This window comes from Parapedobacter defluvii (genome assembly GCF_014642075.1).
GTDB classification, from domain to species: Bacteria; Bacteroidota; Bacteroidia; order Sphingobacteriales; family Sphingobacteriaceae; genus Parapedobacter; species Parapedobacter defluvii.
In genome coordinates this window covers 56821-147951 of the sequence record NZ_BMIK01000013.1, presented here as the reverse complement: position 1 = coordinate 147951, position 91131 = coordinate 56821, and the positions used below count along the sequence as shown (strand labels likewise).

Annotated in this window: 78 protein-coding genes, 1 tRNA gene and 2 pseudogenes (1 of these 81 only partly in view); 53 read left to right on the top strand and 28 right to left on the bottom strand. The window is 46.4% G+C overall.

The window, feature by feature from the left end; all coding sequences use genetic code 11:
* Window positions 1-50: 50 nt before the first annotated feature.
* Window positions 51-128, bottom strand: a tRNA-Val gene (locus tag IEX60_RS17315).
* A 199-nt stretch (window positions 129-327) separates the two neighbouring features.
* On the opposite strand from IEX60_RS17315, the gene IEX60_RS17310 reads away from it, so the two are divergent.
* The 5 genes from IEX60_RS17310 (at window position 328) to IEX60_RS17290 (ending at window position 4984) form a co-directional block, all read left to right on the top strand.
* Window positions 328-1680 (top strand): sigma-54-dependent transcriptional regulator, encoded by a 1353-nt coding sequence (locus IEX60_RS17310; protein ID WP_188752659.1) that lies wholly within the window; start codon window positions 328-330, stop codon window positions 1678-1680.
* Window positions 1681-1682: 2 nt separating this feature from the next.
* Window positions 1683-3002 carry a sensor histidine kinase gene (locus IEX60_RS17305; protein ID WP_188752658.1) on the top strand — a complete coding sequence of 440 codons (1320 nt, stop codon included), beginning with the start codon at window positions 1683-1685 and terminating at the stop codon, window positions 3000-3002.
* A gap of 10 nt (window positions 3003-3012) precedes the next feature.
* Window positions 3013-3447 carry a low molecular weight protein-tyrosine-phosphatase gene (locus tag IEX60_RS17300; RefSeq protein ID WP_188752657.1) on the top strand — a complete coding sequence of 145 codons (435 nt, stop codon included), beginning with the start codon at window positions 3013-3015 and terminating at the stop codon, window positions 3445-3447.
* Window positions 3448-3884: 437 nt separating this feature from the next.
* Window positions 3885-4235, top strand: coding sequence for a hypothetical protein (locus IEX60_RS17295; protein ID WP_188752656.1), 351 nt, complete (start codon window positions 3885-3887; stop codon window positions 4233-4235).
* Window positions 4232-4984, top strand: coding sequence for a peptidylprolyl isomerase (locus IEX60_RS17290; protein WP_188752655.1), 753 nt, complete (start codon window positions 4232-4234; stop codon window positions 4982-4984). The genes IEX60_RS17295 and IEX60_RS17290 overlap by 4 nt, the downstream gene beginning before the upstream one ends.
* Window positions 4985-5011: 27 nt before the next feature.
* Here IEX60_RS17290 and IEX60_RS17285 read toward each other — a convergent pair whose 3' ends face one another.
* Window positions 5012-6784, bottom strand: a complete 1773-nt coding sequence (locus IEX60_RS17285) for a hypothetical protein (protein WP_188752654.1) — start codon at window positions 6782-6784, stop codon at window positions 5012-5014.
* Window positions 6785-6971: 187 nt separating this feature from the next.
* Here IEX60_RS17285 and IEX60_RS17280 point away from each other — a divergent pair, with 187 nt between their 5' ends.
* Both IEX60_RS17280 and IEX60_RS17275 read left to right on the top strand, forming a co-directional pair.
* Window positions 6972-8069: a vWA domain-containing protein gene (locus IEX60_RS17280; RefSeq protein ID WP_188752653.1), complete on the top strand. Its 1098-nt coding sequence runs from the start codon at window positions 6972-6974 to the stop codon at window positions 8067-8069.
* Window positions 8070-8320: 251 nt separating this feature from the next.
* A complete protein-coding gene (locus IEX60_RS17275; protein WP_188752667.1) occupies window positions 8321-9793 on the top strand; it encodes a sigma 54-interacting transcriptional regulator in 1473 nt (490 codons plus the stop codon).
* Between the two features lie 21 nt (window positions 9794-9814).
* Here the strand turns inward: IEX60_RS17275 and IEX60_RS17270 are convergent, their stop codons facing one another.
* Window positions 9815-10315 carry a DUF6702 family protein gene (locus IEX60_RS17270; protein ID WP_188752652.1) on the bottom strand — a complete coding sequence of 167 codons (501 nt, stop codon included), beginning with the start codon at window positions 10313-10315 and terminating at the stop codon, window positions 9815-9817.
* 72 nt (window positions 10316-10387) lie between these two features.
* Between IEX60_RS17270 and IEX60_RS17265 the strand changes: the two are divergent.
* The 4 genes and pseudogenes from IEX60_RS17265 to IEX60_RS17250 all read left to right on the top strand — a co-directional run.
* Window positions 10388-10975 (top strand): annotated as a pseudogene (locus IEX60_RS17265) (HupE/UreJ family protein); the annotation flags it as partial.
* Between the two features lie 74 nt (window positions 10976-11049).
* Entirely contained in the window at window positions 11050-11412 is a 363-nt protein-coding gene (locus IEX60_RS17260; RefSeq protein WP_229717619.1) for a four helix bundle protein, read from the top strand.
* Window positions 11412-13799 (top strand): M1 family metallopeptidase, encoded by a 2388-nt coding sequence (locus tag IEX60_RS17255; protein ID WP_188752650.1) that lies wholly within the window; start codon window positions 11412-11414, stop codon window positions 13797-13799. The genes IEX60_RS17260 and IEX60_RS17255 overlap by 1 nt, the downstream gene beginning before the upstream one ends.
* A 73-nt stretch (window positions 13800-13872) precedes the next feature.
* The gene (locus IEX60_RS17250) at window positions 13873-14946 is read left to right on the top strand and encodes an Ldh family oxidoreductase (protein WP_188752649.1); all 1074 of its coding nucleotides are present in this window, start codon (window positions 13873-13875) and stop codon (window positions 14944-14946) included.
* 105 nt (window positions 14947-15051) lie between these two features.
* Here IEX60_RS17250 and IEX60_RS17245 read toward each other — a convergent pair whose 3' ends face one another.
* Window positions 15052-16617, bottom strand: coding sequence for an AsmA family protein (locus tag IEX60_RS17245; protein WP_188752648.1), 1566 nt, complete (start codon window positions 16615-16617; stop codon window positions 15052-15054).
* Between the two features lie 93 nt (window positions 16618-16710).
* Here IEX60_RS17245 and IEX60_RS17240 point away from each other — a divergent pair, with 93 nt between their 5' ends.
* Window positions 16711-16914 (top strand): hypothetical protein, encoded by a 204-nt coding sequence (locus IEX60_RS17240; RefSeq protein WP_188752647.1) that lies wholly within the window; start codon window positions 16711-16713, stop codon window positions 16912-16914.
* Entirely contained in the window at window positions 16907-17164 is a 258-nt protein-coding gene (locus IEX60_RS17235) for a type II toxin-antitoxin system RelE family toxin (protein ID WP_188752646.1), read from the top strand. Before IEX60_RS17240 ends, IEX60_RS17235 begins: the two co-directional genes overlap by 8 nt.
* A gap of 13 nt (window positions 17165-17177) precedes the next feature.
* Here IEX60_RS17235 and IEX60_RS17230 read toward each other — a convergent pair whose 3' ends face one another.
* A complete protein-coding gene (locus IEX60_RS17230) occupies window positions 17178-17615 on the bottom strand; it encodes an RrF2 family transcriptional regulator (RefSeq protein ID WP_188752645.1) in 438 nt (145 codons plus the stop codon).
* A 251-nt stretch (window positions 17616-17866) separates the two neighbouring features.
* Here IEX60_RS17230 and IEX60_RS17225 point away from each other — a divergent pair, with 251 nt between their 5' ends.
* The 20 genes from IEX60_RS17225 to IEX60_RS17130 all read left to right on the top strand — a co-directional run bounded on the left by IEX60_RS17225 (window position 17867) and on the right by IEX60_RS17130 (window position 42074).
* Window positions 17867-18997, top strand: coding sequence for an ATP-binding protein (locus IEX60_RS17225; RefSeq protein WP_188752644.1), 1131 nt, complete (start codon window positions 17867-17869; stop codon window positions 18995-18997).
* Window positions 18998-19060: 63 nt separating this feature from the next.
* Window positions 19061-19564, top strand: coding sequence for a helix-turn-helix domain-containing protein (locus IEX60_RS17220; protein ID WP_188752643.1), 504 nt, complete (start codon window positions 19061-19063; stop codon window positions 19562-19564).
* A gap of 23 nt (window positions 19565-19587) precedes the next feature.
* Window positions 19588-21021, top strand: a complete 1434-nt coding sequence (locus IEX60_RS17215; RefSeq protein ID WP_229717618.1) for an RNA-binding domain-containing protein — start codon at window positions 19588-19590, stop codon at window positions 21019-21021.
* A 125-nt stretch (window positions 21022-21146) separates the two neighbouring features.
* Window positions 21147-23618 (top strand): SLBB domain-containing protein, encoded by a 2472-nt coding sequence (locus IEX60_RS17210; protein WP_188752641.1) that lies wholly within the window; start codon window positions 21147-21149, stop codon window positions 23616-23618.
* 5 nt (window positions 23619-23623) lie between these two features.
* Entirely contained in the window at window positions 23624-24724 is a 1101-nt protein-coding gene (locus IEX60_RS17205; protein WP_188752640.1) for a Wzz/FepE/Etk N-terminal domain-containing protein, read from the top strand.
* 170 nt (window positions 24725-24894) lie between these two features.
* On the top strand, window positions 24895-26208 hold the full coding sequence (locus IEX60_RS17200; RefSeq protein WP_188752639.1) for a nucleotide sugar dehydrogenase: 1314 nt from the start codon (window positions 24895-24897) through the stop codon (window positions 26206-26208).
* A gap of 17 nt (window positions 26209-26225) precedes the next feature.
* Window positions 26226-27422: an L-2-hydroxyglutarate dehydrogenase gene (lhgD, locus tag IEX60_RS17195; RefSeq protein WP_188752638.1), complete on the top strand. Its 1197-nt coding sequence runs from the start codon at window positions 26226-26228 to the stop codon at window positions 27420-27422.
* A gap of 9 nt (window positions 27423-27431) precedes the next feature.
* A complete protein-coding gene (locus tag IEX60_RS17190; protein ID WP_229717617.1) occupies window positions 27432-28571 on the top strand; it encodes a DegT/DnrJ/EryC1/StrS family aminotransferase in 1140 nt (379 codons plus the stop codon).
* Window positions 28561-29142 carry an acyltransferase gene (locus IEX60_RS17185; protein ID WP_188752637.1) on the top strand — a complete coding sequence of 194 codons (582 nt, stop codon included), beginning with the start codon at window positions 28561-28563 and terminating at the stop codon, window positions 29140-29142. The genes IEX60_RS17190 and IEX60_RS17185 overlap by 11 nt, the downstream gene beginning before the upstream one ends.
* Window positions 29142-30158, top strand: a complete 1017-nt coding sequence (locus IEX60_RS17180; protein ID WP_188752636.1) for a Gfo/Idh/MocA family protein — start codon at window positions 29142-29144, stop codon at window positions 30156-30158. The genes IEX60_RS17185 and IEX60_RS17180 overlap by 1 nt, the downstream gene beginning before the upstream one ends.
* A gap of 81 nt (window positions 30159-30239) precedes the next feature.
* Window positions 30240-31676, top strand: a complete 1437-nt coding sequence (locus IEX60_RS17175) for a lipopolysaccharide biosynthesis protein (protein WP_188752635.1) — start codon at window positions 30240-30242, stop codon at window positions 31674-31676.
* A complete protein-coding gene (locus IEX60_RS17170; protein WP_188752634.1) occupies window positions 31673-32755 on the top strand; it encodes a DegT/DnrJ/EryC1/StrS family aminotransferase in 1083 nt (360 codons plus the stop codon). The genes IEX60_RS17175 and IEX60_RS17170 overlap by 4 nt, the downstream gene beginning before the upstream one ends.
* Window positions 32752-33369, top strand: coding sequence for a NeuD/PglB/VioB family sugar acetyltransferase (locus IEX60_RS17165; protein ID WP_188752633.1), 618 nt, complete (start codon window positions 32752-32754; stop codon window positions 33367-33369). The genes IEX60_RS17170 and IEX60_RS17165 overlap by 4 nt, the downstream gene beginning before the upstream one ends.
* A gap of 106 nt (window positions 33370-33475) precedes the next feature.
* Window positions 33476-34744, top strand: coding sequence for an IS4 family transposase (locus tag IEX60_RS17160; RefSeq protein WP_188752632.1), 1269 nt, complete (start codon window positions 33476-33478; stop codon window positions 34742-34744).
* Window positions 34745-34830: 86 nt separating this feature from the next.
* Complete coding sequence (locus IEX60_RS17155; protein ID WP_188752631.1) at window positions 34831-36018, top strand: TDP-N-acetylfucosamine:lipid II N-acetylfucosaminyltransferase family protein; 1188 nt, start codon at window positions 34831-34833, stop codon at window positions 36016-36018.
* Window positions 36015-37436, top strand: a complete 1422-nt coding sequence (locus tag IEX60_RS17150; protein ID WP_188752630.1) for an O-antigen polymerase — start codon at window positions 36015-36017, stop codon at window positions 37434-37436. Before IEX60_RS17155 ends, IEX60_RS17150 begins: the two co-directional genes overlap by 4 nt.
* Window positions 37436-38575, top strand: a complete 1140-nt coding sequence (locus IEX60_RS17145) for a glycosyltransferase family 4 protein (RefSeq protein WP_188752629.1) — start codon at window positions 37436-37438, stop codon at window positions 38573-38575. Before IEX60_RS17150 ends, IEX60_RS17145 begins: the two co-directional genes overlap by 1 nt.
* 160 nt (window positions 38576-38735) lie before the next feature.
* Entirely contained in the window at window positions 38736-39869 is a 1134-nt protein-coding gene (locus IEX60_RS17140; protein WP_188752628.1) for a hypothetical protein, read from the top strand.
* A gap of 24 nt (window positions 39870-39893) precedes the next feature.
* Window positions 39894-41159, top strand: coding sequence for a glycosyltransferase family 4 protein (locus tag IEX60_RS17135; protein WP_188752627.1), 1266 nt, complete (start codon window positions 39894-39896; stop codon window positions 41157-41159).
* Between the two features lie 12 nt (window positions 41160-41171).
* A complete protein-coding gene (locus IEX60_RS17130; protein ID WP_188752626.1) occupies window positions 41172-42074 on the top strand; it encodes an NAD-dependent epimerase/dehydratase family protein in 903 nt (300 codons plus the stop codon).
* A gap of 6 nt (window positions 42075-42080) precedes the next feature.
* Here IEX60_RS17130 and IEX60_RS17125 read toward each other — a convergent pair whose 3' ends face one another.
* Window positions 42081-43043, bottom strand: a complete 963-nt coding sequence (locus IEX60_RS17125; protein ID WP_188752625.1) for an MraY family glycosyltransferase — start codon at window positions 43041-43043, stop codon at window positions 42081-42083.
* Window positions 43044-43124: 81 nt separating this feature from the next.
* Here IEX60_RS17125 and IEX60_RS17120 point away from each other — a divergent pair, with 81 nt between their 5' ends.
* Window positions 43125-43556: a WxcM-like domain-containing protein gene (locus IEX60_RS17120; protein WP_188752624.1), complete on the top strand. Its 432-nt coding sequence runs from the start codon at window positions 43125-43127 to the stop codon at window positions 43554-43556.
* Between the two features lie 39 nt (window positions 43557-43595).
* Here the strand turns inward: IEX60_RS17120 and IEX60_RS17115 are convergent, their stop codons facing one another.
* The 4 genes from IEX60_RS17115 to IEX60_RS17100 form a co-directional block, all read right to left on the bottom strand.
* On the bottom strand, window positions 43596-44384 hold the full coding sequence (locus IEX60_RS17115; protein ID WP_188752623.1) for a nucleotidyl transferase AbiEii/AbiGii toxin family protein: 789 nt from the start codon (window positions 44382-44384) through the stop codon (window positions 43596-43598).
* On the bottom strand, window positions 44381-44998 hold the full coding sequence (locus tag IEX60_RS17110) for a type IV toxin-antitoxin system AbiEi family antitoxin domain-containing protein (protein ID WP_188752622.1): 618 nt from the start codon (window positions 44996-44998) through the stop codon (window positions 44381-44383). The genes IEX60_RS17115 and IEX60_RS17110 overlap by 4 nt, the downstream gene beginning before the upstream one ends.
* 82 nt (window positions 44999-45080) lie before the next feature.
* Window positions 45081-46262: an ATP-binding protein gene (locus IEX60_RS17105; protein WP_229717616.1), complete on the bottom strand. Its 1182-nt coding sequence runs from the start codon at window positions 46260-46262 to the stop codon at window positions 45081-45083.
* A 301-nt stretch (window positions 46263-46563) separates the two neighbouring features.
* Window positions 46564-47724: an ATP-binding protein gene (locus IEX60_RS17100; RefSeq protein ID WP_188752621.1), complete on the bottom strand. Its 1161-nt coding sequence runs from the start codon at window positions 47722-47724 to the stop codon at window positions 46564-46566.
* 566 nt (window positions 47725-48290) lie between these two features.
* On the opposite strand from IEX60_RS17100, the gene IEX60_RS17095 reads away from it, so the two are divergent.
* From IEX60_RS17095 to IEX60_RS17070, 6 genes are all read left to right on the top strand, one after another.
* Window positions 48291-50612 (top strand): TonB-dependent receptor, encoded by a 2322-nt coding sequence (locus IEX60_RS17095; protein ID WP_188752620.1) that lies wholly within the window; start codon window positions 48291-48293, stop codon window positions 50610-50612.
* A gap of 12 nt (window positions 50613-50624) precedes the next feature.
* Window positions 50625-51845, top strand: a complete 1221-nt coding sequence (locus IEX60_RS17090) for a DUF4374 domain-containing protein (RefSeq protein WP_188752619.1) — start codon at window positions 50625-50627, stop codon at window positions 51843-51845.
* A gap of 71 nt (window positions 51846-51916) precedes the next feature.
* Window positions 51917-52249, top strand: a complete 333-nt coding sequence (locus tag IEX60_RS17085; protein ID WP_188752618.1) for a hypothetical protein — start codon at window positions 51917-51919, stop codon at window positions 52247-52249.
* A gap of 2 nt (window positions 52250-52251) precedes the next feature.
* Complete coding sequence (locus IEX60_RS17080) at window positions 52252-52533, top strand: hypothetical protein (protein ID WP_188752617.1); 282 nt, start codon at window positions 52252-52254, stop codon at window positions 52531-52533.
* 4 nt (window positions 52534-52537) lie between these two features.
* Window positions 52538-54211, top strand: a complete 1674-nt coding sequence (locus IEX60_RS17075) for a PepSY-associated TM helix domain-containing protein (RefSeq protein WP_188752616.1) — start codon at window positions 52538-52540, stop codon at window positions 54209-54211.
* 314 nt (window positions 54212-54525) lie between these two features.
* A complete protein-coding gene (locus tag IEX60_RS17070; protein WP_188752615.1) occupies window positions 54526-57288 on the top strand; it encodes a PAS domain-containing hybrid sensor histidine kinase/response regulator in 2763 nt (920 codons plus the stop codon).
* Here IEX60_RS17070 and IEX60_RS17065 read toward each other — a convergent pair.
* The 3 genes from IEX60_RS17065 to IEX60_RS25175 all read right to left on the bottom strand — a co-directional run bounded on the left by IEX60_RS17065 (window position 57285) and on the right by IEX60_RS25175 (window position 60465).
* Window positions 57285-59222 (bottom strand): hypothetical protein, encoded by a 1938-nt coding sequence (locus IEX60_RS17065; RefSeq protein WP_188752614.1) that lies wholly within the window; start codon window positions 59220-59222, stop codon window positions 57285-57287. The genes IEX60_RS17070 and IEX60_RS17065 overlap by 4 nt on opposite strands.
* 307 nt (window positions 59223-59529) lie before the next feature.
* Complete coding sequence (locus IEX60_RS17060; protein ID WP_188752613.1) at window positions 59530-60198, bottom strand: LuxR C-terminal-related transcriptional regulator; 669 nt, start codon at window positions 60196-60198, stop codon at window positions 59530-59532.
* 90 nt (window positions 60199-60288) lie between these two features.
* A complete protein-coding gene (locus IEX60_RS25175; protein WP_373285061.1) occupies window positions 60289-60465 on the bottom strand; it encodes a hypothetical protein in 177 nt (58 codons plus the stop codon).
* Window positions 60466-60710: 245 nt separating this feature from the next.
* Here IEX60_RS25175 and IEX60_RS17050 point away from each other — a divergent pair, with 245 nt between their 5' ends.
* Window positions 60711-62024 (top strand): hypothetical protein, encoded by a 1314-nt coding sequence (locus IEX60_RS17050; protein WP_188752611.1) that lies wholly within the window; start codon window positions 60711-60713, stop codon window positions 62022-62024.
* Window positions 62025-62160: 136 nt separating this feature from the next.
* Window positions 62161-63216, top strand: coding sequence for a Gfo/Idh/MocA family protein (locus IEX60_RS17045; RefSeq protein ID WP_188752610.1), 1056 nt, complete (start codon window positions 62161-62163; stop codon window positions 63214-63216).
* A gap of 27 nt (window positions 63217-63243) precedes the next feature.
* Here IEX60_RS17045 and IEX60_RS17040 read toward each other — a convergent pair whose 3' ends face one another.
* From IEX60_RS17040 to IEX60_RS17010, 7 genes are all read right to left on the bottom strand, one after another.
* Entirely contained in the window at window positions 63244-64101 is an 858-nt protein-coding gene (locus IEX60_RS17040; protein ID WP_188752609.1) for a sugar phosphate isomerase/epimerase family protein, read from the bottom strand.
* 11 nt (window positions 64102-64112) lie between these two features.
* Window positions 64113-65330, bottom strand: coding sequence for an MFS transporter (locus IEX60_RS17035; protein ID WP_188752608.1), 1218 nt, complete (start codon window positions 65328-65330; stop codon window positions 64113-64115).
* An 11-nt stretch (window positions 65331-65341) separates the two neighbouring features.
* The gene (locus tag IEX60_RS17030) at window positions 65342-67549 is read right to left on the bottom strand and encodes an outer membrane protein assembly factor BamB family protein (protein WP_188752607.1); all 2208 of its coding nucleotides are present in this window, start codon (window positions 67547-67549) and stop codon (window positions 65342-65344) included.
* Between the two features lies 1 nt (window position 67550).
* Window positions 67551-69335, bottom strand: a complete 1785-nt coding sequence (locus IEX60_RS17025) for a RagB/SusD family nutrient uptake outer membrane protein (RefSeq protein WP_188752606.1) — start codon at window positions 69333-69335, stop codon at window positions 67551-67553.
* Between the two features lie 24 nt (window positions 69336-69359).
* Window positions 69360-72938, bottom strand: coding sequence for a SusC/RagA family TonB-linked outer membrane protein (locus IEX60_RS17020; RefSeq protein ID WP_188752605.1), 3579 nt, complete (start codon window positions 72936-72938; stop codon window positions 69360-69362).
* Window positions 72939-73093: 155 nt separating this feature from the next.
* Window positions 73094-74101, bottom strand: coding sequence for a FecR family protein (locus tag IEX60_RS17015; protein ID WP_188752604.1), 1008 nt, complete (start codon window positions 74099-74101; stop codon window positions 73094-73096).
* 9 nt (window positions 74102-74110) lie between these two features.
* On the bottom strand, window positions 74111-74710 hold the full coding sequence (locus IEX60_RS17010; RefSeq protein WP_188752603.1) for a DJ-1/PfpI family protein: 600 nt from the start codon (window positions 74708-74710) through the stop codon (window positions 74111-74113).
* Window positions 74711-74887: 177 nt separating this feature from the next.
* On the opposite strand from IEX60_RS17010, the gene IEX60_RS17005 reads away from it, so the two are divergent.
* From IEX60_RS17005 to IEX60_RS16995, 3 genes and pseudogenes are all read left to right on the top strand, one after another.
* Window positions 74888-75472, top strand: coding sequence for an RNA polymerase sigma factor (locus tag IEX60_RS17005; RefSeq protein WP_188752602.1), 585 nt, complete (start codon window positions 74888-74890; stop codon window positions 75470-75472).
* A gap of 114 nt (window positions 75473-75586) precedes the next feature.
* A pseudogene (locus IEX60_RS17000) lies at window positions 75587-75970 on the top strand (PD-(D/E)XK nuclease family transposase); the annotation flags it as partial.
* Window positions 75971-76558: 588 nt separating this feature from the next.
* Window positions 76559-77785 (top strand): IS256 family transposase, encoded by a 1227-nt coding sequence (locus tag IEX60_RS16995; protein WP_188752601.1) that lies wholly within the window; start codon window positions 76559-76561, stop codon window positions 77783-77785.
* A gap of 85 nt (window positions 77786-77870) precedes the next feature.
* Here IEX60_RS16995 and IEX60_RS16990 read toward each other — a convergent pair whose 3' ends face one another.
* The gene (locus tag IEX60_RS16990) at window positions 77871-78161 is read right to left on the bottom strand and encodes a hypothetical protein (RefSeq protein WP_188752600.1); all 291 of its coding nucleotides are present in this window, start codon (window positions 78159-78161) and stop codon (window positions 77871-77873) included.
* A gap of 146 nt (window positions 78162-78307) precedes the next feature.
* The gene (locus IEX60_RS25170) at window positions 78308-78421 is read right to left on the bottom strand and encodes a hypothetical protein (RefSeq protein WP_373285059.1); all 114 of its coding nucleotides are present in this window, start codon (window positions 78419-78421) and stop codon (window positions 78308-78310) included.
* A gap of 94 nt (window positions 78422-78515) precedes the next feature.
* Between IEX60_RS25170 and IEX60_RS16985 the strand changes: the two genes are divergently transcribed.
* A complete protein-coding gene (locus IEX60_RS16985; RefSeq protein ID WP_188752599.1) occupies window positions 78516-79427 on the top strand; it encodes an Rpn family recombination-promoting nuclease/putative transposase in 912 nt (303 codons plus the stop codon).
* 22 nt (window positions 79428-79449) lie between these two features.
* Here the strand turns inward: IEX60_RS16985 and IEX60_RS16980 are convergent, their stop codons facing one another.
* On the bottom strand, window positions 79450-79890 hold the full coding sequence (locus IEX60_RS16980; RefSeq protein ID WP_188752598.1) for a hypothetical protein: 441 nt from the start codon (window positions 79888-79890) through the stop codon (window positions 79450-79452).
* Window positions 79891-79923: 33 nt separating this feature from the next.
* Here IEX60_RS16980 and IEX60_RS16975 point away from each other — a divergent pair, with 33 nt between their 5' ends.
* The 3 genes from IEX60_RS16975 (at window position 79924) to IEX60_RS16965 (ending at window position 82353) form a co-directional block, all read left to right on the top strand.
* The gene (locus IEX60_RS16975; RefSeq protein WP_229717613.1) at window positions 79924-80772 is read left to right on the top strand and encodes a Gfo/Idh/MocA family protein; all 849 of its coding nucleotides are present in this window, start codon (window positions 79924-79926) and stop codon (window positions 80770-80772) included.
* Window positions 80773-80889: 117 nt separating this feature from the next.
* A complete protein-coding gene (locus IEX60_RS16970) occupies window positions 80890-81126 on the top strand; it encodes a hypothetical protein (protein ID WP_188752597.1) in 237 nt (78 codons plus the stop codon).
* A gap of 276 nt (window positions 81127-81402) precedes the next feature.
* Window positions 81403-82353, top strand: coding sequence for an RpnC/YadD family protein (locus IEX60_RS16965; protein WP_188752596.1), 951 nt, complete (start codon window positions 81403-81405; stop codon window positions 82351-82353).
* A 57-nt stretch (window positions 82354-82410) separates the two neighbouring features.
* On the opposite strand, the gene IEX60_RS16960 is transcribed toward IEX60_RS16965, so the two are convergent.
* Window positions 82411-82683 carry a hypothetical protein gene (locus tag IEX60_RS16960; protein WP_188752595.1) on the bottom strand — a complete coding sequence of 91 codons (273 nt, stop codon included), beginning with the start codon at window positions 82681-82683 and terminating at the stop codon, window positions 82411-82413.
* A gap of 210 nt (window positions 82684-82893) precedes the next feature.
* Here IEX60_RS16960 and IEX60_RS16955 point away from each other — a divergent pair, with 210 nt between their 5' ends.
* Window positions 82894-83115 carry a DNA adenine methylase gene (locus IEX60_RS16955; protein WP_188752594.1) on the top strand — a complete coding sequence of 74 codons (222 nt, stop codon included), beginning with the start codon at window positions 82894-82896 and terminating at the stop codon, window positions 83113-83115.
* Between the two features lie 44 nt (window positions 83116-83159).
* Here IEX60_RS16955 and IEX60_RS16950 read toward each other — a convergent pair whose 3' ends face one another.
* The 4 genes from IEX60_RS16950 to IEX60_RS25165 form a co-directional block, all read right to left on the bottom strand.
* Window positions 83160-83558: a hypothetical protein gene (locus IEX60_RS16950; protein WP_188752593.1), complete on the bottom strand. Its 399-nt coding sequence runs from the start codon at window positions 83556-83558 to the stop codon at window positions 83160-83162.
* A gap of 10 nt (window positions 83559-83568) precedes the next feature.
* A complete protein-coding gene (locus tag IEX60_RS16945; protein WP_188752592.1) occupies window positions 83569-83880 on the bottom strand; it encodes a hypothetical protein in 312 nt (103 codons plus the stop codon).
* A gap of 659 nt (window positions 83881-84539) precedes the next feature.
* A complete protein-coding gene (locus IEX60_RS24855; RefSeq protein ID WP_229717620.1) occupies window positions 84540-84626 on the bottom strand; it encodes a hypothetical protein in 87 nt (28 codons plus the stop codon).
* Between the two features lie 172 nt (window positions 84627-84798).
* On the bottom strand, window positions 84799-85029 hold the full coding sequence (locus tag IEX60_RS25165) for a helix-turn-helix domain-containing protein (RefSeq protein WP_188752591.1): 231 nt from the start codon (window positions 85027-85029) through the stop codon (window positions 84799-84801).
* A 765-nt stretch (window positions 85030-85794) separates the two neighbouring features.
* Between IEX60_RS25165 and IEX60_RS16930 the strand changes: the two genes are divergently transcribed.
* The 3 genes in view from IEX60_RS16930 to IEX60_RS16920 are tightly spaced (at most 18 nt apart) and all read left to right on the top strand, a layout consistent with a single transcriptional unit that may run on beyond the window.
* A complete protein-coding gene (locus tag IEX60_RS16930) occupies window positions 85795-89028 on the top strand; it encodes a SusC/RagA family TonB-linked outer membrane protein (RefSeq protein WP_188752590.1) in 3234 nt (1077 codons plus the stop codon).
* Between the two features lie 18 nt (window positions 89029-89046).
* Window positions 89047-90429, top strand: coding sequence for a RagB/SusD family nutrient uptake outer membrane protein (locus IEX60_RS16925; RefSeq protein WP_188752589.1), 1383 nt, complete (start codon window positions 89047-89049; stop codon window positions 90427-90429).
* 2 nt (window positions 90430-90431) lie between these two features.
* Window positions 90432-91131 carry the beginning of a TlpA family protein disulfide reductase gene (locus IEX60_RS16920; protein WP_188752588.1) on the top strand. 851 nt of this gene lie beyond the right edge of the window, so the window shows 700 of its 1551 coding nt (coding positions 1-700); it begins with the start codon at window positions 90432-90434; its stop codon lies off the right edge, out of view.

Sequence of the window (91131 nt, the reverse complement as noted above, 5' to 3'; positions counted from 1 at the left end):
AGGTAATGCATAGGTTTCAGGAAAAAAGAACACCCGCCATTGGCGGGTGTTGGTGGGAGCTACTGGGTTCGAACCAGTGACCCCCTGCTTGTAAGGCAGATGCTCTGAACCAGCTGAGCTAAGCTCCCATTTTATTTTTTGCTCCTTCGTTTCAGTGACCCTCCCGACTTGTTGGTCGGGATGCTCTGAACCAGCTGAGCTAAGCTCCCTTCGTTTTGGGAATGCAAATATAGCGCTGTTAGCCGATATTCAAAATTATTTTTTCATTTTTTTGTGAGCCAAACTTATAGTTGTAGTTTTACGTTTTGATTGGATAGTAGGTAACTGATGAAAAATTCACGCATATTAGTCGTAGACGACGACCCGGATGTGCTAACTGCGGTACGGCTATTACTTAAACAACAAGTAAGCAAAGTTATTACAGAACACAATCCTGAGCAGATTCCATCTATACTTGCAAGAGAAACACCCGATTTGGTGTTGCTGGATATGAATTTCAAAAGTACCATCAACACGGGAAACGAAGGGTTATATTGGCTCGGCCGCATAAAAAGCCTGAAACCCGACTTGCCTGTCGTCATGATCACTGCTTACGGTGCGATTGACCTAGCGGTGACATCGCTCAAACAGGGAGCTGCTGATTTTGTGGTGAAGCCCTGGCAAAATGAACAATTGATCACCGTAATCAGGGGATTACTGTCTAAAAAGGACCGTAAGAAAGCCCCCGAACCCGCAGTGGGTAACGATTCGGAATTTATTGGTGAATCGGAGGTTATGCAAGACCTGCTTTATAAGATCAATAAAATAGCCCCTACTGATGCCAACATTCTTATACTGGGAGAAAATGGAACCGGCAAAGACCTCATCGCAACCGCTATCCACAGGCAATCGACACGAGCGGCTAAACCTTTTATCAAAGTCGATGTAGGCGCGTTGACAGAAAGTTTATTTGAAAGCGAACTGTTCGGCCATAAAAAAGGAGCATTCACCGATGCCCGGGAAGATCGCGTGGGTCGCTTCGAAGCTGCTAACGGCGGGACATTGTTCCTCGACGAAATAGGCAACATTTCCCTTCAGCAGCAAGCTAAGCTGCTCAGTGTGCTTCAAAACCGGCAGGTTATTCCGCTAGGAAGTAATACGCCTATTCCCATCGATATCCGATTGGTCTGTGCAACCAACGTTCCTTTGGCGGATTTAGCGAATGAAAGCCGTTTTCGCAAAGATCTTATTTACCGCATTAATACGGTCGATTTGCAAGTGCCGCCGCTTCGCGAACGGGGGGATGACATTCTTCGAATTGCCCATTATTTCCTTCAAAAATATGCGGAGAAATACCGGAAATCCATAACGGATTTTGACAAAAGCGCCGCGCAGAAACTCCTTAAATATCATTATCCAGGCAATGTCCGGGAGCTTCAATACAGTATTGAGCGTGCCGTCATCATGGCTGACGGAGAAATTCTTGGTGCTGATGATGTCATTTTCTCGGCCATCGAGCAAACACCTCAGAACGGCTCCGCACAGCGGCAAACGCCTGAAGAACATAACCTCGGAGAACTTGAACGCATCACCATCGCCAATGTGGTGGAAAAGCATGGAGGAAACATCAGCAAGGCAGCCAAGGAACTCGGAATTACGCGGACGGCTCTTTACCGGCGGCTGAGTAAATACGATCTTTAATAATGCGGCGATTCCGGCGGTTGATTTTTTTCCGGGCGGTGCTGCTTTTGACGGCGTTGACGGGGCTCGCTTACTTGCTATTCAAAGAGCAATATCTATATGCACTGTTGCTGGGCCCTTTTTGTATCTGGATGCTCACACTTAATTTCCGGTCACAATTGCGGGCCTACAGGGAACTGGAAGAGTTTGCCGAAGCAGCACGGTACCGCGATTTTACACGACATTTCCCACTTAGCCATGCCAGATCAGAATTGCTTCCGCTGCGAAGCGCCTTTAATGAAATAAACGGAGTCTTTAAAAAAATCAGCAGCGAACGAGAAACTCAATACCAATACCTACAGCAAATCCTGGAAATTGTCGATACCGCCATATTATCCTATAATATCGATACACAAGAGGTCGTCTGGATGAATGAGGCGTTCAAAAAACTGTTTGGCATCCCTTATCTGCATAAATTTGAGGCCCTTCAACGGCGGAACGAAGACCTTTATCACAAAACCCTGCAATTGGTCCCGGGCGAACAGACCCTACTCAGTGTGCAGGCTGCACGTGGAAATATCAAGTTGCTGCTCACGGCGAGCCAATTTCAAACACCCGAGGGAAAGTTCCAACTGCTTGTTTATCAGAATGTGAACGAAGCCATAGACGAAACCGAATCCAAAGCCTGGCAGAAATTGTTGAGTGTGCTCACACATGAAATCATGAATTCCATTGCACCCATATCGTCGCTGGCGGATACCTTAAAAAGCCGGTTGGACAACTTACCCAATAACGAAGACCTAGATGACATCCGGCTGGGTACCGAAACCATTAAACGGCGAAGCGAAGGACTGCTGAAGTTTGCAGGTACCTACCGTTCGTTGAATAAGATCGAACGGCCTAACCTCAGCAGGGTGTACGCATCCGAGTTGTTTGAAAACCTATACCAGCTCATGGAGCCTTCGCTCCTCCAGAAAAACATCGAGTTGGATATCATTCTGAAAGATACACAGCTGCAATTGGAACTGGATATAAATCTGATTGAGCAGGTGCTCATCAATCTGTTACTCAATGCAATGGAAGCGGTTAAGGAGGTATCAAACCCCTATATATCGCTTTCTGCCTCTGCGAATGACGGTAAGCCGCAAATCAAAGTAAGCGATAACGGGAAAGGCATACCGCCTGATTTGCTCGAAAGCATTTTTATCCCGTTCTTTACTACACGTAAAACAGGCAGCGGCGTAGGTCTTACCCTAAGTAAGCAAATTATGTTGCTGCATGGCGGTAACATCTTGGTTCAAAGTGAGGAAGGGAAAGGCAGCGTGTTTACATTACAGTTTTAATCATTGATACATGAAGATATTAATGGTATGTCTCGGCAATATATGCCGTTCACCGCTGGCGCATGGTGTGTTACAACACTTGGTTCAACGCAACGGACTTAACTGGACCGTAGACTCTGCGGGCATCGGCGGATGGCATGTAGGCAATCCGCCGGATCACCGTGCGATTGCGGTCGCCAAGCGATACGGGATCGATATCAGCGGGCAACGGGCACAGCAGTTTCATCCTAGTCATCTCGATGCATTTGACCATATCCTAGCCATGGATCGCGAGAATCTCCGCAGTTTGATGGCGCGGACCAAAACAACTGAGCAACGCGCGCGCATACAACTGTTCCTTGAAGACAGTGAAGTTCCCGATCCCTATTACGATAACCAGCTATTTGAGCCCGTTTATCAACTTGTGCAGCAGCGGTGCAATGAGTTGATCGAGCGCTTGAAATAAAGTTCCTTGTCAAAATAAAAAAAGCGCCACCGAAGCGACGCCTTTCCAGATACTAAAACAAACAGTTCATACTATACTAAGTAATTTACCGTTTTCTTCAACATACCCCGGGGAGGGGAATGTTATTTTGTTAAAATCTTGGAGTTCCAAATAACGCTAGTGACATAAACAATACTGTGCCAACAATCTGCACATGTCTGACGGACGGCGATTATTTCCATAAGTCATGGCGACAGGTTTGGAAATCAATAAGATTAATAATGCAGACGTTCTTTCAATCCGCAAGGGTGTGAGGAGCGAATTTTAGTAGCTGTCCGTTTTTTCACACAATGTGTGGAACAAATTCCACAAACTGTTGCCTTGCTGACCACCCACCACGGACCACCATTCACCAAAAACCTGTAGGTTTTTACCTGCAATTTGCCTAAGTTTGTTCGGTGAACGCATCGTTAATCAATCGGAAGTGGGCCGAGTTGCAGTCAGATACTGCAAAGCGGTTTGAGATGGAAAAGCCAGATATCAAAATCATGCTATTCCTGATCGGAGTACAGGAGTTAGGCAAGGGCCCGATGAAGTTTACCAAAAGGCAAAAGGAAGAGCTGATGCATATTGCCACCTGTCGGCTGTTCAGTGCCATGGGTTTTTATGAACTGGAGGGGTTGGACCAGGATGGCTGGCCTCATTGGCGGCTTGTCAAACCGATACCCAACTATACACTTCTGGAACAGGAGATGGTCATCAAATCACTCATCGTCGATTATTTCGAAGAAATCGGAAACTTAGCATGAAACGAATCCTTTCAGTATTAATACTCCTTCTCTTCCATATTTTTTCATCCCAAGCTGCCGTCCCACCCCATAAGTATGTCCGGCTGGTCACCACACAGGGCGAATGCCTGCTGAAACTATATAACGAAACACCGCTCCATCGTAACAACTTTATGAAGCTGGTACGCCAGGGGTATTACAAGGACCTGCTATTCCACCGTGTTATCCACAATTTTATGATCCAGGGTGGCGATCCCGATTCCCGTTATGCTGCGGAGCGCCAACACCTCGGCGAAGGAGGTCCGGGTTATACCATTCCTGCGGAATTTAAAGACAGCCTCTTTCATAAAAAGGGAGTAATCGCTGCAGCGCGTGATGAGAATCCTGAAAAAGCCTCCAGCGGCTCCCAATTCTATATTGTGCAGGGAAGGACATTTACCGATGCGGGCCTTGATAGTTTGGAGCAATTGCGGTTAGGTGGCCGTAAAATCCCGGCTTATCAGCGCCAAGTATATAAAACGTTGGGTGGTACGCCTCATCTCGATCAAAACTACACCGTATTTGGAGAAGTTATTTCCGGCATCGATGTGGTTGATCGCATCGCAAGCGTGGAAACTGACCGTTACGACCGCCCCTTGCAGGACCAACGCATGGATATGATTCCGCTCACCCGTCGGGAAGCCATAAACTTTGAACGTGAACAAGCCGGATTACCTCCCAAAAGTGGTATATTCATTAAATTTTTAGATCTTTTTAAACCCAAATACTGATCCGATCACCCCATCACCGACCCCAGATCACCCACCACCTTTATCTTTTTTTCCGAAAACACGTTTAAAGAAGCCACCTGTTTTTTCGCTTGCTTTTTTCGCCTCCTCGGCCGCATTCATAATTTTTCGCTCCCTTTCAGGGCTGATACCTGCACATTCTTTGATCCCCTGAAGCAAGCTCTGCCAAAGCGTTTTAAAAAATGAATAGGTATGGGGCCGCGTATAGTTGATCCTTCCGGTGTGATACTTGCCGTTTGCATCCGGGTTGCTGTCGTTGATGATAAAACTATTTGCCAAAAAAGAAGCTACTTTCATGGATCCCTTTTTACCCTGATCGTCTATTGTCAGCAAGTTGAGCCGCATATTGTCATAATCAAAACGGAGCGATCCCCTTGATCGGTGGTCATCCGCAGACACGTCAAAGCTCACCCGCTTTATATTGGCGTTGGCTACCTCTGCATTCAAAAGTGGCGTCAAAATCCGATTGAGTGGTTTCCCATTCATGGGGCCAAGCAACCCTTTATAGGTATACGCTCCTTTTTTGTCCAACATGTCAAAAGCAAATGCAACGTTCAATTTGCCGATATCCATTAGGTAGGTTGTCAGGTCGGCCCCCATCGTTTTATTTTGGAGCAGTGCGAGTGAATCATTGGTCACGTTATGAAACACGCCACTCGTTCGGTTAAATGTGATTTTTCCCTCCTTTTGATATTTGCGTCCCACTTCAGCATAACTGATGTCTATGTTATTCAGCACAACCGAGTCGATTTTAAGGGGCTGCTTCATTTTCAGCAGTAGCTGATGAGGTGATTTACCAATCTTGTTGGTGGGGTGTTTTGGGTAACGCAGGTCGTTGGAGATAGCTACCGTGCCACTGTCGATGTGAAGACTGCTTGCGTATAGCTGCTGGTTATTCACAAAACGCTGTAGGTCTATACCCCCCAAGCGTATGGAGGGAAACGAAATCACGGCCATGTCTTTAGCCATCTTTTTCCGCTTGTAAAACTCGTCTTTGCTCATCCGTGGGGCATATTTTAATCCCGTGAGTGTTACCTGTTTGTATAACGTTGCGATCTGTAGTCGATCAAAACTTACGTAATAAAAGCTATCAGGCGTTTCATATCGGAATCCGGGCACATCTACGTCGATAGCGCGCGTGTGAAAGAACCGGGTGGTATCAAACTGAGAGACCGAATCAATCAAAATATCACTCACTTTTACATTCAGGTTGTTTAGTACGGTTTCGTTGGTTGCACTGTCTGTTTTCTTCGAAAATTTGAAGTGAATATCGTTGAAATGTAGATTCCCGACACTTACTTCCTGGAGGATACCCGATATGCGCTGATAAAGTGTTTGCGTATCCCGCTTCGTCACAATTGTGTCGTTATATGCATGGTATCTATTCACGATATGGATACTGGGTGTATCGATGATGATGTCATCAATCTGTAATCTACGGTCAGTCAGAATCCGCCGTGGGTGAAAACTCCGGATCCGCAGGTTTTCAATACGGATGTTGTACGCATTATCCGGTGCCTGTTGCTGTCGCTCCAATTCAGCATACCGCGTGCTGTCTACCATTAGCCGCAGACTTGAGATGGAAGCATTACCAGTGATCAGGTTGAAGTTCAGATCGTCGTATGCAATCAGGTAGAGGCTGTCTGTAGACCGGATAACGGCTTCCTTGATCTGGGCATCCAATATCGGCTTCCAATGGCGGCTCAGATACCAGGCACCTACTACTACGATCACCAGCAAACCTACAATGATGCCGATAACCCATTTCCAAATCGGTTTCATAAACTAAAAGTAATGCTTGTTACAATAATCTTTTTTTATACACCTGACCAAATATCCACGGAGAAACAATAATTGGTTATCAATGTTTTCGTAAAAATACAGATTTGTGGACAAATCGCTACAATGTAAAAAAACAATCGGTGGTTGGCACGGTCGCAAAAAAACAGCTAACTTAGACAGAAATAATATGCACGGTTATCATTTTTCACGCTATACGCCCAGCACATTGCCCAAAGGAGGCTTTGACGAGCTGCTGAAACTTTTCATGCAACTGCTGCAATACACCGCAGGGGATGCCGGAGAGGCTTTGGCCTGGCTCAATGAGTTGGATAAACAATACAACCTGACGAACGACGATTACGGGATCGGTGATTTCATACAGGAACTTAAAGACAAAGGATACCTCAGCGATGATCCCGGTTCGGGCGAATTCCGTATTACGGCAAAAAGCGAACAGACGATCCGTCAATCCGCCCTGGAGGAAATTTTCGGAAAACTCCGAAAAAGCGGACGGGGCAACCACAATAGCAATCTATCGGGTTTGGGCGAAGAAAAAAATGCAGATCGCCGGGAATACCAGTATGGTGACAGCCTGGATCAGATTGACATGACCACATCCATCCACAATGCGCAGATAAACCACGGAATTGGCAACTTTATGCTCACCGAACGGGATCTGGAAGTGGAAGAGCGTGACTACAAGACATTGACATCCACCGTGCTGATGATCGACATTTCCCACAGCATGATTCTCTACGGCGAAGACCGAATCACTCCCGCGAAAAAAGTTGCCATGGCATTAGCAGAGCTGATCCGTACGCGCTACCCGAAGGATACATTGGATATCGTGGTATTTGGCAACGATGCGTGGCCTATTACTCTAAAAGACCTACCCTATCTGCAGGTAGGGCCCTACCATACGAACACACTGGCAGGTTTGGAACTGGCTACCGATCTCTTGCGCCGGCGCAAGACGCACAACAAACAGATCTTCATGATTACAGATGGCAAGCCAACTTGCCTAAAGGAAAATGGGCGCTACTATAAAAATAGCGTCGGACTGGATCGGAAAGTGGTCAACAAAACGCTCAACATGGCCGCACAATGCAAACGTCTCAATATCCCGATCACCACGTTCATGATTGCCCGTGATCCTTATCTGCAGCAATTTGTTCGTCAGTTTACGGAAACTAACGGAGGCAAAGCATTTTACAGCTCCCTTCAAGGACTCGGCGAATACATCTTTGAAGACTACATCCGCAACCGGCGGAAAACGGTGCGTTGATTGGTGACCGGAGGTTAGTAGTGAGTGATCAGTGATCAGTGATGGGGGATGGGTGGTGAGTGGTCAGTGATGGGTGGAGCGTGCAAAAAATAATATAGATAAAAAATGTTGAAATGCATTTTTCAAGTTGTTAACATTAAATTGAAATAATTTTGGAATCAAATTCAAAAAAGAACACCGATCTCCGATCCCCGTCCCCCAATCCCCGGTCACCGATCCCCGACCACCGGTCACCGATCCCCGACCACCCATTGCCGTCTACCTTAGGCGAACTCAAGAAATCAGGATATCAACACCGAACCGTAAAAGAGGAACTCAGGGCCAACCTCATCAAGCAGTTGCAGGAAAACAAAGCCGGTTTTCAGGGCATTGTAGGGTACGATGAAACCGTTATTCCCGAATTGCAGACCGCCATTCTCTCCCGGCATAACATCTTGCTGCTGGGGCTGCGTGGTCAGGCAAAAACCCGTATCGCCCGGCTTATGGTTTACTTGTTGGATGAATACGTACCCTACATAGCGGGCAGTGAACTGTTTGACGACCCGCTGGATCCCATTTCGTGGTATGCCCGCCATGAAATTCAAATTCACGGAGACGACACACCCATTGCATGGCTACACCGTTCGGAGCGTTATACCGAGAAACTGGCTACCCCCGATGTTACAGTGGCCGACTTGGTGGGCGACGTGGATCCCATCAAGGCAGCTACGCTGAAGCTGACCTACAACGATGAACGTGTCATCCACTTTGGACTGATCCCCCGAGCGCACCGTGGTATCTTCGTGATCAACGAGCTTCCCGATCTGCAGGCCCGCATACAGGTTGCGCTGTTCAACATGCTGCAGGAAAAAGACATCCAGATCCGCGGATTCAAACTTCGCCTGCCCCTCGATATCCAGTTTGTATTTACGGCCAACCCCGAAGACTATACCAACCGCGGCTCCATCGTGACCCCGCTCAAAGACCGCATTGAAAGTCAGATCCTCACTCACTATCCCAAGCGCATCGATATCTCCCGGAAGATTACTTTCCAGGAAGCTCGCATCACTCCGGAACAACATGCGGCCATTGAGGTCGATGGCTTGCTGAAGGATTTAGTGGAGCAGGTTGCCTTTGAAGCCCGGCAAAGTGAATTTATCGATCAAAAATCAGGAGTATCAGCGCGCCTCACCATCTCTGCTTATGAAAATCTAGTCAGTGCGGCCGAGCGTAGGCTGCTGATTTCCGGGCAGAAGAAAACGGTAGCTAGGTTGGCTGATTTTTCGGGTATTATCCCTGCCATCACCGGCAAAATTGAGCTGGTGTATGAGGGTGAACTAGAAGGCCCTGTTCATGTGGCACACCGGCTGATCGGCGGTGCTATCAAAACCCTGTTTACCCAATATTTCCCGCATCCAGAGAAAGCCAAAAAGGCGAAGAATGAAAATCCTTACGCTTCCATTGTGGACTGGTTTACGCTTGGAAACGAAGTGTCACTTACCGATGCCCTGTCAGACAGCCAATACAAAAAGACACTTATGGAGGTCCCTGGCTTACATGCATTGGTTAAAAAGTTACATCCCAAGCTGGTCGAAAGTCAACAACTGCTGCTGATGGAATTTGTGCTGCATGGACTGGCGGAATATTCGCAGCTTAGCAAAAATTACCTCCAGGGCGGCATTGGATTTACAGACATGCTGGGCAGCCTTTTCGACGGAGATTTTTCTGAAGAAGATTTTGAGTAGAGGCCGACCCCCGGCCCCCGATCACTGACCCCCGATCCCCGACCCCCACTCAAAAACGGCACGGTGCTCCGGATTGTCCAGTTTCGTACTCTTCCGCCTGCCATAGGCCGTCACGTGCAAAATATTACTTTGCCTGGCAAATTGGTCAAGCAGTAAGCAGTTGTCTATGACAATGCGTTGCACAGCGGTAATCTCCCCCGATTCGAGGTAACACCAGGCCACGTCGTCCTCGATTTCGTATCCGAGGTACCGCAATGCTTGTGGTTTGCCATCTACCGAAAGACTGAGGTGATTTCGCAGATAGCGTGCGATCAAACTATCCGTTTGACCCCGGTTTACCGGATTTATGAGATCAATCGTTGAGCCACCTCCCCCTGCTTTGAGCGCCGTTTCCAGGTCATCGTAAAAAATCCGGCAACTGATTTCCATACGCTGGGCCTCCTTATTGTAGTCAACTGCAGTGATACTTACGTAAAAGGGATGCAACATCAACCACAAAACCTGAAGAAAGAGGTTACTCATATTTTTGACCTTTGATTGTGTTTTCGTTGCAAATTAACGTAATATTGTGATGAATCGTACAACCAAACAGGTGATATGCAGGATTTCGGATTGTATTTCGAGTTGGGCTTACAGCATATTCTGGACTTAGCAGGTTATGACCACATTCTTTTTGTCATTGCCCTTTGCTGTACTTATTTCGTTGCCGATTGGCGGAAAGTCATCGTGCTGGTTACCGCATTCACCATCGGCCATTCCCTGACATTGGCATTAAGTGTATTCAACCTGATCCGGGTGGATACCGCGTTGATTGAATTTCTGATTCCGATCACCATTGTCGTGACGGCTTTCAGCAACATTGCCGCCAGGCGTAGCAGAAGAAGACGGAAGACGAATACCGACTGGCTTACGTACGGTTATGCATTGTTTTTCGGACTCATCCACGGACTGGGATTTTCCAATTACCTGCGTTCGCTGCTCGGCAAAGAAAGCAGCATCACCGGGCCGCTGTTTGCCTTTAACATTGGCTTGGAACTGGGGCAACTGGTCGTCGTTTTTATCGTGTTGATCTTATCCTTCATCGCTACCACCATTTTTTCCGTTTCCAAGCGCGACTGGACATTTTTTCTGTCGGCCGCAGTTTTTGGTATTGCACTGGTAATGGCGTTGGAGCGGGTTTAGTGATGGGTGAACGGTGATGGGTGAACGGTGATGGGTGAACGGTGGTGAGTGGACGGTGATTGTTAAATTAACAGATGATGATATTAACCTATAGGGATCTTGACGTTTGGAAGAATTCGATGAGTTTAGTCGAATATACCTATGAAACTACGCTTTTGTTTCCGAAAGAAGAGATATACGGCCTAACATCTCAGATCAGAAGGGCTTCTGTCTCTGTACCTTCAAATATCGCGGAAGGATTTATGCGCAAAAACACACGTGAATATCTTCAATTTTTATATATTGCACTGGGCTCTCTCGGTGAATTGGATACGCAGTTAGAAATCGCAAAACGATTGAGTTATGTGGTTGATACAGAAAAATTTAACATAGATATAACACTTGTAAGGAAACAGCTATATAGTTTGATTAATACCTTAAAGCAAAGACTTAAGTGATGGATACGCAGCAAATTATCGATCCCCGGTCACTGACCCCCGACCACCGACCACTAATAATCACATTCATCTGCATTACCATACTCTCAATACCGTTCGTCCATGCCCAACACCAAAATAACCCCGGTTCCAACCACGGCAACAAATTCGAGCAGTTAGGCACGTTGCTGAGCGATCCGAATGTATACCGTACAGCTTCGGGAGCACCCGGGCACCAGTATTGGCAGCAGAAGGCCGACTACGTCATTGACGTAGAGGTAGACGACCAAAACCAGCGGGTTATCGGATCGGAAACCATCACCTACACCAATAATTCGCCCGACCCGCTTTCCTACCTTTGGATCCAGTTGGACGAAAATGAACACAAAGCCGACGCGGAAAACAAGAAATTCGACGAAAGCTCGCTCAGTGAGCAGATGACCACCAACCAGTTGCAAAGCCTTATCGGCGGCGACAACGATTTGGGTGTCAAGATACAGAAAGTCGCGGATGGAGCCGGAAAGCCCCTTACCTATACAATCAACCACACCATGATGCGGGTGGAGCTTCCTGCCGTATTGAAACCCGGAGCCAAATTTGTGCTTCAGATTGAGTGGCAATACAACATCAGCGACCGCATGGTGGAAGGTGGCCGTGGCGGCTATGAATACTTTGCCGAAGATGGCAACTACCTATACACCATTACGCAATGGTACCCGCGTATGGCGGTCTACTCGGATTTTCAGGGGTGGCAAAACAAACAGTTCACAGGCCGGGGCGAATTCGCCTTGGTGTTTGGGGATTTCAAGGTAAACATCACCGTTCCGGCAGACCACATAGTAGGTGCCACGGGCGAGTGCCGTAACTATGCCAATGTACTCACGGCCGCTCAATTGGATCGGTGGAAACAAGCACAGCAGGCTGACGAGCCTGTTGAGGTGGTGACGCTCGATGAAGCCCGCCAGGCGATGAAAGGCAAGGCTACCGGCAAAAAGACCTGGATATATGAAGCCAAGAATGTGCGCGATTTCGCTTTTGTTACTTCCCGCCGCCTGGTTTGGGATGCGATGCGTGTCAAAGAAGGCATCGAAGGCCATACGCCCATGGCCATGTCGTACTATGGCCCCGAAGCGTATCCGCTATACCGCCCCTATTCCACTAAAGTGGTGGCGCATACCCTCAAGGTATACTCCAAGCATACCCTGCCCTACCCTTATCCGGTCGCGATTTCGGTAGAAGCTTCCAACGGCATGGAATACCCCATGATCTGCTTCAACTACGGGCGGGCCGATAAAGACGGGACTTATTCCGAAGCAACCAAATACGGCATGATCAGCGTGATTATCCACGAAGTAGGGCACAATTTTTTTCCCATGATCGTCAACTCTGATGAGCGGCAGTGGACTTGGATGGATGAAGGGCTCAATACCTTCTGCCAGTTTCTGGCTGAGCAGGAATGGGATAAAGATTACCCCTCGCGGCGGGGGCCGGCACATAAGATTGTGGATTACATGAAGCTGCCCAAAGACCAGCTGGAGCCCATCATGACCAACTCCGAAAACATTGTGCAGTTTGGTCCCAATGCCTACGCAAAACCCGCAACGGCACTCAATATCCTGCGGGAAACGGTGATGGGCCGGGAGCTGTTTGACTACGCCTTTAAAGAATATGCACGGCGGTGGGCCTTTAAGCACCCCACTCCGGCCGATTTCTTCCGGACCATGGAAGATGCCTCTGCAGTAGATCTTGACTGGTTCTGGCGGGGTTGGTTTTTCGGTATCGACCCAGTGGATATTTCCCTTGACGATGTACAGCACTTCCAACCCCTGGGAAACCTACAGGACGCACAGACTACTGAGAGACAAGCCTACGAGAAAGATCTGAATACGGTAACACGCCAGCGCAATATAGAGGAAGGGGTAAATTTTGCTGTGGAGGCCGATACCAACTTACAGGATTTTTACAACAAGTGGGATCGTTTTGAAATCGACGGAGAGAACCAAAAAGCCTTTGGACAATACTACCAATCGCTATCGCCCGAAGAGAAAGCCCTGTATGACGGTACCTATCACTTTTATCAATTGAAATTTTCCAACAAAGGCGGGTTGGTGATGCCGATTATTTTACAGTGGACCTTTGCCGATGGGACTACCGAAATTGAACGCATTCCCGCCTACATCTGGCGCAAAAACGAAAACGAGGTAACCAAAGTATTTGCAAAAACCAAAGAGGTGACCGCCGTGCTGGTAGACCCCTTGCGGGAAACCGGTGACATTGACGAAGACAACAACGCTTGGCCACGCCAGCATGCGCCCACGCGGTTCGAGCTGTTCAAGCAGCAACAGGGACCAGCACGCGGCGAGTCCACAGGACCTAATCCCATGCAGCGGGCGAGAGGTGGTGGGTGATTGGTTGTGAGTGATCGGTGGTCAGTGATCGGTGAAGGGTGGTCGGTTGGGTCGATATAAGCAGAAAGAAGAATTGAAAATTTCGGAACAAAAACTGAGGGATTTTACAGTTAACGTATTCAAGGCCATGGGCTGCCCCGAGGCAGATGCCGAGCTGGCGGCAGATGTATTACTGGCGGCTGACCTGCGTGGTATTGACTCACACGGTGTTGCCCGGCTCAGCGGTTACGTACGGCTATGGGAAGGTGGCCGGCTCAATCCCGCTCCTCATATCCGCATAGTGCACGAAACTCCGACAACCGCCACGGTTGATGGCGATCGTGGCCTGGGGCTTGTCACTGCACCTTTTGCGATGAATCTTGCCATCGAGAAAGCACGGCAATACGGGTCCGGTTGGGTATCCATCCGCAACTCCAATCACTTCGGTATTGCCGGCTACCATGCGCTCAGAGCCGTTGAGCAGGAAATGATCGGCTATGCGCTCACGAATGCCAGTCCGTTGGTTGCCCCCACCTTTTCATCCGAACGGCTGTTGGGTACCAATCCGATTTGTTATGCATTTCCCGCGGGCAGCTACCCACCGGTAGTGGTCGATATGGCTACTTCTGCCGCTGCCAATGGCAAGCTGGAGGTCGCTGAACGTGCCGGTAAACCGATTCCTGAAGGGTGGGTGCTTGATGCAGAAGGCCAGCCTACCACCGATGCAACCGCCGTTAAACAGGGCGGGACCCTGCTCCCTTTGGGAAGCGACCGCGACCACGGCAGCCACAAAGGCTTTGGCCTTTCCGCCATTGTCGACATCCTTTCCGGCGTATTGTCCGGTGCCAATTATGGGCCATGGGTACCCCCTTTTGTGGCTTATCTCCAACCGGTAGCCGACCAACCCGGCCAGGGGATTGGTCATTTCGTCGGTGCCATGCGCGTGGATGGATTCCGTCCTGTAGCTGAGTTCAAGGCCAACATGGATCAGTGGATTACACGCTTCAAACAAGCCAAACGCGTGGACAATGAACAGCCCGTCATCATCCCTGGAGAGCCGGAATACGAGGCTGCACTGGATCGCCGGAAAAATGGGATTCCCTTGGTTGAGGCAGTATGGCAGGATTTAAATGCATTAGCTGCTAAATTTGGAATCACACCCCCCTGAATCCTGACCACCGGCCACCCATCACTGACCACCCATCACCGACCACCCATCACTGACCACCCATCACTGACCACTGACCACCCACCACCCATCACTGACCACCCATCACCGACCACTCACTACCCCCATCGTTCCTTCACGTATACTACGCCAAATCATCTTAAAAAACGAAAAGTCCAGGGGTCGGTCTATGTACACGTTCCCTGTATGGCGTACACCATTGGCATCCGGATTACTATCGTGGAGTAAAAACCGGTTGGCGAAAAATGAAAGAACAGGGAACTTTACCTTCAGCTTGTCGTAGTCCAGTTGCAAGGTACCTTTTGTTCGAAGGTCATTGGCCTCCATTTCAAAACGTAATCCCTTTATCGCGGCACTTTCGACTTCCACATTAAGATGTGGTGTAATCATGCGGTTAAAAGCAGTTCCATCCATAGCAGCCAGTTTTGCGGTATAGGTATGTGCTCCCAAACTATCCAACAAATCGAAACGAAAATCCACCGATAAATTGCCAGTGCCCATTACGCGTGAGCGCGCATGCAGCCGCATGTACCGGTCCTGGGTCAAAACAGAAGAATCGTTGGTTACGTTCCGGAAGATGCCGCTGGTTTGTTCAAAGGTTACGGTTCCCGCTTTTCCGGTTTGATCGCTTACCTCGGTAAAGCGGACATCCATTGCGCTGAATAGGATTGAGTCGATGGACAGGGGCTGTTTCAGGCGTAGCAATTGCTGATGCGGAGATTTACCGATTTTATTTTCCGGCGGATTGGGTTGTGTTTTGTCCTTATAGATCGTTATACTCCCGCTGTCGATGTGTAGGGCTTCTGCTGCCAGTAGCTTCCTTTTTACCCAACTTGATCCATTGATCCCCGTTAAACGGATGCGCGCCACCGTCATATCCGCTATATCTTTCGCTTGGCGTACCCGGCGATAAAATTCAGCCTTACTCACGGTAATACCATAGTGCAGGCTGTCGACCAACAGTTCCCGCCCCTCCGTTTGGAAATGTAGCGGTCCGGCATGAAGAACATAAAGACTGTCCGGCCGGAGGTAATCCAACTTCTGTACCCGTATATCGATAGACCCTGCACCATATAAACGGGAAGTATCCCGGAAGGACGTCGAATCAATACGGATATCCCGTGCGGTTACGTTAATATGTTGAACCTGCAAGTGGGCCGCATTGCCTTCTTCCTTCGTTTCCAATTGGCCTCCCCGCAGGACGAAGCGTTTCACCCGTATGTGGGATACTGCCTCATTTAGTTTTTTCATCAGTGGCTTCGAACCAGTATCTACGGTAGTAGTATCGTTTTTCGGATGGAGAAGCAGGGTTACCGACGGTGTATCAAGCACAATCGTATTTATATGTAACTGGTTAGCGATAAGTAGCCTAAGCAACCCCGCGCCGCTGATCTGCAGCCGGCTTATGTGCGCCTGGTGAGTTTTACTTTCCACCCTCACATCCGTTGCCGTTATATTCCCGCGAAGCAGGGATAAACTCAGCCGATCATATGCCAATCGGTATTGGCCGTCTGTCTCGGAAAGGATACGCTCTTTCAGTTTTGCCGCTAACTTGGGCTTTACACGGTGGTTTACGTACCAGTTGACTGAAAATAGGATAACGATTAGGCCCGCGGTTATACCGATCGCCCACTTCCAAAAGGGTCTCATTACGGAAGAAAACGCAGGAGGAGTTTAAAATGTTTGATTTATAACGTTGAATGCGTAACTTTGTGTTCCATTGGAATTAACATACGAGAAACCATGATCGCATTAAACCCTCAATATATTACAGATACTGCCGGTAATAGGCTTGTGGTTTTGCGCGATGCTGAATTTGAAAAATTACTCCAAGAATTGGAAGAATTAGAAGACATAAGGCTTTATGACGAAGTCAAGAAGTCTGATAATGGTACTCGGACTTCGCTTGAAGAATATATAGTGAAACGCAAACTAAACCATGCCTAAATACGCTGTTGTATTAACCAAGAAAGCTGAAAAACAACTTGATAAACTTCCTGACCAAATCGCATCGTCAATTCTTCAATCTATTTCTTCCTTAGCAGATAATCCCCGACCATTTGGTTATAAAAAATTAAAAGGACGGGATGCTTACCGGATCCGGAGCGGTGATTATCGAATTATTTATGAAATTGTAGATAGTCAATTGATTATTGATGTTATTGCAATTGGTCACCGAAAAAATATTTACGAATAACTAACTGCCTTCATCAAACATCCAACGCCAAGCGCGCCTCTTTGTTGATAATATCGGCTATGCTGGTATCATTCAGGATTTGAAGCATTGCATTGCGCACGTCAATAAACGTGTCCCTTATCCCGCAAACCTCTTCCGATTTGCATTCATCGCAGCTCCGGTAAAAGTTCAGGCTTACACAAGGCAACAGCGCAATGGGACCATCAATCAGGCGCATCACCTGGGAAAGGCGGATGTCTTCCGGTGCTTTGTTGAGGCTATAGCCTCCCCCCGCGCCCTTCTTGCTATACAGGATTCCCGCGTTACGCATTTCCAGCAGAATTTGTTCCAGGAATTTCTTTGGAATGCGCTCCTCCTCTGCAATGCGTAAGATCTGCATCGGCTCCTTGCCGTAATTCCGGCCTAGGACGATCAGTGCTTTGATGGCATATTTGGTTTTTTTGGATAACATTCCGAATTGTTAATAAATAACAAAGGTACGAATTAACTATCCATTTGCAAAACCGCAATTCAGCCTCTTTGCGATTCCGCGTCTTCGCTAATACGCTTGTATCAACACATCTTTTCTTTTGAGCTGCTCCTGCCGTAGATGAACCTGATAGCCCCCCACAAAAAACGGGAGGAAACGGATGCTAAAATAACAAATTTTGCGATTTCATTCGCAAAATTTATAGTATATTTGCGAATGAAATCGCAAAATTCATGATTAATAGAGATATTACCCAGTCTGTGCACGGCCGACTTGCTGACGAAAAAGCGATCATTCTTTTGGGGCCCCGGCAGGTTGGTAAAAGTACCTTATTAAAGCAGCTTGCCCCGGCATTCCAGCAAAAGGTTGTTGAATGGAGCGGAGATGACGCAGATGTGCGTACACTGTTGGCCAATCCCACTGCAACGATGCTCAGGCAGTATATCGGTGCGGCCAAGACGCTGGTCATCGACGAAGCCCAGCGCATCGAGAACATCGGTTTGTGCATTAAACTTATCGTGGATCAGATTCCGGGCGTTAAGGTTATTGCAACCGGGTCTTCTGCATTTGATTTGGCAAATCGGATCAACGAACCGCTCACCGGCCGCAAGTGGGAATACCGCCTATATCCCTTTTCGTTCGGCGAAATGGTGAACCATCATGGTTTTATGGAAGAAAACCGGCTTTTAAACCATCGGCTGATTTACGGCTATTATCCGGAGATCGTGAATAATCCGGGCGAGGAAGAAGTACGACTGAAGCAATTGTCCGGTAGTTACCTGTATAAAGACATCCTCACGTGGGAACGCATACAGAAACCAGACAAAATGGAACGGCTCGTTCAGGCGCTGGCTTTTCAGCTGGGCAATGAGGTGTCCTTTAATGAGTTGGGGCAACTGACCGGACTGGACAATGAGACGACCGAGAAATACGTCGATCTGCTTGAAAAGTCGTTCATCGTCTTCCGGCTGGGATCGCTTAGCCGAAACCTACGCAACGAGTTGAAAAAAAGCCGGAAATTCTATTTCTACGACAACGGGCTCCGCAATGCGGTTATCAATCAATTCAGTCCGGTTGCCTTGCGGCAGGACATCGGAGCGCTTTGGGAAAATTTTGTTGTAAGCGAACGGGTCAAATACCTGGCTTATCGGGAGATCAATTGCAACCGCTACTTTTGGCGGACACACGCACAGCAGGAAGTCGATTACATCGAGGAACGAAACGGCCAAATGAACGCGTACGAATTCAAATGGAATGTCAACACCAAAGCCCGCTTTCCCAAAACATTCCTGGATGCATACCCGGGTACGGAGGCCCATATCCTAACTCCCGAAAACTTCCAGGCGTTTTTGCTTGAGAGCTAAATTTCTCCGTTGCACTTTTCCAAAAAAAGAGTACTTTTGTTGCTCAATTGGTTTGTCGTTTACATGCTTGATTCACTCATTACCTCCAAAACCCGTTTACGTTTGCTGGTGAAATTTTTCATCAATGCGGCCAACCGCGGCCACATGCGGGGGCTGGCCGAGGAATTTAATGAATCCACCAATGCCATCCGCAAGGAATTGAATAACCTTTCCGAAGCGGGGTATTTGGAGAAAGAAGCCCAGCAGAACCGTGTCTCGTACCGGGCGAATGTGAAGCATCCGTTGTTTGGCTCGTTGCAGGATATCGTGCACAAATATTTGGGATTGGACCGAATTGTCGAAACCGTGCTGAGCCGAATGGGTGAGGTGGAGCAGGTTGTGTTGATGGGAGACTATGCCGAAGGAAGGGACACCGGAACCATTGAAGTGGCCATCGTGGGGCCTGCGCTGAATACCGAGTATCTGGAGCGGCTTACCCCCAAGGTGGAGGAATTAATTGGGCGGAAGGTGGAGTTTACAATTAACGGCACAAAATTGGATAAAGGATTGGTTTTGTATGAGCAATAAAAATGCTTAACGAAAAACAAATAGTGCAATACTTAACTGACCTGGAAAGTGAACAGGTAGAGCGGACGGTGTCTACAAATAACCTAGACAAGTTCTGCGAAGCCATTTGTGCGTTCTCCAACGATGTGGCCAATACCAAGGCTCCGGGCTATCTTTTTATCGGAGTGGCAGACAATGGCCGGCTATCCGGATTACGGGCCACGGACAAGTTATTGAAGGATTTGGCCAATATTCGTTCAGACGGCAATATCCTGCCTCAGCCCGCCATGTCCGTTTATAAGCAATTTTTCCCCGAGGGAGACGTTATTGTCATCGAAGTTAAGCCCGCGTTATTTCCTCCGGTTCGGTACAAAGGCAAGATCTGGATCCGCGTGGGCGCTCGAAAAGCAGTGGCCAATGAATCTGAAGAGCGGATATTGATGGAAAAGAGAAGTATTCAGGGTGCCACGTTTGACCTACGGCCTTGTGCCGAAGCATCGCTGTCAGATTTAAAGACCGATTTATTCAACGGCTATTATTTACCCAGGGCTGTAGACAGGAAAATTCTGGAGCAAGATAAGCGGCCGGTTGAATACAAACTTGCATCTCTCCGATTTTACGATATTAAGAGTCATTGCCCCACGCATGCAGGTATCCTGCTTTTTGGTATCAATCCGGAGTATTACTATTTTGGAGCCTATATCCAATATGTGCGATTTGAGGGAAAAGACGTAGCGTCAAAAGTTGTCAACGAACATAAATTTACCGGCGATCTGGTTACTGTCCTGGGCAAGCTTGATACGTTCATCGAAACCACTATCGAGCAGAAACATCCCGTTTTTGTCAGCGCATTACGTGAAGAAACAAGAAGAAGTTATCCACATTTAGCCATTCGGGAATTATTGATGAATGCCGTGATGCATCGAGATTATGAGTCCAATGCACCAGTCAAATTCTATGAATTTGCCGACCGACTCGAGGTGGTCAATCCGGGCGGGTTATACGGAAATGCGCGCCCTGAAAATTTTCCAACGGTAAATGATTATCGAAACCCCATCTTGGCGGAAGCCATGAAGGTGCTTGGTTATGTAAACCGCTTCAATAGAGGTATACTGAGTGTACAGCAAGAACTGACCGAAAACGGCAATGGAAAGGCTATTTTCGACTTTGATAAAATGACCGTATTCGGTGTAACGGTTTATAACGCCGTAGAGTTGCTTCGCGATGGTCTAGGAGAAAAGGTCGGAGAAAAGGTCGGAGAAAAGGTCGGAGAAAAGGTCGGAGAAAAGGTGACACAAAACCAAGAAGTGATTTTGACAGCTATTAAAGGCAATTCTAGAATAACAGCCAAAGAATTGGCGATTATCGTGGGTATATCGGATCGGAAAATAGAAGAGAATATAAGGAAGTTAAAAGAATTAGGAAAAATAAAGCGAATCGGGCCGGCCAAAGGTGGGCACTGGGAAATAGTTGATTGAGTAACGCCGCAAATAGGCGGATTCGCAGAATCGCGATTTTGCAAATCCGCGAATCACCAACTTCGCAACAAATACGTACCTTTGACCCGTTTGAACGCTATATAAAATAAGAAGTTAAGAAATCAATGAAACGATACCTTTTTTTGCTGGCAGGTCTTTTTTGGCTATTCACGGCCGAGGTGCAAGCCCAAACGCAAACCCAGGATATTTCCAAGGTCCGTGTAGAGCAATTGTCTGACGACCAGGTTATCAAACTCATCGCCGAAGCCGACAGGCGAGGCATGACCGACGATCAACTCTTGCAAAGCTTAGGTCAGCGTGGCATGTCCGCAGCCGAACAGCAAAAGCTACGCAGCCGAATAATGGCCTTACGGCAAAAAGGCGGCTTGGCAAGCAAGCCTACCACCGATTCGGCGACATCGACTGACGAGCAGGGACGACGGGTAAACGACAGCACCGCACTTCTTGACACTGCGTCTTTTAACAAGGATGCGGCCGATACCAGCCGAGTGTTTGGCGCTAAACTATTTCGTAACACCAATATCCGGTTCCAACCCAACCTCAACATCCCAACACCGAAAAACTACATCATCGGTACAGGTGATGAACTGTTGCTGGACCTCACCGGCGACAACGAAGTCAGCTATCGCCTTCCCGTATCGCCTGAAGGCACCGTCAATGTCAATTACATTGGTTTGATTTCCGTTGCAGGCCTTACCATTGAAGAAGCAGCCAGCAAGATCAAGCAGCAGATGCAGTCTACCTATCCCCAATTGCGTTCCGGTAGCACGCGGCTATCGCTCACGTTGGGTAATATCCGTAGCATTAAGGTCACACTGACGGGCTACGTTACCCGTCCCGGTACTTATACATTGCCGTCGCTGGCTAATGTGTTCCATGCCCTCTATGCTTCGGGCGGACCGGCTGAGAAAGGGACGTATCGTAACATTCAGCTCATCCGCAATAATCAAGTGATCCAAACCATCGATGCCTACGATTTTCTTACCAAAGGTGTTCAGCCTGGTAACGTCCGGCTGGAGGATGGCGACGTCATCCACATTCCGGTATTTGAACGGCAGGTTGAGGTGGAAGGATTGGTGAACAATCCCGGTATTTTTGAGCCGTTGGCCAGTGAAACGTTAGCAGATGTGTTGCGATTTGCCGGCAATTTTGCACCGGAAGCCTATACCGCGAAGGTCAAGGTATTACAGATTACGGACCGCGAACGCAGCGTTGCCGATATCTATGCAGAAGATTACAGCACTTATATTCCGAAGAATGGCGACCAATATATCATAGAGGAGGTGCTTGACCGGTATGCCAATCGTGTAGAAATAGAAGGTGCGGTATTTCGCCCTGGTAAATATGCCCTCACAGAGGGGCTTACCCTTCGGCAGCTCATCCAGCGGGCCGATGGACTTAAGGAAGATGCCTTTATGGCCCGTGCTTACATCAATCGGTTAAAACCGGATAACACACAGGAATTAATTACCGTCAATTTAAACGAATTAATGGCAGGTAATGAGCAATCCAATCACGTACTTCAGCGCGAAGATCGTGTAATTATCTCCTCGATCTTCGATCTGCGTGAAGAATACATTGTGTCTATCAGTGGACAGGTACGTCATCCCGGCCAGTTTCCCTATGTCGAGCAAATGACATTGGGTAACCTCATTCAGATGAGTGGCGGACTCGCCGAGGCAGCAAATATAGAAGTTGTGGATGTTGCGCGGCGTATCCGTAAAAATGTAAACGTGCCAGATTCCGTGCTTTCCGAATTGGTGCAGCTAAAATTTGACAGCCGGGAAGAGGCCCTTCAATCAGACTTTGTGTTGGAACCTTTTGACGTGGTGAGTGTGCAAACCAGCACAGGCTACCAAGTGCAGAGAATGGTTCGTATCGAGGGCGAAGTGAAGTTTCCTGGCCAATATGTTTTATTAAAAAAAGACGAAACCATCTCCGACCTTATTAGCCGAGCAGGTGGGGTTACGGAGTTTGCTTACCTGCAGGGCGCGTCGCTGCAACGGAACATCTCAGATGCGTTAGTAGCGCAGGGACATACAGCATTAACTGGGCAGAGCAGACGCCAGCTTCAGGAGATTGAACGGGAGCAAGCTGAATTACAGAATTTGGCCCTGGAAAACACGCTTCAAAGTAAAGATAGCGTAGATACAAAATTATTTTTCAGCAACTATGTCGGTATAAAGTTGGATAAAATCTTGGAAGGAGAAAAAAAATATGATATTCCATTGGAAGACGAAGATGTGATTATTGTACCCCGGCAATTGCGCACGGTAATGGTACGCGGTCAGGTACTTAACCCCAATCGAATTGTTTATCAAAAAGGGAAACCACTAAGGTATTACATTCGTCAGGCGGGAGGATTTACAGCCAAAGCCCACAAACGAAAAACGTTTGTACAACATGCGAATGGCTCTGTAGAGGGCAGTAGCGGAGGGTATCCTGAAGTATTGCCCGGCAGTGAAATCATTGTGCCTACCAAGCCGGAGCGGGAGAAAATCCCTGTTCAGGCTTGGGTGAGTATGGGTAGCGTGGTCACTTCCATGGCTGCTGTGATTGTGAGTTTATTGAAATAAGTAAGATGGCTACAGAACCGATGCGTATTTCTGAGGAAGAAGAATTAACGCCAAAAGAGGTTATTATAAGCCTCCAAAATTGGATTCGCTATTTATGGTCCAAGCGACTCCTTTTGTTAATTTCCGGTATCCTTGGTGGAGCGTTAGGTATATTGTATGCTTTTTTGAAAACACCACAGTATACTGCGACCACTACCTTTGTGCTGGAAGGGGGTGAAAGCAAAGGCGGATTGGCCCAATACGCTGGCATGGCGGCGATGGTTGGCATTGACCTGGGCAGTAATGCGAGTGGTCTGTTTCAGGGCGACAATATTTTGGAATTGTATAAATCCCGCACCATGCTTTCGCAGGCGTTGCTTTCCAAAACTCATCCCGACTCCAACGAACTGCTCATCGAACGGTATGTTACATATAACGATTTTAAAAATGTATGGCAAGACGATCCAGTGTTGGCCGAACTGGATTTTCGTCGGAAGCCCGAGGAACTGGATAGTCAGAGTCTTCGCGTTCGCGACAGCGTCTTAACAGAGTTTATAGAGGCGATAAAGAAAGATGTGTTAACGATCGAGAAGCCCGATAAGAAATTATCCATTATTAAGGTAGAAGTAACTTCACCTGACGAAGTCTTTTCGAAAGCATTCAACGAAAACTTGGTTAGGCGGGTAAATGATTTTTATATTCAGACGAAGACGAAGAGATCGACAGACAATATTGCTACACTACAGCATAAGGTCGATTCGGTTCAGGCGGTGATGACGGACGCCATCTACTCGGCGGCTAAAGTTTCCGATGCGACCCCAAACCTCAATCCTACCCGGCAAGTACAACGCTTGGGCCCTGCCCAGAAAGCACAGTTTTCGGCGGAAGCTAATAAGGCCATCCTGTCGCAATTGTTGCAAAATCTGGAGTTGGCGAAGATGAATTTGGTACAAGAACAACCCCTTATTCAAGTGGTGGATTCGCCGGTTTATCCCCTATTCGTAGAGAAGTTGGGGAAAGTGAGAGGTCTTATTTTTGGCGGTTTCCTTTTTGGTTTTTTGACATTGCTTTTCCTTGTATTACAGAGAGTATATAGAGACATCATGTTTGGAAAACAGCCGACTTAAAATCGTGTTAATGGAAGTCGACAACAACAAACAGCAATTTGCGCAATCGGAATTATCGAATAATTTTGTTACTCGCAAGGGCTGATTATTAAATTCTGTCAGTGTACAACGTTTTAACCAAGGAAAACAAATCATCAATTGACAACATCTAAGAATTAATGAATATATAAATGAATAATCAATCATCTCCCAAAACGGTCGAAAATGCACATATTGCAGTTATTGGATTAGGCTATGTGGGTCTGCCCTTGGCGATCGAATTTGGAAAAAAATACAATGTCCTCGGATTTGATATCAATGCCGATCGGGTCGCGGAACTACAAGTAGGGAAAGACCGCACGCAAGAGGCCAACCTTAAAGGGCTGAAAACAGCAATGGAGTTAAAGAAAAAAGGCCGAGTTGGCTTGTCTTTTTCCTCAACGGCTGAAGATCTGCGTCCGTATAATACCTACATTGTTACGGTGCCGACACCGATCGACCAATTCAAGGCACCTGATCTTACGCCATTGATCAAGGCATCTGAAATGTTGGGCAAGGTACTGGAAAAAGGCGATATCGTCGTTTACGAGTCGACAGTATACCCTGGCTGTACCGAGGAGGACTGCGTGCCGGTATTGGAACGGGTGTCGGGCTTGAAGTTCAATCGAGACTTCTTTGCCGGTTACTCGCCTGAGCGTATCAACCCGGGCGATAAGATCAATACGTTAACCAAAATAAAGAAAGTGACCAGCGGTTCTACGCCGGAAATTGCCGATCGAGTGGACGCCTTGTACCGTTCCATCATTGAAGCCGGAACTCATAAGGCGCCAAGTATCAAGGTTGCCGAGGCATCCAAAGCGATTGAAAATGCCCAGCGAGATGTCAATATTTCCTTTGTTAACGAGCTTTCGTTGATTTTCGACCGCATCGGTATCGATACCCACGATGTCATCGAAGCGGCAGGAACTAAATGGAATTTTTTGAAGTACCAACCCGGGTTGGTGGGTGGACACTGCATCGGGGTTGATCCGTATTATCTTGCCCACAAAGCACAAGCGTTGGGCTATCACCCGCAGGTAATCCTTTCAGGCCGCCGGGTCAACGATCACATGGGGGCTTTCGTGGCCGACAAGGTGGTGAAGTTAATGATCCAGAAAGATCATAAAATCAAGGATTCCCGTGCGCTGATCATGGGCATCACATTCAAGGAGAACTGTCCCGATATTCGCAATACGCGGGTAGTGGACATTTACCACGAATTGGTACAATTCGGTCTTTCGGTCGATATCTACGACCCATGGGCCGATGCCGTAGAAGTAAAACACGAGTACGGACTGGACATCATCAATGAAATCAGTGGTAATGTGGTGTATGATGCCATCGTTGTGGCGGTAGCCCATAACGAATTTCTGAAGTTCGACTACAAAAAGGTAAAGCGTAATAATGGGGTGGTCTTCGACACCAAAGCTTGCTTGGATCGGGATTTGGTGGATGGACGATTGTAAGTAAATTGATTAGTCGGATGATCACTAAACAATACGATATCGTTGTGGTCGGTGCGGGCTTGGTCGGTTTGGCGACGGCCTACCAGCTATTAAAAAAGCGGCCTGCTAGCCGGCTGCTCATTATCGAAAAGGAATCCGGTGTCGCACAGCATCAATCTGGACATAACAGCGGCGTCATCCACAGCGGTATCTACTACAAGCCCGGTAGCCTCAAGGCCAAGAACTGCGTGGAGGGCTACGCAGACTTACTGTCCTTTGCCAAGGAATATGGCATTCCCTACGACTTGTGCGGAAAGGTCATTGTCGCCACTTCCCAAGACGAGATCCCGGCACTACATAACATTTTCAATCGGGGTGTGGAGAACGGCCTTCAGGGTATGAGGTTAATCGATCGGGCCGAGATAAAAGAGTACGAGCCCCATTCCGCTGGTATTGCGGCTATTCACGTTCCCCAGACGGGTATCATCGATTATCCGGCGATGGCGAAGAAATTGCAAGAACTGATCGTCGAATCGGGAGGAGAGATCGTATTTTTGGAGAAGGTGCTGGGCATTCAATCGGATGGTAGCGCTACCTATGTCGAAACGGACAAGCATTCGTATATCACTACCTACTTGATCACCTGTGCTGGGCTCCAATCCGATCGGGTAGCTTCCTATACCGAGTCGGCAAACGATCTACGGATTATTCCTTTCCGAGGAGAATACTACAAATTGAGGTCTGAGAAAGAGTACTTGGTCAAAAACCTGATCTATCCCGTACCCGATCCTAACTTTCCGTTCCTCGGAGTGCATTTTACGCGGATGATTGGTGGAGGGGTAGAGGCTGGCCCAAATGCAGTGTTGGCATTCAAACGCGAAGGATATCGTTTTTCCAATATTCATTTGGGAGATACATTGGATACGTTGACATGGCCTGGTTTCTGGAAAGTCGTTGGTAAATACGGGCGTACCGGTATCGGTGAGATCTATCGATCGCTGTCCAAGTTGGCATTCACCAAGGCTTTGCAGAAATTGCTTCCTGAGATTCAGGAGTCCGACTTGATTCCCGGAGGAGCCGGCGTTCGGGCACAGGCATGTGATTGGCATGGTAAATTGATAGACGATTTCAATATCTTGCGTCAAGGCAACATCGTACATGTGCGCAATGCACCCTCTCCAGCGGCGACATCATGCCTTTCCATCGGTCGATATATTACCAATCAACTCAGCTAATCAAACAGCATGAATCAACAAATACAGATGGTCGATTTGAAGACCCAGTATCTTCGCATCAAGGATGAAATTGACCAAGCCTTATTAGCTGCGGTCGAAGAGACCGCTTACATCAATGGCCCCCAGGTCAAAGCTTTTATCGAGTCGTTGAAATCATTCAATCAGGTAAAATACGCTGTGACCTGTGGCAACGGTACCGATGCGCTGCAAATTGCAATGATGGGGTTGAGCTTCAAACCTGGCGATGAGGTGATTGTACCCGCATTCACCTACATTGCAACCGTAGAAGTTATTGCCCTGTTGGGCTTGATTCCCAAATTCATCGATGTTCGACCGGATACCTTTGAGCTTGATTACGAGCAATTGGAGTCGAAGATCACCGACAGGACCGTAGCGGTCGTTCCCGTCCACCTTTTTGGACAATGCTCCAACATGGAGGCGATCAATGCCATCGCCGAAAAGCACGGTTTGGCGGTCATTGAAGACACCGCGCAGGCGATGGGTGCCGAGTACATTTATAGCGATGGAACGAGGCAATTTGCAGGAACGGTTGGTACCATCGGTACCACTTCCTTTTTCCCGTCGAAAAACCTCGGCTGTTTCGGGGATGGCGGTGCCTTGTTCACCAACGACGAGGCCCTTGCGCAGCGCGTTCACATGATTGCCAATCACGGTCAGCGCCAAAAGTATCACCACGAATCTATTGGTGTCAATTCACGGTTGGATACTATCCAAGCTGCTGTGCTGAATGTGAAGATTAAGTATCTGAAGGAGTATGTGGAGGCGCGTCAAGCGATAGCACGTCGATACGATAGTCATTTCCTGAACCTCAATGGTCTTTCGATACCGGCTAGGGTGACTTATTCGACCCATGTGTTCAACCAGTATACCTGTAAAGTCGCGGATGGTCGACGGGATGCGCTTAAAGCGTTCTTGCAGGAGCGTGGCGTACCTTCGATGGTATACTATCCTATTCCGGTACATTTACAGCAGGCTTACCTTCTATATGGATACAAGGCGGGAGACTTTCCGGTATCGGAGTTATTGTGCAAAGACGTCATTTCCTTGCCGATCCACACGGAGATGGAAATTGAGACTCAGGATTATATCATTGAACAGGTTAACGCATTTTTCAGTCATGGAAGCTAACGAATATTTCGTGCATCCCACCGCTGTGGTGGATGCCGGAGCCAACATAGGTTCTGGTACGAAGATTTGGCATTTTTCACATATCATGTCTGGTTGTTGGATTGGTGAACGCTGCAACATCGGACAGAATGTGGTCGTATCGCCAGGCGTTGTGCTGGGAATGAACGTAAAGGTGCAAAATAACGTCTCTATTTACGAGGGAGTCACTTGTGACGATGACGTATTTCTTGGTCCGTCGATGGTATTTACCAATGTAACAAATCCCCGTAGTGCCATAAACCGCAGGGGGCAGTACGCCAAGACACATGTGGGAAAGGGAGCTTCGATCGGTGCCAATGCGACCATCGTCTGTGGACACGACATCGGTGCATATGCATTCATTGGTGCCGGTGCGGTCGTCACCAAAGCGGTCGCCCCTTATTCCTTGGTGGTTGGCAATCCGGCGCGTCAATTGGGGTGGGTCAGTGAATACGGGCATCGGTTGCAATTTGATGAGCAAGGTCGTGCGCTATGCCCAGAATCCCAACAAGAATATGAACTAACAGACACTCAGGTAAAACGAATAAAATAATGACAGCACTAAATAGAAAAGTAAAATTTGCGGTCATCGGCTGCGGCCATATCGGTAAGCGTCACGCCGAAATGGTTACTCGTAATGAGGAGAGTGAGCTTGTCGCACTTATCGACGTGAAAGATAAACCCCAATTGGGTATCGATGCCTATCCTGTTCCCTTTTTTAATTCAATCGATGAATTTTTGGCTACTGATATAGAGGTCGATGTTGTCAATATCGCCTCCCCTAATGGATTCCATGCGGAACAAGCGATGAAATGCTTGGAAGCCCGTAAACACATTGTCGTCGAGAAACCGATGGCTTTGAATAAGAAGGATGCGGAAAAGGTTATTTTCAAAGCCCTACAGGTGCATCGACAAGTATTTGCCGTTATGCAGAACCGCTACTCGCCGCCGTCGGTGTGGATCAAGGAATTGATCGAAAGCGGCAAGTTGGGCAAGATTTATATGGTTCAGCTCAATTGCTACTGGAATCGCGATGCTCGCTATTACAAGCCCGAAAGCTGGCACGGCAAGAAGGACTTGGATGGAGGGACACTCTTCACCCAGTTTTCGCACTTTATTGACATCATGTATTGGTTGTTTGGTGACATTACCAATATTCAGGGCAAATTCAATGATTTCAATCACCAGCAGCTAACCGATTTTGAAGATAGTGGCTTTGTAAGCTTTGATTTCGTTAATGGCGGTATGGGTGCCTTGAATTACTCGACCGCAGTATGGAACCAGAATTTGGAAAGTTCGATGACCATCATCGCTGAAAATGGTTCTGTTAAAATTGGTGGGCAATATATGGACAAAGTCGAAGTATGCAATGTAAAGGATTATGAAATGCCCGAATTGGCTCCGACGAACCCGGGAAATGATTATGGGGCGTATAAAGGATCGGCAGCTAATCACCATTATGTTATTGAGAATGTGGTGGGCGTTTTAAACGGCCGGGAAACAATCACGACGAATGCGCTGGAAGGATTGAAGATTGTAGAGATTATAGAACGGATTTATTCCATTTAGAATAATTGGGGATTATACTTAAAAGAAATTGAGAAGGTTACTTAATGTTAAACATTAGGGAATCGTAATATTGGCTACGTAATGAGTTTGAATGGAAAAGCGAGAAAGGGGGTGCTTTGGTCCTTAGCACAACAAGCGTCAATTCAAGGGATAAATCTCTTGGTCCAGCTTTTCTTAATGCGATTACTAACCCCAAGTGATTTTGGTATTATCGCTTTAATAACTGTTTTTATTTCTCTTGGTAATGTTATCGTGGAAGGCGGACTAACTTCCTCCTTAATAAGGAGCAAAGAATTAGATATTGAGGATTATTCCTCTGTTTTTTTGTTAAATCTTTTTCTTAGTTTATTTTTGTATTTCTTAATATTTGTTTCTGCTCCTTTCATATCGATATTCTACGGTGAACCGAGTCTTAAAGCCATTATCAGGACATTTGGAGTCGTTTTAATAATAAAAGCTTTAGCAGCTATACAGGTAACAAAATTTACTAGGGATCTAAACTTTAAGATCCAATTTATTATTAATTTACCGTCGGTAATTGTTGGTGGAGTGGTTGGGTTGTTAAGCGCATTAAACGGCTTTGGGGTTTGGAGTTTGGTTTTTATGGCTTTATGCCAATCACTAGTTTCAATGATCTTAAGTTGGCAAGTGTCGGATTTAGCGATAAAATGGTCATTTAATTTTGAAAAAATCAAAGGTCATTTTTCTTTTGGTTATAAGCTGGCTCTTTCCTCTTCTCTTAATATCATTTTCCAAAATATATATAATATTATAATAGGAAAGGCTTTCAACACTCAAATACTCGGTTTTTATAATCGTGCTGAGTTATTAAGTGGGTTGCCGTCGCAAAATCTTTCCTTGGCAATTAATAAAGTAACTTTTCCCTTATTTTCCAAATTACAAGATAGCAATACAGAATTAGCTTCAGTTTATAAGAAAGTGATGCAAGCTTCTATTATGGCTACAGCCCCAACAATGATTGTATTGCTGTTGTTTGCTGATGATATTTTCTGGATTTTGTTTGGAGATAAATGGAATTCCTCTATCCCATATTTTAAGTTATTATGTATTTCTTCCATTATTTATCCGTTACAGGGCTTTAATCTCAATATCTTGTCAGTGAAAGGTCGAACAGACTTATATTTAAGGTTAGAAGTGCTAAAAAAAATTATAATTCTTTTGGGTGTTTTTATATCGCTTTCCTACGGAATTTATGGGTTAATTTATTTTCAATTGATTTTTTCTTTAGTAGCTTTTTTTATCAATTCATATTATGCTGGTTCTTTAATTGGATATTCGGTGATGAATCAGATTACCGACATAGTGCCAATTATCTTGATTTCTGTGCTTGCTGGTTTCGCGTGTTATATTTTTAAGCATTTTGTACCATTGCACGGTCTCTTGTTATCATTCATCTCGTTATTAGTATTCGTTATTTTATATTTAGTTTTAGGCTTAGTTTTTCAATTAAAATTATTTAAGAGGGTTTTTACACTCGCAAAACATTTAATCGTATGATTCCCGTTACTAAACCATATCTTCCTCCTGTTGAAAGTTATCAAAATTTAGTTTCTGATATTTGGAATCGGCGGTGGTTAACAAATCACGGTCCGTTGGTTAACGAATTAGAAGAAAAATTAAGAAGATATATAGATAATCCTTATCTATTATTTGTTTCTAACGGTACTGTAGCTTTACAAATAGCTATTAAGGCGTTGAATTTAAAAGGAGAAATTATAACTACACCTTTTTCGTATGTGGCCACAACGTCTTCTATTTTATGGGAACAGTGTAAGCCGGTTTTTGTAGATATTGAAGAAAGCTCGTTCAATATAGATCCGACGAAGATTGAGGAACAAATAACGAGCAAAACAACCGCGATTTTGGCAACTCATGTGTTTGGGAATGCTTGCGAAATAGAAAAAATTGAAGAGATTGCGAATAAGTACAATTTAAAAGTATTGTATGATGCAGCTCATTGTTTTGGAACGGGATATAAGGGACAATCTATTTTTAATTACGGAAATATCAGTGTATGTAGTTTTCACGCGACTAAATTATTTCATACCATTGAAGGAGGGGGGATAATTTGCAATAGCGGTGTGCTTCATGAAAAATCGACATTATTAAGAAACTTTGGGCATACATCTCCAATAACTTTTGGGGACATTGGAATAAATGGCAAAAATTCAGAATTCCATGCTGCAATGGGATTATGTTGTTTTGACGATCTAGAGAGTATTATGCTGAGAAGAAAGGAACAGTGGTTGTATTATAGGGACGTATTAACGGAAATAAGTGGAATAAAATTACTGAAAATTCATCCTGATATCAAGTATAATTATTCGTATTTTCCAGTTGTTTTTGATTCCGAAGGAACCATGTTTAGGGTTATAGAAGCTCTAAATGCTAATTATATCATACCAAGGAGATACTTTTTTCCTTCGTTAAATAAGCTTAAGTTTTTAGAAAAGCCTGAAGCTTGTCCAATATCTGAGTCGATTTCTTCTAAAATCATTTGTTTACCTTTGTATCACGATTTGAAAATTCATGAACAAGATTTAATAGTTTCTATATTAAAAAAGCACCTATCATGATAATAGTGGGCGCGGGAGGGCATGCAAAAGAAATACTGACAATATTTAGTGAACACAGGGAACAGATCGACATTTGTTTTTTTGATAACATTAGTCATCGCGAAAGTCTGTATAGCTATAAAGTCATAAATAGCATAGACGCTGTTTTAAAGTATTTTGAAAATACGAATGATTTCAGATTTGTTATTGGTGTAGGCGGAGTTAAGAACCGAATGAAAATCGTCTTTGAATTTGAGAAAATAGGAGGAACGCCTACGTCGATTATAAGTAAGAGAGCGATAATTGGGAAGTATGACATGAAATTGGGCGTTGGACTTAACATTATGCATAATACCTTCATAAGTAACAGCGTTACAATAGGTAATTATTCGTTAGTTAACCATGGGGCCAGTTTACATCATGATGTAAAAGTAGGGAATTTTTGTGAAATCTGTCCGATGGCGCAATTATTGGGAAGTGCTAAGGTCGGAAATCATTGTTTTATTGGTGCTGGGGCAATAATTTTACCTGGTATACAAGTGGGTGACAACGTAACAATAGGGGCAGGAGCACTGGTCAATAAAGATGTAGAGTCAGATACGACGGTGTTTGGAGTTCCTGCAACAAGCCGCTAAATAGATATTAATAACACTACTGACCGACTAAAATAAAAAGGGAGCAGGTCTTTTTGAAGCCCACCCCCTGATGTTGTAAGTTTGTTTTTGCGAAATCAACTACAACATGGGTAAAAATAGGGAAATAAATTTTGTCGGACAGCCGATTTTGAAACAGATCATGGAAATAGCTACTGCTCTCGACATCAAAAGCATCATTCGGGAAAAGCAGAGCGACCGTTATTACAAGTCATTCGGCAGCATGACACAGCTGGTTACGATGCTGTTCGGGATATTGAGTCGTTGCGACTCGATGACGGAAGTATGTGAGGGTCTGCGTGGTATGGGCGGCAAGCTGAATCACTTGGGATTGAGGAAATCCCCGGCCAAGAGTACGGCCAGCGACGGTCTGCGCAACCGAGACAGCGGTTTTTTCGAGTCGGTGTATTTTTCGCTGGTGAAGCATTACCAAAGTTTTTTGTCGGACAGCCGGACTTTCGGGCTGACCTTCAAGGAGGTGCTGTTAGTAGACTCGACAACCATCCGGCTGTTCAGCGACATAATGAAAGGCGTGGGCCGTAATCCAAAAGGGGATGGGAAGAAGAAAGGCGGGCTGAAGGTTCATATGCTCATCGATGCGGTACAGTCTGTCGGCCGGTTCGTAAAGATCACCGAGGCCAAGGTGCATGACAAGAACTTCCTGCGGGGCCTGGAGCTGGTCCCGCACAGCGTGGTGGTGTTCGACCGGGCATACAATTACTACCTGATGTTCGCCCGCTGGACGGAGAAGCAGGTTTATTTCGTGACCCGGATGAAGAAGAATGCGGTATACACGGTCAATCAGACCCTTCGTACACATTACCGTAAAAAGGGGCAGGCCAAGGTGCTGCGCGATGAGATTGTCGGCCTTAGCTACCATCCCGAGGATGAAAACGGCAGGAAAATCACCAAGGACACCCTGGAAGTCACCCTGCGCAGGGTCTGTTACCAGGATGAAAAGAACCGGTATTATGAGTTCCTGACCAACAATATGGACATCACGGCCGAGGAAGTGACTTTCCTGTACAAAAAACGCTGGACCATCGAGCTGCTGTTCAAGAAAATGAAGCAGAACTTCCAGCTGAACTATTTCTACGGGGAGAACACCAATGCGATCTATACGCAAGTGTGGTGCACGCTCATCGCACAGCTGCTGCTGACCGTATTGCAGAAGAAGGCACAGGTGAAGAAAGCGTTTTCGGTAGTAGCCACCCTGGTGCGTATCCACCTAATCAGCATGTTGGACGTATACCAATTGTTGAAAAGTGAAAACCGGCAATACAACGCCCACGATGGACCACCTGAAACAGGCCAACTGGCGCTGTTTTTATCCTCAACGGGGGGAGGTATTTTTTGAAAAATGAATTGAAACGGCCTTTTAGGCCAAATAGATAGTTAAATGTAAACAACGACGACTTTAGTCGGATAATAGTGATTAAATAAATGAAAATTCTGCATTTGATAAGCGATTCTTTATTTACTGATTATGTTATTGAATTTTTTGAAGGGGTTAAGAAAGGGTCTAATATTTTTTTAATTAGTGTCCCATCAAATAATTATGACTTCGTTTTTGCAAAGAAATATCAATCAAAGAATGTTATTGTTGCAAAAAAGAATTCAAATCACTACAATTCAGTTATTGAGGAATCAAATGCAGATATTATTTTAATTCATTGTTTACATAATTATAAGGCATCCTTGATTGCGAAAAGGACAAAAAAGCCGCATCAAATTTATGCTTGGTTTGCGTGGGGTACAGATTTAAATTGGATTCCAGGTTTCCATAGACAGTTGTTTTATGAGAGAACGCGACATGCTCTTTTTAAAAGTTCTTTTTTCAGTTTTTTTAACTTAAAAAGTGTTGCAAAGAATATTTACTATAGTATGGTAAGTAGGTCGATCATGGCCAGATATAAAGTAGCGGTGGAAAAGATTGATTTTTGTGCGACAGTTATTCCTATAGAATTTGATCTAATCAAACATAGACTTGGGACAGTATTTAGAGCCGAGAGAGTGAGTTTCTCGTATGCAACATTGGAGAATAGCTTTGGCTCCCATTTAGAGCACGCTAATAGAGATTTAGGTACTTCTATTTTAGTAGGCAATTCTGCCTCTCCAACATCTAACCATATTGACGTTTTTTATAGGTTGAGGGACTTTAGCATAGAAAAGAGGAAAATAATTGTTCCCCTGAACTATGGAGAATACGATCTCTACAAAAAAGAAGTCTTAAAATTTGGTAGGCAATTATTTCCCCAAAATTTTTTTCCACTGACCGAAAAAATTTTATCTAAGGAAGATTATATACAATTATTAAAAAGTTGCAACGTTGCAATTATGGCGCATGAAAGACAGCAAGCTGTTGGAAATATCATTATTTTAATGTGGTTGGGTGTCAAACTCTTTCTTTCGGAGAGAAGCCCTGTATACATTTTCTTTAAGCGGAAAGGCCTGAGAGTGTTTTCCTATCAATCAGACCTTGCTGCCGAACTTTTAATTCCCTTAAATGAAGAGGATATCGCTACAAATAGAAAAGTATTATACGAGTTATATGGTACTGAGAATGTGAAAAATAAGCTTGTTCAGACATTAAATATCTTTGAAAAAGCCGTTAGGGAGAGAGAAGTATGAATCTACTCGAAAAGAAAAGGGCTATTTTATTTTGTGTTTTGTGTTTTGTGTTTCTTTGTTTGTCTATTATTTTCTCTGGAAAATTTTTTTTTGCTGGTATATGGACATTTCTGACGTTAGTTGTTATAGCCATATTTTTAGGTTCTCAGAAGAATTTCTACGTTTTTAATCCGATTAATCTCTTCTGCATATTTTATATTACTATTCCTCTGACAAGTATTTACTATATTTTTACTGATTTCAACAATTCAATTTTTATAGATAAATACTTGCTGAAAGGGGACTATGTCTCGTTATTTAACCTCGCTACTTTTTATTATCTTTTAGGATTAGTATGCCTAATAGCAGGATACAGGATGTTTAAAAACCCTATAATAGGCAGTATGAAATTTCATAGCGGCAATAATAGTGAGATGTCTGATATACTCATTCGATGTACAGCCTATATCCTCTCATTAATCGGTCTGTTTAACTTTCTTTTTAACGTAGTAAGATTCTCAGGAGGGAACATATTAAATTATCTTTCAAACGTAGCACTTAGACACCATGAATTTTCAGAGGTTGGCGGAACGACAGCAGGGTATCATTTCCTATATATAGGGGCGTACCTTATTCTCTACCTTCATATCAAAAATAAAAGCAGTTTCTTTGAACTGCTTATAATCGTTATAATAAGTACGATTGTTAAAGCGAGCGTCGGCAGAATCTATGGAACTGTTGTACATTTGATGTCTTTTATTGCTATGTTTTATTTCTCTCAGATAGGTAAAGCGCCGGTCCTTTCTATCTACAATAGAAAGTTTATCATAGGGGCTTTGTTTTTAGTGCTAATGGGAGGTGTATTTTATTTTTATAGAGTCTACAGTGCTCTAAGTATTGGTACAGATATTGTTTTTGAAGATTTAATATCAGAGTTTTCTGGTGCATTAGGAATGTTCGTTTTTGATAAGGGAAATACTCCTAATGTGGCTTTGTTTATGAAAATAATTGACTCTTGGAGTCACGATTACGGTTATTTGTATGGCAAGTCGTTGTTTTCTGGTATACTTCCTTTAGAATTAATTAACAATCATGGCTATAATACTAGTATAATAACTCAGGAGTTATGGTATAGTCACCTTCCAAGTGGAGCCTTACCCACTACAGCTGTTGGTGAGCTGTATATGAATTTTGGGCCGATAGGAGTCCCTATTTTTATGTTTTTTTTTGGAGTTGTTCTTAAATTGTTCTTCATATATGCTATTAGGCGATCGACATTTACAAGTTTTCTTACATTAACGCTGCTGTCCCTCTCTTTTGTATTTATTTATCCGAAAGTAGATTTTAGTAATTTGAAATTATATTGGATAATACTGGGATGCGCCCCCTTCCTTTTTATTAAGATTTGTAAATTTGTCTCATATAGAAAAAAAAATTGATGCGAGTTCTACAAATATCAAGCGATTTTGCAAATCAAAGATTATATGATCTATTAGTTTCTACAATGGCTGGGTTAGGTATTTCACAAGTAGTGTATGTGCCAGTAAGGCGGCAAGAGGAGATGAATAGGAATATAAATCCGAATTTAGTTAATGTTGAATATCAATATTCGTTTATTTTAAATAAATTAGATAGAATTAATTATTTCGGTAAAATTAAAAAGACCTCAAATGATTTGATAGATAAAGTTGATTTGTCTTCTATTAGAATTTCTCATGCACATTTTCTTTTTAGCGATGGGGGGATAGCTTTAGCGTTAAAAAAGAATTTTGGAATTCCTTATATTGTTGCCGTTCGTAATACAGACTTGAATGTGTTTTTCAAATATTTAGTTCATTTGCGGGGTGTTGGGGTGAAAATTCTTCAGAATGCGGAAAAAGTGATATTCTTGTCGGGGGATTATAGAAACAGATTATTAAGTACATATGTTCCGAAAGGCTTAAGAACGCAAATTTTTGCGAAATCAGTAGTGATACCTAATGGTGTAGATGACTTTTGGTTGACTAATAGGTGTTTTAGAAATGATTGTGGACTTAAAAGAAATTTTCTTTATGTAGGCAATTTTTCAAAAAACAAAAATGTCGATATACTAATCCGTTCTATCGTCAATATGTCCAAAATAGGTAAGGACGTACATTTGACATTAGTTGGTGGTGGGGGGAATGACGAGAATAGAATCATAAAACTTTGTGAATCTCACGCGGATTTAATTTCTTACAAGGGGAAAGTACTGGATAAGGAAAAATTGATGTCGATTTATCGTTCCTGTAATATATTTGTTATGGCATCTTCCCATGAAACATTTGGCTTAGTTTATATTGAGGCAATGTCTCAAGGATTACCTATAATCTATACCTTAAATGAGGGGATCAGTGGGTATTTCGAAGAGGGGGATGTCGGATACGGTGTCATAGCACGTAACAGCAGGGAAATTATTGAAAAAAGCGACGAGATATTTAAAGATTGGGTACGGTTCTCGCAAAATGCGGTTCGTTATTCTGCAGATTTTTCTTGGGAGCGAATTGGGCAACAGTACTTGAATATTTATCAAAGCTCTTCAGTAGTAAGAGACGAATAGACGGCTTGATGTTTCGTAATCTTGAATTATATGGCTAATTTCGTATTATATTCTGTTTTTTAGTAAAATCAGCTATTCGTTAGGTGAGAACGGAACCGAAGATAGTACATTTGACGAGTTAGCATAATCATGGAGAGTTATCAATATGAAGTGTCAGTTAATGAAGAGTTTCACTCAAACTTGTAGTATCGGTTTATTTTTTTTGCTCTTTGCGGTTGGCGGAAACGGTCAGGAATTATCTATAAGGAAATTGTCGGATGTAAAATACGCAATCGATGGAGAATTAGCTGGCGGATTGGCAAATGGCAAGCCAATGTTTAATTTCAAGGTAGGAACACCCGATTTTGTTGTTAGGACCAAAGACCAATTACTTAAAGCTTTAGCAGACGCGAAGTCAGGCTCTATAGTCTATGTTGATGACGATGTTGAAATTGATCTTTCGGGACAAAAAAACATTACAATCCGTTCTGGTATCACTTTGGCAAGTGGTCGAGGTAAGGTTGAAGGAGCGCTTGGAGCCTTAATTAAGACGTCGACTGCAGGAACTTCTCCCTTGTTTGTTTGTGGATCCAATGTAAATATATTTGGTTTAAGATTTTATGGAGGTGATAAAGACATTTATCATGGGAATAAAAAGTACGAAGGAAAAAACGCTGTTTATGAAAACACTTATAAAGTGCCTGTTTCTATAGCCATTAAGACGAACTATCCTAATCTTGAGGTCAAAAATTGTGAGTTTTATGGGTGGACTCACGCGGCCATTAGTCTACAAAAGGGCGCGGATAACGCGAAAATCTTGTATAATTATATTCATCATAATAGACGAGTCGGACTGGGTTATGGAGTTAATCTGGACGGTGTTTTCGCCCTTATTAAGGGGAACGTTTTCGACTATAATAGACACGATATAGCTGGAACGGGAATTCCTGGCACAGGTTATGAGGCATGTTACAACGTATTTTTACAGAACGGGACTTCTCATTCAGTCGATATGCATGGAGGAAAAGACCGGAACGACAATACAGACATCGCCGGTACTAAAATAAACGTTTATAATAACACTTTCGTTCTTTTCCCGGATCGAAAGGCTGTCGTGATAAGGGGGAAACCGTCTAAATTAGCCAATATTAAAAACAATACTGTACAATATGTTTCTACCGATGATAAAGCCAAGGGTTTATTTGCTAGAATTTTTGGTGTTTCTTCCAATGCTCCGGCGAATTATGCTACGCCGTTTGATCAATTGTATTCTAAGGGAAATGTTACCATTACAGACAATACAATAAAAAAATGATTAACCTGACATTATATCGTACAAGTGAATAATCGTAAGCAACGGAAGAGTGTGTGGTTAATTTCTAAATATGCTACATCTTCTTTATTTGGCCCGCCAAATAGACAATTTTTTATTGCAAAGTTTCTAAATTTCAATTATCCTGAAACTAGGCTAATCTCATCTAGGTCTTGTGCTTATGGAGAGGTGGATTCTTTCTCAGGGCTTTATAAGACCTTTTATCACGAGGGATTTAGGAATGATGTTTTAAATGGAAGTACTATCGGTTTAGGTCTTTCTTTTAAAAGACTTTTATCATGGATTACTTTTGAGGTCTTTTTGTTCATATATTCTATTATACACTTTAAAAACAGGCCGGCCTTTTTATACGTTTCTTCTTTAAGTATCTTGACGTTTGCTACATGTTCAGTTTTGAAGAAAATTTTCAAATGCAAATTAATAGTTGAAGTTAGAGATATATGGCCAGAGACTTTGACAGAATTTAGTTCTTACGGTAGAAAGAGTATTCCTTTTAAGATACTCAGCCAATTCGAAAAAATAGGCTACAAGAATGCAGACCTTATAATTGGAACAATGCCGAGGCTTGATTTGCATGTTTCTACTATAATTGCCAAGAAATTTAACTATATAAATATACCTATGGGTTATGACGATAGTTTCTATAATTTGGACCCCACTCAATCAATAAAAAAAGTTGATCAACCAATACTTGAAAGAGTAAAGCATAAAATAGGTCAATATAAATTCACAGTTGCCTATGCGGGTACTATAGGAAAAGCTAACCGTGTAGAAGACCTTTTACTTGCTGTTCAATATCTACCGCCCGATACCGGTATATTTATTATTGGGAAAGGACCTTTGAAAGATGAGCTTGTTGAATCATACGCCGAAAATGTTAATATTCATTTCTTCGAACCTGTTTCCAAGGAATCTTTGCCTAGAGTTCTTTCGAATTTTGACATATTAGTAAATATGTGGGATGATAAAAACATCTATAGGTTTGGGGTGTCTCCTAATAAATGGATTGATTACATGTTAAGTTCCCGCCCTATTCTGGTTTCATTTAACGGTTATCAGTCCATAATAAATGATTCCGGTTGTGGTTGGTTTATAAAGGCTAAAGACCCAAAACTATTGGCGAGTAAAATCGAAGAAATACGGTTGGAATACACCCCAGAGGAGTTGTCAGATATTGGTAAATTAGGTTTCGATTACGTAATTAAGGAATTAAATTATAAATCATTAACAAAAAAGATATCTGAGAATCTTGATTCTTTGCAAAAACGATAATGTATTTTTTTCATGGTATTAGATTTTTTTTTGACAGGGAGTACTGGCTTTCTAGGTAGAGTAATCTGTAAATATTTGTCTAATTCGCAGTATACCTATTCTGAATTGAGGAAAAATAGTCAGGGAGCAGTTTTGAACTCATTATATAGATTAGATCCGTCGTTGATTTCTAGAACTGTCGTTCATTTAGCTGGTAAGGCTCATAGTATTCCCAGAACTAAAGAAGAAGAGAATGAATTCTTTCAAACAAATTTTGGGGGCACTCGAAATCTATGCAAAGCCTTAGAGTCTTTGAGCGCGCTGCCAGATAATTTTATTTTCGTTAGTACTGTCGCTGTTTATGGATTGGTTGAGGGGGAAGATATTATCGAGAATATGCCTCTCAACGGTATAACATCATATGCTAAGAGTAAAATTATGGCAGAGTTTTGGTTGAAAGAATGGGCCGTAAAGAATAGAGTTAGATTAAGCATCTTACGTTTGCCGCTTATTGCAGGACCAAACCCACCAGGTAATTTAGACGCCATGATCAACGGCATTAAATCTGGAAAGTATTTAAGTATCGGCCGCGCTGATGCTAGGAAAAGCATGGTATGGGTTGAGGATATTGCACGGATTATTCCCAAACTAGTGGAGAAAGGCGGGATTTATAACCTTACTGATGGCTATCACCCTACTTTCGGAGAGCTAGAAGAAAGTATCTCCAAGGCTTTAGGTAAACGTAAACCTATAAAAGTACCGTACTGGCTCGCTAACGGATTAGCCAAAACGGGTGATATTGTGGGGCGTTTTCCCATAAATTCAGACAAACTGCAGAAGATTACATCTACATTGACCTTTGACGATAGCAAGGCACGAAAAGAACTGGGTTGGAACCCGACTCCGGTATTAAGTAAAATAGAGGAGATTGTCTAATGGTTATTAGGAAGTTTTTAAAACACCCCCCAGCACATACCGTCTAATTCCAATATACGCCAACGAAAGCAACAGTAGAACACAAAAAGCCACGCTATACTGCGTAGTCGAGGGAAAATCACTGGCATATAACACCAGCACACCTGTCCCCACCTGCAATATCCCATAACACGCCGCAATCACCAACCGGTTTCCTTTTGCTTCATTTGCCAAGTACTGATACAAATGCGTCCGGTGCGCCTTAAAGATGTTCTCCCGCTTAACTAACCGATAAACAATAGTCAGTACACTATCCACGCCATACACTGCAAAAAACAGGATATAAATCAAATTACCGGTAGCCAAAATCAAACTCAGCATGGCGAAAATCAAGATAAAACTCATTCCCACACTACCCACATCTCCTGCGAAACATTTGGCGCGTTGCCGGAAGTTGAAAAAGGCAAATACCCCGTTGGCGATGCCAGTGCAATACAAAAGCCGATTATCAATAAAGCCAATATCTCGGTTGGCTATCCATAACAGCAACAGTACGGCAAAGCTATACATCGCTGTGATGCCATTAATGCCGTCCATAAAATTGTATGCATTGATGGTGCCAATAACTAAGATTAATGCAATCGGCACAATGTACCAAGAGTATTCAAACAGCCGCACCTCTACAAAGAGCAACAAAACGGAAAGCAAGTGAATACTGATACGGATGCGGTTGGATAGCGTAAGGATATCGTCGAGAAAACTGATGAGCACGATGAGTGTAAGGCCAGCAAAGAAATAAGGATAAGTAGCTCCGCTCCAAATAAACCAAGCTAGCGCACCTAAATAGAATACAATCCCTCCTCCACGGATCGTAACCTGTGTGTGGCTGCTTCGCTCATTGGGGCGATCGATGATATTATACCGATCTGCTATACGGAAATATGCCAAAAGAGAGGCAAAAAGCAGTATAGCGATGAACAGGTAACTCATGGGCGCAAAGATAGATTTTTCTGAAGGGGAATTTCAATAGAATTAATAAATTGCAACCGACTATTTAGAAAAAGCGAATTTATGAAAGAGATTGTCATATCACAAGGAGGCATTGCCAGTGATCATCGTGGAAGTATTCGGTTTGTCAATGATTTTGACATGACCGCTGTGAAGCGATTTTATATAATTGAAAATAAAGATACCGAGACAATCCGCGGATGGCGGGCACACCGGATTGAACAACGTTGGTTTTACGTCATAGAAGGAGCCTTTTCCATGAAAACGGTTAGGATTGATGACTGGAGTGAGCCTTCTAAGGAGTTGCCGGTAGAAGAAACGATTCTGCGAAGTGAGGAACAACGAATTATACATGTACCCGTAGGTTTCGGAACGGCCTTCCAAGCGTTAGTACCAGGGAGCAAACTATTGGTATTTGCTGACTATGGTATCGAGCACGCGAAACTTGATGATTATACCTACCCGGCAGATTATTTTATAAAGAGTGGGTTTTAATGTATAGTGCCCAATATTCCTGACCCTATGTACGTTATTTTAAGAACTCAATGATGCCATAAACTCACCGAAACGCAACACACGTACACTGTTATCTCGATTGAAGAGCAAGTGCTCAAAATCCCGCTGCTTGGACTTCAGGTCTACCGTTTTCAGTCTTTCAACTGTGGCCGATTTCAATTGCTCCAGCGTTGCAATTCCACATCCTTTCTCAAGAAAATCGTAGTCAGGTGTAGCCTGTGCCAGCAGAAACATCAGGTCATAAAAGTCCCGTCCCTTAGCGCGGGATAGCATCGCCGCTATCTTCATGCTGCACAATACCCCATCGGAAGGGACAGGAAACGGAAAGAAGAATCCGCACCCACTGATGTTGGTGACAATGGGTTTGTATTCGACTCCTTGATCCTGACTTTCAATCTTAATGAGAAACCGTTCCTCACGATGACCGCTCAGCCCCAAGTCAAACAGCAGCTCGGGGAAGTGGATACTGCAACGGAAAGCGGTCAGCTTGGGATTATCCCTGTCCCGTGTTTCCACCTGCCATCCCGAGCGCCTCAAAAAGCGGACAACGGCATCGGTCATCTCCGAAAATTCATCTTTTGAAAAGTCTTTGCAATCAAAATCAAGATCCTCGCTAAATCGATCAATCCCCTTGACCAGCCGGAGATTCGTTCCACCGATAAACGTGGTTTTACGTACGTAAGGCGTGGTTGACAGGAAATCCAGAATAGCCAATTGCAGGTACTCCTTGATCATGTGTTTACCAAACGCCGCGTTATCCCTTATCGTGGCGGGAAAATAATTCCGTATTTGGTCCAGCTGAATCATAATCTATATGTTTTACGCATTAAATCCAGGCGCCGTTGTAACGCGTTGCTTTTGAAACGCCTGCCGTATTCCATCAATAACCCCGTGTCGAGGTCATCCTGCAGATAATCCTCGTCCAAGCGAAGTTCCTCCATTTCCGCCTCGTTATCATAGAACGCATAGAGGTAAAGCAGATCAAGCAATGCTTTTTCCGGTTTGGCAAACTGGAGATTCCGATTACCTTCTATTGGTTTCAAATCGTAACCGAACATCAGATCCTCTCTGACGTTATGATAGGCATATTCGCCAAAATCATTACTGAACGATTGCGTCTTCAATGTCGTGATACTGGTGATCTGAACCACCGCCTCAGGAATGATTCCGTAAAATGCCAGCGCTGTATGCAAACTGATGTAAGATGGTTTGTAAATCCTGTTAGCGAAATACAGGGAATAGTCTGCCTTGCCCTTGTATTCAGAGAAGGTGTAATAACCCTGCCTCAGCCGGACTAAATGCCCTTTTTTCGTCCAGCGAATCAGGTTATTCCGGTCAAAATCCGGCTGCCATGCATACACCTGATCGGTACTGAAGCATGCGAGTTGAAAAAATCTTTCCTTGAATGTCAGAAAATCCATCTTAATTTGTTTCCATTATGCAGCAAATATAATGCATTTTGGAAACAAAATGGAGTGTGCGTTATTTTAAGAAAAAGCTTCTTCAAAGATACCCGCCCCATATAAACGCTGGAAATTGTTTGACCGGATCTCGGCCCACTACATAGCAGGCATTAATCCCTAGATTGGCAGCGAGGTCCCGCACCTGCTTAAGATCGGCTTCAACGGCGGTTTCTTTGACTTCCAGGGCATATTCTTTGTTAACGATAAAGTCGATCTCTTTCCCATTCTTTAGCTGGTAGTAGGCAACGTCACCACGGTGCAACAGTTGGTTGAAGACGGCATTTTCAAATTTCGCACCGCTGCTAAGCTCGCCGACGGCCGACGCGATGCCATTGTCCAGAAAATAGATTTTTCGTGCTTTGGTAATTTCACGATCGGGGCTGGCGGTCAGAACAGGTATCGTACGGATGAGGTAGCTATTTTCAAGTAAGTAAAGGTAGTTTTCTACCGTGGGTCTTGAAATGCCGGCGATGCTGGTTAATTTGGAAACATCAAGGCGCGAGCCTGTCCGTACGGAAAGGAGCTTGATGAGTTTGTACAGGTTTGCAGGATTTCGAATATCTGAAAGCGCACTGATGTCAAAATTGATATAAGCACTTAATATGTCTTGGAGGAGGTCTTTCTTACCTTCCACAGAGGGTTCGAGCACCACTTCTGGGAAACCGCCGTATTGGATATATTCCTCGTAATATGGGCGCAATTGTTGATAGGTTGAGGCTACAAATTGGGTAGCTTCTGATAGCGCCAGGTTGGGTGCGTTCAATCCATTGAATGCCAGTAATTCATGGAAATTAAGCGGATATACCTCGAAGATCTTCTTTCGCCCTGCCAATGATTCCGAAAAGAGATTCTTGATATAAAACGAACTCGAACCGGTAACAATGAATTTGATGGGGTAATTGTCGTAAAGATACTTCAATACACTGGGCAGGTTGGGTACCAGTTGGATCTCATCAATGGCTACAAGGAGTGGCTTTGATAAATCGGCTCCCTGTTGCTGAAATGCACGGACGATGTGTTCGTAATTCTGTTCAGCAAACAACACACGGTTGTCAATGCGTTCAAGGTCGAAATAAAATTGCTGTTTGATTCCCGATTCAGAAAGCAATTGCCGCACTAAGGTGGTCTTACCGGTACGGCGCATACCGGTCAATACGGTAATTTGCCGCTTCGGCAAGTGGGCTTTCAGATCATCAAAAATACGCCGATTATAGAATTTCATTACTTTTCTTAAAGTGAGTGTTTAAAAATAGTAATACTTTTTTAAATACTCAATTCCGTGGTAACCAGCCGGTGGATGATTTCCGTCTTATCGGCGTAAAGGAAGCCGCCCGGATTTTCCGGAAACTCTGCAGGCCGATGGGGTATTTGCGCACCATGGTGCTAAGGTACGTTATTTTGAGCACTCAACGATGCCATAAAGTCAGCGAAACGCAGACCTGGCCTGTGCCAGCAGAAACATCAGGTCATAAAATTATGCGCCAAATAATGCATTTTGGAAACAAAAGGGAGCATTAAACGCGTTAATCCGCTACCTCTCTCCAGCTTTTCACCTCGTAATTCGTACGGTGTTGCGAATCCGCACCGCCATACACTAACGTTTTCTGTATAGGAGTAGAAGGCGCTAAATGGGTTTCAAACTTGTCCAATTGTTTGAAAAGCTCGTTGGTAATTGTCTTGGTGGCTTTAATCTCCACGGCATGGAACGTTTGCCCCACTTGCCAAAGTAGGTCAATTTCATTTCCGTGAGTATCCTGCCAAAAGAAAAACTCAAGATGTTCATATAGGTGGTAATTCCTCTTTTGGTACTCGGCAATCACCATATTTTCAAACACGCTGCCTTTTAAACGATCCGTCTCGAGTTGACCTGCATCGTTAATTCCCAATAAATGGCATAGTAATCCAGTATCATAAAAGTATAACTTGGGCGTCTTGACGAGCCTTTTGTTACGGTTCTGGTGATACGGTTGGAGTAAAAAAACGAGATAACTGCTCTCAAGTATCGATAACCAAGATTTTGCAGTATTAAAGGTGATATCACACTCGTTGGCCAGCGCGCTGATGTTCAATAACTGCCCCGCCCTCGCTCCACATAGGCCAAGGAATTGGCGGAATTTTCTGGTGTCGCGTACATTGAGCAACTCCGTGACATCTTTCTCTACATACGTCTGAAGATAGTTGGCATAGAAAACGGCAGGGGAGATGTCTCGATCGAAAATTGCGGGATAAGCACCGCTGATCGCAACGGACGGATAGCCATCAGCCAACAACTTTTGTGCTGTAAGTTCTGCAAAATCCAATGGCAACAGTTTGAACAGCGCTACCCGTCCTGCAAGTGACTGCGTAATGCTTTTCAGTAGATGAAAATTTTGGGAACCCGAAAGGATGTAGTGGCCCATGAGTCCACTTTCGTCCACGCGTTCCTGAATATAAGAAAATAGATGGGGCACTCGTTGTACTTCATCGAAAATAACGTGTCTTCCGTAATAGTCGAGGAAGCCAACGGGATCGCTTGCTGCAAACTGCTGGTTATCGGGGTTTTCCAGTGTCACATATCGATAATCCTCAAATAGTCTGCGTAAAAGGGTTGTTTTTCCTGATTGCCTAGGCCCTGTAACAGCCAATACAGGAAACTTGTCCCGCTGTAGCACGATCTGTCGCGTGATGCGTCTCTTAATAAACATGATAGGATTGCTTTAGACGCAAAGATAATGCTACTAATGAAATTACACAATAGTTATTGATTATATATCACAACATTTGGTGATGAAATTACACAGGTGTTATTAACGAAATATCACAGAAAAATCTACGATGGCCAGTTTCTTGTCAAAGCAGGCATGTTTAGTACCTATTAGGGGGGCGGCGTGGCAGCTCGATTTTGACAGGAACAACGGTGTATGGTGCAGTATTAAAATCGAGCGATGCTGGCGTGTGCAGATGAAATCGCCTTTTTCTGCAACCTTTTTTAAAATAATTCATTGCATTATCGATGGATTTGTTACTTTTGCTTCCGTTTATTTATACATAATCTAAATAAGTATAAAGGGCGAATGTTGGACTCCAAAGTAACGAATGAATTTTTTGAAAGATGAGATGACATAAACATGGAATAGAAAAACCGCGCCGGAGACGGTAATCTCCGTACGCGGTATATGCGTTTACATTCAGCGGTAACTGACTGTAAATACACACGGCCATCAACTTTAGCAGGTACAACGGCCGGCTTTCAACAGACTAGTAAAAAGCAATGCAATATATTAAATTTTACGTAACCGTACTATTTTTTGGTGCCTTATGGTGCCACGCACAGGAATCAGCCTATAACCTCACAGGAACCGTCATCGGTGCCGATCGTGAACCGCTTTACGGGGTGACTATTAAAGTAGGCAACCAAACCACCATCTCCGACTCAGAGGGGCATTATCGAATTTCCAACATCCGGCGACGGCAGGTCCGCGTTGAGGTCTCAGCGGTGGGATTTGAACCGTACGTTCAGACCCTTACCTTGACACTAGGCTCCAATACCTTGCAGATTGCGTTGGTGCCCAAAACCAATGAACTGGAAACGGTGGAGGTGATGGGACTTACCAAGGCGCAGGAGGTAAACCGGCAGGCATACAACGTGACAGCGGTAGATGCTACCAAACTCTACAACACCACGATGGACATCTCCGGTGCGCTTGACCGCGTGGCAGGTATCCGCGTGCGGGAGTCGGGTGGGCTCGGCTCCAATTTCAACCTTTCTCTCAACGGGTTCACGGGCAATCACATCCGCTATTTCATTGACGGAATCCCAATGGATAATTTCGGCAGCTCGTTTCAAATCAACAACATCCCCATCAACACGGCGGAGCGTATCGAAGTGTATAAAGGGGTGGTGCCCATGTGGCTCGGTTCGGATGCGCTGGGTGGTGCCATTAATATTGTGACGGGCGACCGATACCGGAACTTCGTGGATGTCTCTTATTCCTATGGATCGTTCAATACGCATCGTTCAGTCATCAATGCGGCCCACACCACAAAAGGAGGGTTTACCGTACGGTTCAACGCCTACCAGAATTACTCCGACAATAATTATAAGGTTACGGTAGATGCGGCCGACATCAATACCGGGGCTTATGCACCCAATACCAAAGTACGCCGTTTTCACGATACGTATCACAACGAGGCGATCATTGCCAGTGTGGGCGTGGTTGACAAGCGGTTTGCCGATCAGTTGCTCGCCGGCATCACCCTGGGTCAGAACTATAAGGAAATCCAAACCGGTGCCCGCATGGTATCGGTATTCGGTGGCTGGCACAGGCGGGGCACTACCATCATGCCTACCCTCAAATACAAGAAGGAAAACCTGATTGAGGGGCTGGATGTAACCGTCAACGCCAATTACAACCTCGGATCGGAGCGAAACATCGACACCGTCAGCGCACGGTTTGACTGGTTCGGCAACTCAAAACCTACGGGTACCAACAGTGGAGAACGCTCACGCTCCTTATACAAATACCGCAACAACGAGGGGCTTGCTACTGCTACGGTCAACTATCGACTTGCTGAAAAGCATTCCTTTACGCTCAACAACAATTTCTCCACGTTCCGGAGAGAAGGCAGCGATCCGCTTAACCCAACCAATGCCGATTATGAGCGTACAAAGCAAACCTATAAAAATGTGATGGGCCTCGGATATAACTATGACATCAAAGACCTGTGGAGCACCACCCTGTTTCTGAAATACATCCACCAAGGCAACCAGAACGGGCCGGATGAGCGCAACGGGATGGATAAGCTGGGCTACGGATTGGCATCGGCTTACTACCTCACACCGCAGGTACAGCTCAAAGTTTCCTATGAGCTGACCAACCGCATGCCCTCGGCCTATGAAATATTCGGCGACGTGGAAAACCAAGAGGCCAATTTTCAACTCAACCCTGAGCGAAGCAACAACGCCAATGTCGGGGTCGCTTATGACTTTTCGCTGCGCCAGGACCACCGTTTTTCATTGAATACTAATCTGATCTACCGGCGTGCGTACGACTATATCTATTATCGCCTCAACAACAATCAGTCGAAAGTCGTGGCCGATAACCGGGATGGTGTCGAAACCTTCGGTGGTGATGCAGAGTTGCGGTACTCTTTCAAAAACTGGCTCATGGCCGGGGCTACCGCAACCTACCAGCACATTATGAACACGCAGAAGTACGAAGAGGGATATACCGGGGTCAGCGTCGTATACCGCGACCAGATGCCCAACATCCCTTACCTGTTCGGTAATGCAGACGTAGCGGTGGTACTGCGTAACATAGGCCGCGCCGGGAATACCCTGCACATCGGCTATAACCTGCTCTATGTGCATGCCTTCTATCTCTATTGGCCCAGCCGTGGTGGTGACAAATTGGATATCCCGCAGCAGATCAGCCACGATGTAAACGTGGTTTATTCGCTGCAGGATGGACGCTATAACATCGCGTTGGAAGCCAAGAACATCACCGATACCCGGATGTACGACAATTTCAGCCTGCAAAAGCCCAGTCGTGGCTTCTACCTCAATCTCCGCTATTTCATTAACAAAAAATAAAAAATCAAAAAAATGAATATCAAATCCAACACGCTTCTCTTAGGTATGGCAGCAGCCATACTGCTAGCTTCCTGCAGCAAAGACGATCGCAAGCCGGATAATCCCGGCAACTTCATCATCGCCGTAACCCCTGCGGCCACCACAGGGGTTGCCGACTACCTGTTGACCGCCAGCAGCCTGGATACCGGCGCTATCTCGACGGCCGGACAGGGTACTGAACAGGATGGAACCTACCGGTATTATGTGACACACAACGACAAATTTTTCAGCCTGCTTTACGGGCAGGGAAATCCGGGAGCGGTAACTACTTACAATATTGTGGACGGCAAGCTCAACAAACTGTCCAACTTCCAGACGGAAACGGTTCAGGCATTTGCACCGGTAAACGATGACTTGCTGCTGATGAAAATATCACGTAATATTACCAATCCGTTTGCAAGCTGGTACCGCATCAACACCAACACCTTGCAGATTGAAAGCGAAGGCAAGGTCAGTACGTCTGCCCCTTCGGGCAATGGTGAGCTGGCACACTTCAGCTGGATCAAACAGGTAGGCAACAAAGTGTTTGCACCCTATTTCTCTATCAAAGCCTGCTGCGGCGCTTCTTTCGAGACTGCCTACCCAGACAGTGCATGGATTGCGGTTTACTCGTACCCCGATATGCAATTGGAAAAGGTCATCAAAGACAACCGGACCAGCTTCATCGGCCGCTATTTCGTAGACGGCCTGGGCGTAGTGGAAAATGGCGATGTGTACGCGTTCTCGGCTTCGGTAGCGGTTACCGATGGTAAAATCTCGTCTACCAAGCCATCGGCTGTGGTCAAAATCCCCGCCGGAACCACTGAGTTTGACCAGTCTTACTTCTTTAATGTGGAGCAGAATTCCGGTGGTTATAATATCACCGATTGGTTATACGTAGGGCGCAATAAATTCATTGTGCTGGTCACCTCAAAAGAAGAAAAAGGTCAATATTCGGCAGGTAAAAGGCTTGGGATTATTAACGTCATAGACAAGTCCTTCAAACTGGTTACGGGTATGCCAACTGTGGATGAGATCAATTCGCTAACAAACATGGGCAATTACAGTGCAGGAGACGGCCGCCACGGATATGTAGGCGTAAACCTGAAATCGGGTGTCGGTTATATTTACAAGATTGACTCGGACAATGCGAGTGCCACACAGGGACTTCGTGTAGACGGAGGCACCATTACGGCCATTCATCACCTTGATTAAACTGTTCTAGTATAAAAACTTCCCGGATACCCTCACGGTTTTCGGGAAGCTTTTCTTAAACAGGTACGTTCATGTATAGTACAATTTTTATAGGGATCTTTTTGGGAACCCTGCTGTTTTTTGTCGCTTCAGACAAAGTAAAAACAGAGAGCAAACCCCGATGGTTACAAAAAATGGCCCAAAAGCCTGCGTTCGCAAGAACCATCGGTACCTTGATCTTTATGGTCTGTTGGGCCGCTGTTATGTATTTGCAGGGACTGGGATCGGGCACATTCGCCATGGTGGGATATTTGATGGCCAGTTATAGTTTGCTCATATTGCTGAAACCGCTCCGCTCCGTTAACACCACGAGTCTGGCAGCAGTAGCCGTGGCTGCACTGCTATTGGAAACCCTTATCTTTTAATCATGCCTGCGAATAAAAAATACCTCAGCTCCCCGTGGCAGCGTTTCCTTAAAATCACCGCAGGTTTTGTGGGGGGCTACTTCGTGATGCTATCCCTGCACCTGCTGCTCACACACCTGTTTGATCAAAGGAAAGTGGTGGTTACTGCGTTCATCACAGGCTACATCCTTTGGGCCGTATTGCTCTTGGTCGCCTTTCTTTGTAAAAGCGGGTGGAAGATATGGGGCATTTACCTGGTACTCATTGTGATACTCTATGGTGCATATCACCTGCTAAACAACTGACCGTATGAACATCCGCAAGTATAACATCTATTTCAATACGCATACCATCAGCGGTATCATCATCTGTGCCATCCTGTATGTGATTTTCTTCGCCGGGTCGTTTTCTTTTTTCAAAGACGAAATATCCGCATGGCAAAAAAATCGATCTGCCCACACCTACCAGGCTGCGGCCAATGATTATGATTTCCTCCTGGATTCGCTCCATACCGCACACAATCTCCTGGGCAGAGACATCACCTTCTACATCCAGGACCATAACGTGCAGGCGTATGTAAACATGAGCGCTTCACAGGATACCACGGTCAAGAAAAAAGCGGCCGTGCAGCCGCCACAAAATGGAAGGAGAGGACGTGGCAGGGGCAACGGGGACGCGGCTTACTTCCAGTATGATTTCCAGCGTAAACAACCTTCATCCTATGCGGAATCGTATGACATGGGCGAATTTCTTTACCGGCTTCACTTCCTTGCCCAGCTCAACCAGGTACCCATCCGCATCGGAACCCCCTTCGGCTACCTGGTGGCCGGTATCGTCTCGTTCCTCTTTTTGTTCGCACTCATTACCGGCCTGTTGCTGCATTGGGATAAGATCGTGTCTAATTTCTTTACGTTCCGTCCCTGGAACAAGTGGAAAACCGTATGGACCGATATGCATACCGCGTTGGGCGTGATCGGTTTCCCGTTTCAGCTCATGTATGCGGTCACGGGTGTGGTACTGATTGTAAATACCGCCTTAATCCTGCCGTTCAGCAAATTCCTATACGATGGCGACAGCCAGAAATTATATACCGAACTTGGGTACAACGACGATACCACCTATGAATATCGCTATCAACCGCTGCCAGATCGCGTAGCGCTCAATCCCCACCTGAAACAGGTAGCCGACCGTTGGCCCGATAGCCATGTGAGCCGCATATACATCAAGAATTACGGGGATGAAAGCATGCACATCGCCGTCGAAGCAACCCCGAATTTCAATAGGAATTTTGCCGGTGTCGGTAAGATTGTTTTCCATCCTGCTACGCAGTCCATTGTCCACGAAAAATCACCGGTAGCGTCTGCCTCTTACGTAGATCGCGTCAAAGCGCTTGTATACCGGCTGCACTTCGGAGATTTTGGCGGTTATCCCGTTAAAATCAGCTTTTTTGTGCTGGGCATTATGGGATGTCTCGTCATTATCTCCGGTATCCTGATCTGGCTGGTGGCGCGGGATAAGAAGAGCATACCCGCCCACAAGCGGAAGTTTAACTTTTGGGCGGCCAATGTATTTGTGGCCATATGCCTGACCATGCTGCCCGTCACGGCACTTACGTTTATCGCCATCAAACTCAACCCCGCCGCAGATCAGGCATTCATCTACCGGGTGTATTTTTACAGCTGGTTGGCGCTGTCTGTCTTTTACATCGCACGCCGCAAACTGCAGGTCACCAACCGGGAAACGTTGCTTGCAGGGGGGCTCTTGGCGCTGTGTGTACCGGTAGTCAATGGCATCCAAACCGGCAACTGGATGTGGACTGCCCAACGCACGGGGGCTATGGATATTTTTGTGGTCGATTTCCTATGGCTGTCCATTGGTATTGTGGGACTGATTGCTTTCTACCGCCTCTGGTTGGACGGCAAAAAAGTTGATAAACCGAAAAAGCGGGTCATTGCAGTGAAAGAGTCCGTTCCGTCTGCCTGACCTAAACCCTACGGTACGATAAATCGGCCGGGTTGCCCAATTCCAGCTCTCTGAATCTGGAGTACGTTGTATTTCCAGATTCAGTTAAAAATTTCAACCTAAGAATACATAAAAACCACTACCTTTACTCCCACATTATACGTTATGATAACCAAGCGCAGATGCGCAGATGAAACCTGTATAAATTGCCATTAGCAAAAGGTACGAGCCAAGCATAGCGGCCTCTTGAAAGTCGCTGAAAGCCAGCTGGTGGTGAAAATAATTGCCGGCTTCATTGCTATGAAAAGAGACGTTGTACGAAAAACCCATAGGTTATGAAAATGGATTTTGCAGGCTACTTGAGCCCTGTGATGCATGAGATACTACGGGAGGCACCATTTGGTATATTTCAGCTCGATAGAACGGGAGAACTTGTATTTGCAAATACGGCTTTCTGCAAATTAGCGGGTGAATCGGAAAAGAAACTGCTGGGTTCCGGATGGACAGCTATCATCGGGGTTGATGATGGGAAGGTGCTTCAGAAGGGGTTGGACCGCATCATACGGCAGCGCAAAGGCAAATTGACCTTAGAAGGAGCCCTTAATCACTCAAAATCAGGCAGGCGCCGTTGCCTCGTTGACATCCAACTCTTAACTTATCGGAAAAGCGAACCCATTTTTTTCATGGGTTACGTGCGTGACATTTCCAAACAGCATCTCCTCGTTCAACAGTTGCAACGCAGCGAAACCAGGCAACGGGAGTTGAGTACGTATCTTCAGTCGATGATTTCGGTGATCGAAGATATTATTTTTGAACTGGATGGCAATCAGGTATTCCGCAACGTATGGGTGCGTGACGAATCACTGTTGTTCATGCCGAAGAATCAGCTGCTGGGCAAATCCATTCAGCAGGTTTTTGGCGACCGGGCGCCGATGTTCCAGAAGCCGGTGGAAGAAGCCATCCGTACCGGTAAGGAAGGGGTGGTGGAATATCGCCACATGGACCCGGCCATGGACAGGTGGTACCGTGCAAAGGCCGTAGCTGTTGAAGCAAATGACGACCCCAAGGCATTCCGCCTTGCGTTGATTGTCCAGGACATCACCGAACGCGTGAGGTACCTGGACGAACTGAAACGGGAAAAGGAAAAACTGGAGTGGTATAACAAACTCTATGATTTCAGCAGCGAACTTGGAAAGATTGCGGGGTGGGAATACGACGTAGGTACGGGTGAGACCAGAGGAACCGATCAATTGTATTTGATCGTAGACCGCGCACCGGAACCCGTATCGGATGAGGAATCGGCGTACGCCTTTTTAGATATGCCGGAAAGAGATACCTTGGAAAAGCATATAAAACAGGCCGTCAAAGCCCGTAAACCATACGATATTAAAATGCCCATCTCCACTGCTATAGGCAAGAAGAAATGGGTCCGCGTGATCGGTATACCCATTGTGGAAGAGGGACGGGTGACCAAGATACGCGGGATATTGATGGATATAACCGAACAGGTAGCACAGCGGAACGCCGTGGAATCTATCCAACAGGAACTGGCGCGCAGCAATCAATTGTTAGATTTCAGCCAGCAGATCAGCAATACCGGAGGATGGGAACTCGACCTTGCCACCGGACAAGCTTTCTGGACCAAACAGGTGTATGCCCTATACGGTGTGCCGGAGGATTTCGATGTGTCCAACCCTGAAAAATACTTATCATTTTTCAGTGCAGAAGACCAACGGCTGATCCGGGATTCGATGCAAGATTGCCGCGACCACCGTTTACCGTATGTGCTGGAGGTACAGGCAAACATTGGGAATCAGAAAAAATGGCTGCGGGTGAGTGGTGTTCCGGTAGTGGAGGGCGAGCGGGTGATAGCGATGCGCGGCGCAGTGATGGACATTACCCCCGAAAAGCAGGCCGCTATGAACCTCGTGCAAGCTAAGGAACTGGCCGAGCAGGCAGCAAAGGCGAAGGCCGATTTCCTATCGGTCATGAGCCATGAAATCCGTACACCGCTCAACGGCATCATCGGTACAGCAAACTTACTTAGACTCCGCCATACCGAGCAGCAGCATGAAATCGTGGAAAACCTGATGTTCTCGGCCGACCACCTACTCCGACTTATTAACGATATCCTCGATCTTAGCAAGATGGAACGTAATAAGGTGGAACTGGCGCTGACCACGCTGGACCTGCCGGGGCTAGTGCGTAACATCAGAAACCAGTTTTTGTCATTAGCAGAGGCCAAAGGAATCCGGCTGGTGAGCCTAATGGATCAGGAAATTCCAGCACGTCTGATCGGTGATCCTGTTCGCTTAGGCCAAATCCTGAACAACCTAGTAAGCAACGCCATCAAGTATACAGATACGGGAAAGGTGACGATTGCTGTTCAGGTAGTGGAACAGTTGGAAAACCGGGTATACCTTCATTTTTCGGTAAAGGATACCGGAATGGGTATCCCGAAAGAATTACAGGAGAAGATATTTGATGATTTCCAGCAGGGTTATCAGCAGGACGACCAGCAACCCCGTTCAGGAACGGGGCTGGGACTGGCCATCACCCGTCACCTCATCGAGTTGCATCAAAGCAAAATCTTTGTCGACAGCACAGTGGGCAAAGGATCGGAGTTTTCGTTTGAACTGGTGTTTGACAGGGCCGAAAAGGAGGAGCCGATAGAACTATCACTGCCTGTACAGAATTTGTCGGAATACGAAAGTAAACTCGGATCCATCCGGTTGTTATTGGTAGAAGATAACAAAGTGAATGTGATGGTCACTCGCGAGCAGCTTACTTATTTCGGAGTACAGGTCGATTGTGCGATGAATGGACACGAAGCGATGGAACTGCTGAAGGCAAACACCTATGACGTGGCCTTGGTAGACCTGCACATGCCGGGAATGGACGGATATGAACTGTCTACCAAGTTGCTCAAACAATATCCGGCCGTAAAAATTGTCATCTTTACGGCCGATATCATGGGCGACGTACGGTTCCGGTTTGCACAAATAGGCATATACGATATGCTGAATAAACCCTTTGTGCCTGAAGAGTTACTCGGCATGCTGCTGAAAGTCGCAAACAAAAAAGGGATGCGCAGTTAACGACTGTCTTTTTTATAAAATGTCTCATGGATAAACGAGTACACCCGCACGGTCATGGCCTCATCCTCGAAAAGCGTATACTCTTTCCGTATCCGGATACGCCCATCTGAAAGGTACTTCATCTCGCTACCGTCTTTTCCCATGGTAAAGACATAACCGTCGTTGACGGCAATATCATTACCGACAAGCTGATAGGATTGATAATACATGTGATCACCCGTGTTGCCCAGATTCTCAAAATGCATCTCTATAGGCGTAAATCGCAGATCGCCCTCAAATAGATACGACTCAAACAGATCCGGCTTAGGCCTGCTGGGCTTGTCTTCTTCTTTGCCCGACCAGTAAGACCAGCTCAGCTCAGAAGATTCCAGGCTCCATGTGCCGACAAGAGGCCCCTGGTCAACGATGATCGGAATGGATCCTTGTTGGGGGGTCTCGTCTAACGGATCTATATATTCGTATGTTAACTCGGAGGTAATACGCGGCGTCCAGTCTGATTCGTCTATGTTAATTTGTAAAAGTAATTGATTTTCATGGTTTAGCACCACCCCGACCAGTGACAACGACGGGTGGTCGAGCGAAAAGGTGTACGTACTGAACGATGCAGCGTCTATCGGAACGTTTTTAAACGTAGGAACGGAGGGGATGTACAGCGTTTGAAGGGGCGACAGGTTTGCCAGGGAGACTTTTTTATTGACAAACGCAATGTACTCGTTGATATCCGATGCCATTTCGTTGTATTTGTCGTAGGCCTCGAAAAATTCGTTGAGGAGGGGGCTGTCTGAATGGCGGTCATCTTCGATGACGGCCCTCATCTTTCGCGTGAAGGTGAACTTGTTAGGCTGGTTGGCCAATATGAGTAACGGTTTTGGGGAGCCATCACCGGTTACTGCTTGTATCGACCCCGCTGTTGCAGCTATGCCCATGGTTGGGTTGGGCTGATTGTATCGGTGATATACAGATTGTGTATCGTCAACATCATACCAGGTGCCATAGGGATAATCCAGCTGCCCGAACTCGTCGATATTGTGCTCCAAGGCTGCTAGCTTGATCTTTAGGAACTGATAAAAATGGTTTGCGGCCTCTACGAGGCTATTAGCAGCCACAATACCGGTAAGGAAGGTGGCGGCTCCCCAAAAAATTACTTCTCCGGCTGATCTGGAGCTTGCGAAGGCTTTTATCGAATTGATAAATCCGAAATTCGCAATGGCGAATGTCAGTACGTAACCACAGAATTTCCTAAGGTGTACCCGGGGATGCAGGCCGATAAGGTCATCGTCTTCAAATGCATACGTCGTGTTAGAAAAACGCCCGACTCCGGTTTTCAACTGTGCAACCGGGAGTCCTTCCTCGGATGCCGTAAACCGATAGTCAATCAGATTGTTCAGCATGTCGCTGTTTAATTCGTAAAACAGGGCAAACTGCTTTCGTTCCTCCGGAGAAGACTCTGTTATCAACAGTTCAAAATTGGTGATGTTGAGCTTCAAATTAGCGTCTTCGGGACTGTCGGAAAGTGCCGCTTTCAATACGGATAACTTCTCCAGCAACGGCCGGATGACCGTCTCGGGGGTGGCGTCTAACTTTTTCTCGGTAATGGTGTAATGCAACTCCTGATTTTCCAAACCGGCGATTACCAATTTGTTCTTTCCCGGTTTTGCATCCGGCGGAACTAGAAAGGCAAGGGTATGCTCATCTTGGCGGATCAACGTTACCTCGGTTTCTCCAAGTGTTGCGGCGTATTCGTTTTCAGCCAAGGCAGTGCCGCCGGGTATTAGCACGGTTACATATTCTAGTGGCGAGACATCCGTGCTGGGGCCCGTGTAGGTGTCTTCTCCGTCATCGGGGCCGACAGGCCGGGCGTCTTTCTTGCAGGAAGTGACAAACAGTGCCAGCGTAACCGTCAGCAGCAGCGAGTAAACAGTGGAGATCCTCATAGCGTTAAGCTTAATTTGAATTGCAATAGGTTGTTCCTGAAGCGCTTTTCACCATCGCCTTCGGAAGATACGTACGCAGTTTTGAAAGAACCGGGCGAGTGCATAGCCCGTAGCCGCGGCTCCCGCGGTCTTCTTTTGTAATCTGACCGTGCGCCAGCAGCGCGACAAGAGAAAACAGGATTGCGGGAAAAAACCGCTTTTGTAGCAGAGAGACTTTCATGATCCGGTGAATATGTGGTAGTTACTTGATTTTATGCGAAATTAAGTAACCGTCTCTCTCAGCGGTATACCGCGTTTGGGGTATTTTTCAACGGCCGAATTGTTCGACAAGCATCGATAACTCAGCGAATTTGTTGACCCCGAGCTTACGGTAAATGTTTTTGACATGGGTGCCAACCGTGCCGTGTGAGATGAATAATTTCGCGGCAATTTCCTTCTTGCTCAGTCCGGTGCAAAGCAATTCAACAATCTCCCGTTCCCGGGCGGTCAGCGATAGGTATTGCTCGTATTTAGACCGGGTTAGCTCCTGGCGCGCCAGATCCATCACCGTCATCGCGATCTTCGGCTTATTGGCTTTATCGCGGATGATTGCCTTCGAAGTGCCTACGGTGGTCTTCCAGGTCCGCTGGGCGTCCAGTAGCTTATACGTTAAGTTCAGGTAGCCGGTTCGGTCATTCCGGAAAAAGGCCATCGATTCAATCAACGTATAATAAGTGGAGAGATGCATGGTCTTTAAGTAATAAAAATGATCGATTCCCTGAAATACAGATTTTTCAAATCCGTAAAAACACCTCAGGCGCTCATTGACGCAGATGGGGCGGTAATATTCCACATCGTGTATCGTAATCAGGTAATCGGATTGATTGATGACCTTTTGAAATACCTCCTGCCGGGGGCTTTCAGGTGTTAAGGGAATCTGCTTAGTAAGGGCATCGGTAACCCTTTCAAATTCGAACTGTAACCGTAAAAAAGGCATGTCGCGTAGATCGGATAAATGCCGTAAATTTACGTAAAATCCGCAATTTTCCAATCGCGAAAGCAAATGAAATGATTGCTGACTGTGCGCTCAGACGCCTGGATGCGTGAGCGTATCCGCGGTGGTATTCAACGCCTGTCTTTTTCGTTGCGTTGGCCGTTTCTTGTGCTTGCGCCGCCGCCCCCACCAAATGTAAAAGCCGGTGATAGGCAGGCTGGTTGCAATCAGGCCGCCAACGAACGTGAAGAATTTACCCCATTGCCCCATCCATTTGCCCATGTGAAGGTTCCAATAGGTGTTCTCAACCAGCAGATGCATGCGGTTTTCGTGCGCAAGTTCAATCGGCCTTCCCGAGTAACGGTCAATAGCGAACGGCTCGGTATAACCTGACGGTAGCCCTTAATGCGGTAAATCTGACCGACGCGGAGCTGTTCGATAATTTTTCGGTACCCAAACCCGGACGGAGTTTCAATGCACGATTCATTTACGAAATAAATAAGTTTTAACAAGTTATGAAACAACAACTACATCTCGCCGTCATGGCCCTGGTCCTACTCGGCACAGCATGCAAGAAAGATAGCCCCGAACCCGGTCAATCGGGCAGCGAATATCACGATTCCGGAATCGTCGTGGTATCTACCGCAACCGTAGCAGGAAGAGGAAGTTATTACGCAGGTTACTACGGTTCGTTCGAGGAAGCAAAATCCATCGACTTAACCCAGCGCAACAGCTACGAGTACTTTTGGTCATTTGGCCAATCGGGAAATTATTTCTACGGTACGTTTACACCCGGACAGCAGAAATACAGTAAAATGGCCGTTTCCAAAGAAACGGGTCTGCTAACGGAAGTCGGGAGCTTTCCGCTGGCAACAACCAGTTACTATTCGGTGGTATGCAGCGAGAACCTGGGCGTCATTGCCCAATACGGAGAGCTCGATTTGATTACGTTTGATCCGGCTACCATGCAGACAACCGGTACCATCGATATGTCCGGGGCCACCCATTACAAACCCGGAGAACACCGGCATACCTACTATTCCGGCGCGTACCGGGCAAAAGATAACAAGCTGTTCTTATTTTATTATACGGACGATCAACGCACCGCACTTTTTTACGATGCCACGGATGTGTTTGTAGAGGTAATTGATCTGAACACCCGGAAATGGGTGAAGACCATCACCTACGAAGGAGCTCAATACCCGATCAGCAGAGGCAAAGAGAATGCCGTAATTGACGAGGCCGGAAACATCTATGTAACCTGCCAGGGGTCCTACGGCCTGGACGGACAGATGGGGATGAACGCCATGGCGGCATCACGGCCTAAAATCCTGAAAATCGATGCGGCAACGGATGATTTTGATACCAGTTATTCATTCAATCCGGTGGATGCGCTGGGTTACCAAAACCTGATGATACAGACCCTAACGGGTACCATTTACGGTGCAAACGGTATTGCCTATGCCTGTGTGAATGCCACGGATGAATCGCCCGAACTGCAGGCGTTGATATATAAATACGCCACTACCGGTGCGCTAACGGAAGATGAAATTGCCAAGTTATATGACCTGGCGTTTTACAGCGTTTCGCAGCGCTGGGTGAAGCTCGATCTGAATGCAAAAACGGCATCCATCATCGATGATATTCCGGCTACGGGCTCGTTCGCCTATCCTACCTCCTACAAGCATAGCAATGGCTTTTATTTTCACTATTACGATGGCACCACCTCCGGGTACTACCGGTACGATCCGGCTGCCAACAAAGCGGAGAAAGCCATTACCATTACGAAAGGTGGGCTCGCGTCTGAATTGCTGATTTTGGGGGACTGATTTTTGGGTCTTACCTCGATCCCGCAGTTGTGGATGTTAATTCAATTAACTATATCTGACGTCAATATTCCGGCAATTTAATTAAGTTTACCTCCCATTACGGAAACAACAGAAGAGAAAGATAATTGAGTTTACGATGGAGAAAAGACATTTCGGATTTGGCATTGTAGGAGCAGGGATGATTGCCCGTTTCCATGCGAAGGCGATTGCAGAAATCGCAAATGCCCGTTTAATCGGTATTTATAGCATAAATAACCCCAAATCAGCTGCTTTTGCCAGTGAACACCATTGCACAGCTTATGATACGCTGGAAGCTATGTTGGCCGTCCCTGAAATTGATGTGGTGTGCATCTGCACGCCTTCCGGGATACACCTCGAACCCGCACTGAAGAGCATCGAAGCCGGTAAACATTGCCTCATTGAAAAGCCCCTCGAAATCACGGTTGAAAGGTGCAATGCAATCATCGATGCGGCCCGCAGAGCCGGTGTAAAAGTAGGCGTTATCTTTCCTTCGCGTTTTTATGAAGCAAGCAGGCAATTGATCACATCCATAAACGGGAACCGGTTCGGCGATCTGGTGTTGGGCAGTGCTTACGTAAAGTGGCACCGAAGTGAAGCTTACTATGCCTCCGGCCGTTGGCGGGGTACCTGGGAATACGACGGGGGCGGCGCGCTCATGAACCAGGGAATCCATTCGGTCGATCTGCTGCAATGGTACATGGGGCCTGTTGAGTCCGTTCAGGCGGTGGCGGCCAATGTCCGGCACAAGAATATTGAGGTGGAAGACACCATCGTGGCTACCCTGAACTTTAAAAACGGGGCGTTGGGAACCCTGGAATGTACAACGGCTGTTTTCCCGGGTACGCTCAAGCGCATCGAAATCATGGGTACGGAAGGAACGGCTATCCTGGAAGAAGACCACCTCATAAAATGGCAATTTCAGCAGGAAAGTCCGGTCGATGAGCAGATAAAGAACTCAATTAAGGAAGTGACCCCTTCTGCAGGGGGTGCGTCCAATCCGGCAGACATCAGCTTTGTGGGCCACCAACGGCAGTTGGAAGATATGATCCGTGCAATCGAGACCGGCGATGAACCTTTCATTAACGGAGAGGAGGGCCGTAAATCCGTGGAAATCGTGCGGGCCATTTATGAAAGCGCCCGTTCGGGCAACCGGGTTAAACTAATTAGTTGAAGCGGTTGCCAGTTCGGTGGCGGTACCTCATAGTAGGCTACGAAAGTACGCTACGCTTTCGCGGATGGCAGGTACACTATCGAATGCCAGATCGTCACGTCGGTATTCGTATTCCACGGCGATTATCCCCTGGAACGATTGCCTGCGCATTTCCTTACTTATCTTTTTTAGGTTTGCTTTTCCTTTACCCCATGAGACGTCGTGCGCTTTCAGATCACCGATCGCATTCAGATCCTTCATGTGAAACGAGACTAAGCGACCTTCAAGCAGTTGGAGGCACGCGATGGGCCGAAGTCCCGAACGCATCCAATGGCCGATATCGGCACAAGCGCCGATGGATGGACCGCGACCTGCAATCGCCGTATGGACGGTCTCCGGGTTCCAATACGGGGTAGGGGTGGCATGGTTGTGTATTCCGACTTTTATCCCATATTCCCTGGTCAATTGCTCCAGCAAGGGCAGGAATTCCGGTTTTGGTTCAGATACGATTGTTTGGATACCCATATCTTTGGCAAAATCAAAGAGCCGGAACCAGTCTGCCTCGTTGGTGGGGCTTACCACCCCGTACGAAATCCACTGTACATCCTTGGTTTTCAGTATCTTTTTGATTTGTTGACGTGTCTGCGCATCCATTTTGAAGTCTGTGGTCCCTTCCATTCCGCCTCCGATTTGCTGTTGGGGAAACGCTTCAACATACCGAAGACCACATGCACGCACTTTATCCAATGTTTCGATAAAGGTAAGCCGCCGGTATGTCGAAGCCTGAATGGCTATTTTCCAACCGAGCGCTTCCTCCGGGAAGGCATCCGCAGTGGATTGCGCAAAACCCTGCAATGTGGTAAGCAGGAACACCAATACGGCAATTGAGTAGTTAAGCGTTTTCATAACGAAGTAATTTATTTTGAAGAAAGATTTATGTTCTTTTTGCCGGATTTAAAGAGGAACAGGAAGACGACTAATACCATACCTGCAATCAGTGAGGGTACAATCCATATGGAATCCCACCGATGAAAGCCATCCTGTGTCGCGTTTGCGTCCACCACAAATCCAGCTAGTACGGATCCCATCATCATGCCTACGCCGTAGGTTGCCAGGGTAATAAGTCCTTGCGCGGCATTCTTGAACCGATCACCTGCTTTATTGTTCGTGTAGATTTGGCCGGTCACAAAGAAGAAATCGAAGCAAATACCGTGAAGCAGAATACCCACAACCAGGGGCCATTCGCTTCCGTCGAGGTATCCAAAGCGGAATAAGGCATAGCGGACAACCCATGCCAGCATGCCCATGCCCAGCATGTATTTGACGCCCAGCCTTATAAAGAAAAGCGGCATCAGCAGCATGAACAGCAGTTCAGATACCTGGCCCAACGCTTGGATACCCGCGGCTGATCGGATACCGATTTCATTGAAAAACGGATTGGTAAAGCTGTAGTAGAAAGCCAGCGGTATGCAAAGTGCGACCGATGCAAGAAAGAATACCAGATACGACCGGTCTTTGAGTAACCGCAGTGCATCCAGACCCAGTGTCTCGCCTAATGATACAGAACTGTCTTTTTTCAGGGGTGGCGTTGCCGGCAGGAACAGTGCAAGGAATGCCAGGATGAAAGAGGCTATGGCGGCCATTTTGAACGTATAGGGCAGCTGTCCATGCTGTTCCCAAGCCGTATATCCGATGATCAATCCGGCTACTACCCATCCTGCCGTTCCAAAAACCCGGATAGGGGGAAACTCCTTATCCGGGTTGCTCATTTGGCGGAACGCGATGGTATTGATGAGCGCCATCGTGGGCATATAGGCCATCATATAAAACAGGATGAGTACATAAAAGCTGCCGAACACCGCAGTAGACCCGGCGCACCACAATAGAATCCCTCCGATGATATGCAGTACACACAACAACCGCTGCGCTGCCACATAGCGGTCGGCCAGCAAACCGATCAAAAACGGTGGGAGTATGGCGCCGATTGATTGGGCCATAAAGGTTAGCCCCACCTGTGTGCCTGTGGCTTGTAAGTTTTTGATCAAGAACGTGCCTACCGTGACGAACCATGCCCCCTTGATAAAAAATTGGAGGAACATCATCAGTGAAAGCTTTATACGAAGCGTAGCATCCATGCGAAATCGTGTTATAAATTATCAGGTAGCGCGAAGGCTACATAGGTATCTCCGGAGGGCAAACCGACCTTACCCCCTCCGCACGCAATGACCACGTACTGCCGGCCTTCTACCACATAGGTGGCGGGCGTTGCAAATCCCGCCGCGGGCAATTCATGGCTCCACAGCTCTTTGCCGGTGTTCTTGTCAAATGCGCGGATTTTTTGATCCTGGGTAGCGGCGATAAATACCAGCCCCCCTTTGGTAACCAGCGGACCGCCGTAATTTTCCGTTCCCGTAGGCGGAATGCCCTTGGCTGTCAGTTCCGGGTGCTCGCCCAGGGTTACTTTCCAGCGCAACTTACCCGTATTGAGGTCAATGGCATTGAGTGTTCCCCAGGGTGGTTTGATGCCCGGATAGCCATTTTGATCCAGGAACCGGACCAAGCCCGTGCTGACATACGGAGGACGTTTCGAAGCCATATTCAGCGGCGAAGGCGGTACCGATTCCCGTTCGGTGGCCCGGTAGGAGGTGGCGTCCGTGGTATTTGCCACCCGGTCCGGTGCAAGAAGGTAGTTCACCAACGCCCGCTTTTCCCCTTCATTGATATGTCTGAAAGACGGCATCATATTGCGGCCGTTGTCGATCACCTGACGGATTTCCCGTTCCGTCAACCGCCCACCGATCCCTTTCAATGTCGGAAAGGAGGGGTCCGGACTGATCAACGAAGGTCCGTGACATACGGCACAATGGGTCAGATAGATCGATCGTCCGACTTCCGGCAGTGTAGGATTACCGTTGCCTACCGCAGCGGGCACCTCCGCCATCACTTGGCTCCAGGGTAATTCCGAGCTGTTTACATACATCACCTGGCTTTCTAGGTCTATCGCCGCACCTCCCCACTCGCCACCACCGTCAAATCCGGGAAATATCCAGGAGCCCTCCGTGCTTGGCGGCGAAAATTTAGCCCGGTGCTTGATTTTCAGGTACCGTTCCATTAAGTACGCATGCGTTTCGGGAGTGAGGTCGCTCACATCTTCCGGTTCAAATTTCTGTCGGGCAAAAGGCTCGGGTTTTTGTGGAATCGGTTGTGTGGGCCAGGGCAATTCGCCTGGTAAGCCTTCGGTGGGCACCGGTACCTCATCGATCGGAAACAGCGGCTTACCGCCTACACGGTCGAAGACGAATACATACCCATGTTTGGTAATCTGGGTTACGGCATCCACTTCTTTCCCATCGATTTTCAGCGTCACCAGGTTGGGGTTGGCCGGCAGGTCGCGGTCCCAAAGGTCGTGGTGAACGAATTGATAGTGCCAGATGTATTTCCCCGTGGATGCGTCCAGTGCAATCAGCGAGTTGCCAAACCAGTTCATGCCCTTCCGGTCCCCACCATAGTATTCGGTACTTGGCGAAGCCGTGGGGATGTAGACCATACCCCGCTTTTCATCCAGGGCCATACCTGCCCAACTGTTTACCTTGCCAAACGTTTTCCAGGCATCCGGGTTTTCCCATGTTTCGTAGCCCAGTTCCCCGGGATGAGGTACGGTATGGAAGATCCATTTTCGTTCACCGGTATGCACGTCGTATGCGCGTATATGGCCGGGAGCTTCGTTCACTCTCGACCCAAGGATGAGCAAATTCTTATAAATGACTCCCGGCGATGTGCTGGCTATGAATGCATTTTCAAGCCCCTCCCGGTCAAGGTTTTCGCGCAGGTCTATCTTGCCATTGCTGCCGAATGAACGGATGAGCTGTCCATCCGTCGCATTAACCGCATAAACATAAGGACCACTCCCGTAAAATATCCGTTTATCGGCACCATCTTCCCAATACATCAAGCCGCGGATTACCTGGTAGAAAGACCTATTCCCATCCGCCGTATCCACTTGTGCCGGGTCAAACATCCATCGTTGTGTTCCCCCGGCCGCATCAAGGGCGAATAGCTTCGATTTCGGACTCAACCCATACAGGATGCCATCCACTACGATGGGATTACATTGGATCTGGCTTTTGTTTCTTGGTTCCTTATCCCCCGTACTGAATGTCCAGGCCATTTGCAGACCCGCTACGTTTTTGGGAGTGATTTGATCACCCGCTGAGTAGCGATTACCATCTTTAGCGCCCGCATAGGCCTCCCATTCCAGGTAGTCGTGGTCGGGTTTCAATACCGCCGGGCCCTGGCAGCTGACCAAGAGCGCGGCGGCCACCAGGAAAACCAATGCAGGTAAACAATACTTCATATCAATAGCCGGGATTCTGTTTCAACGTAGGCACCCCATCTACCATGCTGTTGTCAATTACCGTCTGTGGAATGGGCAGGATCATGTCGGGCATCCGCGAGTATACCGCACCCTCGATGATCGAGCGTTTCGGCGATTCGTGTTGAATGTATTCATTCAGCAGCTCTTCATCCAGTCCAAAACGGATCAAGTCGAAAAAGCGATGCCCGCCTTCCAGCCCAAGTTCAAGGTTTCGCTCGAAAAGGATGGTACGTAATGCCGCTTCCTGATTGGAAAACGCGGGGTGGCCCGCGGGGTATAAGCCGATGCGGTAGTTCGCGGCGGGTCCCGTTCCGTCTATATTCTGCACCCAATGGTCAGGGCTTTCCGAATTTTGTGCCATACGGCTGCGGATTTTATTTACGTACTCCCGCGCTTTCTCCAGACTTCCCACCCGGGCTTCCATTTCCGCGGCGTACAGAATGACATCCGCATAGCGAATGATATTTACGTTGAGTGCGTTATATGCCTGGCCCGGCATAACGTAAATGCCGTCTTGATCGTTCCGGATATGGCCTTTCTTCTGAATATACGGGCCGGATTCGATAGGCGTGTACACCCAGTCCGCGCCGGGGTTGATACCGAAATCCAGGAAAGGGATTCCCCTTCTCCCCACACTCCAGTCCAACCGCGGATCAAGTGGTGCCGTTTCCGGTTCGAACGGATCGGACGAGCGCAATCCATCGTCATTCTTTACGCTATTCGGATTGGTTTCGTACATATCCAGGTACGGAAGGCCACCGCCATCCACACGGAAGTGATCTACAAACCATTGAGAAGGTGTATAGAACCCCGAACCACGCCCCCATCCGGGAGATTGCGGGTTTTTACCCGATGCCCCCCGGATTTCCTGATTGCCGTTATCGATGCTGTTGGTGCCGTCATTTGCTGAATGCTGCACGGCGAAGACGCTTTCTGGCCCGTTTTCACGGGTCACATCAAAATTGTAATGGAAATTTTCTTCCAGTTGATATTTTTCACCTTTGGAAGTGACACCGTTAGCCATCACATCGTCCAACACCTGCAACGCTTCGTTGAAGCCATTGGGCAGGTCACCCTCGCTAGCCCGATAGATCAATACTTTCGCATAGTACGCCTCCGCAGCCCACTTATTCGGCCGGCCCAGATCGCTCTGGGTTTGCGGAAGATTTTTCCGCGCAAACTCAAAATCTGCCTGTATCTGGGGCCAGATATTCACATAATTTCCCGACTCGTCTGTATTCGGTATACGGAATTCCGTGGTCGATTCGATCCATGGAATATGCTTGTACCAACGCTTCAGCAGAAAATAATAATGCCCCCGCAGAAACCGGGCTTCAGCCTCGATTTTTGCGGCTTCCTCTGTGCTCAATTCTGTCACTTGGGGAAGTACAGTCAATACCGTATTGCAGAGAAATACCGCATTGTACAAGTACCTGAAGTTCGTTCCCGCACTGTTGGTGTTTACCTCGTATCGCACCATGAAGTTCATCCATGCCTGGTCTGTCAGAGTAGACCCTTTGTGGGCATTTCCACCCATCATCTCGGCCATGGCCATCCCGGGTGTGTTCATGCCGTAGGCCGCCCAATCTCTTGTACCGTTGAGTTGGGAATACGCACCGATCAGCGCCTGCTGTATACCCGCCCGGGTTGCCACGTTGGCGATGCTGTAAGCACCCACGGGCTTCTGGGATAGAAAATCATCCTGGCATCCCATGCTGCCAAATGCAAAAGCACCTATTATCGCATATAATGTTGTTCTTTTCATTGTTTTCGTATTTACTGGTTCCGATCAAAGATTTACAGAAAGCCCAAAGATGAATTGCTTCGGGGTGGGTACATAATTGTTCACCACCCCCATGGACGTATCTCCACCGCTTGCTTGTACATAGCCTGGATCCATCAAAGTTGATTTGCTAAGCGTCAGCAGGTTTTGGCCCTGCACATAGATTCGGAAACGCTCCATGCCGATCCGGTCGCTCCAAGCCTTGGGCAGTGTATACCCCAATTGCACGGTTTTCATCCGCAGATACGATGCGTCTTCCAAAAAGTAATCCGTAATGTTGGAAGACGAGTAGCTGTCATTGAGGTCCAGCTTGGGCAGTTTCGCCTTGTTGCCAAGCTCCGGAGTCCATGACTCATACAACATACGCTTGCTTCGGTTGGTCGTAAACGTATGGAAATCGATCACGTAGCGTGTATAATTGAAAACCGACCCGCCCTGATTCCAGAACAAAAAACAGTTGAAGTCAAAATTTTTGTATGCCAGGGAGAGGTTCAAGCTAGTCTGGAAATCCGGGTGAGGGCTGCCTATCATGGTCCTATCGTTGCCATCCACGCGTTTATCGCCATTGATATCCTTGATCCGCCACCTGCCCACTTCCGGGGTCAGCCACGTGGAGTATTCCGCTGCATAAGCCTCTGCTTCGGCAGCGGAGTTGAAGAAACCATCGATTTGATAACCGTAAAAGCTCGATATCGGATATCCCGCTTGCGTCAGCACGGCGTTGCCCATCCGCGTACTGCCTCCCGCCAGCGTAGCCAGCGGATTATCCAGGATACGAACCACCTCGTTGCGGTACGTCGAAAAGATCAACGATGCCGAATATTGGAATACTCCGGGTTTACTGCGCTTGGTCAGCCCCAGATCAACACCCCGGTTGGTCAATTCACCTACATTGATGGAAGGCTGCGTAATGCTCGGGCCGGTAAAGGGCGCCTGGTTTACGGCCAGTAAATCGGTGGTCCTGCGCACATACCAGTCGAAATTAATATCCAAAGATGAGTTAAGCACCGTTGCATCAAAACCCAGGTTTACCGTGGCGCTTTTTTCCCAGCGTGTATTCGGGTTACCAATACGGGAAGGTACCATGGCTACCACGCGGTTTCCGTTATCGCCGGATATACCGTAGGAGTTTGGGTCCGAGGTGACATATACATCGTATTGGTTGTTGTTGTCCAACCCATTCTGGTTGCCTATCACTCCCCAGCTTCCCCGCAGTTTCAAGTCATCCAGCCAACCGATGTCTGCCATAAAGGGCTCTGAGCTGACACGCCAGCCCACCGCCGCAGAAGGGAAGTAACCGGTTCGGTAGTTTCTGCCAAACTTCGAAGATTGGTCCCTCCGAAGCGTGCCATTGATGAAATACTTGTCATCAAACGTGTAATCCAACCGCCCAAATAACGAATATAAGGAGCTGCGTGAGAACGATCCCGAATTGGTCTGTGCACCTGTTCCGGCAGATATCACCAGGAAATCCTTATCATCGTCTATGGGGAGGTTCAGCCGGGTTGCAGACAAGCTATTTCCGTAGGTATTGATGGCTTCCGATCCGACCAGGGCCTTGAAGACATGTTTGTCCCACGTCCGGGAAAAATTCGCGGTATTCGTCCAGGTCCACGTGTTCTCATTGTTCCGGCTCTCTTGCAAAGAATTAGGCGGATTCGTGTTTTGAGCATGTTCGTAAGTCACCTGGTTGAGATCGAGATTTCTTGAGTTGGCATAGTCAACCCCGAAGGATGAATAGACGGTAAGCCCCTTCATCAGTTCGGCTTCCGCGTATACGTTGCCCAGTACGCCGATCCGATTGGACGTATCGAATCGGTTTCGCCATGTCTGTGTTACCGGATTGGTGCTGAATTCCGGTTCACCGCCTGTACTCGGGGCCGCATTTCCGGCGGGGTTGCCGAAATCGTCCCAAACGGGTACCAACGGGTGCATGGTCATCACGGTAGATGCCCAAATGCTGGAAGCGTCGTTTCGACGGTATGCCAATTGCAGGTTTTCGCCCACCCGCACGCGTTTACCCAAGTTGAATTGCGTATTGGCTCTCAATGTATACCGGTCAAATGTATTGTATTTACTTGCCGTATTTCCTTCGTTAAAGTAGTTGAGACCGATGGCGTAGCTGCCCGCTTCGCCGCCGCCGCTCAATCCAAGCTGGTAAGTCTGTATAGACGCGGGGTTAAACACCTCATCCGCCCAGTTGGTGTTTGCCGCGCGAACGATCTGGTGGGTGGCAAAGTCGTAATTTTCCGGATTCACCAACGAAGCAAACAAGGCCTGTTGGCTCGGGTTGCCCTGTTTCAGGGCTTCCAGTTCGGCACCGCCGATGCGGGCCCCATTGTTGACAACCAGCACATATTCGGGAATCACCGGATTGGCGCCGTTTCCATACTGCGGATGCCCCCAATCCGGATCACCCACCTGCCTGCCGGCACCGATCATGGATTTCCAGTAAAGTTCACCGTTTTCCTGTGCATCCAGCACCTCCGGGAAATCGCTTTTCGATATGAAGTTCACCCCATAGTACGAATTGAAACTCAATTTAGCCTTACCCGGCTTGCCATTTTTGGTAGTGATGATGATGACCCCATTTGCTGCCCGTGCACCATAGATGGCGGCGGATGCCGCATCCTTTAGCACCTGCATGGACTCGATGTCATTGGCGTTGAGGTTGTCCACACCGCTTTGTGAAGCAGGCACCCCATCGATGATATAAAGCGGATCGGACCCGCCGAACGAGCCAAAACCCCGGATCCGGACTTTACCGCCGCTGCCCGGCGCCCCACTTGAACTGACGGTTACGCCTGCGGCATTACCCTGTAGCTGCGTTTTCAGGTTGCCCGATGGAATAGCCAATAGGTTTTCAGTTTTGACGATAGAGACCGATCCAATGATGTCTTTCTTCTGTTCTTTCACGTAACCCGTTACAACTACTTCGGTGAGTGCGGTTATGTCGGGCACCATCCGGATGGAGAGGTCGCCCGTTGCCGGTACCGCCACCTCCTGGCTCACATAACCCAGGAACGAAACCGAGAGCAGCCCATTCCGCTCGGCCAGCACCAGTACGAACGAACCGTCGGCAGCCGTTTTGGCCGCGGCACCACTTTGCCTGTGGAGGATACTTACACCCTCCAGCGGTTCACCATCTTCATCGGTGATCTTACCGCTTACCGGTTGTTGTGCCGATGTTTTCTTTTCCACGGGCTTGGTGTTCGCATTGCCCGGCACGTCTTTGGCCGGTTGTTTCTTCATGATGATCACATGGTGGCCATTGGTCCTTTCGAAACGTAGACCGGCAGATTCAAGCAGTTCCTCGAGGAGTTGATTGAGCGGAGTTGACTGCATTTTCGATTCGTCAAAGGCCACCTTTACATGCTCCAGTAAGTCGTTGTCGTAGTTGAAGCTGACGTTAAATTTAGCCTCCAGTTTGTTCAGCACGCCAATAAGGGCCTGGCTGTCCGGTTTGGCGGCGACTCGTTGTCGCCCGTTGGTAATCGCGGCTAAGGACTGTGCCTTGGAATCGTTGCTGGGCATCGCCGATGCGATTAATACGGCAAGCCAAAAGACGCAGGTAGTTCTTTGCATAATGCTACACATTTTTAGATTTACAATTGGTATAATTTTCTTATAATTAATTGGTTACTTGGTTTTTGATTCCTAATTTAATCACAAAATCATCCCCTTACGACCTGTCAGGGCCGTTTGTCCGATTGTTGTCAGACGAGCGTGTTTATTTTTGTTTAATGGGTCTTTCCTATTGCAATATGCCGGTCGTTCTCTTCGACAGCGATGCCAAAGGCCTTTTCAATGGAGCGCAAGAGCAGTGGAATATCATCAGCGGCACACGAGCCGGTAAAGTGCTTTCCGGCCAATGCAGGATTTACAAACGTGATCCGATATCCATACGTATCTTCCAATACGCGCGCCACCTCCTGCAAGGGTGTTTTTCGGAATATCAATTTATTTTCTTTAAATGAACCATATCGGCCGGGATCCTGCACCTGCTCTTCCCGCCATCCGCTCGCATCAGCATCCCAGGCAACCAACTCCCCGGGGTTCAGATAGATTGAATCGCTTACTTTCACCCTACCTTCTTCCAGCACCACCTGCTTTTTCATCGGCCGGCTCGTCATCGTGAATTTCGTGCCCAATACTTCCACATCCATATCCTCGCCCGTTTGCACGACAAATCGCTTATGGTCCGGGGTATGAGACACACTGAAAAAGGCTTCTCCCACCAAATTGACGATCCGCGTATCGGCGTTGAAATCCTTTTCCCGGTAGCTCAAGGATGAGTTCCCGTTGATTACGACGCGTGAGCCGTCCGGTAGGGCAATGGACTTCACCTCGCCGTAGGCGGTAGCGAATGTCACGGTGGTTGCTTGGTTGCTTATCCAATAGATGCCCAGTGAAAGGGCCGTTACCACGCCAATCCACATGGCGGCAATACGGCTCCACCGTACAAGTATCGATTTTCGGCTCTTCGGCAAGGACGCCACAGGCGTTTCACGCGTACCAGCCCGGATGGCATCCCACAGCTGATCTATTTTTGAATCAGACACATCTGCATGCGATTCCCCGAGTGCTGCGATCAGTTGTTTAGCCTTTCGGATTTCCGCCTGCTGATGGGGGTTTTCGCGTGTCCAACTTGTCCAGAATTGGGCCTGTTTTCCCTCGGGGTACATACACCACTCCTGAAAAGATTCGTCCTTTACAAAATCAATAGCCTTATATTGCGAATAATCCATACAACGAAATTAGCGGAAATTTTGTGTGTAGTCCCGTAATAATTGCATAAACTCAGGTAAGCATTCAGCATAGTCATGCCACGTGCGGGTGGTTACGAGATTGCCATCTACCACCACGGGCTGGTCTACATAAGTCGCTCCCCCCTGTTCGGCGTCGAGCGCACATTTTGCTACGGTGGTCACCGTGCGGCCATGGATTACGCCAGCCGCGCTAACGATTTCTATACCATGGCAGACCACCCCAACCGGTTTGTCCTGTTCAAAGAAGTGCCTCACAATCCGCATGAGGTCCACATCGTACCGGATGTATTCCGGAGCGCGCCCTCCGGAGATGAAGATTCCGTCAAACGCTTCCGGATTAACCTCGTGGAATGCCACCGTGGCTTGGATATGGTACCCCGGGCGTTCCTCGGTGATGTCCCATTTTACATCCGTCCGTTTGGGAATTTCGTGCAGTACCATCGCGTATGTACGCGCCTGGGGGCCAGCTACCACTACTTCATATTTTTCTTCACCGATCCGAAAGTAAGGATACAACGTATCTACGGTTTCCGAAGCGTCGCCGATTGGCATCAACACCTTTCCTACCCAATTTTCACTCTTTGTCATGATCTTCAAATAAGCCCTTTTACTGATATAAGGGGAGTAAGCCAAAAAGTCCATCAAAAAAAAAATAAAAAAATAAAAAAAACTTCCTTTGTTTAATTCTAATACCTTTGTCGCGGAGTGTAGCAACACTGATCAATTATTTCATAACCTAGTTTAACTACGTACGGTATCTCAATCATGACCGATAGGAGTTTAATTGATGCTGATTTGTGGAGCCGTTTCAAAGCGGGGGATCGTCCGAGTTTCGCGTTGATTTATCGCGGCCATGTTCGTGCACTGTTTAATTTTGGTAAGCAGCTTGTCGATGACGACGACCTGCTGTCCGATTCGATCCAGGAACTATTTATTTACATTTGGGAGAAGCGGGGCAGTCTGGGCGATACGGATAACATCCGCTACTATCTTTTCAAGGCCCTGCGGCGGCGATTAATCGAGGCTGTAGCCCGCGAAAGGCGGTCTGCGCAGACACATGAGGCCATTGGGGCGTTACATGAGGCCGAAGATTCCATTGAGCAGATACTGATTAGGCATCAAGCCGATGCCGAGTTGAAGAGCCTACTCCGGCAAGCCCTCCAGCAGCTGACCAAGCGGCAGCGAGAGGCAATATTTTTGCGTTTTTTTGGCAAGATGAGCTTTCAGGAGGTGGCGGATATTATGTCGCTGACCCTCAAATCTACTTACAATCTGATTTCCAAAGCACTTGAAGAGCTACGGAAGCATTTCCCAATGCTGTTGGTAGGCATCGCAGCACTTTTGGCGTAACGCTGTCACGCTCAAACTTTACCGCGCCTCCAAGTTACTTTTTCCAGTATTTGAAGATAAATAAACCTAAAGTATTTAGTAACGGTATTTTTTATTTGTATCTTTGGGCATATCTCGGAACTGAAGACGGACCTGGATGGGTGGCTTTATGTACTGAAGAACATGAGCAAGCTAAATAAGATACCGGTTTATCTTCGGAAGCCGATATTTGAGAGGTTATTTGATATTGCAGAATACAGCAAACTGACAATGGAGGAGCGAACGATGTACGATACGAATCTGAAACGTAAATGGGATATGGCCGGTGTGCTTGAATATGCACGTAGAGAAGGTGAAGAGAAAGGTATAGAGAAAGGTATAGAGAAAGGTAAGGCTGCTGTAGTGGCCAACCTATTAGCTACCGGTAAGTTCACCGTTTCAGAAATTGCTGAGTTGGCGACCGTGCCGGAGGACCTCGTCAAAAAAGTCCGCGATGATCTGGACAAGAAAAAGAAATAGCGGAGGCTTTTTTGCCGTTATGGCATACCGAGAGGCCGTCTCCTACATTTGCTTACAACAAACATAGGAGACAGGCTCTTTTTTTATTTCTTTTCCGTTAGCTTGTATCGGTTAGCTTTTTAAATTCATAGTCCTACAACCGGCCACAGCCCATTGCCGTAAAAATAGTAGAATAGCTGGTTGGGATTTAGGTGGATGAATTTCCTAAGTGAACGAGTTTGAAACTATAAGTTCGGGTATGAAATGAAAGTCTTTTAGATTAAGTGTACGCAGTTCCAATCCATATGTCAATGCGGTAGCGGCAATAAAGGTGTCTGAAAGACCTATGTTGTGCTAAAGCGCATACTTTTGCCCAAGCTGCAATGCAAGTTCAGCTATTGTTTCGTTAATGGGCAACATAAAGAAACCGCTCAATTCTTTTTGAGGGCTATAACTGTGTTAATGGCTAGGTTGCGTTTACCGTGATTCTTAATAAATTCAGCCGCGCGTGGTTGACCCCTCAAATATTCAATAATGAAGGAAGTGTCGAGAGTGTAAAATGAACTGTGTCAAGATTAATAAATAAGTATTAATTTTAGACATAGTATTATGGAGATCAGAGAAACAGAGTTAGACTTTGAATCAATGAAGGAGAAAGCGCTGCGCCAGCTGCGCAGTGGAGAATCTCTCTACGGAAAAGACGGAGCGTTCGCTCCGCTGTTAAAGAAATTTTTGGAAGCTGCCCTTGAAGCAGAGATGGAATCGCATCTTACTGAGGAGGAGCGCTTGCGTGGCAACCGCCGCAACGGTAAACAGCGCAAACAGCTGCGTACCTCTGACGGCACGATCGAACTGAGCACACCGAGAGATCGCCGTTCGAGCTACGAACCCCAGCTTGTCAAGAAGCGGGAGACGATCCTGGCGGACAGCCTGGAGAAGAAGATCCTGGGGATGTACGGTCTTGGGATGAGCTTCCGTGACATCAGCGAGCACATCAAGGAGATGTACGACACGGAGATCAGCCACAGCACGTTATCAGCGATTACCGACCGTATCATACCAGAGGTCAAAGAATGGCAATCGCGCAGCTTAGACCGTCTGTATACGATCGTGTGGATGGATGCGATGCACTATAAGGTAAAGGAGGAGCACCGTGTAGTATCACGTGCGGTTTACAATGTACTGGGCATTAGCCGCCATGGCCACAAGGAGCTTTTGGGGATGTATGTATCAGAGAGCGAGGGAGCTAACTTTTGGATGGGCGTACTGACCGACCTCCAGAACCGAGGAGTGGAGGATATCTTGATATCCTGCATCGATAACCTCAACGGGTTCGCAGAAGCCATCCAGGCAGTTTTTCCCAAGACGGAAGTACAGACCTGTGTGGTTCACCAGATCCGCAACAGCCTGAAATACGTAGCCAGCAAAGACCAGAAGGAGTTCATGAAGGATCTGAAGCCGGTCTACCAAGCCGATACACTGGAACAGGCCGGGCTGCGCATGGATGAACTGGAAGCCAAATGGGGTAAAAAATACCCTGTGGTCATCGATTCCTGGCGCCGTAACTGGGAAAAGCTGACGGGGTATTTCCGGTATGACAAGGCTATCCGCAGACTCATCTATACGACCAATACGATCGAGGGCTTCCACCGTCAGGTGCGCAAGGTGACCAAGACAAAGGGGGCTTTTACTTCGGATATGGCCTTGCTGAAGCTGATTTACCTGGCGCACCGGAACATCAAAAAGAAATGGACCATGCCTTTGGCGAACTGGGCGGTAACGGCACAAAAATTGGCGATTTGGTTTCCCGGCAGAATGGTGTTAGATTTGCAGTAAGCGCAAGGGGTGTTTCTCAGCCCCGCGGGGCTGAGAAACACCCCTTGACACAGTTCATTTTACAGACCCGAAGTGTCGGTCAGTATCATTCCTTACGCCACGCCTTTCGACGTAATTCTTTGGTATAATTTTCTGTGTCCGTCACCTCTGCAAAAGGAGTGGCTTCTTCGACCGTTTCATTGCCTTCAGATTTGAAATTAATAACATATCCGTGATCTTCTGCTTTCAATCGTTTAAAAGACAATGCACCCTGTGTGTCGGGTAAAACGAGCGCAAGCAACTCATTAACGTAGTCCTGCGTATTTTTCCCAAAACGTTGCGCACGTTCGGTAATCCGTTCTTCCAACCTTTTATCTTTAATCTTGACGGTCAACATAATAACCTCTTTTTAATAATTTCAAACATAACCAAAATCACTTAAATATGCAATTTTTATGAAACCCGTCTCACACCGCTTGCGTGGCTTTTGTTTTTTCTAGAAAATTTCGACTCACAGACAGATATCCGGTTCCGTGCTTGTATTCATAGCCCCCTCCCTGAGCGTCTTGTTCTTGCTCTTGTATTACCTATTACGATGATAGACGAATTTGAGTATTGTTCGGTAAAATGATAGACCGTTACAGCAACGATAGCCAAAACCTGTATCAAAGCCTACATTGATTTTGCTAATTAATTTATCATTCAGTATATTTGCGAGCAACTGATGCCATTATGATTAACCTTTCCGATTATGGGAAACATCTCCACCGTACATGATACCTTCGTAAGGGGTCTGCTTGCGGACAAGCAGTTGGCTGTTGATTACTTCAGGTCGGCCCTGCCGGAGCATATAGCTGACAAACTGGATTTCTCGACCATGGAACAATTGTCAGAAACCTATGTTTCCGCCGAATTAGAAAAAACCTTTTCCGATGTGGTGCATCGCTGCCGTCGGAAAGATTGCGCAGAGACCGTAGACATCTCGCTGCTGTTGGAGCATAAAAGTTCGCCGGACAAGTACACACCCGTGCAGGTCGGTGGCTATCTATTTTCCGGCTACCAACAACAGATCAAGCAGGGGCACGAGCAGCTTTCGCCCATCATTCCCGTCCTGCTTTACCATGGCAGGCAGAAATGGGAATATTGGACGCTCGACAGGCTATTCGATGAATTGGATCAGGATTTGCTTGGATTTATCCCGAAGTTTGATTATGTTTACCACAACCTCAGGGATTTGTCTGAAGCTACCATCAGGGCAGTAAGCAACCAGTTTTTGGTATCAGCTTTGTTGGTATTGAAGTATGCTTTTGATAAGCAAAGGTTGAAAGTGAAACTTCCGGAGATACTGTCCCTGGGGTTGGCAAAGGGGAGTGAAGGCCAGCAGGCAGGGTTGGTGATATACGGTTTTGAACTGGTAGACTATACGGATAAACAGATAAAAGAGATTTTTAAGGGATTACCGGCGGAAATAAAGGATACAGTCATGAGTACATATGATTTATTAATTGAAAAAGGGATTGAAAGAGGTCGACAGGAAGAACGCGCTAAGATCCATGCGGAAAAATTGGAAATAGCCCGTGAAATGATAAAGGACGGTTTTTCAATACAGCAGATAGTCAAGTTTACCAAGCTCTCCATTGAAGAAGTGGAGGAGAAGCTGTAAGAAGTAACGGTGGTTTTTCCCATTATTTCTTTTCCGCCGCGATAGGGGTAACGTTGCCCAGATTTTCATAGCCTTCCTGATCCGCTGCCTTCACCCTGAATCTTACGGCAGTACTCTCCCCCTTCGGGGCTAACTTATCCAGCAGTTTGGCAAATCTGCCCTTACTAAGCGTACCGGTGATTTTGGTAAGCTCTTCGGTGTAGTTGCCTAAGGCGGATTCGGGGATGCCAGGGTTCAATTTAGCGAAGACCTGCCGCGCTGTTTTAGGTTGCTTGAAAAAGCCCTTGTTAATCAATGCATGTAATTGCGCCGCTCTACCAGGCAACCCTTTTTCCTTTTGCTCGGCTTTTTCTTTGAGTATTTTGGCTGCAGCGGCTTGCTTGGCTTTTTCGAGTTCGGTGATTTTCCGGAGGGTAGATGCCGGGAGTTGGTCAGGGGGGCCGCTGGCACTGTGTGTACCCATTGCCAATGACGTCCAAACGGGCAACTGGATGTAGTGTGCATCTGCACGCCTTCCGGGATACACCTCGAACCTGCACTGAAGAGTATCGAGGCCGGTAAACATTGCCTCATTGAAAAGCCCCTCGAAATAACGGTTGAAAGGTGCAATGCAATCATCGATGCGGCCCGCAGAGCCGGCGTAAAAGTAGGCGTTATCTTTCCTTCGCGTTTTTATGAAGCAAGCAGGCAATTAATAACATCCATACACGAAAACCGGTTCGGCAATTTGGTGTTGGGCAGTGCTTACGTAAAGTGGCACAGAAGTGAAGCTTATTACGCGTCCGGCCGTTGGCGGGGTACCTGGGAATACGACGGGGGCGGCGCACTCATGAACCAGGGAATCCATTCGGTCGATCTGTTGCAATGGTACATGGGGCCTGTTGAGTCGGTTCAGGCGGTGGCGGCCAACGTCCGGCACAAGAATATTGAGGTGGAAGACACCATCGTGGCTACCCTGAACTTTAAAAACGGGGCGCTGGGAACCCTGGAATGTACAACGGCTGTTTTCCCGGGTACGCTCAAGCGCATCGAAATCATGGGTACGGAAGGAACGGCTATCCTGGAAGAAGACCACCTCATCAAATGGCAATTTCAGCAGGAAAGTCCGGTCGATGAGCAGATAAGGAACTCAATTAAGGAAGTGACCCCTTCTGCAGGGGGTGCGTCCAATCCGGCAGACATCAGCTTTGTGGGCCACCAACGGCAGTTGGAAGATATGATCCGTGCAATCGAGACCGGCGATGAACCTTTCATTAACGGAGAGGAGGGCCGTAAATCCGTGGAAATCGTGCGGGCCATTTATGAAAGCGCCCGTTCGGGCAACCGGGTTAAACTAATTAGTTGAAGCGGTTGCAGTAACGCTATTTAAAAAAGGGCAGCCAGACTAAATAAGATACCGGTTTATCTTCGGAAGCCGATATTTGAGAGGTTATTTGATATTGCAGAATACAGCAAACTGACAATGGAGAAGCGAACGATGTACGATACGAATCTGAAACGTAAATGGGATATGGCCGGTGTGCTTGAATATGCACGTAGAGAAGGTGAAGAGAAAGGTATTGAGAAAGGTAAGGCTGCTGTAGTGGCCAACCTATTAGCTACCGGCAAATTCACCGTTTCGGAAATTGCTGAGTTGGTGACCGTGTCGGAAGACTTTGTAGAAAAAGTCCGCGCTGATCTAGACAGGAGAAAGAAATAACGGCAACTTTTACCGTTCTACAATATCGAGCCATACCTTTTACCGGTATGGCTTTTTTTATTTCTTTTCGGCTGCGATAGGGGTGACGTTGCCCAGATTTTCATAGCCTTCCTGATGCGATGATTTTATCACCGTAACTTAGCACATTTACGAATCGCTTACCCCAGTCTAGCTTATTTTTAACCCACCTAAGATTCCAGGATATAATTTGATAAATATGTTAGTATTTTGTTGTTTCGATTACTATCTTTGCGTTTCAACCGACTGTAATAGCCTATGGACCGTACTAATCTGGAAGAAAGCTATCCAATTCCCCGTAAGAAGAACGATATCGTCACCAAAGCTGCATTCATGGAATGGTTCATCGACCTGCTGCGGTTCCTCTATCCCAATGCGGATGAAATTTTCGATCTTGGCCGTGGTGCCACAGCAATGGAGAAGGAGTTGCTTGAGATCATGCCTGATCGGGAGCGCATCGGGGGCACGCTATTGGCTGACATGCTGATGAAGGTATACCTTCAGGATGGCACGGAGCAATGGCTGCTTATCCATGTAGAGCTTGAGGGGCAGAGCAAGGATAATTTCGCCAAACGGCTGTGGCGTTATTACGTCCGACTCACAGACAGATATCCGGTTCCGATTATCCCAGTTGCTATATTTACGGGTGGGCCGAAACAGAAACGGCCGACCGAGTACCACTTTGCTATGCTCGGTTCAGAGGTGATCTTTCGCTTCAGGAGCTACCATGTTTTCGAGCACACCGAGAAGGAGCTGTTGGCTAACCCTAATCCGATGGCATTGGTTATCTTGGCATGTCAGGCCGAGGCACAGGAAGCCAAACTTGGTGCATGGAGGCTCAATGAGATCAAAAAGCGCATCGTGGAGGAACTGGTGAAACGGGATATTACCGATACGGGGCAAATCATGCGATTCATCCGCTTTTTGAACAATCTCATTTATTTGAAAGATAAAGAATTAAACCTTAACTTTGTTAAAACCGTTGAACGGTTAACGAAAGGAGCGATTACCATGAATATAATGGAAACACTGGACGCTGTGGTCCGCGAGGAAGGAAAAATTGAAGGAAAAATCGAAGGAAAGACGGAAGAGGTCAGGAATCTGATTCAAAAGCTGGGGCTGTCCGATGAACAGGCAGCGGATGTGGCCGAGGTCTCAGTCGATTTTGTGCAAAAAGTCCGCGCTGATCTAGACAGGAAAAAGAAATAACGGCAACTTTTACCGTTCTACAATATCGAGCCATACCTTTTACGGGTATGGCTTTTTTTAGTTTTTTTCTGCTGCGATAGGGGTAACGTTGCCCGGATTTTCATAGCCTTCCTGATCCATTGCCTTCACCCTGAATCTTACGGCAGTACTCTTCCCCTTCGGGGCTAACTTATCCAGCAGTTTGGCAAATCTGCCCTTACTAAGTGTACCGGTGATTTTGGTAAGCTCTTCGGTGTAGTTGCCAAAGGCCGATTCGGGAATATCAGGGTTTAATTTAGCGAAGACTTGCCGCGCTGTTTTAGGTTGCTTGAAAAAGCCCTTGTTAATCAATGCGTGTTCCCTATGTTAAGGCCTTCGACCTTTTCTTAATATACATGTCGATGATAAAACTATCTTTATTATTCACCTGAGACCTTTTTTTAAATAAATCTGGAAACAACCCTTTTTTATCTTAATTTCGTTTCGAGTATAGGTATGATCACCGGACAATTAATACAATCTACAGATATCCCTTCTAAGATCCCTCATATTCTAAAATATATGGGATCAAAAAGAGAGATATTGGATTTCGTCACCAATGCCATTGTCGGTATGGATGTGAAAGCGGAATGGGTTTGTGACTTGTTCGCAGGCACGAGTGTGGTAGCTGGGGCGCTCAAAGATAAATTCAACGTGCATGCTAACGATGTACAACAATACTCTTCCATACTCTGCTCTAAATCTGACCGAAATATTAATGTGCCCATATCTTTTAGCAATTAAAATAGTTGTGTGTGTTCTTCCTACGTTTTTCAGCTTGGACTAAGCTATCCTCGGATTAACGTCTTCGATATCGGTGTCCCGGAAATGATTGTCGACTGTACGCCGCGCGCGTGAGCGATTGCAAGTACAAGCAATCGATCCATTATTTCAGGTTTAATTTCATCGCCGTTATCTGTAAAAAAATGCTGAAGGTTAGGGATATAATAAATTGTGCGTACCTCGATGTGGAATAACTTAGTATATTGATTGTCGGTTTCTCCCTTCAGTTGTAGTTCGCTGCGGACATCGATTGCCACTGTATTGGTCTCCGTTGAATAAGATGCTTTGTATTCGTTTTTACCAGACAACTTACCCTTTAACTCGTCAGCGGTATATCCATCAGGGATACTGAGGGAATGACTTAGGTTTTCAATGGATAAGACATGGTACTCCAAATCGGGCATATCGACCTGTTTAATATTGGTATTCGAATGGTTCGAGGGAGCTTGAGCTTTGCTTACGTTGCGGTCTGCGGTGTACCTCTTTTAATTCTGTACCTGAGTAAATCGCAAACGTATCTTCTATTTCAAAAATATGCACTTTCTTATTCAGTGAAGTTTCCCGTATAGTGCTCGCTTTTTTTCGAAGTTTCTCATACTCTGATTCGTGATCAGCTATAGTACGCACTTTTTTCTCTTCAGCATAAAGATTTCTCATTGCGATACCCGCAAAGAGCATAATGCCCAATAAAAGGATTCCCGTAACGATATAAAATGCTGTGATCATATATACCTCCTCCTTATTCTATCGATATATTGCGTATAATACGTAATCGCCTTGAGCGCATATGTCAGTAAGGCAGCGATAAAAAATACCCATAGCTGTATCGTCTTATAAGCGGTTATATTGATATTTATGGTATTAGTGAAATTTTTAGCCACATAAATATATGCATAACCAACCATGGATATCAACACCAATATTATACTAAACAATACAATTACAATATTAACATATTTGTTTGACTTAATCGTATGGTCAAAGTAAAATTCAAAGCAAATCGTACTGACCATTGAAATACTGAAAAATACAAAGAAGCCATCAATGATCAACCTTGGGAAATCAATACCCTGCACATCCGAAATAGTCCCAAACAGGTATGTCATGCCAATTTGGGTTGATCCAATGAACATTACAAATATCAACCATACCAAAGCCTTGGTTATAGATTTAAATAGTCCTAATTGCACTTATCAACGGTTAGTTCTACTAAAATAGTCAAATTTTTCGTTAATCAAAAGAAGATATTATTTCCCCCCAACTTCCCCTTTGCCTCTTTCAAAACCTTAGCCGGTATTTTCTTAATCAATTGAAAGTAAAAGGGTTTTCTTCCTTTGCCTCTTTTGCTTTCGTCACTTCCGCATTCTTTCCCTTAAGAACAGAGCCTATTCATTCTTCACCCACTCACTTTGATATAGTAACTCTCTTATGTCGACTTTAAGGAATTTAGCGATATCATTAAGTGTGTTCAAAGTAGGTTGCTGCTTGTTGTTTACCCACCTCGAAACGGGTCTCTTTCTTAACCTTTAGATGAACAACCAGATCATTATTTTTCATTCCTTTTTCCTCTAAAACTTTCGATATCCGGTTAATTTTATAGTTAGGCATAACTTCCTTACAATTGCTGCGCTTTGGCCTTTTAGATTATAATGGACTCTCGGGCATAAAATCCCGCATGCTACACCCAAGATACTTTGCTAGCTCATTTAAATTATCAAAGGAATACATGCTCGCCGAGTCTTCGGTTTCAATCTGGCCAATGTACCCCGCAGAAACATTTAAACAAGAAGCAATATCTCGCTGCGTCTTCTTTTTTGCCTTTCTAATTGTCCGAACATTTCGAGCAATTAACCATTCGATCTTTGTTTTCGGCATATTTTTTTAAAAACATTTGCTTAGTATATACTTAGTTTTTATATTTGCTTTGTCGATCAAGGATTGACATGAAATACGATAACTACGTCTACTGATATAGATAGAGCGTGAGTTGAACGAGCCTCGGCAAACAATCCGAAGACTAGCAAAACTTCAAAAATCAACGCGAGGCAACAGGTTTAATCCACGTCTAAAGATATTGTGTAAATTTGCACAATCTTTAGGCGGGATCTGTTGAATATTGCGTTGAGGGCTGCTAGTCCCTGGATTGTCAGTAGGATACAGTTTCCCGCCTTTAGTTTGCTCGTTCATTTTGATCAAAATGTTTATGAAAACGAGCAACACCAAACCGCCAGTTTATTATCGCCGCAAGCCTCTTGCGTTAGGTATCGCAATTTGCGATAGCAAACGCTTACAACCCCAATCCCTTCAATCCAACATAAAGAACGTCATTGCAGCACCTGAATAAATCCCTTCCACTAACCGCAGCCAAGAAGCGCGTAGGGGAGAGACCATTAATAGCCAAACCCCGAAAGCACGGCCAATAAAAAGGCCCAACTTCCCCGGCTGCCACCGACCCCAATGCTGAATGGAAAACCCGTTTTTAGCTCAGGTTGGAGAAGGTGTTTATTTTCGGTTACTATGCAATAGCTAAAAGTAGACGCTTTTTTCCAAACCTGCAAATAATACGAGAATTTTTCTTTGGCGTTGGTCGGTCGGTTTTTGAAAACGAAATTTTCTTAAACCGTTAATTATCAATGCTGAATGAAAATAAATTTACGCACAGGGACGGGGTATGGCCTTTCCAAAATATACCTCAGCCTGTTGGCTGTAGCGACGATCATGTGTTTGGAAGTCCGCGCACAGCGCCCCGAATCCTCGGGGCCTGTGCTGTCGGGCATTATCACAGATACTATCGGTAGCCCCGTATCGGGCGCTACTGTTGCTATCAAAGGTACCACGACCAAAACCCTTACGAACAATCAAGGCCAATTTACGCTCCGATCGCCGGAACCTTCCGGTACGCTGGTCATCACGTACCTCGGCCATCAGACCATCAATCAAAAGTTTGATGAAGAGAATAGCGGAACGTTCCATTTCGTGCTGATTCCCAATGAGAACATGCTGGAAGAGGTGGAAATAAGTACGGGTTACCAAGTGTTCAACAAAGAACAGGTGCCCGGCAGTGTGTTTGTGATTGATAGTGCGACGCTGGCAAGGAGCAACAGTACAGGCATACTGGAACGGCTCGACGGCGTTACCAGTGGGCTGGTATTCAACAAAAATAAAATGCTGAATGATCAGAGTGACATCATAATCAGGGGAAGAAGTACCCTGTTTGGGGACGATAAACCATTGATTGTGGTGGATAATTTTCCATATGAAGGCGATATCAATGCCTTAAGCCCAAATGATGTTAAGCAGATCACCATATTAAAAGATGCTTCTGCGGCTTCCATTTGGGGAACGCGGGCGGGCAACGGGGTGATCGTCATAACAACCAAAAGTGGAGACTATGGCACAAAGATAAAGACCAGTCTCACTTCAAATCTGACAGTAGGCGAGGCACCCGATCTCTTTAAGGCTCCATGGTTTGGCAACAGCGAGTGGATTGCCATTCTCCAAGATTTATATCACAAAGGAACCTTCAATACCGCACTCAACAATGGCTACTCACCCGTACCTTCGGCGGTAAACGTGTTTCACCAAAAAGCCCGGGGGCTGATCACCGCGGAAGATTCCCTTGAAATGATCAATTCCCTGAAACCGTTTGACATACGGAGAGACATGTCCGACTATATTTATCGCCAGACACTTAACCAGCAATATGCGATGAACTTTTCGGGGGGAAGTGCAAACAGCAAGTTCTACCTGTCGGCGAACTATGATCGTAACCTCAGCCAAAAGAAAACGGACAGCTATGACCGGTTGGTACTCAATGCAAACAACGTATATGGTTTCTTTGATCGCAGATTGGAACTGACTACAGGTATTCAATTTACTTCAAGCAGGCAAAAAGATATGGTCGGCCAGTTCACTCCATACGAGCCATACGCCAGGCTGGCCGACGAACGGGGAAATGCACTGCCCGCAACCGACGGTACATTGGGAATTGCTTATGCAGACACAGCGGGAAAAGACTTTCTGCTGGACTGGGCTTATCGTCCGCTTGATGAAAACCAAAGCAACCGGACAAACACGCTGACAGCCTACCGGATTAATACAGGATTAACCTACAAGATTGCCAAAGGGCTCAATGGCTCCCTGCTTTATCAGTATCAAAGGCACGGTACCGAAAGCGGAACACTTTACGGGGAAAATTCATATACCGCCCGCAACGAAATCAATCGGGTATCCCAGATCGACCGTGAAAACGGGGCTGTGCTGCGGCCCATACCGCTTGGAGCTATCATGGATATCGGCAATACACAATATTTTTCAAATTATGGCAGGTTGCAGCTGGATTATCAAACCGGATGGGCAGAGAAGCATACGGTATCGGCGATCGCTGGATTTGAAGTAAGGGATGACCAAATCAAAAGCCAGAGCCACAGGCTTTACGGATACAACGACGTCACCGGCACAAACGGTAACTCGTTGGTCAATTTTAACGAAGACTATCCCGTCTTCTACTCCGGCGGTACCACGCGGATAGCTCCGCGGACAGCATCGGATTTTATGGTAGACCGCTACGTGTCTTATTATATAAATGCGTCATATACATATGGAAATACCTTGACGCTTAACGGTAGTGCCCGAAAAGATGAGTCCAACCTCTTTGGGGTAAAGCCAAACCAAAAAGGCGTGCCGCTTTGGTCAGCGGGCCTGCTGTGGAACCTGGCCAATGAACCATATTACTCCTTTGATTGGCTTCCTGTGCTGAGAATTCGGCTGAGCTACGGATATACCGGAAATGTGAGTAAAAGCATCTCGGCGTACCTCACCGCAAACGCTTCCGGTCTCAGAAATACGTGGGGCGCATCCTACAATACGATTACCAACCCGCCGAATCCCTCACTCAGTTGGGAGCGGGTCAAAGTGCTGAATGGCGGGATAGATTTTGGCACCGGCAATGGCCGGGTAAGCGGAAGCATAGAACCCTACTGGAAAAGCGGGGTTGATCTGATCGGCGAGAGTCCGCTGGCCCCGCAGACCGGTTTAACCAGCTATACATCCAACTCCGCCAATACGTCTACCAGGGGTGTTGATGTCACATTGCATACGGTGAACGCAAGAGGAAGACTGAGTTGGAATACGGATCTCATCGTTAGCTGGAATAAGGACAAGGTAACCGCTTACCACGGAAATCCCTCTACAAACCAGGAAGTAATTGAACGTACCTATAACAGTCCCATTGTGGGCTATCCTTTTTATGCAATATATGGGTACAAATGGGCCGGTTTGGACAAAACGGGCAGTCCCCAGATTTATTTCAATGGTGAGAAGTCGACAAACTACAACAGCGTCCGCAATTCACAGGACTACGGAAACATCAATTACATCGGATCCCTTGTGCCTGAGCTGAATGGCGGCCTTAGAAACACGCTTACGGTACGGTCATTTCAATTATCGTTCAATATCACATTTCGTTCGCGTTATTACATCAGAAGACCCTCATTGGATAACGGTACGATCTATACCACTGCCGGATTTATGAGCAGATGGGATTATGACAACCGATGGCAGCAACCCGGCGACGAGTTGGTAACGGATGTTCCTGCCCTGATCTACCCTTCAAACCTGCCGCGTAACGATATTTATAAATACGCAGACATTTTGGTAGTAAAAGGAGACAACATACGTTTGCAGGACATCCGGCTTAGCTGGAATTACCCGTCAGGGCGGGCCGGAACGTTGCAGTTCTTTGCTTACCTGAACAATGTCTGCTATCTGTGGAGGGCAAACCAATACGGCCTGGATCCGGACAATCCAAGGCCAAGCCTCTCCTCATTTTCTGCTCCGAGGACCGCTGCTATCGGGGTCTCGGCAAATTTCTAATTGCAAACTATCCTTTAAATGAATATGAAAACCGTCATTCCATATTTGATCGCATGCTCATTGAGTCTATTTGCGTGCAATAAAAGCGAGTTTTTAGATAAAAAGCCCGCCGCCAATATCCTCATTCCGAACACCCTTGAAGACCTCAGGGGATTACTGGAAAACAAAGGGATATTCAACAACACGCCCGGCCTTCCCCAGATTTCGGCAGATGAATACTTCATCGTTGATGATGCCGCATTTTCCGCACTGATTGACCCGGTAACTCGAAACGCCTACACATGGGCAGCAGACATTTACGAAGGGGCGACAAACATTCCCGACTGGAATGTCCCATACACGCAGATATTTTATGCCAACAGTGTACTGGATATATTGGAGAAAAGCGATTTTCACGACCGGGAGGAGGCGGGTTTTATAAAGGGGTGGGCATTATTTGCCCGTGGCTACGCCTACTATAACCTGGTCCAGAATTTTGGGGCTTTATTTGATCCATCCAACCCGATGGCCCTGGGAGTGCCCCTCAGACTGAGTCCGGATGTTGACAGGATCGCGCCGCGTGCAACGGTTTCAGAAAATTATCAGCAGATTTTTAAGGACCTTGCCCAGGCTGCCAGCCTTTTGGCGGGACCGCCGGAGCACCTGCACCGGAACAGGCCGTCAAAGGCCGCTGCATATGCCTTGCTATCGAGGATTTATCTGAGCTTGAACGATTTTGGAAATGCGGAAAAATATGCAGATAGTACATTAATGCTTTACAGCACGTTGATAGATTACAATACGGTAGATGTGGCTGCTGCGACCCCTTTCAGCAATAACACGCTTGAGGTAATCTATTTTTCCACCCAGTCAGGATCATATCCCGAAACTTCCGGATACAACCTTCGACCAGCGATAGGAGTAGATCCGGATCTGATCAATAAATATGATGTAAATGATCTGAGATTACAGATTTATTTCCTGAAAAACACGTTGGGAAATTACAACGTCAAAAGGGGATATATCGGCGTGGCGGTTTATCCGTCTACCGGCTTGGCCACCGATGAAATTTACTTAATTAAAGCCGAGTGCCAGGCACGTAGAGGTGATAACGACGGTGCATTGCGTACGATGGATACATTGCTGGAGAAGCGGTACAAAACCGGTGAATATGTTTCATTGAAATTCGAGTCGGCTGCTGCTACATTGGATAGGATATTGTGGGAGCGTCGGAAGGAGCTGGTTTGGAGAGGATTGCGATGGACAGACATAAAAAGATTGAATGCGATTGGGGCCAATATTACGCTTATCCGAAATATCGGCGGGAAAGAGTATACACTTGCTCCCGGATCGCCTCGCTATGTATTCCCCATCCCGGACGATGAAATAGTCTTAAGCAAGATTCAACAAAACGATCGGTAGCCATGAAATACCTCAATATGATGGGGCTGGTCGCTATCTTGTATTCCTGCGATGTAAAAGCGGACACAACCAACAATTGCCAACGGGTAAATGCGGGCGGCTTGTCTGCAATTATAGAGGTCGAAATAGCGGACAGCAATGCTTCTCATACCAAGGGGGAGCTATTAATACGTCTTAACGATTATTTATCCTTTAGATATCCTAATAACATCCATACAAGAACCTATGTAAAGAAAGTCAACAATCAGGACTTGCATCGTTTTCCCGTTCAACTGTCGGACCGGACCAATTTTATGGAAGTAGATTATATGTCGCCAGTTGGGAATGGAAGCGTAAAACGTTCGGGCTTCTTTCTGAAACAATTTGCATTTCTGATACGTGATGGAGATAGTATCCGTATTCGGATAAACAAAGATTCATTGGGCTTCCGTGGAAAAGGCGCGGTTAGACTGAACCTTCAACTTGGGTTGGAGTCCATCGAAAACGATTATAAATTTGACGCTAATAATATGGACAGCAATGCCGCTGCCTATGTCCAGCGGTTTATCACCCTCAGAAAAAAAATTGCAGAGCAACAGATCACCCTTTTAAACGGCTATAAAGACAGTGTTGAGCAGGAGGTTTATAACCGGCTTTATTTTGATATCATCGGTCGGCGCAATTTAACCTTGATCTCTGTAGTCAATGCGATGATGGTAGGAG

What these genes read in the sequence shown, in the direction of transcription:
- IEX60_RS16995 (WP_188752601.1), top strand. Translation starts at nt 76,559, where the DNA reads ATGGAGATCAGAGAAACAGAGTTAGACTTTGAATCAATGAAGGAGAAA.
- IEX60_RS17075 (WP_188752616.1), top strand. Translation starts at nt 52,538, where the DNA reads ATGAACATCCGCAAGTATAACATCTATTTCAATACGCATACCATCAGC.
- lhgD (WP_188752638.1), top strand. Translation starts at nt 26,226, where the DNA reads ATGATCACTAAACAATACGATATCGTTGTGGTCGGTGCGGGCTTGGTC.
- IEX60_RS17020 (WP_188752605.1), bottom strand. Translation starts at nt 72,938, where the DNA reads ATGCAAAGAACTACCTGCGTCTTTTGGCTTGCCGTATTAATCGCATCG.
- IEX60_RS17230 (WP_188752645.1), bottom strand. Translation starts at nt 17,615, where the DNA reads ATGTTATCCAAAAAAACCAAATATGCCATCAAAGCACTGATCGTCCTA.
- IEX60_RS17205 (WP_188752640.1), top strand. Translation starts at nt 23,624, where the DNA reads ATGGCTACAGAACCGATGCGTATTTCTGAGGAAGAAGAATTAACGCCA.
- IEX60_RS17130 (WP_188752626.1), top strand. Translation starts at nt 41,172, where the DNA reads ATGGTATTAGATTTTTTTTTGACAGGGAGTACTGGCTTTCTAGGTAGA.
- IEX60_RS17220 (WP_188752643.1), top strand. Translation starts at nt 19,061, where the DNA reads ATGCTTGATTCACTCATTACCTCCAAAACCCGTTTACGTTTGCTGGTG.
- IEX60_RS17235 (WP_188752646.1), top strand. Translation starts at nt 16,907, where the DNA reads ATGCCTAAATACGCTGTTGTATTAACCAAGAAAGCTGAAAAACAACTT.
- IEX60_RS17185 (WP_188752637.1), top strand. Translation starts at nt 28,561, where the DNA reads ATGGAAGCTAACGAATATTTCGTGCATCCCACCGCTGTGGTGGATGCC.
- IEX60_RS17170 (WP_188752634.1), top strand. Translation starts at nt 31,673, where the DNA reads ATGATTCCCGTTACTAAACCATATCTTCCTCCTGTTGAAAGTTATCAA.
- IEX60_RS25175 (WP_373285061.1), bottom strand. Translation starts at nt 60,465, where the DNA reads ATGGGGCAATGGGGTAAATTCTTCACGTTCGTTGGCGGCCTGATTGCA.
- IEX60_RS17025 (WP_188752606.1), bottom strand. Translation starts at nt 69,335, where the DNA reads ATGAAAAGAACAACATTATATGCGATAATAGGTGCTTTTGCATTTGGC.
- IEX60_RS17180 (WP_188752636.1), top strand. Translation starts at nt 29,142, where the DNA reads ATGACAGCACTAAATAGAAAAGTAAAATTTGCGGTCATCGGCTGCGGC.
- IEX60_RS17160 (WP_188752632.1), top strand. Translation starts at nt 33,476, where the DNA reads ATGGGTAAAAATAGGGAAATAAATTTTGTCGGACAGCCGATTTTGAAA.
- IEX60_RS16965 (WP_188752596.1), top strand. Translation starts at nt 81,403, where the DNA reads ATGGACCGTACTAATCTGGAAGAAAGCTATCCAATTCCCCGTAAGAAG.
- IEX60_RS17090 (WP_188752619.1), top strand. Translation starts at nt 50,625, where the DNA reads ATGAATATCAAATCCAACACGCTTCTCTTAGGTATGGCAGCAGCCATA.
- IEX60_RS17305 (WP_188752658.1), top strand. Translation starts at nt 1,683, where the DNA reads ATGCGGCGATTCCGGCGGTTGATTTTTTTCCGGGCGGTGCTGCTTTTG.
- IEX60_RS17030 (WP_188752607.1), bottom strand. Translation starts at nt 67,549, where the DNA reads ATGAAGTATTGTTTACCTGCATTGGTTTTCCTGGTGGCCGCCGCGCTC.
- IEX60_RS16955 (WP_188752594.1), top strand. Translation starts at nt 82,894, where the DNA reads ATGGGATCAAAAAGAGAGATATTGGATTTCGTCACCAATGCCATTGTC.
- IEX60_RS17110 (WP_188752622.1), bottom strand. Translation starts at nt 44,998, where the DNA reads ATGGATTTTCTGACATTCAAGGAAAGATTTTTTCAACTCGCATGCTTC.
- IEX60_RS16985 (WP_188752599.1), top strand. Translation starts at nt 78,516, where the DNA reads ATGGGAAACATCTCCACCGTACATGATACCTTCGTAAGGGGTCTGCTT.
- IEX60_RS17280 (WP_188752653.1), top strand. Translation starts at nt 6,972, where the DNA reads ATGCACGGTTATCATTTTTCACGCTATACGCCCAGCACATTGCCCAAA.
- IEX60_RS17015 (WP_188752604.1), bottom strand. Translation starts at nt 74,101, where the DNA reads ATGGATTATTCGCAATATAAGGCTATTGATTTTGTAAAGGACGAATCT.
- IEX60_RS17115 (WP_188752623.1), bottom strand. Translation starts at nt 44,384, where the DNA reads ATGATTCAGCTGGACCAAATACGGAATTATTTTCCCGCCACGATAAGG.
- IEX60_RS17190 (WP_229717617.1), top strand. Translation starts at nt 27,432, where the DNA reads ATGAATCAACAAATACAGATGGTCGATTTGAAGACCCAGTATCTTCGC.
- IEX60_RS17050 (WP_188752611.1), top strand. Translation starts at nt 60,711, where the DNA reads ATGAAACAACAACTACATCTCGCCGTCATGGCCCTGGTCCTACTCGGC.
- IEX60_RS17010 (WP_188752603.1), bottom strand. Translation starts at nt 74,710, where the DNA reads ATGACAAAGAGTGAAAATTGGGTAGGAAAGGTGTTGATGCCAATCGGC.
- IEX60_RS17100 (WP_188752621.1), bottom strand. Translation starts at nt 47,724, where the DNA reads ATGTTTATTAAGAGACGCATCACGCGACAGATCGTGCTACAGCGGGAC.
- IEX60_RS17290 (WP_188752655.1), top strand. Translation starts at nt 4,232, where the DNA reads ATGAAACGAATCCTTTCAGTATTAATACTCCTTCTCTTCCATATTTTT.
- IEX60_RS17035 (WP_188752608.1), bottom strand. Translation starts at nt 65,330, where the DNA reads ATGGATGCTACGCTTCGTATAAAGCTTTCACTGATGATGTTCCTCCAA.
- IEX60_RS17120 (WP_188752624.1), top strand. Translation starts at nt 43,125, where the DNA reads ATGAAAGAGATTGTCATATCACAAGGAGGCATTGCCAGTGATCATCGT.
- IEX60_RS17080 (WP_188752617.1), top strand. Translation starts at nt 52,252, where the DNA reads ATGCCTGCGAATAAAAAATACCTCAGCTCCCCGTGGCAGCGTTTCCTT.
- IEX60_RS17150 (WP_188752630.1), top strand. Translation starts at nt 36,015, where the DNA reads ATGAATCTACTCGAAAAGAAAAGGGCTATTTTATTTTGTGTTTTGTGT.
- IEX60_RS17270 (WP_188752652.1), bottom strand. Translation starts at nt 10,315, where the DNA reads ATGAGTAACCTCTTTCTTCAGGTTTTGTGGTTGATGTTGCATCCCTTT.
- IEX60_RS17095 (WP_188752620.1), top strand. Translation starts at nt 48,291, where the DNA reads ATGCAATATATTAAATTTTACGTAACCGTACTATTTTTTGGTGCCTTA.
- IEX60_RS17225 (WP_188752644.1), top strand. Translation starts at nt 17,867, where the DNA reads ATGATTAATAGAGATATTACCCAGTCTGTGCACGGCCGACTTGCTGAC.
- IEX60_RS17060 (WP_188752613.1), bottom strand. Translation starts at nt 60,198, where the DNA reads ATGCCTTTTTTACGGTTACAGTTCGAATTTGAAAGGGTTACCGATGCC.
- IEX60_RS16970 (WP_188752597.1), top strand. Translation starts at nt 80,890, where the DNA reads ATGGAGAAGCGAACGATGTACGATACGAATCTGAAACGTAAATGGGAT.
- IEX60_RS17040 (WP_188752609.1), bottom strand. Translation starts at nt 64,101, where the DNA reads ATGAAAACGCTTAACTACTCAATTGCCGTATTGGTGTTCCTGCTTACC.
- IEX60_RS16930 (WP_188752590.1), top strand. Translation starts at nt 85,795, where the DNA reads ATGAAAATAAATTTACGCACAGGGACGGGGTATGGCCTTTCCAAAATA.
- IEX60_RS17145 (WP_188752629.1), top strand. Translation starts at nt 37,436, where the DNA reads ATGCGAGTTCTACAAATATCAAGCGATTTTGCAAATCAAAGATTATAT.
- IEX60_RS17285 (WP_188752654.1), bottom strand. Translation starts at nt 6,784, where the DNA reads ATGAAACCGATTTGGAAATGGGTTATCGGCATCATTGTAGGTTTGCTG.
- IEX60_RS16980 (WP_188752598.1), bottom strand. Translation starts at nt 79,890, where the DNA reads ATGGGTACACACAGTGCCAGCGGCCCCCCTGACCAACTCCCGGCATCT.
- IEX60_RS25165 (WP_188752591.1), bottom strand. Translation starts at nt 85,029, where the DNA reads ATGCCGAAAACAAAGATCGAATGGTTAATTGCTCGAAATGTTCGGACA.
- IEX60_RS17045 (WP_188752610.1), top strand. Translation starts at nt 62,161, where the DNA reads ATGGAGAAAAGACATTTCGGATTTGGCATTGTAGGAGCAGGGATGATT.
- IEX60_RS17105 (WP_229717616.1), bottom strand. Translation starts at nt 46,262, where the DNA reads ATGAAATTCTATAATCGGCGTATTTTTGATGATCTGAAAGCCCACTTG.
- IEX60_RS17175 (WP_188752635.1), top strand. Translation starts at nt 30,240, where the DNA reads ATGAGTTTGAATGGAAAAGCGAGAAAGGGGGTGCTTTGGTCCTTAGCA.
- IEX60_RS17065 (WP_188752614.1), bottom strand. Translation starts at nt 59,222, where the DNA reads ATGAGGATCTCCACTGTTTACTCGCTGCTGCTGACGGTTACGCTGGCA.
- IEX60_RS17140 (WP_188752628.1), top strand. Translation starts at nt 38,736, where the DNA reads ATGAAGAGTTTCACTCAAACTTGTAGTATCGGTTTATTTTTTTTGCTC.
- IEX60_RS17005 (WP_188752602.1), top strand. Translation starts at nt 74,888, where the DNA reads ATGACCGATAGGAGTTTAATTGATGCTGATTTGTGGAGCCGTTTCAAA.
- IEX60_RS16950 (WP_188752593.1), bottom strand. Translation starts at nt 83,558, where the DNA reads ATGCCCGATTTGGAGTACCATGTCTTATCCATTGAAAACCTAAGTCAT.
- IEX60_RS16925 (WP_188752589.1), top strand. Translation starts at nt 89,047, where the DNA reads ATGAATATGAAAACCGTCATTCCATATTTGATCGCATGCTCATTGAGT.
- IEX60_RS17310 (WP_188752659.1), top strand. Translation starts at nt 328, where the DNA reads ATGAAAAATTCACGCATATTAGTCGTAGACGACGACCCGGATGTGCTA.
- IEX60_RS17085 (WP_188752618.1), top strand. Translation starts at nt 51,917, where the DNA reads ATGTATAGTACAATTTTTATAGGGATCTTTTTGGGAACCCTGCTGTTT.
- IEX60_RS17155 (WP_188752631.1), top strand. Translation starts at nt 34,831, where the DNA reads ATGAAAATTCTGCATTTGATAAGCGATTCTTTATTTACTGATTATGTT.
- IEX60_RS17165 (WP_188752633.1), top strand. Translation starts at nt 32,752, where the DNA reads ATGATAATAGTGGGCGCGGGAGGGCATGCAAAAGAAATACTGACAATA.
- IEX60_RS17255 (WP_188752650.1), top strand. Translation starts at nt 11,412, where the DNA reads ATGGATACGCAGCAAATTATCGATCCCCGGTCACTGACCCCCGACCAC.
- IEX60_RS16945 (WP_188752592.1), bottom strand. Translation starts at nt 83,880, where the DNA reads ATGATCACAGCATTTTATATCGTTACGGGAATCCTTTTATTGGGCATT.
- IEX60_RS17300 (WP_188752657.1), top strand. Translation starts at nt 3,013, where the DNA reads ATGAAGATATTAATGGTATGTCTCGGCAATATATGCCGTTCACCGCTG.
- IEX60_RS16990 (WP_188752600.1), bottom strand. Translation starts at nt 78,161, where the DNA reads ATGTTGACCGTCAAGATTAAAGATAAAAGGTTGGAAGAACGGATTACC.
- IEX60_RS17125 (WP_188752625.1), bottom strand. Translation starts at nt 43,043, where the DNA reads ATGAGTTACCTGTTCATCGCTATACTGCTTTTTGCCTCTCTTTTGGCA.
- IEX60_RS17070 (WP_188752615.1), top strand. Translation starts at nt 54,526, where the DNA reads ATGAAAATGGATTTTGCAGGCTACTTGAGCCCTGTGATGCATGAGATA.
- IEX60_RS17260 (WP_229717619.1), top strand. Translation starts at nt 11,050, where the DNA reads ATGATGATATTAACCTATAGGGATCTTGACGTTTGGAAGAATTCGATG.
- IEX60_RS17210 (WP_188752641.1), top strand. Translation starts at nt 21,147, where the DNA reads ATGAAACGATACCTTTTTTTGCTGGCAGGTCTTTTTTGGCTATTCACG.
- IEX60_RS17245 (WP_188752648.1), bottom strand. Translation starts at nt 16,617, where the DNA reads ATGAGACCCTTTTGGAAGTGGGCGATCGGTATAACCGCGGGCCTAATC.
- IEX60_RS17240 (WP_188752647.1), top strand. Translation starts at nt 16,711, where the DNA reads ATGATCGCATTAAACCCTCAATATATTACAGATACTGCCGGTAATAGG.
- IEX60_RS17200 (WP_188752639.1), top strand. Translation starts at nt 24,895, where the DNA reads ATGAATAATCAATCATCTCCCAAAACGGTCGAAAATGCACATATTGCA.